Here is a 115,343-nt window from a genome sequence, read left to right as displayed (position 1 = left end):
GGTCTGCACGGCGCGATCGTCTTCCACGACGAGAATCGTCTCCGTGCCGCCGACGACTGGCGCCGCCGCGAGCGACGTGGTCTGCACCACGGCTTCATGCGAGCGCGGAAGATAGATCTTGATCGTGGTGCCGTGCCCTATTTCGCTGTAGATCTTGAAGTGCCCGCCGCTTTGCTTGACGAAGCCATACGCCATCGAGAGGCCAAGCCCGGTGCCGACGCCTTCCGGCTTCGTCGTGAAGAACGGATCGCATGCGCGTTCCATCACTTCGCGCGTCATGCCGGTGCCGGTATCGGAGATGGCGAGCATCACGTACTGGCCCGGTTCGAGATCGGCGTCCGATGCGACGTAGTCGTCGTCCAGCATCGAATTGCTCAGTTCGATGGTGAGCTTGCCGCCGTCGGGCATGGCGTCGCGGGCGTTGATCGCGAGATTCAGCACGACGTTTTCGAGCTGATGCGGGTCGACCTGCACGTTCCATAGCCCGCCCGCCAGAACCGTCTCCATGACCACCGACTCGCCCAGCGCGCGCCGAAGCATGTCGTCCATGCCCGCGACCACGGGCGCGAGATTCGTGACGACCGGCTGCAATGGCTGACGCCGCGCGAACGCCAGCAGTTGCGAAGACAGTTTAGCGCCGCGCTCCACCGCGCTCGCCGCAGTGTCCACGCGCTTGATCGCCGTCTCGTTGCCGGCAACAGAAGCGGACAACAGTTGCAGATTGCCGCCGATCACCTGCAGGATGTTGTTGAAGTCATGCGCGATGCCGCCGGTGAGCTTGCCGATCGCCTCCAGCTTTTGCGAACGCTGCAACGCGGCTTGCGTCTGTTCGAGTTCGCGCGTGCGCTCTTCGACCAGCGCTTCGAGGCTCGTTTGATAGCGCTCCACTTCGTCCTGCGCGAGCTTCTGCACCGTGACGTCCTGGCCCTGAACGAAGATGCCGACCACTTCGCCGTCGTTGCCTGCAATGGGCTGATAAACGAAGTCGAGAAAGCGCGTTTCGAGCGGCGCGCCGTCGCGCGGGCGGATCATGACCGGCACGGCCTTGCCGACGTAAGGCTCGCCGGTGTCGAAGACGCCCGACAGCACCTCGATGAAGCCTTGTTCGACCACTTCGGGCAACGCATCCCGCACGCGCTTTCCGACGAGATCGCGATCGCCCGTCAGGCTGCGATACGCCGCGTTCGCCAGTTCGAATATGTGCTCGCGCGTGCGCAACACGCAGACGAAACCTGGCGCCTGCTCGAAAAGCCGCAGGAGGCGCGCGTTGTCGACGTGCAGTTCCTTCGCCAGTTCCAGCGCCCGGCTCGTGCTTTCCAGCGCCTCGGTGCGCTCGACGATGACCTGTTCCAGTTCCCCTTGCTTGCGCCTGAGCGCCTCTTGCGCCGCGACCTGATCGGTGACGTCGTTGCCTTGCGAGAAGATACCGACGACCACGCCCGCGTCATCGACGATAGGCTGGTACACGAAGTCGATGAAGCGCACTTCGCTCTCGCCGCCCGCGAGCGGATCGACACGCAACGGCACGGCGCGGCCGACATACGGGCGGCCCGTTCGATACACCTCGTCGAGCAGTTCGAAGAAGCCTTGCCCTGCGAGTTCGGGCAACGCCTCTCTCACAGGCTTGCCGATAATCGGCCTGAATCCCGCAAGCCGATGATGCGCTCCGTTCTGTAGCTGGTAGACATGATTCGCACCCCGAAAGAAACACACGAAGCCGGGCGCCTGCTCGAAGAGCCGCAGCAACTCGTGATATTCGCGCGTGCGGGCATCGAGCGCCAAGGCTTTCTGACGTTCGGCGATCTGCCTCGCTTCGTGTTGGGCAGTGATGTCGCGCGTGATCTTGGCGTAGCCGACATGATGCCCCGAATCGTCGAACAGGGAATCGAGCACGACATGTGCCCAGAAACGCGAACCGTCCTTGCGCACGCGCCAGCCTTCCGATTCGAATTTGCCTTCGCGGACCGCAATCTCCAGCGCGCGCAAAGGCAGGTCCGTCGCGCGGTCCTCTTCGGTATAAAACCGTGAGAAGTGCTGACCAATGATTTCCTCGGGCGCATAGCCTTTGATGCGCTCGGCACCGACGTTCCAGCTCGTGACCAGACCGGTCGGAGAAAGAAGATAGATCGCGTAGTCCCTGACCCCCGCGATCATGCGCTCGAAGTGTCCGCTGCCCGAACCGGCAGAACCGACGAGACCTTGATCCTTGACATCCATTTGGCGATACCCTGGCACTTCGGCGTTTTTCGAGTGCTGCATTTTACTGCGCCTGGGGAGCGATCGCGCATGGCTGACGGCGTTGCGCGAGACGATGGCGTTCCGGCGTCGCGCGTCGAGTAGTTCTTACATCGGCGATGCAGGCAACAGGACGGTTTTGCCGCCCGCGTCTCATGTCCCCGGCGAAAAGCGCAGCGTTCAGCAAGGATCATCGCTATCCGTCACACTGGTACATCGATCAATCGACTCGCAAGGCTGCAATGAACAAACAAGCACTCATCATCGGCGCGACCGGCGTCATCGGACGCAATCTCGCCGAGCATCTTCAAACGCGTGGAGACTGGTCCATCACCGGCGTGTCGCGCGGCCGCACGCCTGCGCCCGCCGGCGTCGAATCGATCGTCGCGGATCTCACGTCGGCGTCATCGGTCGCGCAGGCATTGAGCGGACGCGACTTCACTCACGTCTTCTTCACCGCATGGTCGCGGCAGGCAACCGAAGCGGAAAACATCCGCGTCAACGGCGCAATGGTCGCCAATGTCCTCGCGGCATTGGGCCCGTCGGGCGCGCTCGAACATGCGGCGCTCGTCACGGGCCTCAAGCATTATCTCGGGCCCTTCGAGGCCTACGCCAAAGGCGAGATTCCGGCCACGCCCTTCCGCGAGGAACAAGGCCGGCAGCCCGTCGACAACTTCTACTACGAGCAGGAAGACCGCTTGTTCGATGCCGCGCGGCAGTTCGGCTTCGGATGGAGCGTGCATCGGCCGCATAGCATCATCGGTTTCGCCATCGGCAATGCAATGAACATGGGCGTCACCCTCGCCGTCTATGCGAACTTGTGCAAGGCGACCGGCGAACCGTTCCTGTTTCCCGGTTCGGCCGCGCAATGGAACGGCCTGACCGACATGACGGACGCGCGTCTTCTCGCGCGCCATCTCGAATGGGCCGCGACGTGGCCGGAAGCGCGCAACGAAGACTTCAACGTCGTGAATGGCGACGTGTTCCGCTGGAAGTGGATGTGGGAGCGCATCGCCAATTACTTCGGTATCGAGCCCGCGCCTTTCGACGGCGAAATCCAACCACTGGAAGGCCGCATGCAGCATGCCGGCAAGACGTGGGCGGAGATCGCGGCACGGCACGCACTGGCAGAGTCGAACGTAGACAAGCTCGTCTCCTGGTGGCATACGGATGCCGACCTCGGACGTCCGATGGAAGTCCTCACGGACATGACGAAGAGCCGCAAGGCCGGCTTCCTCGATTATCAGAGCACGCCTGATGCGTTTTTCGCGCTGTTCGACCGTCTGAAGCGCGAGCGCATCATTCCGGAGTGAGTTTGTCAGGTTGGCTTTCTAGCGACGCCTTCTGAGTCGATCACATCGCGCATGGTGCGCGTTTTTCTTCGGAGGAAAGCACATGGCCAAGCAATCAATCGCGGACTATCTGGCAAAGACGCTCGCGGCAGCGGGCGTCGAGCGCATCTGGGGCGTGACGGGCGATAGCCTCAACGGGCTCGCGCACAGTCTCGACGAACTGGGCACCATTCGCTGGATGCATACGCGGCATGAGGAAGCGGCTGCATTCGCCGCAGGCGCGGATGCGGCGACCACCGGCCGGCTCGCTGTATGCGCGGGCAGTTGCGGACCGGGCAATCTGCATCTCATCAACGGGCTCTACGACTGTCATCGCAATCGTCAGCCCGTGCTGGCCATCGCGGCGCATATACCGTCGACGGAAATCGGGCTCGGGTATTTTCAGGAAACGCATCCGCAGACGTACTTCAGCGAATGCAGTCACTTTGTCGAACTGGTATCGAACGCTTCGCAGTTTCCGCGCGTGCTGGAGCGCGCCATGCGCACCGCGCTGGAAGAGCGCGGGGTCGCGGTGATCGTGCTGCCGGGCGATGTCGCCTTGTCCGAAGGCCCCGATGCCCCCGCTCGCTGGACACCGACGGCCCCGCATACCATCGTGCCCGCCGACACTGAACTCGACAAACTCGCGCACATGCTGAATGGTTGCGATGCGGTCACGATCATGTGCGGCAGCGGCGTCGCGGGCGCGCATGACGAAGTGGTCGCGCTCGCGGACACGCTCGGCGCGCCGATTGTTCACGCGTTGCGCGGCAAACCGTTCATCGAATACGACAATCCTTTCGATGTCGGCATGACGGGACTCATCGGCTTCAGTTCGGGTTATCACGCGATGATGTCGTGCGACACGCTGCTGCTGCTCGGCTGTGACTTCCCGTATCGGCCGTTTTATCCGCCGAACGCGCAGGTCGTGCAGGTCGACAACCGTGGTTCGCAATTGGGCCGGCGCGCGCCGCTCGCGCTCGGCCTCATCGGCACGGTGAAGGAGACGGTCACGGCGCTCATGCCGCGGCTGCAACGCAAGACAGAGCGGCGCTTTCTGGAAAACGCGCTGAAACACTATGCCGATGCGCGCAAGGAGCTCGACCATCTCGCCACGCCGTCCGCGCCTGATCGCCCCATCCATCCGCAATATCTGACCAAGCTCGTCGACGAGGCCGCAGCGGACAACGCCATCTTCACCGTCGATGTCGGCACGCCCACGCTATGGGCCGCGCGGTATCTGTCGATGAACGGCAAGCGTCAGTTGCACGGATCGTTCAATCATGGCTCGATGGCGAACGCCATGCCGCAGGCGCTCGGCGCGCAGGCGGCGAATCCGGGGCGGCAGGTGGTGTCGCTTTCAGGGGACGGCGGCCTGTCGATGCTGCTCGGCGATCTGCTCACGGCCGTACAGCATGAGTTGCCGATCAAGGTCATCGTCTACAACAACAGCCTGCTCGGCTTCGTGTCGATGGAGTTGAAGGCCGCGGGGTATCTCGACACCAACGTCGATCTATCCAGAACGGACTTCTCGCAGATCGCGAAGGGCGCGGGCATATGGTCCGTGCGCGTGGAGCAATCGGAGCAACTGGAAGGCGCGCTCAAGGACGCGTTCGCGCATCCGGGTCCGGCGGTCGTCGACGTGGTGACGGCCAAGCACGAACTCGCGATTCCGCCGACCATCAACTATGCGCAGATGAAAGGCTTTAGCCTTTATATGCTGCGCGCGGTGTTCAGCGGTCGCGGCGATGAACTGATCGAACTGGCGCGAACCAACCTGCGCTGATACGCCGAGGAATGGATCGCAACGCGGCGAGTGGTTCGCCGCGTCGCGGTCATCTTCGACTACGGCCCGTCCGTGCCGAGTTCGATGCGCGCCTCGTTGATCGAAACAGCCATGCCCTTCGGCGCGTTCGCCCCGCTCACGCGCACGAATGAAAGCACGACGTCGCTCACATTGGAAATGCCGAGACGCGCGAGCACGTCAGTGACGTCATAGTCGATCTCGCTCATGCCGTGATGCGCAGCGGTGGCAACCTGAAACGCGCCCAAGGTACCGATGAAGTGCTGCGACTTCACGGCGTCGACGTCGCCGCTCGCAGGCAGATTCAGATAGACGTTATAGAAGAAGCCGCCTTTTCGGGCCGCCGCAGGCATCTTGACTCCGTCGAGCACGACCTTCACGTACTGGAACCCGCTACTTGCTTGCGGCGTGGCCTGCGATGCATCCGAGGATTGACTCAGTCCGACAGCCGGCGAAGTGGCCAGCACATCCTTCAATGCGGTGGCGTTCGCGGCCTGCAGCGGAATGCTCGCGCTGATCGAGAACTCGTCCAATACGACGCCCTTTACGCCTCCCAGGGAACGGCGCGTCGATGACACCGTGCGCCCGGGACTCGCCGTGAATGGGCCGGTCTTCGGCCGCGCCTGAATGGCGCCGATCTGTGCTTGCACGCGAATAATCCTCCCTTGTTGCGCCTGGGGCGGCAGCACAGCGGGCATGGTGTCGTTGGCGTAGTCATAACTCAGCCCCGTGGTCGTGCGCGTTTTCGACTTCGAGATAGTCAAGCCTCTCGCATAGGTGAAGCTGCCGTTCCAGTAGCTGCTCGTGGCCGACGGCACGCGGCTCGTCGAGCGCAGCGACCATGCGTTCCACAGACGGTCGATGTTGCAGTGATGCAGGTAGAAGATCGGATCGATCGGCGCCGTGGCGATATCGGCCATGTTATTACCGATGATGTCATGAACCGGATTGTGCGGCGCGTTTTCCAGCTTGGGCTCGAATGCGTTGTTGGTGCCGCGCTGGAAGTTGTACACGCTCGACCCGAAGGGACCGAGATCGAGCGCCTGATAGACGTTGGTGTTGATTCGCGACACATAAAGCGGGTTGCTACGCGCGGTATCCGTGAATTCAGAAGGAATCACCGGATACGAGTAGTAGTCCCAGTACGGCAACGTGAGCGTTGCGTCGCCTGATACGGTGCGCAACTGTTGTTCGAGGTAGTACAGGTAACCGCGATGCCACGTCAGGAAGTACGCCGTGCTATGCGGGCAGTAATTGTTGTGAACATCGACCCAGTACTGCCACGATGCTGGATTGGTTCTGTCGTTGGTGGCTTTCATCGTGCGCACGGCGTTGAGATACGACGCGTAGTGCGGCGTGGTTTTAAACACTTGCCATTCGAGTCTGATGAACGGAGCAGTGGCCGCCATGCCCCACCGTGGAAGCGATGCAACTGCGAGTGCGGACGCCGTTCCCTTCAGGAACGCGCGTCGCTTAGTCGAATTGGAGACCATACACCCCCCAGGGAGCGCACAAAGAGGACCTGCAAAGCGGCCCGGAGCGGGTGCGTTGCAGCAAGAACGGACGGCCGGTTTCTACGCTGCACCGGCGCTTAGAGTATGGACCACTGCAAGCAACGTTCAATGCGTTATTTGCAATCCGAACTATGGAATGTGCGGTAGGCCACAGAGCTGGCTACGCATGTGTGCATGCGTTCGGTCATTGCGCCGCGCGGCGTATAAGCTCGACCGTTCGAATGTGACGACGTGTTTGCTTGTAGCATTTACGTAAGCGCGCGTTTCGTTAGAAGTACGGCCTTGCGCGGTGTTCTTCAGTAATGCAAAAGACCTCCGAGCAGTCTAAGTCATTCCGACGCGCTGCCCGTCGCCGTCTCGAACATGTGGATTCTGAGCAGCGCGGTCGTATCGACGGACCGGTTACTGAACTCTGCGCCGACAAGCACGGCGCCCGCCGCTCGACGCAAATTGCGCACGATGCAGTTGAACACCACCGCGTGAACCTTGCCGTCGGCGCGCAGGCGCAACGCGAGCTTGAAGTGCTCGTCGACATTCACGAGCGCGTCCGCCAGGCGCAACGCCACGCCGCCGAGGCTGACGTTGACCACGGCGACGTCGAAGCCCGCCGCGACACAATCGTTCCTGATGAGACGACCCGCCAGCTCGGTCGACACTCGCACGTCTTTGCGCACGACCTGCGTCTGCACGGTTTGCGGATACGCGAGATAAGCGACTTTCACAGGCGACTCGCTTCGTCCGATCACCGTGCTGGAGAAACGATAGATCTTGCGCCCGAGCAGCCCCTTGCATTCGACGGACATACCCGCGTCCAGCAACTCATGCACGCTGCCTGCGGTCACGACCAACGCGCTGCCTGCAACGGAACCGACGAATTCCGCCTGCACCGGCGGGTGATCGCAGCCGACCAGCGTCAACTGCATGCTTTCCAGCGTCTTCGGCAGGGTGCCGGTGACGGCGGCCGCGCGATCGAGCTTGGGACGGTTCGCGGGCGCGTCGTGCTTCGCGGTCGATATCAGCAGCTCGCTCGACATGACGCCTTCCCCGTGCGGCCGCTCGATCGGCGCGTCTTCGTCGCGGAACCCGCCGGCTGCGAGAATCCTGTCGCGCTGGCCCTCGGATCGCACGCAGTAACCCCTCGTCAAAAGAAGTTTGCCGCTCGCCGAGTAGACGGCGAACGGAAGGGGCGTGCCGACTTGAAGTTCCTGTGCGCTCAGTTTGACCAATACCATGTTCGTACCTTGATGAGACAGATGCCATCCCTCTACGCGGGGATGATTCGTATCTGCCCGCATACGTTAGCGCGCAGGCGACGCCACTTAAGTACGGTAACGCGCATTCATCAGACGATATGAGGCACGGCGTGCTACTTTGCTTTTCCCGACCAAACAGTCCGCAGTCGCCGCCCTCCGCCGGCCTGAAAGCAAACGTTCAACTTTCCGACAAACGAGCCGATATCTACCCTGTCGGCAAATTATTCAACGTTGAACGCAAGGGCGAGACAAATGCAGAGAATGAGCTTCAAGGCAACACTGTGGAGCACCGTGGGATTCGTGTGGCTGAGTTTGATCGTGCTCTCGCTGTTGAGCGCGACCATGACGCGCACGTTGATGATGAAGGACCGTCAGGAAGCGCTGGCCGAGCAGGTTCAGTCCGCGGTGAGCGTGGTCAACTTCTATGTGCAGCAGGCGCAAAGCGGCGCGATGCCAGCCGAAGACGCCAAGCGCGCGGCCATCGCGCATTTGCGTCCGGTGCGCTATGGGCAGAGCGGCTATTTGCTCGTCGTCGACTCGACGATGCTGCAATTGCTTAACCCGATGCGTCCCGAGACCGAGAACAAGATCAACGATCTGGTCGACAAGACCGGCAAGCACTTCACCGCCGCGATCGTCAAACACGGACTCGACGGCACGCACGTGACCGATTACCTCTATCCGAAGCCGGGACAAACGGAGGCGCTGCCGAAGATCGCTTACGGCGAGTATGTTCGCGCGTGGGACTGGCACGTCTATACGGGCGCTTACGTCGACGACATCAATCGTGAATTCGGCCAGCGCCTGCTCGCGATGCTTGCGATCGTCGGCATGGTCGGCCTTGCGTTGACCGTGGCAATGGGCTGGATCATCCGCAATGTGCTGCGCAAGCTCGGAGGCGATCCGAAGGACGTCGCGGAGGCATGCAAACGCATCGCGGCGGGCAATCTCACGCAAGCTGTGCCTGTCGCGGCGGGCGACGATGCGAGTCTCATGGCATCGGTGCGGGCGATGCAGGACCGGCTGCTGCAAACGATGAGCGCGGTGACTTCGTCCGCCAACGCGATTGCCGGCGCAACGAAGGAGATCGCCGCCGGCAATACGGACCTGTCGTCGCGCACGGAACAGCAGGCTGCATCGCTGCAGGAGACGGCGGCGAGCATGGAACAACTGACCTCGACGGTGAAGCAGAACGCCGACAACGCGCGTCAGGCCAGCGGTCTCGCCGAGAACGCGAGCGCCGTCGCGAACGAAGGCACTGCGATCGTCGGACAGGTCGTGGAGACGATGGCCGGCATCGAAGAAAGCTCGGAGAAGATCGCGGAGATCATCGGCATGATCGAGGGCATCGCATTCCAGACGAACATTCTCGCGCTCAATGCCGCAGTGGAAGCCGCGCGCGCCGGCGAACAAGGCCGGGGCTTCGCGGTCGTGGCAGGCGAAGTGCGCAGCCTCGCGCAGCGTTCGTCGAGCGCGGCGAGGGAAATCAAGGCGCTGATCGAGACGTCGGGCAGCCGCGTCGGCGCAGGCACCGAGCTCGTCGCGAAGGCAGGCGAGACCATGCGCAGCGTGCACTCCGCGATTCAGCGCGTGACCGACATCATGGGCGAAATTGCGTCCGCATCGCACGAGCAGAGCCGCGGCATCGAGCAGGTCAATCTGGCTATCTCGCAGATGGACGAAGTCACGCAGCAGAACGCCGCGCTCGTCGAAGAAGCGGCCGCCGCGGCCGGCTCGCTGGAAGACCAGGCTGAAGCGCTTCGCAAAGCCGTCAACGTCTTTCGCACGAGCCCGAGCGCAGCTGTGGCTTCCGCTCACGCGGTGACGCCCGTGTCGAGCGAAAGCCGCCCGCGCCCGGCGACGGCTCCGACGGTGCAACGCCCTGCTCCTCAGGCATTGCAGCGAACGAAGGCGACGCCGACGGCGAAACACGTCGAAGCCACGGTGCAGAAGCCCGTGGCAACCGCGACGGATGGCGGCGACTGGGAGACGTTCTGAAACTGCTAGTTAGCCTTCCTATACAGTTCGCCCGACGACGCGCTTCTGATCCGGACCCGATACCGCGCCGGAGGGTTGGCTTGCGGCTTGCTACGAGTCTGACGTGTCCAATTGAACCCATCGGAGGATACGATGACGACGCATGCCGGACGATCGCAGGAAGACCGCATTCAGGCGGAGAAGGGAGAGAAACTGCCCGCGCAGGAGCAGGCAGGCGGCAAGATGGCCGTTGAAGGCACCGAAGCGGGCAAGGACTCGAGCAGCGGCAAGCTCTCGGAAGCGGGTAAGGACGTCTGGCGTCAGGGCAGCACAATCGACCAGGAAGGCCCTTTGCCGCCGGACGAGAAGCCCGACGCTTGAGACGCCGACGTTACGCGAGTTCAGCGCAACACCGCAAGGGGAAACCGATGTACATCGTCTGCCACATGATGTCTTCAGTGGATGGCCGAAGCCTCACGGACGGCTGGCATCTCGACTTTGCCAGCCCATGCTATGAAGAGACGGCTGCCAGCTTCAACGCCGATGCGTGGGTATGCGGCCGCGTCACGATGCAGGAAATCTCGCACGCGAAGGATCGTGAATATCCACGCGGTCTCGCCAAGAGCCCGTTGCCGCGCACGGATCATTTCGCCAAGCGCGACGCGAGCCAGTACGCCGTGTCGATCGACCCGAAAGGCCGCGTCGGCTGGAAGAGCGATACCGCGCTCGACTCGCATATCGTCGAAGTCGTGGCGGAGAGCGTGGAGGACGACTATCTCGCGCACCTTCAGTCGATCGGCGCGTCGTATCTTTTCGGCGGAAAGGACGACATCGATCTTCACCGCGTCGTAGAAACGCTCGGCCGCGAACTGAAGATCGACAAGCTCATCGTCGAGGGAGGCGGTCACGTATCCGGGGCATTCGTCAACGCGCAACTCGCGGATGAAGTCAGCGTGTTGCTGATGCCGCTCGTCGATGGGCGTGACGCGCATCCTTCATCATTCGAAGTAGCAATGGATAAGTGGCAGAAGCCCGCCTATCTGAAGCTGGAGTCGGTCGAGAAGCGGGATAACGATGTCGTTTGGGTCCGCTACAAGCGCAAGACGTGAGGTTGGGGTTCGCTGTTTTATAGCGCTAGAACGTTCACGGCGACGTCGACATGATGCGATCCGCCACCAAGGATCATGCCGCGCAATAACGACACGTCGCTGTAATCGAGACCAGTTGCAAGCGTCACGTGGTCGAGATCGGCGAGCACGTCGTTGGTCGGATCGAGGTCGATCCATCCGCTTTGCGGGCAATGCACCGACACCCACGCGTGCGAGGCATCGGCGCCGATCAGTCGCGGTTGACCCGGCGGCGGGTCGTTACGCAGATAGCCGCTCACATAACGCGCCGGCAAGCCTAACGTGCGAAGGCAGCCGATCATGACTTGCGCGAAGTCCTGACATACGCCCTGGCGCAGTTCGAAGGCGCGTGTAGCGGGCGTATCGAACGTGGTCGATGAAGGCCGGTACGTGAAGTCGGCATGGATGCGGTGCATGAGGTCGATCGCGCCCGCGATCAGCGCCGTGGCCGGCGCAAAACTCGGCAACGCGTATTCGCGCAACGCCTGGGTCAACTGAATGTTGGGCGACGCATAACAGTACTCCGATTCGCGGACAAACGGCGAACCCGCCGTGTAGCGCAGCCGTCGTGCGACCTCTTCCCACGGCGGCGTCGCCCGAGGGTCCAGCTTCGTCCAGCGTGGGCTGAGACGCACCGTCGTTTCACTGGTCATCGAGAGACGCTCATGCGGCGCATCCAGCGAGAAATAAAGCAGGTCGTTGCCGAATGCATCGACGCGGCTATGTACATACGATGGAGCCGGTTCGATGCGCTCGGAGTGAGCGATGACCTGCTGCCACGGCGTATGCAGCGGACGGATGGTCGCGAGGTGCTGAGCGATTTCGACGGGCGTGGAGTACCGATATGTCGTGCGATGCGTGACTGCGAGCGTCGTCGATCTGGACGCTTTGTCGATCGTCGCATTCATTAGGACACCTGCGCAGCAATGGGATTGGCATGACTGAAGTAGTGCGCGCTGACTTCGTTCGATGCCGCGCTCACCGATGCAAGCAGCCGATCGCAAAGCTGGACGAGCGTGCCGAACTGCCCGCCTTCGTCGGCTTTGCACAAGGCATCGAGGGGCGGCAAGCTATCGAGGTCGAGTGAAATACCGATGAAATGCGCGCGCCGCGCTGCGCCGGCGGTCTTCACCATCTCATCGAGCTTCGCGCGTAAGCGGACCAGCACGCCATAGAGTCCGCGCGGATTAGTCGGGTCCACGACGATCAGGTCGATCAACGCGGCCGCTTCGAGCCGGCCGGGATAAAGCGAGCGATACGTGAGCGTGGTATCGAAAAGGTGCAACAGCAAGTCGAAGCCGGCCGGATGCGTCAACGTGCCTTGCGCCGCGAAGATTCGCAGAAACGTAGCCATCGTCGACACGCGCTCGATCATCCTGCCAATGAAAATCATGCGCCACGCTTCATCGCGTGTCATGCGATCACCTTGCGCGCCGCTGATCGCGAGCAGTTGAGTCGCAAGATGTTCGAGCGCGCCGCTCAACATCACGCGGTCATAATCTCTCGGCACGTCGGGCGTGATGAGGCCGAGGCGCGCGAGCGCATCGCGGAAGTCGTTGCGCGCCGCGAGAATCGTGCGCCAGTGATCGGTGGAAAGCCGGTCGCGAATCTCGCCGCATGCATGCGCCTGATTCGCGAGATTGCCGCCGATGCTCGTTGCCGATGCCGTCTCCGCCAGTCCCGCGACGAGCACGCGCTCGAATGCGTGTGGCGAACTTCGCGCAAGCGTATCGATGGACGGAATGAGGCCGCATTGCGCGGCCAGTTCGACGAGCGTGGGGAACATCTCGTCGGCATCATTGGCTTCGAGCGTGCCGAGCAACAGGCGGCAGAGACGCACGTTGTTCTCGGCGCGCTCGCCATAGCGTCCGGCCCAGAACAGATTTTCCGCCGCGCGACTCGATACCACGCGATGCTTGCGCAAATCACCGGGCTGCATCGGCGATGGACGCAGTGGCACAGCGGGACCGGGATGAGTAGCCAGCACCCATGTATCCACGCTGCTGCCGCCGAACTGCATCGACACCGTGGCGCGCTTGTCCGCTGCAAGGCGTGTGAAGCCGCCGGGCATCACGCTCCAGCTTCCGTCCGGACGCGCGATGGCATAGGCACGCAAGACACATGAGCGAGAGCCGAGCGCGCCATCGTGAAAACGCGGGGCGCTAGAAAACGGCAGGTCTTCGTGTACGGTGAACATGTCGGGCGCGCGCTCGATGCGCTCACGCCAGTCCGCAAGCACCTGCGATCCCGCTTCGATGCCGGGCGCGCCATCCTCAAACGTGCCGGGCCAGGTGGGAACCACGAAAGCGCGATCGAGCTTCTCGAAAGCTTCGCGTCGCGCTGAGTCTTCGCCGCACCACCACGTCGGCACGGTCGGGAGATGCAAGTCCTCATTCAGCATCGCACGCGCGATGCCGGGCAAGAACGCATGAAGCGCAGGCGATTCCGTGAAGCCCGCGCCGGGCACATTGGAGACCGCCACGTTGCCCGCGCGCATGACCTGCAACAGTCCGGGAACGCCGATGGTCGAATCCGCGCGTAACTCGACCGGATCGCAGAACGCATCGTCCAGACGACGCAACACGGCATGCACGCGCGAGAGGCCGGCTAGCGTCTTCAGATAGAGCTTGTCGTGACGTACTGTCAGATCCTTGCCTTCCACGAGCGTCACGCCCAGATAACGCGCAAGAAAGATATGCTCGAAGTAAGTTTCGCTAAAGGGCCCCGGACTCAACAGCGCAATATGAGGCGCGTCGCCACCGCCACTTTCATCATTGCGCATGATGCCTCGGGCCGCCTGCGCAAGCGTCGCGACGAGTTGCGAATACGTCGATGCAAGCCCGTTGATGCGCAGCGTCCGGAACGCATCGTTAAAGAGACTCGCCACGATCATGCGGTTTTCGAGCGCGTAGCCCAAGCCCGACGGCGCCTCCGTGCGATGCGCGATGACGGTCCATTCGCCCGACGGCGCACGCGCGAGATCCACCGCGACGATCTGCAGATAGCCTCCGTTCGCGGGCACGAAGCCTTTCACCGAACGCAGATAACCTGGATGCCCGAACACGAGCGCAGCAGGCAACAGCCCTCGTTGCAGAAGCGTTTGCGCGCCGTAGACATCCGCGACGATTGCCTCCATCAAGCGGGCGCGTTGCGCGACGCCGCGTTCGATGACGGCCCATTCGCGCTCGTCGATCAATAGCGGCAAGAGATCGAGCGACCATGCGCGCGGCTCGCCGTTATCGGCATAGACGTTGTACGTGATGTCGTTATCGCGTACCTGTCGCGCGACGGCGGCCACGCCGTCGTCGAGACGCGCAATGCCCTGCTCGCCGAGCAATTCGAAGAACCGCCGCCACGGCTCGCGCAAGTGCCCTGAAGCATCGCGCAACTCGTCCCAATGCCCTTCGCGCACAGGCAACGCGCGCAAGAGCGCTAAAGCGTCGGTACGCGCGGCCGTGGTATCGAAAGGCAATGTCGATTGGAACGCCAAGATGGCCTCACTTGTCATGCTTGCGCTTCAACGGCTTTCATGAGCGGCGCAAGTCGAGCGTGAACGGAAACTCGAGGCTGGGCTCGCGCGTTTCGACATGCATCGCGCCCGGCGTATGACCGCTCGCGAAAAAGCGCGCACGCCGGCGACTCTCCGCTTCATAGGCGTTCACGGGGAACGTCTGATAGTTGCGGCCACCCGGATGCGCGACGTGATACTGACAGCCGCCGATCGCGCGACCGGTCCATGTATCCACGATATCGAAAGTCAGCGGCGCATGCACCCCGATAGTCGGATGCAAAGACGTGGCATGCGACCACGCGCGAAACCGCACGCCCGCGACGTACTCGCTGACGCGCCCGGTCGGCTGCAACGGCAAGGGCTCGCCGTTGACAGTCACGACATGTCGACTGCCGTTGAGACCCAGCACGCGTACTTCGAGCCTTTCGACCGACGAATCGACATAGCGCACGGTGCCGCCGATCATGCCCTCCTCGCCCATCACGTGCCACGGTTCCAGCGCGTGGCGAATCGTCATCGCGATGCCGGCTGTCTCGTACGCACCGACGACCGGGAAACGGAATTCAAAATGCGGAGCGAACCAACGCTTGTCGAAGGCGAAGCCCGCGTCGCGCAGTTCGGCGATCACGTCGTCGAAGTCCATCTGCACGAAAGTGCCGAGCATGAAGCGATCATGCAACTCCGTGCCCCAGCGCGTGAGCCGCGCCGTATAGGGCTTCTCCCAGAAGCGGGCGACGAGCGCGCGCAGCAGCAATTGCTGCACGAGACTCATGCGCGCATGCGGTGGCATTTCGGATCCACGCAGTTCGAGCAAACCGAGGCGGCCGGTCGGACCGTCGGGTGAATACAATTTGTCGATGCAGAATTCCGCCCGATGCGTATTGCCGGTCACGTCGATCAGGATGTTGCGCAGAATGCGGTCGATAAGCCAGGGCGGCACTTTGGCGCTGCCGCGTCCGCCAAGCAGGTCGACTTGCCGCTGCAATTCGGCGAACGCGATCTCGAGCTCGTACACCTGATCGTTGCGCGCTTCGTCGATGCGCGGCGCCTGGCTCGTCGGTCCGATGAACAGCCCCGAGAACAGCATCGATAGCGACGGATGGTTGTGCCAGTACGCGATCAGGCTCGCCAGCAAGTCGGGGCGTCGCAGAAACGGGCTATCGGGCGGCGTCGCTCCGCCGAGCACGAAGTGGTTGCCGCCGCCGGTGCCGGTATGCCGGCCATCGAGCATGAACTTCTCCGGCGTCAGATACGACTCGTGCGCGGCGTTGTAGAGGTATTCGGTGTGCTCGACGAGTTCCGCCCAGTTAGACGCCGGATGAATGTTCACTTCGATCACGCCAGGGTCGGGCGTCACCTGAAGCACCTTGAGGCGCGGGTCGCGCGGCGGCGGATAGCCCTCGATGATGACCGGAATGCCGAGATCGGCGGCGGTCGCTTCCACGGCCGCGAGCATGTCGAGATAGTCGTCGAGCGCAACGAGCGGCGGCATGAACACGTGCATCAACTTGTTGCCTTGGCCAGACTTTGCGAGCGTTGCCGCTTCCACTTTCGGACCGGCCGCGCGCGCCGGGTCGCGTGCTTCGACGCAGATCGCGGTACGCGCGATCCAGCCGGCAGACTCGCCGCGCTCGGGCATTCGGCTCTTCTTGTCTGCAATGGCGGCAGTGGCGGCAGTGGCCGCTTGCGTTGCTTCGCCGGTCGAGTCCTCAGTCGCGTCGCTCGGAATTTTGCGTGCTGCATGCTGCATGCCGAATGCATCATTACGGTCTGCGTACTGCATGCGAAGTTCGGCTGCGCGACGCAGCGGCACGGAAGGCGCGAAAGGATCGTGCTCGTGCTGCCACGGATAGTCCGCTTCCGCGACCCACGGCAGCGAGTCCAGCGGCAAGCGATAGCCCATCGGCGAATCGCCCGGAACGAGGTACATCCGCTCATCGCGGAAGAACCACGGGCCGGTCGTCCAGCGGCCCGGCCGGCCCGCCGCGCTTTCCTCCCGCGCGATCGGCAACGCGTAACCGGTGACCGAGGGCAACCCCGCGTCGAATACCCGGCGCAAGCGCACTCGTTCGAGCTCGTCGTCGAGGCGGGAATCGAAAGGGTCGACATTGACAGGCAGACGGCGTTCGCGCCACAGGTAGTACCACGTGTCCTCGTAGCCCGGCTGAATGTATTCTGCATTCAAAGATAGTTTGCCCGCGAGGTGACGAATGAAGCGGGCGGCATCGTCCGCGGTGTAACTCGCGGGCTGCCGCTCGTCGGCGAAGAGCGCGGGATTGTGCCAGCAAGGCTCGCCGTCCGCGCGCCAAAAGAGCGACAACGCCCAGCGCGGCAACTGCTCGCCCGGATACCACTTGCCCTGCCCGATATGCAGGAAACCGCCCGCGCCGTATTGCGCGCGCAGCTTGTCCATCAGCGCGACCGCGTAAGCACGCTTCGTGGGCCCAAGCGCGTCCGTGTTCCACTCCGGTGCATCGCGGTCGCGCACGCACACGTAGGTCGGCTCGCCGCCCATGGTCAGACGCACGTCCGATGCGTCGAGCTGCGCATCGACCTGTTCGCCCATGCGCAGCACGGCCTGCCAGTCCTCCTCGCTATAAGGCTTCGTCACCCGCGGCGTTTCACGCACGCGCTCAATCGACATGGAATGCCCGAACTCGACTTCGCATTCATCCACTGCGCCGGAGACAGGCGCCGCGCTATCCGGCTCGGGCGTGCACGCGACCGGTATGTGGCCTTCGCCCGCGAGCAAGCCGGAGGTCGGGTCGAATCCGATCCAACCTGCGCCCGGCAAGAAGACCTCGCACCACGCGTGAAGATCAGTGAAATCGACGTCGGTGCCACTGGGACCTTCGAGCGACTTTACGTCCGGTGCGAGTTGCAGCAGGTAGCCCGACACGAAGCGTGCTGCGAGCCCGAGATGTCGCAACGTCTCGACAAGCAGCCAGCCCGAATCGCGGCAAGACCCCGCCCCGCTTACAAGCGTTTCTTCCGGCGTTTGCACGCCGGGCTCCATGCGAATCAGATAACGAATCTCACGCGAGAGGCGCTGATTCAATCCCACCAGAAAGTCCACCGTCGGTTGCGCCGAACGGTCGATGCTCTCGACGAATGCGGCGAATCGCGGCGTCAGTTCGCGCTTGATCATGTACGGCGCGAGGTCGTGCAGCAACTCGGGCGCGTAGCTGAAGGGAAACGATTCCGCAGACGGTTCGAGAAAAAAGTCGAACGGATTGTAAACGGCCATCTCGGCCACCAGATCGACCGTTACCTTGCATTCACGCGTTTTCTCGGGGAAAACGAGCCGCGCCTGGTAATTGGCGAATGCGTCCTGCTGCCAGTTGATGAAGTGATCCACCGGTTCGACGCGCATCGAGTAAGAGAGAATCGGGGTGCGGCAATGCGGAGCGGGCCGCAAGCGAACGACTTGCGGCGAGAGACCGACGAGCCGGTCATAGCGATAATGCGTAACATGGTTCAACGCGACACGTATGGACACACCGACTCCTTTTTCGATTTACAGCTAACGACTGAACCCTGAACCTTTGCAAGAGGCACGTTGTTTGCAGCATGGCGCTGACTTCCGGGCAGCACCCGGACCCATCCCTCCTTCCGGCTCACACAATGAAGACCTTTCACTGCAACCGCTGCGATCAGCTTGTGTTCTTCGAGAACACGCACTGCGAAAACTGCGGCGCGAAGCTTGGCTATGTCCCCGAACTGAGTCAGATCAGTGCATTCGACGAGACGGAGGACGGCGCGTGGAAGAGCCTTCATCCGCTCGCCAAAGATCAGCTCTATCGCCCTTGCCATAACTATGCGGTCGAGAATGTCTGCAACTGGATGGTCCCTGCGGATTCCGAGGAGCCGCTCTGTTCGTCGTGCCAGCTGACGAGCACCATCCCCAATCTGGAGACGCCCGGCAATCGCCTTTACTGGTATCGGCTGGAGACAGCCAAACGCCGCCTGCTCTTTACACTCTCGGATCTCGGTCTGACCGTGCAGTCGCGTCAGCAAGACCCTGAACACGGCCTCGAATTCCAGTTCCTCGAAGGAGACGAGGAAGGACGCGGCGTCATGACAGGACACAACAACGGCATCATCACGCTCAACATCGCCGAAGCCGATGACGCGCATCGCGAGAAAGTGCGCTCCGCGATGCACGAGCCGTACCGCACGTTGCTCGGCCATTTCCGCCATGAAACAGGGCACTATTTCTTCGATCGCCTCATCGCGGACACGCCGCGCGTCGCGCCGTTCAGAACCGCATTCGGCGATGAACAGCAGGACTATGCGGCCGCGCTGGATCGCCATTACAAGGAAGGCCCGCCCGCGAACTGGGCAGAGAACTACATTAGCGCGTATGCAACGATGCATCCGTGGGAGGACTGGGCCGAGACGTGGGCGCACTACCTGCATATCGTCGATACGATGGATACGGCCGTATCGTGCGGTCTCGTTCTCGTGCCCGACAGTCCGCATGAACCGACGCTCACGGACACCACGCCCATCGAGGAAAGCACGTTCGATGACCTGATGAAGCGCTGGTTTCCGCTCACGTATGCGCTGAACAGCCTGAACCGGAGTCTCGGCATGCCGGATGGCTATCCGTTCACGCTCGCCCCGCCCGTTATCGACAAGCTGCGTTTTGTTCATCGTGTCGTCGCCGCAGCGGCCAAGCGTTAAGCGCACGGTTCAGCTCGACGAACTCTGTGACTGCACCGGCGATTCCGCTTGCGACTGAGCTTGCGATCCGCCGTTCGTCTGCGTCTGCGTCTGTGTCTGGGTCTGTGTTTGGCTTTGACTTTGGCTCTGACTTTCCGAAGGCAACTCAGCCGCGATAGGCAATAGAAACTCGCGGCTGATGCTGCTCGCGAGCTCATTCACGCGTGCCAGAAAACTCACGAGATACGCGTGCAAGCCCCCTTCCAAGATCTCGCCGATATTGCCGTTTCTCAGTTCCGCACTGAGTTGCGCCGCAAGCCGCACGGCTTCGGCATCGCGTCCCTTCGTCACGTGAATGATGAGTTGCTCGACTTCCGCGAGACTCGCCGCAAGCGAGCGCGGCCAGTCGCGATAGAGAATGAGCAGATCGGCAACGCGCTCCGGCGTGATGACATCTCGATAGACCTTGCGATACACCTCGAAACCGGAGACAGAGCCGAGCACCGCTGTCCAATGGTGATAGTCGAACGGCTGCACGGAGGTGTCCGCGCGCTGCTCCATCATCTCGAACTTGACGTCGAGAATGCGCGCCGTGTTATCCGCGCGCTCGACGAAAGTGCCTAAACGCATGAAGTAGAACGCGTCGTCCTTGACGAGCGTGCCGAGCTGAACGCCGCGCGACAAGTGCGAGCGAAACTTGACCCACTCGAAGAACGTATAGGGCTCGCGCTCCAAGATGCCGTCATGCAGCATGCGCTGACAGTCGAGCCATGTCGTATTGAGCGTCTCCCATAGCTCGCTGTTGGTGGAGCTGCGCACGGCCCGCGCGTTTTCGCGCGCCGCGCGCAGGCAACTGACAATGGACGACGGGTTCGAGATATCGCGCGCCATGAAGTCGATCACGTCGCGGCTTTTCATGCTGCGATGCGCGGCGGAATAGATGCCGCTCAATTCGGAGATCGAGAGCATCGCCCGCCAGCCGAGTTCCGCATATTCGTCGGATTGAGGCAAGAGCGACAGTTGATAATTCGCGTCGAGCATCCGCGCGGTGTTTTCGGCACGCTCGGTATAGCGCGCCATCCAGAAGAGATGATCCGCGGTACGGCTCAGCATGGGTAGTCTCGCGTATGTATTGTGATGGTCTCGAGTGCGTGTATTAGCGTTCCAGTACCCACGTATCCTTGGTTCCGCCGCCTTGCGACGAATTCACGACGAGTGACCCTTCGCGCAGCGCAACGCGCGTCAGTCCTCCCGGTACCATGCGCACGTCCGTGCCCGAAAGCACGAACGGACGCAAGTCGATATGACGCGGCGCGATGCCCGCTTCCACGTAAGTTGGACAGGTGGACAACGCGAGTGTCGGCTGCGCGATGTACTTCTCGGGATTCGCTTCGAGCACCGCGCGAAACTCGGCGATTTGCGCGGTCGTGGACGACGGCCCGACCAGCATGCCGTAGCCGCCCGCGCCGTGCGTTTCCTTGACGACCAGTTCCGGCAGATGATCCAGCACATACTTCAGATCATCGGGCTTGCGGCACATCCATGTCGGCACGTTGTTCAGTATCGGCTCCTGACCAAGATAGAAGCGCACCATGTCCGGCACATACGGATAAATGGATTTATCGTCGGCGATACCCGTGCCCACCGCATTGCACAATGAAACGTGTCCCGCGCGATAAGCCGATATCAGCCCCGCTACGCCCAATGCCGAATCGGGGCGAAAGACGAGCGGGTCGAGAAAGTCATCGTCGACGCGCCTGTAAATGACGTCCACTCGCTGCGGCCCTTGCGTCGTGCGCATATAGACATAGCCGCCGTCGACGAAAAGGTCTTGCCCTTCCACCAGTTCCACGCCCATCTGCTGCGCAAGGAAAGCGTGCTCGAAGTACGCGGAGTTGTACATGCCGGGCGTCATCACGACGATGGTCGGATTGTCCGCGCCGGCGGGCGCAGCCGCGCGCAACGTATCGAGCAGCAAGTCCGGATAATGCGCGATCGGCGCGACGCGGTTACGCGCGAAGAGATCGGGAAAGAGCCGCATCATCATCTTGCGGTTTTCCAGCATGTACGACACGCCGGACGGCACGCGCAAGTTGTCCTCGAGGACATAGAACTCGCCCTGACCGGCACGCACAATGTCGATGCCGGCAATGTGCGCGTAGATATTGCGCGTCACATCGACGCCGCGCATCTGCGGCCGATACTGCGCATTGCCCACGATCTGCGCTTCGGGAATGATGCCCGCGCGAATGATGTCCTGATCGTGATAGATGTCGTGGATGAAGCGGTTGAGCGCGTTCACGCGTTGCCTGAGACCGCGCTCCAGCGCCTTCCATTCATCCGCCGGAAAAATACGCGGAATGACGTCGAACGGAATCGTGCGTTCGGGAATAATGCCCGGTACGTCGCTCTTGCCGTAGACCGCGAACGTAATACCGACGCGCCGAAAATTCAGGTCCGCTTCCGCGCGCTTGAGATCGATCTGTCTTTCGCTTTGCGCGCTCAACCACTCCATGAATTCGCGGTAGTGCATGCGGGGCTCGCCCGCGGCAGGAAATGCCGACGCCGGTACTCCGCGCGCTTCGAGCTCGCTGCGCTCGAACATCTCGTTGAAGAATGCTTGCGTCATGGCGCGTCTTTCCTATCAAGTGCGTGCCGGGAATGGATCCCTTGTGGTTGGTGTTCTGGTTGCACTCGCGATATTGAAGAGCCTGACGACCCGGCGCACCGAATGACCGTGCGATGCATCCGGCTTGCTTGTTTCATAGGCGACCTCGAAGCGCGATGCCTTCGGTCCATGCATGCAGTCCTTGCATCCATTGCGCGGGCGGCCCAGTGCCGAGAATGGAACGAGCAACTTCGATGCCAATGCACGGAAAACCGCTAATTCGTTGAACGCATAGGAGTCGCATCTCGCATCAACGCACCGCTGCACCAAAAGAGCGCGGCACTGCCGCCTCATGCACACTGCCACAAACAGCGCCGTGCCGCACGACGGTGCGTAACATCGGCACGCGTCGGGCGCCGGTATCATAGGGAACCTGGCGAATCATTCTGACCGTTCATGAACACACCTTCTCAAAGCGCCCCTCGTTCCGCGTTGCGCGAACTGACTCCACTCGAAGCGCGGGTGCTCGGCGTGCTCGTCGAAAAGCAGCAGACGGTGCCCGACACCTACCCGCTGTCGCTGAATTCACTCACTGCGGGTTGCAATCAGAAGACTGCGCGTTCGCCCGTGATGAGCGTCACCGAAGACGAAGTGCTGACGACCATCGACGGACTCAAGCGCCTTTCGCTCGTCATCGAGGGAAGCAGCAGCCGCGTGCCGCGTTTCGAGCACAACATCAATCGCGTAATGGGCATTCCCAGCCAGTCCGTCGCGCTGCTGGCGACGCTCTTCTTGCGTGGACCGCAGACAGCGGCCGAACTGCGCGCGAACAGCGCCCGCTTGCATAGCTTCGCCGATATATCGTCAGTCGAAAGCTTCCTCGAAGAGCTTGCCGAAAGCGACCCGCCTCGCGTGGTCAAACTTCCGCGTACGCCGGGCGAGCGCGAGAGCCGCTGGATGCACTTGCTATGCGGAGAAGTGAGTGTGAGCGATGCGCCTTCTCCGGACGCGTCAGCGGGCGCGTCGCATTCGTTGTCGGAATTCGAGGCGCTGAAGGCGGACCACAAGCGGCTTGCTCAAGAGGTAACGCAATTGCGCGCGATGGTTGAGCATATGGCGAGTGAGTTGGGCATTGCATTGGACAAGCCATCGCAGACATGACCACGCCGATCTTGCCCGCGTCGCTCGCCTTTCGCGCCGACGGCACGCCGTTTTGCCCGAGGCACGACGACATCTATCACAGTGCGTCGGGCGCGCTTGCGCAAGCACGCTATGTGTTTCTGCAAGGCAATGGCCTGCCTGAACGCTGGCGCGGGCAAGCCTCTTTCAACGTCATCGAGACCGGCTTCGGCATGGGAGTCAATTTTCTCGCGACGTGGTCTATGTGGCGCACACATCCACATCGCCCGGAAAGACTCGAATTCGTGTCGATCGAAAAGCATCCGTTTAGCGCAGACGATTTGAGGCGCGCGCATGCGGCCATCATCGACGATGCGTCCATCAGCCCGCTCGCGGATGAATTGGCTTGCGCGTGGCCACCGCTCAGTCCGGGCGTGCATCGGCTGATGTTTGCATCCGGCGCGTTGACATTGACGCTGATCTTCTCCGATATCGCCGATGCGTGGCCTTTGACGCTGGCACTCGGCTTCACCGCGGATGCCATCTTTCTCGACGGCTTCGCGCCGAAAAAGAATCCGGACATGTGGACGCCCGACACCTTCGCCATGCTCGCGCGCCTCGCGAAGCCCGATGCAACCTTTGCGACTTACACGAGCGCTGGACTCGTGAAGCGGGCGCTGCTCGAACATGGTTTCGTGTATCGCAAGACGCCGGGCTTCGCAGGCAAGCGCGCCATGCTCACCGGCCAGCGCGCGACATGATAAGCACGCGCTGATGTCCGCTAATGCTTCAGCTAAAAGGAAAGACGCGATGCCCACAACGCACTCTGATTCGCATGCGCAAAACGATATCGTGTCGCTCGATGCCCGCGCGCTATCCCGAGCCATTCAAGCCCGCGACGTCTCATGCGTGGAAGTAATGCAAGCGTATCTCGCGCAAGTGGACCGCCTGAATCCGCGAGTCAATGCAATCGTCGCCATGCAAGATCGCGATGCGCTTCTCGCTCTCGCGCAGGCGCGCGACGCGCAGTTATCGCGCGGTGAAAGTCTCGGCGCGTTGCACGGATTTCCTCAAGCACCTAAGGACATCCTGCCTGTCGCAGACATGGTGACGACCAAGGGATCGCCCATTTTCGCAGGCGAAGTCAGTCAGGCGGACGCCATCGTCTTCGAGCGTATGCGGCGCGCCGGCGCGATCTTCATCGGGCGAACCAACTCGCCTGAGTTCGGCCTCGGCGGTCATACCTATAACCCTGTGTATGGCACCACGCGCAATGCGTTCGATACATCGCGTTCGGCGGGCGGAAGCAGCGGCGGCGCGGCCGTTGCCGTCGCACTTCACATGCTGCCCTTCGCCGATGGCACCGACATGATGGGTTCGCTGCGTACGCCCGCCGCATTCAACAACGTATTCGGGTTCCGCAGTTCGCCCGGATGCGTGCCTTACGGTCCCAGCGACGATGTCTTCTTCCAGCAATTCAGCGTCGTAGGCCCTATTGCGCGCACAGTGGAAGACTTGGGCTTACTGCTATCCGTTCAGGCAGGCTTCGACGCACGCGCGCCGCTCTCTCGTCGGAGCGACGCGCCTTCCGCTTTCTCGTCCGCGCTCGAACGCGACATGCGCGGCACGCGCATCGGGTGGCTCGCAGACCTCGACGGTCATTTGCCGATGGAACCCGGCGTGCTCGAAACCTGCGCGTCCGCGTTGCGCCATTTCGAAGCGGCAGGCTGCTCAGTAGAAGCCGCGCGCGTGGACTTCGATATAGAACGCTTATGGCACGCGTGGCTCGACTTGCGCAGCTTTGCGTTCGCCGGTGTGAACGCGCCGCTTTATCGCGACGAAACCCGCCGCGCGATGCTCAAACCCGAAGCCGTGTGGGAAATCGAGCGGGGGCTACGGCTTTCGGGAGAACAGGTGTATGACGCCGTGCGAGAACGCTCGGCGTGGTATCGAGCGATCAACGCCCTCTTCGCACGCTTCGACTTTCTGGTGATGCCCGCCGCGCAGGTCTTTCCCTTCGATGCGCAGATGCACTGGCCGTCTTCGATCGGCGACCGAAAGATGGACACGTATCACCGCTGGATGGAAGCGGTCGTGCCGGCAACGATGGCTTCGTTACCAGCGCTATGCGCGCCGGCCGACTTCGGTCCCAACGGCCTGCCGATGGGCCTCCAGATTATCGGCGCGGCGCAGACGGACCTTGCCGTGCTGCAGATGGGACTTGCGTATGACCGTGCCAGCGGCTACTCGAAAACGCACAGCCCTTTGCTCGGTTAAGTCGAGTGACAGGGTGAGCCCGACGTCATTCCGTCGACTCGTGAACGGCGGGCGCGAGCGCGAGCGCAAGAATCATCGCGCCGCTATTCAACGGCACCGAACTGCCGACGCGCCGCGGTCGATAGACGGGTTGCCCGCGGCGAATGGCCTGCCCGCTCAGCGCGCAGACGCCGCCCTTGCGCGCAGTGCAGAGCGCCCAGACCTGCTCTGAATAGTTGAACGATGTCGGGTCGTGCCATGAAAGCGCGAGCGTCGATTCGCTCAGGCGCTCGAGTAATCGAATGTTCGCCGCAGGCACGTGACCGTTCGGGGCGTTCACATTGCCGCGCCCGCGGCTCTCGACAGAGCGCGATACCGGCGATGTCGCTTGCGCGGAATGAGTGCAGCGGCCCGAACGATTGTCGAGCATGGCGAGTGTACGGCTCCAGGGATCCAATAGCGAGGGATGCTTCATGCTCCGCTCCGGCTTGTCGCAATGCGCGCCTGTCTCGCATCACGTGTTGACGTTGTAGATAAACACTGCAAGCGCGATGGATCGACTCCGCGCCCGCTCATACGACGACGGTTCTAAGGGTAGTACAACTGAGAAAGCGCTGTTTCACTTTCTTGCCCGGCTTTTGTCGAGCCGGCATGCGCCATCATCGCGCGAACGAACGTTCGAAAAGTGCGCTAGCCGCGTATGGCGGCTGGCGTACGTTGCAACGGAACGAGGATGCGCACACTTCCCGATTTCTGACAAAATAAACGCAGCGAACCGCAAACCTTCTGTCGAATCATGACAAGCAAGCTCTGCATCAATGCGACTATTTCGGCGGACCGTGCCACGGTCAGCTTCGTCGCGTTTTCCCGTGAGCGGGAAATTCACTGCAACATCACGCGCAAGGCGTTAGAGCAATGTTTCTGGGCGCCCGTCGGCGCGAGCGACGAGCGCCTTCTGAAAGCGCTGAACGACGGTTACGAACGCATCAGCGCGCGCGTGCATCGGAAGTTTTTGGCGCATCCGTCCAATTCCATTCACCTGGACGTGATCGATTTTTCTTCCTGACGCCGCGCGCCACAAATTACGCGGCTAGCGCGCTGCCTGCGTTGCCTTGCGCATCTTCGCCACGTCCTCGGGCTGCACAGCCGGCATGTTGTTATTCCATGCGCCGCGAATAAAAGTCACCACATCCGCTATCTGCTGATCATTCAGAACGGGCGCGTAGCGAGGCATCGGATACGGCGCCGGCACCCCTTGAATGACGAGATTCTCCGTGCCGTTCAGCGTCACGTTGATGAGTGAAGAAGGATCCTTCTCCAGCAAGTTCGGATTGCCCGCGAGCGGCGAGAGCATCGGCGCGAAACCCCGCCCGTCGATGCCGTGGCAATGCATGCAGAAGGCCGCATACACTCGCGCGCCGGAATCCGATGCCGGACGCGTCAACGACACTTTCGTCGCCTTCGAATCGTATGAATAAGGCGCGTTGCCGTTGCCGCCCGCGGCCGGCAATGACTTCAGATAGTGCGCCATCGCGGTCACGTCCTGATCGGTGAGCATCTGCGTGCTGTTGTTCACGACGCTCGTCATGGAACCGAATGCAGTCGCGTGCGCGTTTGCGCCCGTCTTCAGAAACGCGACGAGGTCCTGCTCCGACCAGCGCCCGAGCCCGGTGTTGTGCTCTCCGGTCAGATTAGAACCGAACCAGTTGTCGAGCACGCCGCCCGTCAGATAAGCCGTGCTGCTCTCGTCGAGCCCCTTCTCCTGAAACGCAATGCCGCGCGGCGTGTGGCACGCGCCGCAGTGCCCGAGACCTTGCGTCAGATACGCGCCGCGGTTCCATGCCACGTCCTTGCCGGCCTTGTCCTTATAGACGCCTTTGTCGAGAAAGACCGCGTTCCAGAGCTTGAGCGGCCAGCGCATGTTGAGCGGCCATTTGATATCCGCTGCGCGGTTCGCCTGCTTGACCGGCGTGACGCCATGCATGAAGTAAGCGTAGAGCGCATGCATGTCCTCGTCGTTGATCTTCGCGTACGAGGGATAAGGCATGGCCGGATAGAGATTGTGGCCATCCTTCGCGACGCCTTCGCGCAGCGCGCGCGCGAAGTCTTCCTCGGTATAGCGGCCGATGCCCGTATCCGGGTCCGGCGTGATGTTCGTCGTGTAGATGGCGCCGAGCGGTGTCGTCATGGGCAAGCCGCCTGCCATGGGCTTGCCGCGTGGCGCGGAGTGACAGGCGATGCAATCGCCGGCCTTGGCGAGGTAAGCGCCGCGAGCGACGAGCGCGTCGCTCGACGCATCCGCGCGCGCCGTCAAAGGCGCTGCCGCAAGCGCGACGTTCGCCGCGAGAAACGCGGCCGTGAAAGGCCTGAGGGCAAATTTCATGGCGGGTCTCCTTAGGCGCTACGCAACTGGTTGCCGACCGGTAACTGCCTCAGGCGCTTGCCCGTTGCGGCATAGATCGCATTGGTGATGGCGGGCGCGAGCGCCGCCGTCCCAGGCTCGCCGATTCCCCCCGGCGCTTCGGTGCTCTTGACGATATGCACTTCGATAGGCGGCGTTTCGTCGATGCGCAACATGCGGTAATCGGTGAAGTTGCTCTGCTGCACGCGGCCGTTTTCGATGGTGATCTCGCTATAGAGCGCAGCCGTGATGCCGAAGATGATGCCGCCCTGCACTTGCGCTTCCACCGTATTGGGATTGACGACCATGCCGCAATCCACCGCGCACACGATGCGATTGACCCGCACCTCGCCGTCCTTGTTGACGGTGACGTCGGCGACCATCGAAAAGAAACTGCCGAACGCATGCATGACCGATACGCCGCGTCCCTGGCCCTGCGGCATGGATGTCTTGCCCCAGCCGGCCGCCTGCGTCGCGACATCGAGCACATTGCGCGCGCGCGGTGTCTTGTTGAGCAGATCGCGCCGGTATTGCACGGGATCGATCTTGGCTTGCACAGCGAGTTCGTCGATAAAGCTCTCCACGACGAACGTGCCGCGCGTCGGGCCCACGCCGCGCCAGAAAGCAGTCGGCACATGCCGCGGCTCCTGACGCACGTATTCGATCACCTGATTCGGGAAGTCATACGGAAGGTCGGCCGCGACTTCGATGGCGTCCGGGTCGATGCCGTTCTTGTATGCGGGCGGCGCGAACCGCGCCATGATGGACGAACCCACGATGCGATGCGTCCACGCAATGGGCTTGCCATTCGCATCGAGTCCGGCCGAGAGCTTGTCGTAGTAGTACGGCCGGTACATGTCGTGCTGAATGTCTTCTTCGCGCGACCATGTGACCTTCACCGGCGTGCCGAGTTGCTTGCCGATCTTGAGCGCCTGCGTCGCCATGTCGACTTCGAGCCGTCTGCCGAAACCACCGCCCAGCAGATGGTTATGCAGCACGATCTTTTCGCGCGGCAATCCGGTGATGGCCACGCCCGCGTCGACGATGCGCGTCGGCACTTGCGTGCCGAGCCAGATGTCGCAGCCATCGGGGCGTACATGCACCGTGCAATTGACCGGCTCCATCGTGGCGTGCGCGAGAAACGGCTGTTGATACACGGCATCGACGCGTGTCTTAGCGTCATTGAATCCTTTGCCGACATCGCCGTCCTTTCGCGCGACGGCGCCTGACTTCTGCGATGCAACCGCCAGTTCGTCGATGATCTGCTTCGTCGATAGATTGCCGTCCGCGCCCTCGTCCCAATGAATGGACAATGCCGCGGCGCCTCGCTTGGCAGCCCACGTGTGATCGCCGACGACCGCAACGCCGTTGTCGAACTTGATCACTTGCCGCACGCCGGGAATCTTTCGCGCGTTCGTATCGTCGACGAAAGCGAGCTTGCCGCCGAATACCGGGCAATTGACGATGGCCGCATAGACCATGTCAGGCAAACGCACGTCCAGCCCGAACATTGCAGTGCCATCCACCTTTTCCGGTGAATCCAGGCGCCTGACCTTCGTGCCGATGATCTTGAAGTCTTTCGGGTCTTTGAGCTTGATATCTTTGTCTTGCGGAACCGGCATGCTTGCCGCCGCTTGCACGAGCTCGCCATAGCTCGCCGTGCGATCCCCCGATGCATGCACGACCTTGCCGCCTTCTGCATGACATGTCGATGCATCGCATTGCCACTGCTGCGCGGCCGCCGCGACCAGCATCATGCGCGCTGCCGCGCCCGCCTTGCGCATGGGCTCCCACGCGTAGCGCACGGAGGTGGAGCCGCCTGTCAGCTGACCGCCCAATAGCGGATCCATGAAAAGCTTCTCATCGGGCGGCGCATGGTCGATGGTGACGCTATCGATCGGCACTTCGAGTTCTTCGGCAATGAGCATGGGCAACGACGTATAGACGCCCTGCCCCATTTCCACCTTCGGAATGATGAGCACGACCTTGCCGGCCTTGTCGATCTGCACGAATGCGTTAGGCGCGAAGACGCCCGCCTGAGCAGGCTCCACGCCATCGCCGCCGATAACCGACTTGCCTTTGCTCTGATCCTGACTTGCGGCGGGCAAGCTGAAGCCGATGAGAAAGCCGCCACTCGCGGTCACGCTGGCGGTCAGGCCGAGCTTCAGAAACGAACGGCGCGAAAATCCGGCGGAAGCCGCATGACGTCCCGCTTCGAGTAGTCCTCGCGACATGTCACGCTCCCTTCGCTGCTTGCTTGATGGCCGCGCGGATGCGGTTGTACGTGCCGCAGCGGCAGATGTTGCCGGTCATCGCGGCGTCGATATCGGCATCGGTCGGATTGGGCACTGCTGCAATCAACGCGGCAGCGGACATCACTTGTCCGGACTGGCAGTAGCCGCATTGAACGACATCGAGCTGATTCCATGCGTCCTGCACTTTCTTGCCGGCAGGCGTTGCGCCGACAGCTTCGATCGTCGTGATCTTCTTGTCGCCGATGGCCGCGACGGGCAGCACGCAGGAGCGCACCGCGACGCCGTCGAGATGCACGGTGCACGCGCCGCATTGGGCGATGCCGCAGCCGAACTTGGTGCCGGTCAAGCCGACCAGGTCGCGCAACACCCAGAGAAGCGGCATGTCTGGGGGCGCGTCGACGGTGTGTGACTGACCATTGATGGAAAGCGTAGTCATGAGCGGCTCCGGCTTATGCGTTGGTTTTAGCGAATGGCGCGATCGCGGGGCTGCGTGCGACGGCAGTGGCGCCGGACGGTGCTGTGCGTTGACGCCGCTATAGGGCGCCATGAGCCGCAAGGACGCGTGCGGCTGGCTGTATAGGGACGAGAGATTGTAGCGCTGCTTTAAGAAATGAGCGTGAATGAAAAAAACGGCTTTGCTTTACGAAATTGCAATGTGGACCGATACGCTGTCTGATATGAATGGCGCGGACGGCAAAGACCGTTAGTTGCTTTCGAAAGAGAGAGATCGAATCGCTCCATCAGTGAGTTGCGTTCGTGCGCCTCATCCGAATCAGACGATCTCTATGAGGCCCTTGCGCGCGAGTTCTTCGGGAAAGACGGTGGTATTCAGATATTCGTGCAGATCCACGGAGACCGCGCCGCGCATGCGCGGGTCGGCATCGACGAACACAAGCGTGTCGTCCTCTTGATGCGCTTCATAAAGGCCGGGCGCGATTTGAATCCTGATGCCGTCTTCGGCACACCCGGAGAGTGCGTCTGTCAGCACCCGAATATGCAAGAGCGCGTTCACTGCCGTGTCCTGAGAGAGCGGTCCAGCGGTTGGTGGTTTGCTGACAAGAGCAAACCGCGCGCCAAATGGAAGCGTCGTTGCCGTTCTCTCCCAGATCGGGCATGTGAGCAGGTCTTTCGAAGACCAACTCACTCGTCCTCGCACGGCAATTATTTGGGCCGCAAGAGCACCTTGATCGAATCGAGTGAATTGGCGACCTCGATAGCCGCATCCCATTCTTCGAGCGTGAAGCCGTGCGTGACGATTCCCTTCGACGTCACGAGTCCGCGCGCCAGAAGGTCGATGGCGATCGGATAGCAATACGGCCCGAGATGCGCGCCGCGCACGTCGAGCTCTTTGCGATCGCCGATGATCGACCAGTCGACGGTCGTATCGCTTCCGAATACCGAGAACTCGACGAAACGCCCCAGCTTTCGAATCAGTTCGAGACCCTGCGACACACCCGAAGGCGAACCGGTAGTCTCGATATACACGTCACAGCCGTATTGATCCGTGATCGAGCGGATCATCTCGAGCGCGTTGTCGTTCTTCGGGTTGATCGTGACATCCGCGCCGTATTCGCGCGCGAGCGCGAGGCGCTCGTCGACGAGATCGATGACGACGAGTTTCTTCGGCGTCTTGAGATGCGCCACCTGCACCATCATGAGTCCGAGCGGGCCTGCGCCCGCGATCACGACGACATCGTTCAATTGAATATCGCCGCGGTTCACCGTATGAATCGCGCAAGCGAGCGGTTCGATGATGGCCGCGTCTTCGATCGAGATACCGTCCGGTATCTTGTGCACGATGGCAGTCGGCGGAAAGCGCATGTATTCGGCCATGCCGCCGTCGGCGACTTCGCGCTGAAAGCCGAAGATGTTATGCACTTCGCACATCCAGTACTGACCGGACTTGCAATAGCGGCACCTCGCGCAAGGCACGATCTGCTCGGCGATCACTCTGTCGCCGACTTGCACGCCGAAGTGCTCGGCGGCGCCGTCCCCGAGCTCTTCGACATAGCCGAAGAACTCGTGACCGGGTATAACTGGCGCTTTGACCCACGGATTCGGGCCGCCCCAGAACATCTTGGCGCCCGACCAGCACTTGCAGTCGCTCGCGCATATGCCGCACGCAGCAATGCGGATCACCAACTCATTGCGTGCGGCGCGCGGGCGCTTCACGCGTTCGACGCGATAATCCTTCGGTGCGCGGCATACGATCGCCGTCATTTCGTCACTGCTGTCAGCCGATGCCGTGCTCATGATCGCGTCTCCCGTCATGTATCGTCAGCGCTTGCTCATTCCATCACGATCTGAACTTTCACATCGGTCGGCACGCCGCTCGCCGCTTCTTCGAAAGCCTTGATGCCTTCCGCGAACGGGAACGTGCGCGAGATGAAAGGCTTCACGTCCAGCTTGCCCGATGCAATCAACTGAATGGCGCGCGGGAAGATATTGGCGTAACGGAACACGGATTCGATACGCGCTTCCTTGATCTGCACCGCGACCACGTCCAGAGGAATAGCGCGCTGCGGCATGCCGACGAGCACGAGACAGCCACCCGGGCAGAGCAGATCGACAATGCCTTCGAACGCTTTCTCATTGCCGCTTGCCTCGAACACGATATCCGCGCCCCAGCCGTCGGTCAGCCGCGACACGACGTCCTGCACGCGCTCGTCGCGAATGTTCACCGCCGTCACGCCCTGCACGCCGCCGATCAGGTCGAGCTTCTCCTGCACGAGATCGCACACGATCGCGCGGCTGCAGCCACCGGCCAGCGCGGCCAGCGCGCACATCATGCCGATGGTGCCCGCGCCGAGCACCACGGCGACATCGCCGGGCTTGATCGCGGCCTTCTTTGCAGCCTGCAAGCCGATGGAAAGCGGTTCGACTATCGCGCCTTCGGCAAAGCTCACGTTGTCCGGCAGCTTGTAGGTGAACGCGGCGGGATGCACCACGTAAGGGGCGAGACAACCGTGCACCGGCGGCGTGGCCCAGAAGCGCACTTTGGGATCGAGGTTGTACATGCCTTCGCGCGATGCACGCGATTCCATGTCGGGCACACCCGGCTCCATGCATACGCGGTCGCCCGCCTTCAGATTCGTCACTTCCTCGCCGACTTCCACCACCGTGCCGGATGCCTCGTGCCCGAGAACCATCGGCTCATTGACGACGAACGGACCGATGCGGCCGTGCTGATAGTAATGAACATCGCTGCCGCAAATGCCGACCGTGTGAATGCGTATGCGCACGTCGCGCGGCCCCACGACCTGCGGCAAGCTGAACGGGCGCAAGCTGATGCGGCGTGCTTCTTCTAGAACCAGTGCTTCCATTATCGTTCCTTCGTGCTGTTCGTTTGAATCGATTGAGTCGGATTGAATCTGTTCAATGCGTCGCGAGCTATCCCGCCTGAAAGCCGCCGTCGATCGCGAGGCTCACGCCGCTCACCATGCTGGAATCGTCGCCGAGCAAATACGCGATGGTGCGCGCCACTTCCACCGGCTGCACGAAGCGATTGAGCGGAATGCGCGCGAGCATGGGGCCCGATTTCGCGGGATCGCTCCAGGCTTTCTCGGCCATCGGCGTCATGGTCACGACGGGATTGACCGCGTTCACGCGGATGCCGTGCGGTCCTAATTCGACCGCCATCACGCGCGTCATGGCATCGAGCGCGCCCTTCGATGCGCAATACGATGCGTGAAGCGGCAAGCCGACATTTGCCGACAGGCTCGATACGTTCACTATCGCGCCGCCCGCCTTGCGCGCGATCATGCTCCTCGCGCACTCCTGCGCCACGATCATCGCGGCGCGTACGTTGACGTGCATCGTGAGATCGAAGGCATCGACGGTGGTATCGAGAAAAGGCTGCAATTCGACGAGGCCCGCGCAATTCACGAGCAGGTCTACCGGCTGCGCGGCGCGCGCGGCCTCGCGGGCTGCATCGGCATCGGCGAGATCGACGGCGAACGTCTCGCAACCGGTCTCGCTCGCCAGCGCGGCGAGATCCGTCGCGCTGCGGCTCAGCGCAATCACGCGTGCGCCGCGCTCGGTCAGCAGATGCGCCGTCGCATGGCCGATGCCCTTTCCCGCGCCGGTCACGAGCACGGTCTTGCCGGCGAATTCGCGGTTTCTGTCGATCGTCGTCATGGACTCTTCAGGGTTCATCGCACAGACGTCGCGCGGTGTCTTCGTCGGTGACGAGCACCGACGGATAGCGCCCGCGCAATGCCGCACGCGTGACATGAAACTTCTTCGCCCCGCCGCTCACGAGGACCACGCGGCGAATCTTGCGCAAGTCTTCGAGCGTGATCGCCACGGTGCGACGATTCAGCGGATGGTCGATCAACTCGCCGTCTTCATCCATGAAATGACCGAGCATGTCGCCCACTGCGCCCGCTTTTTCGAGCGTGCGCAACTGGTCGGGATTGTCGATGCCATATGTGACGACGAGCGATTCCGTGAGATCTCCGCACGTCAGCAGCGCCAGGTCCGCCGAGCGCGCGAGTTCATACGTTTCGCGCACCGTGCCTTCCTGCAAGATCACGTCACGCGCCTTCTGGCTGCTCACATAGATAGGCGCGGCAAAGAGATACCCGTCCGCGCGGCAGATGTTCGCAAAGTCCGAGACGATGTCGAACGTATTAATGCTCGGGCAATGCGACAAGCCCCCTTGCAGCGACACGGCCGACACCGCGCCATAACTGCGTTGCGGCATGGCACGCAGGACCGCGCGAATCGTGCGGCCCCAGCCGAGTCCAATGGTCTGCCCCGCGACGATCTGCTTGGCGAAGTACGAAGCCGCGCCGATGCCTAAAGCCGTGTTATTCGCCTCGGTATTCGCGCCCGTCGGCACGACGACCGCGCATTCCAGTCCGAACCGCCGTTCGAGCGCGCTTTCCAGCGCCACGCAAGGCGCGATCTTGCTGTTGATGGTAATCTGCACCAGTCCCGATTCGCGGCTCGCCGCGAGCAGCCGGTTCACGCGCACGCGATTGCTGCCGATACGCTGCGCGATTTCCTGCTGCGTCAGATTACCGACGTAGTAATGCCAGGCGACGCGCGCCTGCAGCTCTTCCTCCGAGTCGATGGACTCGTCTGTCTCTGCAATGGCGATGGTCGGCGCTGTCTTGCTCATGTTCTCACTGTGGTCATGCTGTAAAAGGCGCGAGTCTACTTCACCGCGCCCATCGTGAGCCCTTGTACGAGCCGGCCCGACACGAGCAACGCGAACACCACCATCGGCAGCACGATCAGCGTGCCGGTCGCCATGATCTCGCCCCACGGCAACTCATAGCCGCTCATATAGCTCGTCGCCGCGACCGGCGACGTGATCGCCTCGGTACGCGTCAGCACCAGCGCATAGAGCAGATCGTTCCACGAGAAGATGAACGCGAAGATCGCGGAGACCACGATGCCCGGCATCGCGAGCGGAAGATTGATGCGCCAGAACACACGCCACGGCGACGCGCCATCGAGCCGCGCGGCTTCGTCCAGTTCGACTGGAATGTTGCGGAACTGGTCGGTGCAGATCCAGACGACGATCGGCAACGAGAACGTCAGATACAGCAATATCAACACGATATGCGTATCGACGAGATCGAGCTTTGTCGCGATCAGAAAGAACGGCACCGCGAGCACCACAGGACTCACCATCCGGTTCGAGATGAACCAGAACCACAGGTCTTCCTTGCCGCGAAACTCATAGCGTGCGAGTGCGTAGGCGGCAGGCGTTCCGAGCAGAATGGCGAGCACCGTCGTGCAGCTCGCAATGATGAATGAGTTGAGCAAGCTGCCTGCTACGTCGTGCTCGAAAAGCGCAGCGGAATAGTGATGCAAGGTTGGACTGAACAGCCACTTCGGCGGATACGCGAGCGCATCGGCCTGACTCTTCAGGCTGGTCGTCACCATCCAGTAGAACGGAAACACAGACGACAGGAACACGACCACGAGCCCGAGAAAGTGCCATACGGTCGCGCGCTTTCGTGCGGCGCGCGCGCGTCTCGCGCGCTGACTCGTGCCGTTGTTCGACGTTTGCAGAGCCGATGTACTCACGCGGCCTCCCGATAAACAAAGCGAATGTAGAGACGCGAAAGCACGATGGTCAGGATGAGCAGAATGATGGCCTGCGCCGACGCCATGCCTTGATCGAAGAGCCGAAAGCCCACGCGCTGGATATAGACGCTGATGAATTCAGTGGCGGTGCCGGGGCCGCCGCGGGTCATCGTGAAGACGGCGTCGAACATCTTGAGCATGTCGGCCGAGCGAAGAATGAGAATGGCGGTCAAGCCCGGCAATAGATACGGCCGCTGCAAGTGCCAGAGAATCATGCTCCATTTCGGCGTTTCCAAGCGGGCAGCCTCTTCGGCTTCCTTGGGCACCATCGAAAGCCCTGCCAGCATGATGAGCGCGCAAAACGGCGTCCATTGCCACACATCCATGATCATCACCGACACGAAGGCGAGCGTAGGATCGGCGAGCCAGTCCTGCGGTGAAATGCCGAAGAGGCTCGTCAGATAGTTCGCCACGCCGAACTGCCGGTTGAAGATGAGCCGCCCGATCAGACCGACGACCGCATACGTGGTCGCCATTGGAATGACGAGACTCACGCGCGCCGCCGCTCGCATGAAGCGCAGGTCGGTGCGATGCAGCATCAGCGCCGCGAACAGACCGAGCGCCACTTCGATCGGCAACGTCAGGCAAAGGAACAGCGCCGTGCGTCCGAGCGCGCCCCAGAACGAAGGGTCCGAGAGCGTCGCGATGTAATTGTCGAACCCGACGAACGGCGTGCCCGATGCGAGATCCGCGAGCTTGTACTGGTGAAACGAGTTGTAGAGCGCAAGCAATAGCGGATAGATGCCGATGACCGCCAGCGCGAAAATAGCGGGAATCAGGAACCAGAAGGCAGGCGAGCGCGGCAGTAGCGCGAAGCGCCGCGCGCCGTTGCGCGGACCTCGTGCGTGCGTCGCGGGAGTTGCAGTGCTGTTCGCCATCCGTCGTCTCCGGTTCCTGATCGTCGTGCTTACTTCAAGAGCGGCTTTTTGCCGTCGTAATAGCCCGCTTTCTTCAGGATGTCCTCGGTCTTCTGGCCGATGGTCTGCGCGCCTTCTTTCACCGTCACCTGTCCGAGCATCATCTTGCTGCCCCATTCGCCGATAACTTCCGACACAGCGGGCCATTCCGGGAAGCGCGGACGGTAATCAGGCACGCCGCCTTGCCACGACTCCACCATCGGCTTCACGAACGGATACTTGTCCTGCACGGCCTTGTCCTGATAGACCGCCATGCGCGCCGGCACGCCGCCGGCGTCGAGATAGGGCTTCGCCATTGCCTCGGACGTGATCCATTGGATAAAGAGCCACGAAGCCGCCTGCTTCTTCGCGTTCGACTTGGCGTTGACCGCAAGCGAAAAGCCGCCGAGCGCCGGCTTCAGACCCGCCGGACCTTTAGGCTCCGTCGTAATGGCGAGGCAGTTGCCGAGCTTCGACTTGCTCGGATCGGTCAGCGTCGGATAGAACGCAGACCATTCGGTGATCATCGCCACCTGCCCTTGCGCGAGCGCATTGACTGCTTCGGCATGATCGAAGTCGACGATGCCAGGCGGCATGTACTTCATCAGCTTCTGCCGATATTCGAGGCCCGCCTGCGATTGCGGCGACATGAGATTCGACTTGAACTTCGCATCGAGCAGCGAGCCGCCGTTGGGCCACAGCACGCGCATGAAGCTATCCGCCGATTGCGTTTCGCCACGGCGCGACTGCAACGCGAAGGCGAACTTGTCGCCCTTTGTGAGCTTCGGCGCATACGTGTTCAACAATTCGTCCCAGGTCTTCGGCGGCTCGTCGAAGCCTGCGTCCTTCAACATGCACTTGTTGTAGAACATGAGGCCCGAATAGTTATCGAACGGCAGGCCGTAGGTGACCTTGTCCCACGTTCCGAATGAATCGAGCAGGATCGGGAAGAAGCCCTTCAGATTCAGGCTCGGGTCGGCGAGCTTCGCATCGTCCGTGAACTTCTTGATCGGCACGAGCCACTTGTTGCTCGCGAATTCGCCGATCCACACGACGTCGACGAGCACCACGTCCTGGTCCCCGCCGCCGACGAAGTTCAGCACTTCCTTCTCGCGCGTGTTCTCGTACGGAATGACTTCCCAGCGCACCTTGATGCCCGTTTCCTTTTCGAACTGCGGTATCAGGGTTTGTGCGGCCTTGTATCCCGGGCGATCGAGGAATATGGCTTTGATCGTCGTGCCCGAGTACGGCTGAGCCGCTTCTTTCAGTGTCCAGGCATGAGCGTTCGATGCGGCGAACGCGGCGCTTGCGGCAAGCAACGCAATAGCCGCGACGTGTTTGAGCGGGCCAACGTGCTTGGCCGGGATGAAGCGATTGTTCATGCCTGTCTCCTGTTTTTCTTGAGCTGATGGCTTGCGGTTTCTTTGTCTGATTCTTCGTTTGATTCTTCGTCTCTTTTCTTGCGTCCCACCGTGACCGAGTGAAGTTTAAAGCGCGTCGAGCTGCGCCGTTTCACTTGTAATTTGCGTTTTACAATTGTATATTTGGGCCCGAACAGCTTGTCAAGAACTAAATCGACGGAAGCAATTCGATGCTGCACTGCGCGCGATCGAGCAGTTCAGCCTTGCACTCGTTCCGGTAGGAGACACGCATGAGCGCAGTCCATTTGCAGCAGATTCGCAAGTCCTTTGCGGGCGCCGATGTGCTGAAGGGCATCGACATCGAAGTAGCCGACCGTGAGTTCATGGTCTTCGTGGGTCCGTCGGGTTGCGGCAAGTCCACCTTGCTGCGCACCATCGCGGGCCTGGAACGAAGCGACTCGGGACAGGTGATGATCGGCGGCGAAGACGTGACCGACCTCGAACCCTCGCAACGCGGCGTGGCAATGGTGTTTCAGTCGTATGCGCTCTATCCGCACATGACGGTCTACGAGAACATCGCGTTCGGACTGCGCATGCTGAAGCTCCCCGAAGCGCAAATCAAAGAGCGGGTGCAGCGCGCAGCGGAGATCCTGCAGATCGGGCAATTGCTGGAGCGTCGTCCGCGGGCGCTGTCGGGCGGCCAGCGTCAGCGCGTTGCCATCGGGCGGTCCATCGTTCGCGAGCCGAAAGTCTTTCTCTTCGACGAGCCGCTGTCCAATCTCGACGCCGCGCTGCGCGTGCAGATGCGGCTCGAACTCATCAAGCTCCACAAGCAGCTGAACGCAACGATGATCTACGTCACGCACGATCAGACCGAAGCCATGACCATGGCCGATCGCATCGTCGTGCTCAATCATGGCCGCGTGGAGCAGATCGGTTCGCCGCTGGAGTTGTATCGCACCCCGCACAATCGCTTCGTCGCGGGATTCATTGGTTCGCCTAAGATGAACTTCATCGACGTGCGCGTGCTGCGCGCGGATCACGCAGGCGTGACCATCGAGCTGCCGGGTGGCGAGCCGTTGACGCTGCCTTTCGATGCGTCGTCGGTCAAGGTGGGAGAAACACTCACGCTCGGCATACGGCCCGAGCATTTCATCGAGGAGCGAGGCGGCGATATCGACAGCGGTCTCGTCGGCGATGTCATGGTGATCGAACATCTTGGCGGCGAAACGCTGCTGCACGTTAGATTACCGAACGATCTCGTGATCCAGGTGAAGGGTTCGGGTGAATCCACGGCTGTCGATGGCCAACGGCTGAACGTCGGCTTCAGCATACGGCACGTGCATCTCTTCGGCGAAGACGGCAAGGCGCTCGCGCGGGTCCGATCCGTCGCACAAGCCGCGACCATCTGAGTTGCGCGAGTCGTTGCTTGAGTCGTTGCGCTAGTGCGGATTACAAACGATTGCTGAAACGTCAGCAGAAACTGCAAAAGCGTCGCGATCGAGGGCGCGGCGCGAAGATAGTTATTACCGCCGCCTTGCCCAGCGCCTCAGTTTTTTATACTGAGTCGTGCGATCTGTATCGGCTTTGAAACGTTATCGTGTCCCAATCATGCACTCTCTTGAGGCATGCCTCGGGGTTTCCCCTCGCTAATGGCAAATTGCCGGACAAATGACGCATTCGGGCATGAGTCGTGCATTTAAGCGCCTGGTCCACTGGCAAGGCGGCATAGCATGAAGACAACTCCACTCCGCTCGCACGCGCCGAATGTCGCGCTGAAGGCTGGTCACGCGTTGAAAGCGCGGGTGCTGCAAGGGCTGGAAGCCGGCGAATTTTGCATGGCTTATCAGGGAATCTACCGGGTCGACAGTGGCGAGCTCGCGCAGATGGAAGCTCTTATTCGCTGGCGTCATCCGGAGTTCGGCCTGCTGCTGCCGGGCGCATTCCACGAAGCGCTCGATGACGAAGAAGTCATGATCGAGCTCACCGACTTCGTGATGAACGCGGTCTCGCTCGACATCTCGATCTGGCAGGCCAACGGCGGCGCGACGTATCCCGTTGCGATCAATGTCCCGCCGTCGGTTGCCGCGCGGATCGGCTTCGCCGATCGGCTCGAAGCCGTATGCCGCGATCACGGCATCGCGCCCTCGTCGATCGAAGTCGAGTTGTCCGAGAGTCAGGACCTCGCGCGCTTTCCGTCGATCGCGAAGGTCGTGCAACGTTTGCGCGCGCGCGGCATCAACGTCGCAATGGACGACTTCGGCACCGGCTTCGCGTGCCTGGCCGCGCTGGGTCCGATCAGCTTCGGCACGGTGAAGATCGCAAAGGAACTGCTGGCGGAGGCGCCGCGCAATGCGGACGCGCGCACCGTCTTCTCGTCGGTGCTCTCGCTCATGACGCGGCTCAAGCTGTCAGTGGTGATCGAAGGGGTGGAAACGGCCGCGCAGGCGCAATGGCTCGCGCAGTGGCCGCATCTTCTCGCGCAGGGCTTTTACCTCGCGCGGCCGGTGTTCGGGATCGGCAGCGTGCCCGGCGCTCGCGTTACACGGCCAGCCGAGGCGGCGCAGCATCGCGCGATGCCGTTCGCGGACGCCGCGTGAGTCACGCGCACGCGTCGGGGCGTGCGCGAACGTGGCCTGTCCTCCAGGCGTCTTCAGGGCGCCGACGCCGGCGCTGGCTGCCCGGCCTTCTCGGCATTCACGCGCCGCTGCGCATTCTGCAAGTTCTGCGGATAGTCGGTCTGCTCGCCAGCCGGGTTGTAGCCGTTCTTTTCGAGGTCTTTCAGCTCGGCGTTCTTCTTGGCGCGCGCCGCCTTTCGCTCCGCCTTCTTGATCTGCTTCGGCGTGGAAGCGCCCGCATCCTGCGCGTGCGCAGGCGTGCAAGGTATGGTGACGAGCGCGGCGGCGGCCAGCGCGATGACGGCGAGCGGTGCGGTGCGAACGTTCAGCATGACATTCTCCGGTGTGGACGACCGTCGCGGCGGACGGCCCGTTTCTTTGCATGGCGCGTCACGGCCCTGCAAGAAGCGCTCCCAAGCGTTACCGGTCGACGATCCGGCTCAGGTTGCTCCGCACGCGTTGTAACAGCGCGATCAGTTGATCTTTCTCCTGGCGGCCGAGACCGGTCAGCGCTTCCGCCGCGATCTCGTCGCCGACGCGCCGCGCCTTGTCGAGCGCCTTCTGCGCCTTCGGCGTCATGCGCACCTGACGCTCGCGGCGATCTTCGGGATTGTGCCGCCGCACGATCCAGCCGCCCTCCTCCATGCGGTCCAGCAGGCGGCCCGCGGAGATCGGCGCGACTTCGAGCAGCGACGCGAGCCGCGCCTGATTCACTTCGCCGTAATGCGACAGGTACGCGAGCACGCGGCATTGCGCGCGCGTGAGATTGAGCGACGATTTCGCGAGTTCGTCGAAGCGGTTTCCGCACAGACGGTCTACGTCCGCAATCAGAAAGCCGAAGCGTTTGTCGAGTTGAGGTTCCATCGCGCGATTATAGGGACCCGCGCGGCGACCGTGCGCGCACTGGCGCACATTGCATTGCTACGGCGTCCTAACTAACCTCGGACGCCGCCCTGCCTCACACATTCACGCGACCACTTTCGAGCAACACGGCGAATGCGTCGGATGAAAGCGGCCGCGCCAGCAGAAAGCCCTGCATTTCGTCGCACCGCATGTCTTGCAGGCGGCCGAGCTGCGTGCCGGTCTCCACGCCTTCCGCGACGACATCCATATCGAGCGAATGCGCGAGCGCAATGATCGCCGACACGATAGCGTGCCCTTCCTGCCCGTTCTCATCGAGGCCGTTGGTGAAGAAACGGTCGATCTTCAGTTGCTTGGCGCGGAACCGCTGCAAATAGGCGAGGCTGGAATAACCGGTGCCGAAATCGTCGATGGCGATCTCACAGCCGTTGTCTTGAAACGCGCGAATCATCTCGGTGGTGCGCGGCGCGTCCTGCATCGCGACGGATTCGGTGATCTCGAACATCAACTGATCGCTTCGCACGCCCTCTTCGCGCACGATCTGCAGCACGCGCGTGACGAGGTCCGCTTCGTTCAATTGCCGCGGCGAGAGATTGATGGCGACCTTCACCGCCGCCCGCCCGGACTCGTGCCACCGCACGATATGCCGGCACGTCTCGCGCACGACCCAATAGCCGATGTCGACGATCTGCCCCGAACGCTCCGCGATCGGAATGAACTCCATCGGCGTCAAAAGACCGATTTCCGGATGATTCAGCCGAATGAGCGCCTCCGCGCCCGCTAGCTCGCCGTCCCCGCGAAACTTCGGCTGAAACAGCAGATAGAAGTAGCCTTCGGTCAACGCCTCATGCAACGCCTGCTGAATCTGCAGCGTGCGCACCGCCGCCTCGTTCATGCTCGCCTCGAAGAAGCGATACGTGCTGCGCCCGCCGCGCTTCGCCTCATACATCGCGACATCCGCATGCTTGAGCAGCGTTTCGACGCTATCGCCGTCTTCGGGGAAAAGCGCGATGCCGATGCTCGGCATCACTTGCAGCGAATGATCCGCTACGACGAGCCCCTTTCTCATCGCATCGAGAATGCGTTCCGCGAGCTTCTCGGCATCCGTGGGCGTGCCTATTCCTTCGAGCACGACGACGAACTCGTCGCCGCCCAAGCGGCCGACCGCATCGCCGCCGCGCACGCATTGCAGCAGGCGCTTGGCGAACGCTTGCAGCACTTCGTCGCCGATCGAATGGCCGAGCGAATCGTTGATGGTCTTGAAGCCGTCGAGATCCATGAAGAGAATCGCGAAACGGCTGCCGTTGTTCGTCGCGTTCCTGACCGCGCGGCCGATGCGCTCCGTCACGGTCCGGCGATTCGGCAGGTCCGTGAGCGTATCGAACGTTGCCATGTGAACGATCTGCCCATGCAGTCGCGACACGGAACCCGCTAGCAACTCGTTCTGCGCGTCGAAACGCGACAGCACGAGCGTGATGATCAAGATGGCGAACGTGAACAGCATGACCGTCGTGGCGAGCCAATGTACGTCGACGTCGTTGGCCGCGCCGCAAATGGCGCCGGGCAGGAAGTTCGCGGCGGCGTTGCCCGTGTAGTGCATGCCGGTGATCGCGATGCCCATGACGAGCGCCGACACCCCGCGCTTTTGCGTGATGTTCGACTGGTTCGCGTTGGACAGCACGCGCGCGATCCACAGCGCCGCGCCCGACGCGACCACGGCGATCACGATCGACGCGGCGAAAAGCAGCAGGTCGTACTGTATCGCCGGATGCATGCGCATCGCGGCATCGCCCGTGTAGTGCATGGCGGCGATGCCCGCGCCCATGAGCAGGCTGCTCGCGGCGAGGCGCTGAAACGTCAGCCGCGCGCGGTTGATGACCGAGAGCGCGAAGAACGAGACCAGCATCGCGATCACGAGCGACGCCGCCGTGATGCGAAAGTCGTAGCCGAGCTTGATGGGAAGGGAAAACGCCAGCACGCCGACGAAGTGCATCGACCAGATGCCTACGCCCATGGAGGCCGCGCCGCCCGCGAGCCAGACATGCCGCATGCGCGAATGCGACAGCATCGCGATGCGGCCGGAGATGTCGAGGGCCGTGTACGAGGCGAGCGTGGCGACGACGAGCGATGCCGCCACGAGCCAGAAGTTATAAGTGCCGTGCATGAAGTGCCGGAATCGAAGGGGCGTGTTTGCGTAAGCGTCTTATCGGCGCACACTGGCCAATCTTTAGGCCGCTCGAAAGCCTGGTGCAAGAACAGTTTTTGTCCATGCGCCGGCGCATCACAGTTCAGGGTCCAACAATGCCACAACGCGTTCCAGCATGCGTTCTCCGAGCCCGCGACGCTGCCAGTCTTCGAGCGTGATGCGTTTGGAACGCTCGATATCCGCGTCGAAAATCGCGGTCTGCTGGCGCGCGAAGTCGCGGTCGTAGATGTTGAGGTTCGCTTCGTCGTTGAGCTTGAACGACCGGCTGTCGAAGTTGGTCGAGCCGACCGACACCAGAAATTCATCGACGACGATCAGCTTGCAATGAAACATCGTCGGCTGATATTCGTACATCTCGACGCCCGCCGCGAGCAGATCGCCCCAGCACGCGCGCGACGCCTCGCGCACCGTATGCGTGTCGATGCGCTTGCCCGGCGTGATGATGCGCACGCGCACGCCGCGCCGCGCCGCCTCGACAATCGCGTTGATGGTCAGCTTGTCGGGCACGAAGTAGGCGCTCGACAGATGGATGGAATGCGTCGCGGCGGTGATCGCCATCAGATACATGAGCTGCATGTCGTCGCTGCCGCCCGAAGGCGAACTGCTGAACATGTGCGCGAGACCGTCGCCCGCGCGCTCGATCTCGGGAAAATAGTTCGCGCCGTGCAGCACGTTGCCGGTGGCCTTGACCCAGTTGTCCATGAAGACCGCCTGCATCTGCCCGACCGCCGGACCTTGCACGCGAAAGTGCGTATCGCGCCAATGCTTCTCGTCCTGCGCATGGCCTGTCCATTCGTCCGCGATGCCGACGCCGCCCGTGAAACCCGTGCGGCCGTCGATCACGAGCAGCTTGCGGTGCGTGCGGTCGTTCATGCGGCCGAGTCCCGTCCAGTGCGGCTTGTGATACTGAATGACCTCCGCGCCCGCGTCGCGCAGCGTCTGCAAGTAGCGCTTGTCCATCTTGGACGACCCGACCCAGTCGAGCAGAACATGCACCGAGACGCCTGCGCGCGCCTTTTCGGCCAGCGCCTCGGCGATCTGCTCGCCTATCGCGCCCGACCAGTAGATGAACGTCTCGAAGGTGATCGTCTTCTTCGCCGAGCGGATGCCTTCGAGCATCCAGGGAAAGATTTCGTCGCCGTTCACGAGCACCTCGAAGCGGTTGCCGTCCACCACGGGCGGTCCGAGCAGCAGACCCATCGACCGGAGGAACTGCGGATCGTCGCTCGCGTAGAGACGCTCGATCTTGTGCTCGATCTTCTTTTCACCGCTCGTCAGGTTGGCGATCACCAATACCACGATCACGGTCGCGACGACGGTCAACGCAATCAGGGCAAGCGTGGGCATGCAGGGCCTCGCGAATCGAACATCCGTCCGGAACCGGTAGTGTATGTGGTTCCGGAACGCGCGGGCCATCAGGTTTGCGCGGATTGCCCGATCTGCTTGGCAATGGCGTCGCCGAGGCGCTGTTCGTCGGATGAAACGCCTGCGCGCTTCGTTTCGGAAACCGCGTGCAGTCCGCCCGATACGGCGAGCGAGCTCACCGCGTGACCCGCCACCGCGCCGACGCCCGCCGTTTCCGCGACGCCCGGCGCGTGACCGCTGTCGGCGCTGGCATCGAACTGTTCGAGCAATTGCGGCGCGCCGTGCGCCGGCTTGAACACGAGCTGCACGGTCGCCGTGACCTTGCTTTGTCCCGCGCCGAGCCCGATCAGCATGCGGCGGCGGCGATTGCCCGCGTCGATCTTGTCGATGCTGCCGACGACTTCGAGCGCGTTCTGGTCATCGGGCGGCGCGACGTCGGCGCGGACCGCGCGCAGACCCATCGACTGGAGTTTCGCGACGATTTCGTCGGCCACTTCTTCGCGCGCCGCGATGGCGTCTTGCGCCTGCTGCTGCGCCTCTGTGTCGCCGGACATCGCGGTCTTGAGCTTGGACGCGAGACCATGATTGTCGAGCTTCACGTCGCCCGCGTCGCTTGCGAACGGATACACGTAGATCGTGGTGTCCGCAGGCACCGCAGCGCTCGCCGCGCTCGCCGCGTTCGCCGCGCCCGCGAACAGCGCGACGCCGGTCACGAGCCCCGCGACGAGCGCGCGGCGGGCGTGGCGGACGAGGGAATCGAGCGAGGAGACGTTCGTTACATGAGACATGTCGGCACCTGAGTTCGTTGGCTGGATGACGGTCTGCGGGTCTGCGGTGGGGCTGTCGATCACCGTGGCGCCACTATGGACGATGCCCGCCGCGCGCGCCATCCAACATTTATGTCGCCGGGTGTCATGCGTGGCAAAGCCGCTTTTGAGCATGAACACGCGAGTCTCGCTACCATGCGTCGAACGCGCGCTCAAGCGCCGCCATTCAACCCACGCTTCGAAGGAGCAACGATGGACCTGCAAATCGCCAACAAGCTCGCACTCGTGTCTGGTTCGACGAAGGGAATCGGCCATGCCATTGCCGTGGCGCTCGCACGTGAAGGCGCGCGCGTGATCGTGAACGGACGCTCGCAATCGTCCGTCGATGCCGCGCTCGGCAAGCTGCGCCAGCTCGTTCCCGGCGCGCAGGCCGAAGGCTTCGCAGGCGATGTCTCCGACGCGGCGCAAGTCGACGCGCTCGTGCAGCGCTTCCCGGAGGTCGACATCCTCGTGAACAATATGGGCATCTTCGAGCCGAAGCCGTTCGAAGACATCTCCGACGACGACTGGCTGCGCTTCTTCAACGCGAACGTGATGTCGGGCGTGCGGCTGTCGCGCGCCTATCTGCCGAAGATGAAGCAGAAGAACTGGGGCCGCGTGGTGTTCATCAGCAGCGAGAGCGGCATTCAGATTCCCGTGGAGATGATCCACTACGGTCTGACCAAAACCGCGCAACTGGCGCTGTCGCGCGGGCTCGCCGAAACGTGCGCGGGCACCGGCGTCACCGTCAACTCCGTCTTGCCCGGCCCGACGAGTTCGGAAGGTGTGACCGAGTTCGTCGAGAAGCTCTCGGACGGCAAGAGCATGGAGGATGTGCAGAAGTCGTTCTTCGAAGAAGCGCGGCCGAGTTCGCTGCTCAAGCGCTTCATCGCGCCGGAGGAGATCGCGAACATGGTCGTGTACGTGTGCTCGGCGTTGTCGTCGGCGACGAACGGCGCGGCGTTGCGCGCGGACGGCGGCGTGGTGCGCGCCGCGTTCTAGCCCGGCTGCGTCTGCGCGGCGAGCGACCGCGCCTTGGCGAGCGCATCGACGATATCGGCGATGGTCTTGTCGCGCGCGGTGTCGTCGAGTTGCCTGAGCGCATAAGACGGGTGATACGTGGCGACGATCAGCTTGTCGCCATACGGCGTGACGCGGCCGACATGCGCCCGCAACGTCGCGCGCTTGCCGAGCAGCGCGGTCAGCGCCGTCGCGCCCAGCGTGACGATGACGCGCGCGCCGGTCTGCTCCAGCTCGCGCTCCAGCCAGTACGAGCACGCTTCGACTTCCTGCTGCGCGGGCGTCTTGTGCAGCCGCCGCTTGCCGCGCGGCTCCCATTTGAAATGCTTCACAGCGTTGGTCAAATAAACCTGCTCGCGCGGGACCTGCGCCTGGCGCATGGCGTCGTCGAGCAACTGTCCGGCGGGTCCTACGAACGGCTCGCCTTTCAGGTCTTCCTGATCGCCCGGCTGCTCGCCGAGCAGCATGATGCACGCATCGGCCGGGCCTGCGCCGTGGACGGCTTGCGTCGCGTGACGCCACAGATCGCAGCGGCGGCAGGTGTCGAGCGACGTGGGCGCGTCGCGTTCCGGCTGCGCGTCTTCTGCCTCCACCTGCACGATCTTGCCGCCGAGCGCGCCGACCGCCCGCGCCTGCGCGACGCGCCGCGCGCCGCCGCGCGCATCGCTGACGAGCTGCGGAATGAGCGCGCCTTCCGGCAATCCCTTCCAGAAGCGCACCGGCATTTGCTGTTCGAGCACGGATTCGTTCAGGCGCGCAGGGTTGAAGATACTGCGGTAGTAGGTCATCCACAGGTCTTCGGCGGCGTCGGGCGTGTCGGACGCATGGTCCGACGCGAGCGCGCGGCGTCGCTCGATCTGCAAACGCTCGCCGTTCCACATGGCCGCGCCATCCGGCGTCGTGATAAGCCACGTCGACTGACCCATGCGCGCCGCGAAATGCTCCGCGCCCCAGGCGAGCACGTCGTGATCCGGCTCGTACCACGCGACGAATTCCGGCGGTCCGAGCGACGCCTCGCGCTGCCGGAAACGCACGTACGCGATCATGTCGTGCTGCGCGCGGCGCACCGCCTTCGCCATCTTGTAGAGACGCGCGCCGTCTTCATCGGCCGCCGACGCCACCGAGCGGTCGCCATGCGTCCAGCGCCACAGCACGCGATACAGAAAGCCGAAGCGCCGCTCGTCGCGGAAATGCGCGGCGTCCTTGAGCAACGCGGCGAGTTCGCGCGACACGCGCACTTGCGCTGCTTCAGTGGCCGGCGCGGCCGTTTCGGTAGATGCCGCGAATAATGCGGGCGTGCCGCTTTGCTGCGTGCGCCATTCGATCGACTCGGGCTTCAGGTCTCGGGCGAGCGCGTCGAGCGCCGCGCTGCGCCATGCGTCGAAGTCGTCGTCAATGGTGATGACATGCATCGCTAGATGAGCGAAAGCTGCACCGGCTGCGTGGCAAGCGCCTTTCGCAAATGCTCCGACGATGCCTCGGCGAGCGGCGGCCGATAGTCTTCCGTCACGACGAAAGGCTTCACCTTGTCCATCGCGCAGCGTAGCCGCGCGAGATCCGCGTAGCGCACGCGCCGCGCGCGGCGCAGTTCCGCGATGCGTTTCGCGTTGCGCATGCCGATGCCCGGCACCCGCGCGATCATGCGCACCGGCGCGGTGTTCAGATCGACCGGGAAACGCTCGCGATGCGCGAGCGCCCATGCGAGCTTCGGATCGACATCGAGCGGCAGATTGCCTGCATCGCCGAGCAACTCCGCGGCATTGAAGCCATAGCCGCGCATCAGAAAATCGGCCTGATACAGCCGATGCTCGCGCAGAAGCGGCGGCGCCTTCGACGGCACGCCGGACGGACTGTCGGGGATCGGGCTGAACGCCGAATAGTAGACGCGCTTCAACTGATACGAGCCGTACAGCGTTTCGGCGGTGCCGAGAATGGTGCGGTCGTCGGTCTCGTCCGCGCCGACGATCATCTGCGTGCTCTGCCCCGCCGGCGCGAAGCGCGGCGCGCGCGGCTCCGCTTCCGACTCCTCGCGCGCGACGCGAATGTTGCCCATCGCCAGCTTGATGGTGCGGCCGCTTTTTTCCGGCGCGAGGCGCTCGAGGCTGATCTCAGTCGGCAGCTCGATGTTCACGCTCAAGCGGTCCGCATAGCGCCCCGCCTGCGCGATCAGGCCGGGATCGGCGTCCGGAATCGTCTTCAGATGGATGTAGCCGCGGAACTGATGCTTCTCGCGCAGGGTCTTCGCCACGAGCACCAGTTGCTCCATGGTGTAGTTCGAGGACCGAATCACGCCCGAACTCAGGAACAGCCCGTCGATGTAATTGCGGCGATAAAAGTCCAGCGTCAGCGTGACGACTTCTTCCGGCGTGAACCGCGCGCGCGGCACGTTGCTGGAGCGGCGGTTGATGCAGTACTGGCAGTCGTACAGGCAGAAGTTCGTGAGCAGAATCTTGAGTAGCGACACGCAGCGGCCGTCCGGCGTGAAGCTGTGGCAAATGCCCGAGCCCGTGCTCGCGCCCAAGCCTTCGACGCCGCGCGACTCGCGCTTGGGCGCGCCGCCGCTCGCGCACGATGCGTCGTACTTCGCGGCATCCGCAAGAATTTCGAGCTTTTCGGACAGTTCCATCTTGGCTATGATACTGTATATTTATACAGTACGCTAATCGTGTCGCGGGAAGTTTGCAAACCGGCGGTAGGGCAAACATGGCGCCGCCGCGCTGCTATTTCAACGGATCATGGCCCCAGTTCATCAGCGAGTAGCGCCACTTCGTATGCTCGATATCGCCTTGCGGGCGCTGCGCCAAATGGCGTTTCACGTAGCCGATGACCTTGCGCATGTGGCCGTAGTCGTCGGCATGCAATTCGCTCTTCTTCGCGCCGAGCAATTCGATAATGCGCCGCCCGGACTGATGCCCGACCGACTCCGCGTTCCCGTCCTTTTGGCCCACGGCCTGAGATTCATCCGTCGCCAGCCATTTTTCCAGCTGATGCGCCGTCATGTTGACGAGCGCTTTGAACTCGTCGAAGGTCGCCTTGTCATCGCCGTCCGCAGATTGTCCATGCTGCTGTTGCGTCTTCTCTTGCGTCTTCTCTTGCGTCTTTTCGTGCGTGGTCATGAGCGCGCTCCGTTGGTGAGGTCAGCCGCATCACCGGCATCGAGCAAGCACCGCTCCAGCGGTGCTTATTGCACGCGTGTCGGGCCCGGCTTCGGAATGTCAGCCGCGACGCCACGCACTCTCTTGTGGAGAACTTCCTAATGCGTTTTGACTACAAGAATTTTCATATCGACTGTACCGCTCGCCATGATGAAGACGGCAGCTTTTATGCGCGCGCCCGAATCACCAGCGCGCCCAACGAACACACGCCGAACGTGGAAGTCCACGAATCCGGTGATCTCGACTCTTTCCCGAACGAGTGGGACGCACTGCATTGTGCGCGGGCGTGGGCCATTGAATGGTGCGACGAGGCGCTGGCGTAACCGAATCGCCTTGTCTTCCAGATAGCCGCGCTCAGGAGCGCGAACGCTCACGATTGCGGCACACGGATTGCGCCATGTAAGGCGCGACGCCGCGCAGGAAACCGCAGCGGCGCGCGTCACATGACCAAATTCAAGGGAGGCACCATGAAAATCGCCAAGAAGAGCTTACTCGTATCCGCAATGATTCTGAGCCTGTCGGGCGCCGTGTTCGCGCAGGGCGCAGGCGGCGGCGCCGGTGGTGGCGCGGGCGGCGGCGGAACGGGGGGCGGCACGGCAGGCGGCAACGGCGCGGGTCAAGGCGGCACCGGCATGGGCACGCCGAACGCAAATGGCACGACGGGCGCAACGTCGGGCGCAACGGGCTCCTCGACCATGGGCTCGGGCAGCGGTTCCAGCAGCAAAATGAACAAGATGCACAAGAAGAGCGGTTCGGGTTCGTCCGGTAGCGGTACGTCGAGTTCGCAGTAACGCGTTCGCTTTTTGCAAGGCCGCCCGGTCTGCGCCGTTCGTTGCGCGGGCCGGGCGCAACCCCTTCTGAGCTTTATCACTCCCCCCGTACGCATCCCTTCCACATAGGGATTTCGCGTCTTCTTCCCAGACCCTAATGTGTGCCTGCGCGGTTAGTCATCGCGCCCGCCGCATACGACGACATCCCGGCATTTCATCACAAGGGCTCGGTCGTGCCGTCTGCGTCGTTGCTAGGTCGACTGCGGCCGGCGAACGCGCTGGCTTCGCATGGTCGCGGCGCGCCAATTCTTCCACCGCTGCAAGGAGTCCGGGAACGTGTTGCCGGCTGCTTGTGCATTCGCTTCTGAGGAGCTGGAACATGAAGACGAACGTCAACCCGAAATTCATCGCGATGATGGCTGCCTGTGCGCTGGCCGCGGGCATCGGCAACGCCCGCGCGCAAGGCATGCCCGACACGGCGCAACAAGTCGTCCAGACGATGCGTCCGATGGATTCCTCGCACACCGCACGGCAAGCCGACGCCGCGACAACCGACTCCGCATCCGGCGAACAAGCCTACGGCGGCACGAAAGCCGGGACGAGCATGTCGGCTGGCGGACGGACCACCGAAACATGCAGCGGCCTGCCGCAATGCGAGGTGTTCTTCGGTCATTGAGCACACGGCGGCGCGACGAGCGACGTGCATGACGGAAGCACATGCGCTCGTCGCGCCAGCCGCGAACCGTCCTACTCGACCTCAGGCGTCAGCCAGAACCGCGCGCTGACCGACTCTCCCGGCGCAAGCACGCCGCCGCCCTTCAGCGACTGGTCGACCTCGAGATTCACCCAATCCGCGACATTGCTGACCGGCTCGACACACAGCAGCGACCCGAACGACAAAGGCGCATAAATCACCGTGAAGTCGAACGGCGCTTCCGCTCGCAGCGTGACCGACCGATGCTCGCGCGGCCACGCGACCGACGTCTCCCGCGACCAGCCCGTGAAGTTATTGTCGAGATCGAAGGCATCGGCGGACATGCCCTCGCGCGATGCCAGCGCGTCGATGCACGGATGCGGGCCGGCGTGCGTCGGCAGCGGCTCGGGCGTCGTATGCCACATCGACCCGACCCGCGTGCGCACGACCGTGTGCCCGGTGCGCGGAAAATACGGATGATGTCCAAGGCCGAAGGGCATCGGCCGGTCCGACAGATTGCGCAGCGACATGGTCACAGTGAGCGACTGCGCATCCAGCGCGATGTCCTGCGCCGCTTCGAACGCGAACGGCCAATGATGCGCCGGTTCCTGCGAAGGCACGTGCGACAACGTGAGACGGGCGCTCGCCTCGGAGACGGCTTCGACGCGCCACGGCCGCCGCCATCCGTTGCCGTGCAACGCGTGCGGGAACGCGTTGCCGTCGCCGGATAGATCGACGAGCGCGCCATCGAATGTGAAGCGGGCATCGCGAATACGGTTGCAGTACGGCACGAGCGGAAAGCTCGCCATGCCGAGCGGATTGCGCGCGGCGAGCGCATCGACGGTGGCGGGACGCAGCCAGTGCAGCGCGCCGCCTTCGTTGGGCTCGCGGGCGTCGAAGAATGCCGCAATCGCGCCGCCGACGTGCGGGGCGAGCAGCACGCGCCGCGCGCCGTGGCGCAATTCCACGAGCGCTTCGTCCGCGCGCCCGGACGGGGTCCGATCGGCGCTCAATATGCGAACTGCCGGTAGTTTTCGTCGAAGATGCGCTGCGTGCGCTCGACCACCGGGTTGTAGCGCAGCAGTCGTTTCGCGCGCGGCGGCAGGTCGGCGAGCACGGCGCGCGGCACGTCGATATGCACTTCGGGCCGGAAATACCATGCGCGGCTATAGCCGATCACGACCATCGGACGCGGTTCGTCGATGTAGTTCGGCGTGCCGCGATGCAGCCCGCGCACATCGCGGATCATCACGTCGCCGACGCGCATCGGCACGCGCTCGGGCGGGAAGCGTCCATCGGCGAGACCGGCTAGCGCTTCTTCGCGCGAGACGCGGTGCGTGCCGCGCGTCGTTTCCAGCGAGCCGTTGCGCTCGTCTACATCGACGAGCGGAAAGTTCACGGCAAGCTGAAACGACGGCGTCTCGGGCGCGTCGTCGAAAAGCGGCGGCGTATCGCGATGCCAGTCCTGAAAGTCCGAGCCCAGAACCGGCGTATCGGTCGCGAGCTGGCACATGACCGGATCGCGTCCCGCCACGCGCTCGACGATGCCAATGATGTCCTCGTCGCAGATGATCGACGGGTCCGCGAACTCGCCTTCGAACGGCAAGGTCACGTAATAGCGGCCCGGCCCGCGATTGCCGCTCGCCGATGCCTCGCGCGCTGCATCGACATGTGGCTGCAACAGCGGCGCGAATGCCTCGCGCCACGCTTCGAGCTTCGCGCGCTCGAAGTGATCCCGCAACAGCACGAAACCGTCTCGCTCGAACGCTTGTGCAAGCGCGTCTCTCGTCGTCTCGTCGTATCGGCCCATGCGCCGCTCCTTTCGGTCGTCAATCGGTCGGAAAGAGAATGGCACGGCAGTAATCGCGCCGTCAATATTATTAGTAATACTCGGTGAAAACCCTGTGCCGTCCCATGCTGTGGCTAGGTGGTTTCCGTGTTGTTCATCACTAATATTAGTGTTAAGGTCTGTCGCCAAGCCTCATACGCCGCATCCGTCCGATGAAGAAAACCACGCAGCGCCGCCCGACGATGACCGACATTGCGAAGCTCACCGGAGTTTCGCAGTCGACGGTATCGCTCGTGCTCAACAACGCGAGCGGCGCGAAGTTCTCGGACGTCACGCGCGACAAGGTGCTGCGCGCGGCGCAGGAGCTCGGCTATCGCATGACGCCGCGCGAGCCCGCCGCGCTCGACGCCTTCGACACACCCGGCGCGCAGAGCGAGCGCAATCTGATCGTGTATCTCGCCGATGAGATCTCGACGAGCCCGCATCCGGTCGTGTGCATCGACGGGGCGCGCGACGCCGCGTTCGCGCATGGCCGCCTGCTCGCCGTCTATTCGACGCACGGCAACGCGGAGATCGAGGCGCGCGTGCTCGCCGCGACGCTCGACCACCCCAACCTGCTCGGCGTGATCTACGCGACCGTCTACACACGGCTCGTCGCGCTGCCCGCGGCGCTCGCCAAGGTGCCGACAGTGCTGCTCAACTGCTACGCGAGCGAGGCGAACCTGTCGTCGGTCGTGCCGGCCGAGGTTGCGGGCGGGCACACGGCGACGGACTATCTGCTCGCGGCGGGGCATCGGCGCATCGGCTATATCAACGGCGAGCCGTATCAGGACGCGGCGCGCGACCGGCTGAAGGGTTATCGCACGGCGCTCGCCACGGCGGACTTGCCGTTCGCGCCGGAACTCGTGCGCGAAGGCGACTGGAGTTCGGGCGCCGGCTTCGAGCAGACGCTCTCGCTCATGCGCGAGCCGAATCCGCCGACGGCCATTTTCTGCGCGAACGATTTGATGGCGCTCGGCGCCATCGAGGCGCTCAAGCAACTCGGGCTGCGCGTGCCCGACGACGTCTCCGTGGTCGGCTACGACGATCAGGAGATCGCGCGCCACACGCATCCACCGCTATCCACCGTGGTGTTGCCGAACTACGACCTCGGCCGCTGGGCAGTCGAAACGCTTCTGCAAGAGGAACACAACCGCGCCGTCGGCGCGCCGTTGCGGCGGCGCACCGTCAAGCTCGACGGCCCGTTGATCGAGCGCGGATCGGTGAAGGTCATCGCCGAAGCGCATCAGTTCGCAATTAATAATATTAGTGATTAGCCGCCAATAAGACGTTAATACAGAGCGCGCAAGGCAGCAGCATCTCTCGCATCAGACAGACCGGGCAACAACAAGCATCGGCATTACCAACAAGACGAATCATCCTATCGGAGGAAGACATGGTGTCGCTAAAGAAGAATCTCCGCTCGGGCCTGCGCCCGCTCGCCGCCGCGCTCACCGTTCTGACGCTCGCAGCCGGCGCCGGAGCCGCGCACGCCGCCGACGACGCGTTGCCGAAGATCCCGAACAAGAAGCCGCTGCGCGTGGGCTTCGCGCAGACGGAGAGCAACAACCCGTGGCGGCTCGCCGAGACCAAGAGCTTCAAGGACGTCGCATCGAAATGCGGCTGGCAGGTCATCATCACCGATGCGAACAGCTCGGCCGCCAAGCAGGTGTCCGACATCCAGAGCATGATCGCGCAGCACGTCGATCTGCTCGTGTTCCCGCCGCGCGAAGAAAAGCCGCTCGCGCCGGTCGTGTTGCAGGCGAAGAAGGCCGGCATTCCAGTGATTCTCGTCGACCGCAACATCGACCAGTCGATGGCGAAGGCCGGGCGCGACTACATCACGTTCATCGGATCGGACTTCATCGATCAGGGCCACCGCGCCGCCGACTGGCTCGTGAAAGCCACCAACGGCAAGGCGACGATCATCGAGCTCGAAGGTTCGACCGGCGCGTCCGCTGCGAACGACCGCAAGAAGGGCTTCGACGAGGTCATCGCGAAGAATCCGGGCATGAAGATCGTCGCGTCGCAAAGCGGCGACTTCGCGCGCGACAAGGGCCGCCAGGTCATGGAAACGCTGTTGCAGGCGCATCCCGACGTGACCGCCGTCTACGCGCACAACGACGAAATGGCGCTCGGCGCGATCGCCGCGATCAAGGCGGCGGGCAAGCAGCCGGGCAAGGACATCGTCCTCGTCACGATCGACGGCACAAAGGGCGGCCTCGAAGCGATCAAGGCAGGCGAACTCGGCGCGAGCGTGCAGTCGAGCCCGTTCTTCGGACCGCTCGCGTGCGATGTCGCGCAGAAATACGCGAAGGGCGAGACCATTCCGCCGTGGGTCAAAGTCTCCGATCGTTTCTACGACAAGAGCAACGTCGACGCCAGCATGCAGTACGGCTATTGAGCGAAGCAGTCTATGTTGGTTCGCGGGCGCCTTCGGGCGCTCGCTTTTCTAAAGGACGGAAGCGCCGCATGGCCACTGCTCCCCTACTCGACATGCAGGACATCGACATTGCCTTCGGCGGCGTCGCGGCGCTCAAGCACGCGCGCCTCACCGTGGCGGCCGGCGAGGTGCACGCGCTCATCGGCCAGAACGGCGCGGGCAAGTCGACACTCATCAAGATTCTCACCGGCGCGTATCGCAAGAGCGGCGGAACCATCCGCTTCGACGGACGCGAAGTGGATTTCCGCACGCCGAAGGAAGCGCGCGAAGCGGGCATCAGCACGATCTATCAGGAGATCAACCTCGTGCCGTTTCGCTCGGTGGCCGAGAACATATTTCTCGGACGCGAGCCGCGCCGCTTCGGCCTGATCGACTGGAAAACGGTGCAGCGGCGCGCGACTGAACTCCTTGAATCGTTCGGACTCCATATCGACGTGAAGAAGCCCGTGCGCGACTATTCGACCGCCATTCAGCAGATGGTCGCGCTCGCGCGAGCCGTTTCGTCGGATGCGAAGATGGTCATCATGGACGAGTCGACGTCATCGCTCGATGAGCGCGAAGTCGAACTGCTTTTCGGCGTGGTGCGCCGCTTGCGCGACGACGGGCGCGCGGTCATCTTCGTGTCGCATCGGCTGGACGAACTGTATGCGCTGTGCGACCGCGTCACCGTGATGCGCGACGGCCAGACGGTCGCGGAAAGCACCATGCAGGAGATGGACAAGCTCAAGCTCGTGACGACGATGCTCGGCCGCACGCTCGCCGCCGTCGTGCACGAAGACAGCGCGGTGAAAGAAGAAAATCTGGCGAAGCGCGGCGCGGTCGCGTTGAGCGCGCAGTCGCTCGCGGCGGGCGCGAAAGTCACGAACGTATCGCTCGACGTGCATGCGGGCGAAGCGGTGGGTCTCGCCGGATTGCTCGGCTCGGGCCGCACGGAGACGATGCGCCTTCTGTTCGGCGCGGACCGTCCTTCGCGCGGTGCGCTCACGGTGGCCGGCGAAAGCGCCGCGTTCAAGTCGCCGAAAGATGCGATCACGCGCGGCATCGCGTATCTCACCGAAGACCGCAAGGCCGAAGGCATCGTGCCGGAGCTTTCCGTGCGCGACAACCTCACGCTCGTCTGCCTGCCCGCGCTCACTAAGCGCGGCGTCGTGGACGTTGCGAAGCAGCGCGAAATCGTGGACAGCTTCATCGCGTCGCTCGGCATCAAGCTGCGCTCGCCCGATCAACCGATACGCGAACTCTCGGGCGGCAATCAGCAAAAGGTCTTGCTCGCGCGCTGGCTCGCGACGAATCCGCGTCTTCTGCTGCTCGACGAGCCGACGCGCGGCATCGACGTGGGCGCGAAAGCGGACGTCGCGAAGATCGTGCGCGAGTTGCGCGATGCGGGCATGGCCGTACTGTTGTCGGCGTCCGAGCTAGAAGAACTCACTGCCGTGGCCGACCGCGCAGTCGTGATCCGCGACGGCGAAACCGTGGCGCAACTCGATGGCGCGCAGATGAACGAGGCATCGATCATGGATGCGATCGCCTACGGCTCGGGTGAGACATCGACGCTCGCGCAAGCGACGGCCGCGCAAGGAAACGAGTCATGATCGACAAGACACAACCTGCTGCACGACCCGTAGCGCCGCTCGCAGCCGACGCGCAAACGGCGCCCGCCAAGAAGCGGCGCGGCGTCGCGATTCAGCGCGAGATCATCGTGCTCGTCGCGATGATTCTGTTCAATCTGTTCTTCACCGAGCACTTCTGGTCGCTTCAGACGTTCAACGTGAACCTCACGCAGGTGGTGACGATCGTGATCGTCGGCATCGGCATGACGCTCGTGGTGGCGACAGGCGGCATCGACCTGTCCGTGGGCGCGTCGATGGCGATTGCCGGCGCGCTCGCGCCGATGCTCTTCATGAACATCGAAGGGCCGCTCGGCATTCTGCTCGCCTTCACGCTGCCCGTGATGGCCGCCGCAGTGTGCGGCGTGTTCAACGGACTGCTCGTCACGCGGCTTCGCGTGCAGCCCATCGTCGCGACGCTCGTGCTTTTCATCGCGGGACGCGGCATCGCGCAAGTCGTGACCGACGGCAGCCTGCAGGCGTTCAACAATCCCGCGTTTCAGTGGATCGCGCTCGGCAAGGTCGCGGGCGTGCCGTTCCAGATTCTGCTGATGCTCGCGCTCGTCGCCGTCTTCACGTGGATCGTGCGCAAGACGCTGTTCGGCAAGTATCTGCTCGTCACGGGCGGCAACGAGGACGCGGCGTATCTCTCGGGGATTCCGACAGCGCGCGTCAAGCTGATCGCGTACACCGCATGCGCGGCGCTCGCAGGTCTCGCCGGGCTCATCTCGATCTCGGTGAATTCGTCGTCGGATGCAAACGTCGTGGGCCTCGGCGTCGAACTCGATGCCATCGCGGCCGTCGCGGTCGGCGGCACGGCGTTGACAGGCGGCAAGGCGTATATCACGGGCACGCTGATCGGCGCGCTCATCATCCAGCTATTGCGTTACACGCTGCTCGCGCACGGCATTCCGGACGCCGCCGCGCTCGTGCTGAAGGCCGCGATCATCATCGCCGCCGTGTACGTGCAGCGCCGCCGAGGCTCATGACATGAAGAAGAACCTTCCTATCCTGATCGCGCTCGTCGCGTTGCTCGTCCTGGGCGTCGTGCGCTACGAGCACTTCGCCTCCGCCTACAACGTCACATCGTTCTGGCGCTACAACTCGATGTTCGCGCTGATCTCCATCGGCATGGCGTTCGTCATCATCACGGGCGGCATCGATCTGTCCGTGGGCGCGGTGGCCGCGCTCGCGAGCGTGGTCGCCGCGCTGGCGAGTCCGCACGGCGGCGTGGCGGGCGTGCTCGCCGGAGCGTTCGCGGGCCTCGCGGTGGGCGTGTTGAACGGCATCGTCATCACGCACATGCGCATCCTCCCCTTCATCGTCACGCTTGCGACGAGCCTCGGCGCGCATGGCCTCGCGCTCTTGCTCGGCCATAACGATGCGGTCGCCATCTCGTCCGACACGAACTTCGCCGCCTTCGGACAAGGCGACCTGTTCGGTCTGCCGATTCCCGGCATCGTGTCGCTCGTCGCGGCGGTGCTCGGCTGGATCGCGCTGCGCAGCTCGCGCTTCGGCCGGCATGCGCTCGCGATCGGCGGCAGCGAAGAGGCGTCGCGGCTGATGGGGCTGAACGTCGATCGCACGCTCGTCGCGGTGTATGCGTTGAGCGGCTTGCTCGCCGGCATCGCGGGCGCGATTCTCGCGGCGCAGTTCGGCGCGGGACAGCCGAACGAGGGCGTCGGCTGGGAACTCTTCGCCATCTCGGCGGTGGTGCTCGGCGGCACGCGGCTGACGGGCGGCGAAGGCTCCATCGCGATGACCATTGCAGGCGTCGCGCTGCTCGGGCTCGTGTTCAATCTGCTGAACTTCGAGAACGGGCTCGGGTATATCAGCCTGTCGGCTTACTGGCAGTCGGTGATTCGCGGGCTTTTCTTGTTGCTCGTGATCGTTCTGCAAGCGCGCGTGCTGAACCGGCGCGTCGCGCCGGCGAAAGTCACGCATTGAGTCAACAGGAGCCGATGATCGTCGCGCGGCCTCAATTCTTCTTCGCCGCGCTACCGGGCGACGCTCCGGCCGCCGCCTCGGCGCCTTCCGATGCCAGCCGCAGATACGCCGCCGCGAGCCTGCGCAGTTCTTCTTCGCTCGCGTCCTCGATGCCGATCAGGTGATTGCTCGCCGCGCGATGCGTCGCGAGCAGTTCATTGAGCTTGAGATGCAGCGCGACGCTGTCCTTGTTCTGGCTCTGCTGAATCAGAAACACCATCAGAAACGTGATGATGGTCGTGCCCGTGTTGATGACGAGTTGCCAGCCGTCTGAATAGTGAAAGATCGGCCCGGTGACGACCCACGCGACGATGCTCGCCACCGCGAGCCCGAAGGCGAACGGCGAACCCGCCCAGCGCGTGACGAGGCTCGCGAAGCTATCGAACGCGCGCATCAACGGGTGCGATTTGGCGTAGGCGGGGCTGGACGTGTCGGGAATGGTTTCGAGTTGGTCCGTCGAGGTCCGTTGTTTGCTGATCATGCTCTCCTCCCTTCATTACACAGGGGCGCCAAGCAAGAGCCGTTCCTTTCAGAAGCATTCCGACGCGGTCAGCCATGCGGCTCACGCGGACGGCTTGCGCGGAGCGATCAACGTGTCGACGCTCGTCTGCACGCCGGGACGCGGCTGCGCGCGCGGCAACGCGAGCGTGGCGTTCAAGGCGCTCTGCAGACCTGCGTCGTCGGGCTTGAGCGATAGCGCCTGACGCAGCGCGCCCTCCGCTTCGTGCGCCCGGCCAGCCGCGAGCAGCACGAACCCGAGACCGCGGCTCGCTTCGAAAAAGACAGGGCGCAAAGCCAACGCCTTCTGAAACTGCGCCTCGGCGTCACGCAGGTCAAAGCGACGGTGCGCCACGTTGCCGAGGCCGCAATGCGCTTCGGCCGATTGCGGATTGATCGCGAGCGCCCGGTTGAACGACGCCTCCGACTCCGTCAGCCGTCCCGCCGCGCAAAGGATGTCGCCCATCCACAGATGGCCTTCTATCACGTCAGGCGCCAGGTCGATGCCGCGGCGGCACGCCGTCTCCGCTTCGGGCAGGCGGTTCTGCATGAAGCGCGTCTGTCCGAGCGAGACATGCGCCTGCGCGAAGTCCGGCAGTCCGGCAATGGCTTCCGAAAACGCGTTTGCCGCGTCGTCCAGGCGTTTCTGCGCCTGATACGTGCAGCCGAGCACGAACTTGGCCATCACGGAATCGGGTCGGAGCGACAGCGCCTTGTTCAACGTCGCCTGAGCTTCTTCGATCCTGCCGTCGTCGAATGCAACGAGAGCAAGATTCACCAGAACCTCGGCGGAATCGGGTTGCAGCGCGAGTGCCTGCCGAAGCATCTGCTCCGCTTCCGGCAGTCGGCCCAACAGGCGTAGCACGAGTCCCAGATTATTCGTCGCCGCGAGTGAATTCGGGCGAAGCGCAAGTTCCTGGCGAAGCATGGCTTCACGTTCGGTCAGGCTCGTCATGACGGATTGGGTTGACTGGTTCATGAGCGTTATATGCAACGAATTGAAATGAAGCCGGTTGCTTTTTCGATAATGCTGAATGAGCGCCCGCAAATACGAAGCGCGAACCGGCAATAAGCGGAGAGGGGGAAAAGCGCCAGGTGCCGCATCCGACGGCCTGATAGCGGCTGGATCCGACGCCCGTCGCACCGGGGGAAGCGCGCGAATGATCTGAAAAGCGATTCAATCGACTTTCACAAATCGCGTTATGCGTTTTTCCCGATTCGCGAAGAAAAGAACGATAACGGATTCGATCGAGTATAGTGCAAAAATATATGTCGAATTAGAAAGCCGGCCGCAAAGCGAGCGCGAAAAGAATTCAAAATAAATAGCCGCGAGGGGCAGCCGCTTCCGCCTGACCGCGTCCCGGTCACGCACCTTGCTAGAGCCCTGCGAACGTGCATGCCGGAGCGGACCACAGCCGTTTCCGTGCGAGAATCCGGAAGCCCATCCGGTCGCGCGTTTCAGTCAGCGTCATCCCAAGACACGCCTTTCAACCCCATGCCGCTTGGTCGAGCGACCCAGCGAGGAGATTCAGCGTCGATGACTCCCGAGAATCTGCCCCCGGACACGAGCGCCAGCAGCCTCGACCCCAGCTTTCTGCTCGGCGGCGGAGAAATGGGCGTGCTCATCCGGAGCTTCGACTGGACGCAGACCTCGCTCGGCGCGCCGGAGCACTGGCCGCAGAGCCTGAAGACGGCCATTCGCATCATGCTGACCTCGCGCCAGCCCATCTGGATCGGCTGGGGTCACGAGCTTCTCTTCTTCTATAACGACGCCTACCGGTCGATCATCGGCGGCAAGCATCCACAGGCGCTCGGCCAGCCGACTTCGGTCGTGTGGCGGGAGATCTGGGACGACATCGGGCCGCTGCTCGACACGGCGCTCGCCGGCGTCGAAGGCACCTTCGTCGAACAGAAGCTGCTGATCATGGAGCGCAACGGGTTTCCGGAGGAGACGTACTACACGTTCTCCTACAGCCCGATTCCGGACGACCGAGGCGGCGCGGGCGGCATCATCTGCGCGAATAGCGACGACACGCAGCGTGTGCTGGGCGAGCGGCAACTGACGGTGCTGCGCGAACTGGCGACCTCCGCCGCCGATGCGCGCACCTGGCGCGAGGCCTGCGAGCGCTCGATGAACGCGCTGAAAAGCGCGCCGCGCGATCTGCCCTTCGCGCTGCTTTACGCGGCCGGCCCCGGCAACGAGACGGCGACGCTCGTCGGCGCGTGCGGCATCGCGCCGGGGCATCCGGCGGCGCCCGCGACGCTGAACGCCGATGAGCGCGAGCCCTGGCCGTTTCAGGACGCGCTGCGGGAAAACCGCGCGCTGCTCGTGACGAACCTGCATCAGCACGTCGGCGCGTCGTTGCCCACCGGCGCGTGGAAGGCCGCGCCGACCACCGCCGTGATGGTCCCGATCGCCCCGACCGGCGAGACCGGTCATGCGACCGTGCTGATCGCGGCGCTCAATCCGTATCGACTGATCGACGACGGCTATCGCACCTTCATCAATCTCGTCGCCGGACAGATCGGCGCGGCGATTGGCTATGCGCACGCCTACGACGAAGAGCGCCGCCGCGCCGAGGCGCTCGCGGAAATCGACCGCGCAAAGACGACGTTCTTCTCCAACATCAGCCACGAATTCCGGACGCCGCTCACGCTGATGTTAGGCCCGCTCGAAGAGATGCTCGCGGAGCGCGGCCGCGTGCCGCCCGAAGACATGCGGCTCGTCGAGATCATGCATCGCAACGGCATGCGGCTGCTCACGCTCGTCAACGCGCTGCTCGACTTTTCGCGCATCGAGGCGGGCCGCATCGAGATTCATCGCCAGCGCACGGACATCGCCGCGTTTACCGCCGAACTCGCGTCGCTCTTTCGCTCGGCCATCGAGACGGCCGGGCTTACGCTTCGCACCAACATTCCCGATACGCCGGTGCTCGCCGACATCGACCGCGACATGTGGGAAAAGGTCGTGATGAACCTGCTGTCGAACGCGTTCAAGTTCACCTTCGAGGGCAGCATCGAGGTGGCGCTGTCCGTGCGCGGCGGCGTGATCGAAGCGAGCGTGCGCGATACGGGCATCGGCATTGCCGAGCACGAGCAGGCGCGCGTCTTCGAGCGGTTCCATCGCGTGGCCGGCGCGGCGGGCCGCTCGGTGGAAGGCAGCGGGATCGGGCTCGCGATGGTTCAGGAGCTCATCAAGCTGCACGGCGGCAGCATTGCGGTGTCGAGTCGCCTCGGCGAAGGCACGTGCTTCACCGTGACGCTGCCCGCCGCGCAGGAAAACGCAGCAACGCGCGCCGACGCCCCGCGCGCCGAGGCCAGCAGCCGCGCGCGGTCTTTCGTCGATGCCGCATTGCGCTGGGCGCCGGATGAGGACGCCGCCGCCGACGCGGCCGCGCTCGACGTCGCGGACCTCGACTCGCCGCTCGCGGAAGCGGCGGAAGCCGCCGCGCCATCGGATGCGTTGACGGGCCGCGTGCTCGTGGTCGACGACAACGCCGATCTGCGCGATTACATGCGCCGTCTGCTCGCCGCCGCGGGCCACGACGTGAGCGTCGCCGCCGATGGCCGCGCCGGGCTCGACGCGGCCGTCGCGCTGCGTCCGGACGTGATCGTCTCCGACGTGATGATGCCGCGCCTCGACGGCTTCGGCCTCTTGCGCGCGCTGCGCGACGACGAGACGCTGCGCGAGACGCCGGTCGTGCTGCTATCGGCGCGGGCGGGCGAAGAAGCGCGCGTCGGCGGCCTCGAAGCGGGCGCGGACGACTATCTGACCAAGCCGTTCTCCGCGCGCGAACTGCTCGCGCGCGTGGCGAGCAACCTGCGGCTGTCGCGACTGCGCCGCGAGACCGAGCAGCGACTGCGCGAAGAGTCGCGCGTGCTCGAAGTGCTCAACCGCGTCGGCACCACGGTCGCCGCCGAACTCGATCTCTCGCGCGTCGTGCAGGTCGTGACCGATGCCGCCACGGAGCTGACCGGCGCCGCGTTCGGTTCGTTCTTCTACAACGTGCTCGACGACGAAGGCGGCAGCTACACGCTGTACGCGCTTTCCGGCGCGTCGAAAGACAGCTTCGCGAAGTTTCCGATGCCGCGCAACACGGCCGTCTTCGGGCCGACGTTCGGCGGCCACGGCATCGTGCGCTCGGACGACATCACCAAAGACCCGCGCTACGGCCATAACTCGCCGCATTTCGGCATGCCGAAGGGCCATCTTCCGGTGCGCAGCTATCTCGCGGCGCCGGTCGTCTCGCGCACGGGCGAAGTGCTCGGCGGCCTTTTCTTCGGTCATCCGGAGCCGGGCGTATTCACCGCTCGCGCCGAGCGCATCGTGAACGGCGTCGCGGCGCAGGCGGCCATCGCCATCGACAACGCGCGCCTGTTCCAGGCGGCGCAGAACGAAATCGCCGAGCGCGCCAAGGCGCAGGCCGCGCTGCGCGATCTCAACGAGACGCTGGAGCGCCGCGTGACCGAAGTCGTCGCGGACCGCGACCGGCTGTGGGAACTGAGCGAAGACCTGTTCGTGATCGCGAGCTTCGACGGCGCGCTGTTGCGCGTGAGTCCGTCGTGGTCGTCGGTGCTCGGCATCGATACCGAGCGCCTGCATGCGCGCACGATGCTCGACATCGTGCATACGGACGACCGCGCCGCCGTCGCGCTCGAACTCGACAAACTGCGGGCGAGCGGCGCGCCGGTGCGCTACGAGTGCCGCCTCGGGCGCATCGACAGCGGCTGGCGCTGGATCGCGTGGACGCTTTCACTCGATCCGCGCACGCGGCGCATTCACGGCGTCGGGCGCGACGTCACGGCGGACCGCGAAACGGCCGACGCGCTGCGGCACACCGAAGAAGCATTGCGCATGGCGCAGAAGATGGAAGCCATCGGCAAGCTGACGGGCGGCGTCGCACACGACTTCAACAACCTGTTGCAAGTCATCGGCGGCAATCTGCAACTGCTCGCGAAAGACGTCGCCGGACAAGACAAGTCCGAGCAGCGCGTGAAAAGCGCGCTTGCCGGCGTGGCGCGCGGCGCGAACCTCGCCTCGCAATTGCTGGCGTTCGGGCGGCGCCAGCCGCTCGCGCCGAAGGTCGTGAATCTCGGCCGCTTCGTGCGCGGTCTGGACGACATGTTCCGTCGCGCGCTCGGCGACGGCATCGAAGTAGAGACGATCGTATCGGGCGGCTTGTGGAACACGCTCGTCGATCCGTTCCAGGTCGAGAACGCGCTGCTCAATCTCGCGATCAACGCGCGCGACGCGATGAACGGGCATGGCAAGCTGACCATCGAGGCCGGCAACGCATCGCTCGACGAGACGTATGCGATGCGCAACGCCGACGTCGCGCCCGGCCAGTACGTGATGGTCGCCGTCACCGATACCGGCTCGGGCATGTCGCCGGAAGTGCAGGAACGCGCGTTCGAGCCGTTCTTCACGACCAAGCGCGAAGGTCACGGCACCGGCCTCGGCCTGTCGATGGTGTACGGCTTCGTCAAGCAGTCGGGCGGGCACGTGAAGGTCTACAGCGAGGAAGGCCACGGCACGACGGTGCGCCTCTACTTGCCGCGCGCGCGGCAGGAAGAAGACCTCGAAACGAACGTCGACGCGGGACCGGCGAAAGGCGGCAGCGAAACGATTCTGGTGGTCGAAGACGACGAGGAAGTGCGCGCGACCGTCGTCGATCTTCTCGCGGACCTCGGCTATCGCGTGCTGCGGGCGAAGGACGCGCAGAGCGCGCTCGCTATCGTCGAAAGCGGCGTGCCGATCGACATGCTGTTCACGGACGTCGTGATGCCCGGCCCGTTGCGCAGCACCGAGCTTGCGCGCAAGGCGCGCGAGCGCGTGCCGGGCATCGCGGTGCTGTTCACGTCGGGTTACACGGACAACGCGATCGTTCACGCGGGGCGGCTCGACGAAGGCATCGACCTGTTGAGCAAGCCGTACACGCACGAGGCGCTCGCCCGCAAGATTCGCCATGTGCTCGGGCAACGCGCGCGCACCACTGCCTCCTCTGCCACGGATGCCGCCGATGCCGCCACGCCCGAATCCACCGACAGCCTGCGTGTGCTGTTCGTCGAAGACAACGAGATGGTGCGCACCAGCAGCGCCGAGTTGCTGCGCACGATGGGCCTCGATCTCACCGAAGCGGCGAGCGTCGCAGAAGCCCGCGCGCTTTTCGGCGAGCAACGCTTCGACGTGCTGCTGACCGACGTGAACCTGGCGGGCGAATCCGGCGTCGAGCTGGCGAAAGAGACATCGCGTCAGGCGCCGCGTCTGGGCGTCGTGTTCGTCACCGGCTACGACCTCGAACTGAGCGACGAGGAACGGCAGGCGCTCCCGCATGCGATCCGGCTGCGCAAGCCCTATGATCCGCACGCGTTGATGGAGGCGTTGCGCGCGGCGTCGGCGCGCTGATTCATTCGGCTTCGCGCATGTCCATCACCACGAAGCCGCTCGCCTCTTCCTTCGCCGCGCGCTTGGCGACTGCCGCCGTCGCGCTGACGTGGGCGCTGCCGCGCGCCGTGCCCGGTGCTACGCGCACCGCGCCCGCCGAGAAGCGCACGAAGCCGAAAAACGCGGGCCGCGCGAACCGGTCTTCGCCGTGTATGCCGCCGGCGAGGCGTTCTTCCGGCGAGTAAAAGCGCATCACGAGTTCGTCGAACGCGTGCATGGCGCGCGTGACGCGCTCGCGCCAGTCGTCGCTTTGGAAGAGCAGCAAGAAGTCGTCGCCGCCGATATGGCCGAGAAAATCGCGCGTCGGCTCGCAGACCGAGGCCAGCGCGTTCGCGGCGGTCTTCAGCACTTCGTCGCCTTGCCAATAGCCGTAGCGGTCGTTGAAGGGCTTGAAGTGGTCCAGATCGAAGTAACAGGCGACAAAGGCCGAGCCGTTCGCAATCAACCTGTCGATGTGTGAATTGAGCGGCACGTTGCCCGGCAGAAACGTGAGCGGGTTCGCATAACGCGCCGCCTCCACGCGCACTTCGGTCACGGCGCGCACCATGCTCGCGCCGGTCGCGAGCCCCGCATAACGCCCGTTCTCCGTGACGATGAAGCCATCCGAGAGATCGTGCGGATCGTCGTTCGTGAAAAGCCGGGCGATCTCTTCGAGCGTGGAGCCGCGTTCGACGATCAGCGGCGCGAGATGCGCGAACTGCATGCACGGCCGCTTGCCGAACACTTCGCGGTGATACGGCAGCGCGTACTGATCCATGAACGAGCGTCGATTGATGAGGCCGACCGGACGGCCGTCGTCAAGAATCGCCACCGCATGCAGCGACGGCCTCTCGTTGAAGAGGCGCGCGACGTCGTCGTTGCGCGACTTGACGGTAAGCGTCGGCGCTTCGACGAGCATGCGTTCGAGCAGCACGGCGTTCATGTCGGCGGTCGCGCCCGTGCGCGTGCGGGCCGGATAGACCGAAATCTGCGCGGAGCGCAACGCTCGCGCAACGGCATCCGGCACGCGCGCGCTCGGCGTCGCAGCCGGCTTGCCGAGCAGGAAACCCTGCGCGCAGGCAATGCCGAGATCGCGCACGATCTCCAGATCCGCTTCGTTTTCGATGCCCTCCGCGATCAGAAGCGCGCCGCTCGCGTTCGCGAACGCGACCATCGCCTTGACGGCTTCGAACTTGAGCGGATCACGCGCGATGTCGGAAACGAAGAAGCGGTCGATCTTCACGTAGTGCGGCGCGAGCCGCACCCACAGATTCATCGAGGCATTGGCGCTGCCGTAATCGTCGAGCGCGAACTGCGGACCCGACGCCCGCAGCGCGCGCACGGTCGCGCCGAAGCGCTCGGCGTCCGCAATCACGCTTTGTTCGGTCAGCTCGATGACGAGCCGCTTCGCATCCAGACCGCTGTCGCCGGCCAGATAGCCGGGCGTTTCGCGTTCTCCGAGCGCGGCCTCGATGGCGGCCGCGCTGAAGTTGATGAACAGCAGCCCGCTGCGCGCAAGCTGGGCAAACGCCGCGATGCAGACGCGCGCCGCCGCATGTTCCAGCATGACGCCGCGCCGCTCGCGCGTCGCCTGCTCGAAGAGCACGGCGGGCGATTCCTGCGCGCTGCCGGCCGGCCCGCGAATGAGACCTTCATAGCCGATGACCTCGCCGTCCGCGAAGCGCACGATCGGCTGGAACACGGCCGTCAGCGCATTGGACGCGATGAGTTCTTCGATGCTGGGACACGATGCTTCATTGGCGCAGAGGCTGGCGGACATGGGCCTTTCGATGAGCGGGCTATCGTCCTTGGTAACGGTTCGCGTTTCATCAACTTGAATGAAGCTTTCGTGAAGCGATGCCCTGCGCCGGTGCGCCCATGTCCTTTGCGTGCCGTGTCTAGCGCGCGCGGCGGGCGCGCACGGCGGTGGCGAGCAGTTCGAGCACGGGCTCGGTCTGCGTCCAGCCGAGACAGGCATCCGTGATCGAGACGCCGTGCTTGAGCGGCACGCCGGGCTTCAGGTCTTGCCGCCCTTCTTCCAGATGGCTCTCGATCATCACGCCCGTGATGCGCTTCTCGCCCGCCGACAGTTGACGCGCGATGTCCTGCGCGACATCCACCTGACGCAGGTGCGACTTGTTCGAGTTCGCATGCGAGCAGTCGATCATCACCTGTTCCCGCTGGCCGAGCGCGGCGAGCGCGGCGCAACTCGCGGCCACGCTCTCGGCATCGTAATTCGGGCCTTTCTTGCCGCCGCGCAGAATCACATGGCAGTCGTCGTTGCCGCGCGTTTCGAAGATAGCGGCCATGCCCATCTTCGTCATGCCCATGAACGCATGGCTGGCCCGCGCCGCGACGATGGCATCCGCCGCGACTTGCACGCCGCCGTCGGTGCCGTTCTTGAAGCCGATCGGACACGACAGACCCGACGCAAGCTGCCGATGGCTCTGGCTTTCCGTCGTGCGCGCGCCGATCGCGCCCCACGCGATCAGATCCGCGATGTATTGCGGACTCAGCAGGTCGAGGAACTCGGTCGCCGTGGGCAGGCCGAGGCCGCTCACTTCGAGCAGAAGTTCGCGCGCCCGGCGCAGCCCTTCGTTGATGCGAAAGCTGCCATCCAGACGCGGATCGTTGATATAGCCTTTCCAGCCGACCGTCGTGCGCGGCTTCTCGAAGTACACGCGCATGACGATGCAGAGGTCGTCGGAGAGGCGCTCGGCGACGGTCTTGAGACGCCGCGCGTAGTCCATCGCCTGGCCGTGATCGTGAATCGAGCACGGGCCGACCACGACCACGAGGCGGTCATCGCGGCCGTGCAGGATGTCGGCAATCGCGGCGCGGCTCGCCTCGACGAGCGTCTGCACGGCGGGCGTGACCGGCAGTTCGTCGAGCAGGAGCGCGGGCGAGATCAGCGGACGCACCGCGCCGATGCGCGTGTCGTCGATGCGGGTGGTGTCTTGCGTGGAGTCGGCCACGCCGGCTTCCTGGTCGCGGGCGGGATTGTCGATGCGGCTCAATGTAGGCTCCGTCATGCGTTGTCTAAGCGTGATATGCGCGCGCGATGCGGATTTCGCGCGCGATTGCGGTCTTTCGTTGCGAAGTTCGATTATCGCATTGATGACGATGCGCGCGAACGCGAGCCGCGATCGGTGCGTATGATGGTGCTTCATCCAGGGAGAACACCATGCGAATCGAAACGTCGTTTCTCTTCGACCTCGACGGCACGCTCGTCGACAGCGTGTATCAGCACGTGCTGGCGTGGAAGGAAGCGCTGGATGCGGAAGGCATCGACCTGTCGGTGTGGCGCATCCATCGCAAGATCGGCATGAGCGGCGGGCTCTTCACCAACCAGTTGCTGCGCGAAACGCACGGCGAAATCAGCGCGGAACGGGTGGACCATCTGCGGCGGCTGCATGCCGAGGCGTATCAGCGGCTGCGCGCGCAGGTCTGCCCGCTGCCGGGCGCGCGCGAACTGCTCGCCGCGCTGACCGAAGCCGGCACGCGCTGGGCCATCGCGACGAGCGGCCGCATGGAGACCGCGGCGGTGAATCTGGAGGCGCTCGGCGTGGATGCGTCGAAGCAGGTCGTCGTCACGCGCGACGACGTGAAGTACGCGAAGCCCGATCCCGATCTGTTCCTTGCGGCAGCGGAGCGGCTGAACGTGCCGATCGAACATACGGTCGTCGTCGGCGACAGCATCTGGGACATGCTCGCCGCGCGCCGTTGCCGGTCGCTCGGCGTCGGTCTGCTGTCGGGCGGTTATGGCAGCGACGAGCTCGAACGCGCGGGCGCATTGCGCGTCTACGAAGACCCGGCGGATTTGCTCGCGCATCTGGACGAAGTGGCCGCGCGGCCGTAGGCATAGGCATAGCCGCGTCGTCGAAAAACCGGGGAAGCCGTGCGAGAATCTTGCGGCCACAGGACCGTCTCGCCCATGCCTTCTTCGATTCGCAATTCGCTCGTCTGGATTTTCGAACCGTTCGAGCGCGACGCCACGTTCATCCGCAAACGCATGTTCGGATGCGACGCCGCTTATCTCGACGGCATGCTGTGTCTCGTCGCGGCGGACCGCGAGAAGCCGTGGAACGGCCTGCTCGTGTGCACGTCGCAGGAACGGCACGCCGCGCTCGTCGATGCCATCCCCGCGCTGAAGCCGCATCCGGTGCTCGGCAAATGGCTCTACGTGGCGCAGGAACATCCGGACTTCGAGACGGTGGCGGAACACCTGACGGCACTCGTTCTCGCGCGCGATCCGCGCATCGGCGTGGAGCCGAAGCCGCGCAGGTCGCGCAGCAAGCGCAAGCCCCAAGACGTCGAACCGACATGACCACTTCCCTCGCCGCGCGCAGCGGCCACTTACCGCTCGCGAGCATCGGCTGCATTCTTGCGTCGATGTTCTGCTTCGCCATCGTCGATGCGCTCGCGAAGATCGTCGCGCTACAGTATCCCGCCAACGAAGTGACGTTCTTCCGCATGCTGTTCGGCCTCATGCCCGCGTTAGCGATGTGCTGCACCGGCACGCGGTCTCTCGGCGAACGCATCCGGACGCTCGACCTCAAAGGCCAGACCGTGCGCGCGCTGACGTTGCTCGGCGCGTCGGCATTCTTCTTCGCGGGGCTGCCGTACATGCCGCTCGGCGAAGCGGTCGCCATTGCTTATTCGGAGACGTTGATCGTGGTCGTGCTCGCGCCTTTCCTGCTGCGCGAAAGGATGACGGCGCGCGGCGCGTGCGCCGCCTTCGCGGGCTTCGCCGGCGTGCTGCTCGTGGTGCGTCCCGGCGGCGGCGAATCGCACTGGCTCGGGCCGCTGTTGCTGCTGTGCTGTGCGTTGTTCGGCGCGCTGTCGCTCATTCAGATCAAGCGGATTCGCGCCACGGACGATTCACGCACCACGGTCTTTTTCTTCTCGGCGGTCGGCACGGTCGTGACCGGCTGCACGCTCGCGTTCAAGTGGAAGACGCCGACGCTGCACGCGCTCGGCGTCATGGCGCTCATCGGCGTGTTCGCCACCGCGGGGCAACTGCTGTGCACGGTCGCGTATCGCCGCGCGGATGCCGGCGCGCTGGCGCCGTTCAACTACACGAGCATCGTGTGGGCCGCGTTGTTCGGCTATGCGGTGTGGGGAGAAGTCATCGCGCCGCTGTCGCTCGCGGGCATCGTGTTGATCGTCGGCAGCGCGATCGTCGTCGCGTGGCAGCGCAAGTTGCCCGACGGCCCCAACGCATGAAGCGCGCTTCCAGACAAGCGCGGCGAAGCACGAACGGCCGGGCACGGGCAAATTCGCAACAGCGTCACATGGACATGGCACGCTGTCTTTTTGCGCAGGTACACTGCCGAGCGCAGTTCCGTAGTTCTCCATGTGACCTGTGACGTGCGATGCCGGCAAACGACCGTTCGCCGCTCCGCCGTCCACCACTTTTTTCTGCGAGCTTCCGATGAAAACTGCCGTTAAAAAGACTCTCGTTCTGTTCGTGCTCGCGGCGTTCGCTGCGCCTACGCTGTCGTTCGCTGCGGCCGAATATCCGGCCAACCAGAAGCGCCCCGCTTACAGCAAGACGCATAAGCATCACAAACATCACAAGAAATCGGCGGAGTAAGCCGGAGTCGATCAAGTACTGAGCGAGGCGGCCGCTGATCACGTAGGGTCAGCGGCCGCTTTCGTTTCTAGCCCGCATCCCCCGAGCTAATCACCGACTGCATGCTCGTCAGGAGCTTGCGCAAATAGCGAAGCAGTCCGACCACGTCGCCGAACGCGATAAAGCCTTCTTGCGCGCCTTCGCCCATCAGAGGCTTGCCGTCCAGTGTCTTGTCGATGACGAGGCCGCCGTACGCCGCATGCGGCATGTACTCGTTCTCGGCGATATGAAAGCGGTCCCCGTTCACCGCCGCATCGCGCAGACGCATGAGGAACTGCACTTCGGGCGTACGCGAATTCGACAGCCGGTGCACATCGAAGAAATCCGCCACCGCGAGAATCGCGTTCGTGCAGGGCACGTGCAGCGCGAACGCCATGCGCTCACGCGCGTCGTCGAATGTCGGCCACGCGGGAACGTCGTCGGACGGCTCATGCTTCATCGGCATGCCGTCTTCGCTGTGCGTGTGCGCTTCCGGCCGCGCATGGCGATGCGCGAGCAGCCGCGCGACCGCGCTCAGGTCCGGCGCGCGCTCGCCGTGATCGATCCAGTCCACGAGCAGGCCGGCGTGCGTGTAGAGCGTCATCAGTTGCGCGTCGATGAACGCGACACCGAGCCTGCAAGGGTCATGATGTGCCGTATCGGGCATGGTCGTCTCCGGTTTTTGATGCCGGAGACGCAAAATCCGCACCCGCGCCCGGCGCGTCAGAACAGGTTGCGCAGTCCGACCGATACGCCCGTCTGGTTCGACCGGCCCGGCAGTTCGACCACGCCCGCGCCCGTGACCTTGTTGAAGTCGACGGTGCCATACACTTCCGTGCGCTTGGAAAGCGCGTACTCCGCGAGCGCGACGCCCGTGTAGCGATTGCCGCTGCCCGTCGCGCCGCCGCCGATGGCCGCGTTCTTCATGTGGTCGTAGTAGAACGCGCCGGTGAGCAAGAGCGCGGGCGTCACTTGCCACGTCACGCCGCCGAACGGGCCGTCGTCGCGGCGGCCGGAGCCCTTGAGAATATCGACGCCCGCGACCAGATTGCGCTGCGCGAGCACGCTGTCCACGAAGCCCGTGTCATCGGTCGAATGCAGATAGCCGACGTACACTTTTGCCGGCCCGATGGCATAGACCACGTTGGCGTTCCAGATCTTCTGCTTGTTGCTGGCGTTGTCGCTGTTCTGCTGATAGCCGCCGTCGATGGAAAGCGGCCCGACCGTGTACGACGCGGTGAAGCCGTACATGTTGCCCGCGCCCAGATGGCCCGGCACCTGGCCGGAGAAGCCGCCCGCGCCCGTCGCCGTGGAGTTGGTGCCGAACGAGTACATCGCGCCGAGCGTGAGGCCGCCGAACGTGCCGGTGTACTTGACCGCGTTGTCCGCATAGAGGCCCGCGCCGAGCGCCACCGGCAGCCATGCGTTCTCGAAGTAGTTGCCGACGGTGAGCGGGTCGTAGACATCGCCGAGCATGTCGAAGAGCGGCGTCTTCTGGCGGCCGAGCGTCACCGCGCCGTACTGGTTCGCGAGGCCCACGTAGGCCGCGCGGTTGAATTGGCGCTGGCTGTCCGAGTACTGGCCGTTTTGCAGTTCCACGCCGCTTTCCAGCCGGAACACCGCCTTCAGGCCGCCGCCCAGTTCTTCGGTGCCTTTGAGGCCGAAGCGGCTGTTGGTGACCGCGCCGTTGGTCATGAACACCTTGCCGTCGTTGTTGGCGTTGGCGTTCGTGAGATAGCGCACGCTGACGTCGGCGACGCCATACAGCGTGACCGAGCTTTGCGCGAAAGCGGACTGGCAGGCCAATGCAATGGCCGATGCGGCGAACCCGCTTGCCGCGCGCGAGGTGATCGTCTTCATGAGTGTCTTCTGCGTGTATTTCTATCGATGTGATGCGCTCGTTTTCGGCGCATAGCCAGCGCGCGCTTCGAAAAAAGCACGCGGACTTTTATCACACCAGATATCGCAGTGCACGCATCAATGCAAACAGAAGCTCTATATGTGGTGTTTTGCGCAACGCTTTTCGCACGAGACTCAGGCTCGCACGGCTTGCGTCGTGCCCGACGGCGGAGCGTCGAGGAAGCCTTCGCCCATCTCCTGCTCGAAGCGCTCGGGACTGCCCTCCCATACGATGCGCGCATGTTCCAGCACATACACGCGGTCCGCGTGCGGCAGCGCGAAGGTCACGTTCTGCTCGCCGAGCAGCACGGTAATGGGCGTGGTCTTTTGCAGCTTGTCGAGCGCCTTCGATAGCTGCTCCAGAATCACGGGCGCGAGACCGAGCGTCGGCTCGTCGAGAATCAGGAGCTTCGGCTGCATCATCAGCGCGCGTGCGATGGCGAGCATCTGCTGCTCGCCGCCCGACAGCGTGCGCGCCGTTTGCCCTTGTCGCGATTCGAGAATCGGAAAGAGCTCGAAGAGCCACGCGAGTTGCTCGTCGCGCGCTGTGTTGGCCAGATGATAGCCGCCGAGATCGAGGTTCTCGCGCACGGTCATGTCGCCGAAAAGCTCGCGCGTTTCCGGACATTGCACGATGCCCGCCCGCGCGATCGCCGCGCCGCTCATGCCCTTGAGCGGCTGTCCGCCGAAGCGGATAGTCCCGCTCGACGGCACGAGCCCGCAGATCGCATTGAAAAGCGTCGTCTTGCCCGCGCCGTTGAGGCCGACCACCGACACGAACTCGCCTTCGCGCACATGAAGACTCACGCCGTCGAGCGCGCGCGCCTTGCCGTACAGCACGCCCACGTCCTCTACTTCGAGAATCGGCGCCTTTGTGCTCGATACTTCCGCCGTCCGTTCGCGCGCTTCGATCTTGCCGCCGAGGTAGACGCGCCGCACGGTCTCGTTGCGCATCACGTCGGCGGCCGAGCCTTCCGCGACGTACTCGCCCAGATACATGGCGAGCACGCGATCCGCGAGCGCCGCGAGACTCTTCACGTTGTGATCGACGAGCAGCACCGCGCGCCCTTCCGCGCGAAAACCGCGAATCAGCTCGGAAAACGCCTGCGATTCCGCTTGCGTGAGACCGGCGAAAGGCTCATCGACGAGCACGACCTTCGGATCGCGCGCAATCGCCTTCGCCATTTCCATGCGGCGCAGATCGGCGAACGGCAGCGTCGCGGGATGACGATGCATCACCGCGCCGAGGCCGACGCGCTCGGCAATCTCGCGCGCGCGCGTGTTGACGTGCGGATCGGCGGCGAGCTTGAGCAGCGAATCCGGCAAGAGCGCGAGCTTGATGTGCTCCAGCACCGTCTGGCGATGCAGCGGCCGCGAATGCTGAAACACGATACCGACGCCCGCCCTTGCGATGCGATGCGGCAGCCACCCGGCCATCTCGACGCCGCCGACTTTCACCGATCCCGCATTGGGACGCTCGATGCCCATGATGAGCTTCATCACGGTCGACTTGCCGGAGCCGTTCGGCCCGATCAGCCCGAGTATCTCGCCGGGACGGATGTCGAAGCCGATGTCCTTCACCGCCACCAGTCCGCCGAAGCGCTTGGTGAGTCCGCGCACGGAAAGCAAAGGCGTGTCGTTCATTCGCGCTCCCTCACGCGCAGCAGGTTGCCGAGCAGTCCGTCCGGAAAGAACAGGATGACCGCGAGCGCCACGGCCGCGACCACGAACGTGTTGATCTGCCCGAGCGGACGCAGGAACTCGCCCGCCACGATCAGGAAGATGGAGCCCAGCACCGCGCCGAGTATCGTGCGCCGCCCGCCCAGCACGGCCGCGATGATGATCTGCACGCCCACGCCGAGATCGACCACGGTGCTCACGGATGCCGTGCCCTGATAGAACACGAGCATCGCGCCCGCGACGCCCGAGAACACCGCGCTGATGCAGAAGGCCGCGAGCTTGTGCTTCGTCACGTTGAAGCCGAGCGCCTGCGCGCCGACGGTGTCCTGTCCGCTCGCTTGCAAGATCAAGCCGATGGCCGAACGCGACAAGCCGAACAAAAGAATCGCGCACACGATGAGGAACGCGAGCGCGATCCAGTAGTTATGGTTCGCATCGACGGACATCACATCGGGCACCATCATGCCGATCTCGCCGCCCGTGAGACCCGCGAAAATGACGATGGCGTTCTGCAACAGCAACACGGCCACCAGCGTGACGAGCCCGAAATAAGGACCGCGCAGGCGCAGCGCAGGCACCGCGAGCAGCAGCCCGCCGATCAGCGCCACTACGCCGCCCGCGATCACGCATACGGGAATCGGCGCGCTGAAGTGCGCGTTGAGCATCGCGGCGGAATACGCGCCGAGGCCGATCAGGAACGTCGGTCCGAAGTTGACCTCGCCTGCGAAGCCGAACAGCAGATCCCACGACATCGCGAAGACGCCGAAGTAGTAGGCCACCGTCAGCACGCCGAGAATGTAGCCGGACAGCCACCACGGCAAAGTCGTCGCGATGACGGCGAGCAGCACCGCGGCCCACAGCACGCGCGAACGGAACAAGCGATTGACGTTGTTCATGTGCGTGGCTCCGGTCAACGCCGCCCGAGGAAGCCTTGCGGCCGCACATAGACCACCAGCACCAGCAGCAGCAACGCGGGCAAGGGCCGCAGCGTCGGCGCGATCAGATAAGCCGTGACCGTCTCCAGATAGCCGACGACATACGCCGCCATGAGCGACCCCGACACGCTGCCGAGCCCGCCCAGCACCACGATGGAAAACGCGCTCGCCGTGAGTTGCCCCGTGTTGTTCGTGCTCACGCCGAGAAACGATGCCAGCAGCACGCCCGCGATGCCCGCCAGCACGCCGTAGATGGTCCACGCGAGCAGATAGATGCGCGACAGTTCGAAGCCGAGCAGCGTGAGGCCGCGCGGGTTCATCGACGCGGCGAGCAGCGCCTTGCCCGCCCGCGTACGATTGACGAAGAGCCACAGTAGACCGATCACGACCCAGCACACCACGGCGATCATGATCTCGTTGTAGGGAACCCGCACGCCGGCGATGCTCAGCACGCCGCCGATCAGCGGACGCATGGTGATGGGGTTATCGGTGAACAGATACGCCATGCCCTGCTGGATCATGATGCCCCAGAGCAGCGTGCCGGTGAGCACGAAGATTTCCTTCTCCTCGCGCGGTATGGCGGCGGAGCGCTGAATGGGCCGCACCACCATCAGATAGGTGATGTAGGCGGCGACCATGCCGCATGCGACGCCGAGCAGCGTGCCGAGATAGGTGCCCAGGCCCGCCTCGCCCGCGAACATCCAGCCGAGCAGCGCGGCGACGAGCATCACGCCGCCATGCGCGAGATTGAGCACGCCGGACACGCCGAAGATAAGCGTGAAGCCTATCGCGCCGAGCGCATAGAGCGAGCTGATGGCGAAACCGTCGATCAGAATCTGCAGTGGCAGCATATCCGGCCTTCGATGTGAACACGCGTATCGATGCGGGCGTTCGTCTCATGCGAAGCGCCCGCGCGCCCATGCATCCGGCAATGCCCTACTTCGCCGCCTGCTGCACCTTGACGAAAGCCGGGAACTTGACCTTCGCGTTGGCGATGGACGCCGGCCAGATCGCCACTTGCTTGCCGTCCTGCCATTGCAGGTTGATGCCGGTGATATAGCCCGGGCCGTACTTCAGCGCATGCGTGAACTGATCGTTCTTGCCGTAGAACTGCCAGCGCCCGATGGTGCCCACGTAGTCCGTCTTTTCGAGCGCATCGACCATCTTGTCCGGATCGGTCGAACCCTGATTGCGATGGATCGCATCCGCGAGGATGTACACGAGGTCGTAGCTCGTGAAGCCGTCATACGCGGGCGACACGCCGAACTTCTTCTGATACGCATCGACGAACGGCACCGTCTTCGGCGTCACGGCGACGCCCGGCGCGGCCGCCGATGCGGTGATCACGCCTTCGGTCGCGCCATTGGTGTCCTTCCAGAAGCTCGTCGTGGTGGCTTGTGAGCTCTGGCCCGTCATCGGAATGGGCACTTGCTGGTCGTGCCATTGCACGGTGGGCTGCACGCCGACGTGGCTGATGCCGGTCGTGATCGTATCCGGATGCTTCGCCTCGATCTGGTTGAAGATCGGCGTGAAGTCCGACGTATCCGGATTGAAGCGGATGTGGTCCAGCACCTGAAGCCCCGCCTTCGGCAGACACTCCAGATAGCGTTCGTCGAGCGGCTTGGTCCACGCGGCGTCCTCGCTCATCACGACAGTCGTCTTCATCTTGAACTGGCCGACGAGGATATCGTGCGAGAAGTCGCAGATGGACTGCGCGATGAACGCGGAGGTCATCCAGCCGTGGAACGTGTACTTGTAGTGCTCGTAGTCGTCGTGGACGTGCTTCGATATGTCGTTGCTCGCCGCGCCCGGCGTGATGAACGGCATCTTGAGGCGCGCGGACCAAGGTTCCATCGCGAGCGCGACTTCGCTGATATAGCTGCCGATGATCGCCACCACCTTGTCCTGATTCGCCGCGCGCTGGAACGCGCGCACGCCGTCCGATGCGGAGGAGTGATCGTCATAGGCGACGATCTCGATCTTGCGGCCATCCACGCCGCCGTGCGCGTTGATCTCGTCGGCGGCCATCTGCGCGGACTTGCTGATGGACGCGCCCGCCACCGACGATTCCTCGCTGATCACGCCAATCTTCAACGGCTCCCCCGCCGCATGAGCCGTGGCGATCAAGCCCAGGCCCGTCATCATGGCGCCGGTCGCCATGAAACCATGCAGTCGCCACGTCTTGCACCTGGACATGTCTCGTCTCCTTGTCGTCCAGAGCCGGCGCTCGAACGCGCTCTCTCTGGCCATGCAGGAACTGCGCTTTAATCGTTATGGACCGACGCCATCCCGCAACGTTGCAGCTGTTAAGGATGTGCGCACAACAGTAGCATTCGCTCAATACGCGCTGAATCAGTAGTTACGATAGACAGGACTCTGGCATGTCATGCTGCAAAGCGGCAAAGCACAGCGCGTCATCGTTAGACGCTATGCTTGTCGATAACGAATACTTCGACGGAGGCAATGTCCAATGCTGACCATCTGGGGCCGAGCGAATTCGGTCAACGTTCAGAAGGTGCTGTGGTGCTGCGACGAGTTGAGTCTCGAGTATGAGCGCATCGACGCCGGCATGCAGTTCGGCCGCAATCACGAGCCCGGCTATCTGGCGATGAACCCGACGGGCCGCATACCCACGCTCGTCGATGGCGACTTCGTGCTGTGGGAATCGAATTCGATCATCCGCTATCTGGTCATGCAATATGGCCGCGACGATGCGCTCTATCCCGCCGATCCCAAGGTCAGGGCGAGCGTGGACCGCTGGCTCGACTGGACGCTGTCCACGCTGCAACCCGCAGAACGCCCGGTTTTCTGGGGCTATGTTCGAACGCCCGAAGCCAAGCGTCACGTCAAGCAACTCGAAGCCGATGCAACGGAAGTGGAAAAGCTCTGGCGCATGCTCGATGCGCATCTGAAAGGCCGCGACTACCTCGAAGGCGGCACGTTCACGCTGGCCGATCTCGTCGTCGCGGCGTATGCGCGGCGCTGGTACGGCATCGCGGAACTCGCGCGGCCTTCGCTGCCCGACCTCGAACGCTGGTACGCGCAGCAGTCGGCGCGCGCGGGCTTTCAGCGCTATGTCGCGCACGAAGTGACCTGACTGCGAATCACACCCTGGACCGTACCGCCATGACTATCGAACTGCATACGTGGAACACGCCGAACGGACGCAAGATCAGCGTCGCGCTCGAAGAGATGCAACTGCCCTATACGGTCAGAACCGTGAACATCACGAAGGGCGAACAGCATGCGCCCGAGTTTCTGCGCATCAGCCCGAACAATCGCATTCCCGCCATCGTCGATCCCGAAGGCCCTGACGGTCAGCCGATCAGCGTGTTCGAATCCGGAGCCATCCTGCTGTATCTCGGCGAGAAGACCGGCCAGTTCCTGCCCGCGAGCCTGCGCGAACGCGTGCCCGTGCTCGAATGGCTGATGTGGCAGATGGGCGGCTTCGGCCCGATGCCGGGACAGGTGCATCACTTTCGCATGGTCGAAGCGGAAAGCGACCGGCGCTATGGCCTCAAACGCTATTCCGACGAAACGCGCCGCTTGTACGGCGTGCTCGACAAGCGGCTCGGCGAAGTGGAGTACGTCGCGGGCGCGCTGTCTGTAGCCGACTTCGCGATACTCGGCTGGGCGTGGCGGCACGAGCGCCATCAGGTTTCGCTCGACGATTATCCGAACGTGAAGCGTTGGTACGAAGCGCTGTTCGCGCGTGACGGCGTGAAGCGCGGCTTCGAAGTAAAGCTCGACGATCTGGCTTGATAACCGCCGCATCCGCACGAGGACGACGATCATGAACGCCGGCAAATATGACGAAGGCCTTCCCAAGACCGCCGCCAACTATGCGGCGCTGACGCCGCTCACGTTCATCGAACGCGCGGCTTCCGTCTATCCGACGCGGCTCGCCGTCGTGCATGGCGACGTGCGTCGCACATGGGCCGAGACCTACGCGCGCACGCGACGTCTCGCATCGGCGTTGGCTTCGCGCGGCATCGGCGTGGGCGATACGGTGGCGGCCATGCTGCCGAACACGCCCGAGATGGTCGAAGCGCACTTCGGCGTGCCGATGACGGGCGCGGTGCTCAACACGCTCAACACGCGCCTCGATGCCGCGACGCTTGCCTTCATGCTGACGCACGGCGAAGCGAAGGCGATCATCGTGGATCGCGAGTTCTCGGCTGTCGTGAAGAAGGCGCTCGCAAACGTGCCGCAGCCGCTGATCGTGATCGATGTCGATGACCCGCAGTACGCCGGCGATGGCGAACGCATCGGCGAAATCGACTATGAGACGCTGCTCGCGAGCGGCGATCCGGCGTATCAATGGTCGCCGCCACCGGACGAGTGGAACGCCATCTGCCTGAACTACACGTCGGGAACGACGGGCAATCCGAAGGGCGTCGTCTATCATCATCGCGGCGCTTATACGAACGCGGTGAGCAATATCCTCGAATGGGACATGCCGAAGCATGCGGTGTATCTCTGGACCTTGCCGATGTTCCACTGCAACGGATGGTGCTTTCCGTGGACGGTGGCAGCACGCGCGGGCGTCAACGTGTGCCTGCGCAAGATCGACGCGAAGACGATCTTCGATCTGATCCGCAGCGAACGCGTCACGCATTATTGCGGCGCGCCCATCGTGCAGAACCTGCTCGTCAATGCGCCGGACGACATGAAGGCCGGCATCACGCACAAGGTTCACGCGATGGTCGCGGGCGCCGCGCCGCCTGCCGCGATGATCGAAGGCATGGAGCGGCTCGGCTTCGAACTGACGCATGTGTACGGCCTCACCGAAGTCTATGGACCCGCGACCGTCTGCGCGCAACAGGCCGAATGGAGCGCGCTGGATATCGGGGAACGCGCGCGGCTCAATGCGCGTCAAGGCGTGCGCTATCACTTGCAGGACGCGGTCAGCGTACGCGATCCGCTGACGATGGAGCCGGTTCCCGCTGACGGCGAAAGCATCGGCGAGATCATGTTTCGCGGCAACATCACGATGAAGGGCTATCTGAAGAACGCGAGCGCGACGGAAGAAGCGTTCCGCGGCGGCTGGTTTCATACCGGCGATCTGGCCGTCGCGTATCCGGACGGCTATGTGCGCATCAAGGATCGCAGCAAGGACATCATCATCTCGGGCGGCGAGAACATATCGAGCATCGAAGTGGAGGACGCGCTTTACCGGCATCCGGCCGTGCTCGCCGTCGCGGTCGTCGCCAAACCGGATGCGCGCTGGGGCGAGACGCCCTGCGCATTCGTCGAACTGAAGGCCGGCGCAGAGGCGAGCGCCGAAGAACTGATTGCGCATTGCAAGACGCTGCTTGCCGGGTTCAAAGTGCCGCGCGCGATCGAGTTCTGCGAGTTGCCGAAGACATCCACCGGCAAGATTCAAAAGTTCGAACTGCGCAAACGCGCGGGCTCGGTCGCGGCAATCGACGTTTGATGGAGACCACGCCGTGAGCGATACGGAAGCACTGGTCCACGTCGAACATGACGCATACGGCGTAGAAGGCGCGGTGTCGGTCACGATGAACCGCCCCGCCGCGTTCAATGCGCTCTCCGAGTCCATGCTGGATGCATTGGCCACCGAACTAAATCGCATCGCGCAATCCGATGCGCGCGTGGTCGTCATCGCGGGCGCGGGGCGCGCGTTTTGCGCGGGCCACGATCTCAAGGAAATGCGCGCGACACCGTCGCTTGCCTACTATCGCGCGCTTTTCGCACGCTGCTCGCGCATGATGATGACGATTCAGCGCATGCCGCAGCCGGTCATCGCGCGAGTGCATGACATCGCGACGGCGGCGGGCTGCCAGTTGGTCGCGATGTGCGATCTCGCCGTCGCATCGAACGAAGCGCGCTTCGCTGTATCCGGCGTGAATCTGGGCCTGTTCTGCGCGACGCCGAGCGTGCCGCTCTCGCGCAACGTCTCCCGCAAAGCCGCGTTCGAGATGCTCGTCACCGGCGACTTCATCGATGCGCGAACCGCATGCGAGCGTGGCCTCGTGAATCGCGTCGCGTCGCCGAACGGGCTCGATGAGGCCGTGCGCGCGCTTGCAGCGAGCATCGCACGCAAGCCGCGCGAAGCCGTCGCGGCGGGCAAGCGGCTTTTCTACCGGCAACTGGAAACAGGCATCGAAGCCGCGTACGCGCTCGCTGCCGAGACGATGGCCTGCAACATGATGGACGAGTCCGCGCTCGAAGGCACGCAAGCGTTCATCGAGAAGCGCCCGCCGCGATGGTGACGTCTCACGCGTGTCCACATGCGGGTTGGGGCAAACGCTTATGGCGGCCCGGTTCATATTGCAAAGCGCATCGCTCTTGTCTAACGTCATGCGCAGCCGTGACGGAATGTCGCGCCTATATGTCGTTCCATCGCATGTTTTCCGGAACGCACAACGGTGCGTCGTACCGCGCACAGCCCACGACAAAGCAAAGACGAGCGCGCCACGCCAGATGTCTCGCGAGCGGCGCGCCACGGAGACCACGATGAACAGCACCATCAAGCAAGGGGCCGCGCACGGCCCGCATGGCTTCTTTTCCAAGGAAGCGACCATCGCCCGGCCCGGCTTCTCGCGCTGGATGGTGCCGCCCGCGGCGCTCGCCGTGCATCTCTGTATCGGTCAGGCGTATGCGTTCTCCGTCTTCAATGCGCCGTTGACGCGCGTGGTCGGCATCACGCAGTCCGCGCCCGACGACTGGTCGCTTACGACGCTCGGCTGGATCTTCTCGCTCGCCATCGTGTTTCTCGGGTTGTCGGCCGCGTTCGCGGGCAAGTGGCTGGAGAAAGTCGGCCCGCGCCGCACCATGTTCACCGCGGCCTGCTGCTTCGGCGGCGGCTTTCTCGTGTCGGCGCTCGGCGTGTACCTGCATCAGATCGTGCTGCTCTATCTCGGCTATGGCGTGATCGGCGGCATCGGGCTGGGGCTCGGCTATGTGTCGCCGGTATCGACGCTCATTCGCTGGTTTCCGGACCGGCGCGGCATGGCCACCGGCATGGCGATCATGGGCTTCGGCGGCGGCGCGATGATCGCCGCGCCGGGCTCCGTCGCCCTCATGAACTACTTCAAGAGCGCGACGAGCGTGGGCGTGGCCGAGACCTTCGTGGTGCTGGGCGTGCTCTACTTCATCTCGATGACCATCGGCGCGCTCGCGATCCGCATCCCGCCGGCGGACTGGAAGCCGGCCGGCTGGACGCCGCCTGCCACCGCGAACAAGATGATCACGAAGAACCACGTGCACATCGATCAGGCGCTCAAGACGCCGCAGTTCTATCTGCTGTGGCTCGTGCTCTTTCTGAACGTAACGGCGGGCATCGGCGTGCTCGGTCAAGCGTCGGTGATGATCCAGGAGAGCTTCAAGTCGTCGATCACGGCGGGCGCGGCGGCCGGCTTCGTCGGCCTGCTGTCGCTCTTCAACATGGGCGGACGCTTCGTGTGGGCGTCGGCGTCGGACTGGATCGGCCGCAAGAACACCTACTTCGTGTTCTTCGCGCTCGGCGCGGTGCTCTACTTTCTCGTGCCGCAGTTCGCGCAGGCCGGCAGTATCGCGCTATTCGTGCTCGCGTACGGCGTGATTCTCTCGATGTACGGCGGCGGCTTCGCCACGATTCCGGCCTACCTCGCGGACATGTTCGGCACGGCGTTCGTCGGCGGCATTCACGGGCGTCTTCTGACCGCGTGGGCAGCGGCGGGCATCGCGGGTCCGGTGCTCGTGAACTACATCCGCGCCTACGAAGTGGCGCGCGGCGTCCCGAAGTCGGACGCTTACACGATGACCCTGCACATCATGGCGGCGCTGCTCGTGATCGGTTTCGTATGCAACCTTCTCATCAAGCGCGTGGACGAGAAACATCACATGGACACGGCGGCCACGGCTGGCTGAATGAACGAGACCCACAAGAGACCCACAAGGAGACCCGCATGAACGATCGATACGAGGGCGGCTCGTCGAACAAGGCGCTGTTGCTGCTTTTCTGGCTCTACGTGCTGATTCCGCTCGCGTGGGGCATCACCAACACGCTCGCGCAAGCGGTCAAGCTGTTCAAGTAACAAAGCGCGCAAGCGCCGGACGCAGCGTTCCGGCGCGGGCCTCGCGCGTCGCCTCAACGGCCGCGCTGGCTTTGCCGGCTCAGGCTGCGTCGCGCGAGCGCGCTCAGAAGGAGCGCGCCAGCCACGAAATCGAACAGATACAAGCCTGCCATCATCCAGTCTGCTTCAGTCATCGTCGTTCTCCTTCGAAGTTAGGTTGCAGCAGCGCTGCGTAGAGTGTTGTACGTTTGCCGTTCTGGCAGGAATAACGGCAGGCGCGCGCGAAGGTTGAGCGGCGTTTCTTCGACCGAAAAAAATCGATCGGGCGTTCGCGAACCACGAGTGCGGCTCGGCGCGAGTCGGCGTATCGTGCAAGATGCTCGATGGCCCTTCATCACTTTCGTTTGCTATGACCACCTCTCGCCGACACTTCCTGATTCTGACGACGGGCGCGGGCGCATCGCTCTGGCTCACGCGAGCCAGCGCCGACGCGCCGCACTTAAGCGAAACCGATCCCGCGGCCATTGCCGTCGGCTACAAGGAAGATGCCGCGAAGGTCGACAAGGCGAAGTACCCGAACTTCGCGGCGGATCAGGCGTGCGCGAATTGTTCGCTGTTTCAGGGCAAGTCCACCGATGCGTGGGGCGGCTGCACGCTGTTCGGCGCAAAGCTGGTGGCCGGGCGCGGGTGGTGTGCTTCTTATACGAATATGTGAGGGGCGGGTGGCGAACCGTCACCGCACCGAATACCCCACGAACCGCCACACCCTGTCCGGATCCAGCATAAACGTCACCACTTCCCGCGCCGACTGTCGCGCCTGGCTAAACTGCGTATCGAACGAAACGCTCATGAACCAGCCCGCGGGCATGTTGCCGGTGCCGTCGAAATGCAGATGCTTCACGCCCATCGGCATGCGCATGCCCGGCGTGCCGAGCGCGGCGCGGTCGCGGGTGACCTTGCTCACGAAGTCCTCGCGCGAGATCACTTTCTTCGCGACGGCCGACCCTGCATCCCACACTTCGCCGGTCTTGTTCTGATCGATCATCTTCACGATGACATCGGCCATTTGCGCGATGTCCTGATCCTGCTTGTCGAGCCCCGCCTGTTGTTCGCGCGTCAGCGAAGGCGCGGGCTGCGCATGCGAGAGCGCCGCCATCGACATCAGCGCCAACGCGGCCAAGCGCTTGTTCATGCGTGTTTTCATAGTGTGAGGATTGCGTATTGGTTCGCAGCAATTGTAGGTCGCGCTTTTATGAGACAGTCTGAAATTCAGCGTTTCGTCAGGCGTACTGGATGCTGTGGTCACGCGCATCTGAGATGCCGGACACATCGTTCGAAGGAGACATGCCATGCGACTGGTCGACTGGAACATGCAATGGGGACGCGGCGTGGACGGCCGCGTCGATGTAGCGAGGATCGTCGCGGAAGCGAAAGCGCTGTGCGATTTCGACGTGCTCTGCCTGCAGGAAGTCACGCGCGGCTTTCACGAGGGCCAGCAGGCGGGCGGGCTAGCGGGAGGCCCGGGCGCGGATCAGTTCGCGGAACTGGCGAGCCTCGTACCGGGCGCGACGGTCATCGAAGGAATCGGCTCGGATTTGCCGCCCGTAGGCTCAGGCACGGCGCGCAGGCAGTTCGGCAACGCCATCGTCAGCCGCCTGCCGGTGCGGCAAGTGCTGCGTCATTCGCTGCCGTGGCCCGCCGATCCCGCGAAGCCGTCGATGCTGCGCGTGGCGCTCGAAGCGGTCATCGAAACGGATGTCGGGCCGCTGCGCGTCATCAGCACGCATCTGGAGTTCTACTCGGAGACGCAGCGTCTCGCGCAGGTCGCGCGGCTGCGTGAGTTCCATCGCGAGGCGTGCGAGCATGCGCGCCGCCCGGCGAAGGCCGAGACGCTCGCGAGCCCGTTCGCCGACACCGCGCGGCCCATGTCGGCGATCGTCTGCGGCGATTTCAACAGCGCTTACGAAGGCGCGGCGTATCGCGCGATGCTGGAGCCGATGACCGACGCGCCCTCTTTCGTCGATGCATGGTCTCGCGCGCATCCGAACGAGCCGCGCGCCGCGACCGTCGGTCTCTACGATCACGAGCAATGGGCGGACGGTCCGTTCGCGTGCGACTTCATCTTCGTGACCGAAGATCTTGCGCCGCGCATCGTGGGCTGCGAGGCGGACCAACATAGCCGGTCATCGGACCATCAGCCCATGTGGCTGGAACTGCGTTAGTGTGCGTCAGCCGCGCGCGAGGTACTTCTCGACGAGCTTGACCCAGTACGTCGATCCGAGCGTCAGGACTTCGTCGTTGAAGTCGTAGCTGCTGTTGTGCAGCATGCACGGGCCGATGCCGTGCCCATGCTCGCGATGCGCGCCCAGTCCGTTGCCGATGTATCCATAGCATCCGGGACGCTCCAGCAGCATGTACGAAAAGTCTTCCGCGCCCATCGTCGGATCGACGTTCGTGTCCACGTGATCCGCGCCCGCGACTTCCCGCATCACGCCGAGCGCGAACTGCGTTTCCGCTTCCGTGTTCACGGTCGGCGGATAGTTGCGCACGAAGTTCACTTCGGCCTTGCATCGGTAGGCCGCCGCTGTTGCCGTCACGATCTCCTTCATGCGCGTCTCGATCAGGTCGAGCACGTCGACGGAGAACGTGCGCACCGTGCCCGCGAGGGTCGCGGTCGTCGGAATGGCATTCACCGCATGACCCGCTTCCATCTTCGTGATGGAGAGCACGGCGGCGTCGATGGGCCGCTTGTTGCGCGTGACGATGCTCTGCAAGCCCGTCCCGATCTGCAACGCGGTGAAGACGGGATCGATGCCATCGTGCGGAATCGCGGCATGCGCGCCCACGCCTTCGATGCGGATCTCGAACTCGTTGCTCGATGCCTGCGTCGCGCCCACGCGCGCGCCGAAGTTGCCCGCGGCCATGCCGGGCCAGTTGTGCAGCGCGAACACGGCATCGACGGGAAATTGCCTGAAGAGGCCATCGTCGATCATTGCCTTCGCGCCGCCGCCGCCTTCTTCCGCAGGCTGGAAGATGAAGACCACGGTGCCGTCGAAGTCGCGATGCTTCGCCAGATAGCGCGCCGCGCCGAGCAGCATCGCGGTGTGGCCGTCGTGCCCGCAGGCGTGCATCTTGTTCTCGTGCTTCGACGCGTGCGCGAACGTGTTGAGTTCGGGAATCGGCAACGCGTCCATATCCGCCCGCAGGCCTATCGCGCGCTGGCTCGTGCCCTTTCTCAACACGCCGACCACGCCTGTCTTGCCGAGCCCGCGCGTCACTTCGATGTCCCAGCTTTCGAGCTTGCTCGCGACGAGATCGGCGGTGCGCGCTTCTTCGTAGCAAAGCTCGGGATGCGCGTGGATGTCGCGGCGGATGGCCTTGAGTTCGTCCTGCGCCTCGGCGATCTCGGGAATGATCGGCATGCTGTCCTCTTGCGTCGAATGAAGAATACGGCATTGTCAGCGGCCGTAATTCACAGGGAAAGCTGATATTTCTTGTCCGTGACTTAAGCAAAAGTCATGGGTCGCGCGCGGTCTCTGCCACGTGCGAACGCGCGCGAATGCTGTCCTGCACCACGCGCATGACAGCGTGCCGGTCGTGAATCTTGCGTTCCAGCATGCCGACGACGCGGCGCGGCGTATTCTTCGCGAGCGGCAGCACGGCGAGCGCGGGGTCGCTTGCCCACGAACCGTATTCGAGCAGCGGCACGACCGACACGCCCGCGCCTTGTCGCACGAGTTCGACGATCACTTCCAGCGAATTCAGTTCGAGGAACTCGTTCACCGCGAGCCGGTTGTGCCGCAGCGCGCGATCGATCAGCGCGCCGGTGCGTTGCGCGCGGTCGAAGCGCAGAAACGGCGCGCTCGCGAGCAACGCCGCTGCGCTGGCGCCCTCGCTCGCCGACGAGCCGATAGCGACCAGCGGCTCTGAATAGAGCGGCGTCCAGCTGAGGCTCGCGGGCGTCTTGCCCGCCATTTCGACGATCACCGCCGCGTCGATCTCGCCGGCTTCGACTTGCGGCGCGAGCGCGAGCGCCTTGCCGGTGAAAAGCCGCACGTCGAGCCGCGGGTACTGCCCTTTCAACTCCGTGACGACCGATGCGAGCGCGCCCATCGCCGAATCCACCGCGCCTATTGATACCGAGCCGGCAATTTCATCGTCGAGGCCAGTGAGACGCATGCTGTCGTACAGCGCGACGATCCGCTCCGCCTGCGGCAACACCTGCTTGCCGATGCTCGTCAGCCGGTTCGTGCGGCCGACGCGATCGAACAGCGGCCGCTTCAGGTCGTCTTCGAGCGACTGCATCTGCATGCTGACGGCCGCCTGCGTCAGCGCGACTTTCTCGGCGGCGGCGGCGAACGAGCCGTAGCGGGCCACGGCGATGAACGTGCGCAAAAAGCGGGTGTTGCTCATGGCGATCTCGCTCGGTATCAGGGAAGCACCTGACGGTGTAATCAGGTTTCCTTGAGTGTCAGTTCAGAAATTCTATATTTTCTTATTTCAGCGAGGCGTACTCTTGTGTGGTCGTTTCAGCAGGTTGAAGCGGATGTCGTCGCACCGAAGCCGGGAGCCACCGCGCTTCTAACCCCACACTCGACCCCAAGCCACGGAGTCCACTCGATGAGCACCGTACTACCTGCTTCGCATGCCGCCGGCGAGAACGCCGCGGTGAATCTTTCAGGGCGACGCGCCATCGTCGTATCGACCATCGGCAACGCGCTCGAATGGTTCGACTTCATGGTGTACGGCTTCTTCGCCGTCATCATCTCGAAGCTGTATTTCCCCGCGACCAGCCCGACCATCTCGCTGCTCGCCACCTGGGCGACCTTCGGCGTGGGCTTTCTCACGCGGCCGCTCGGCGGCGTCGTGCTCGGCGCGGTGGCCGATCGCGTCGGGCGCAAGTCGGCGCTCACGCTCACCATTTCGCTGATGGCGGTCGGTATCGCGATCATCGCGTTCGCGCCGACGTATGCAGCCATCGGCGTGGCCGCGCCGCTTCTGATGCTGCTCGGCCGATTGATCCAGGGCTTCTCCGCGGGCGGCGAAGTGGGTTGCGCGACGGCGTTTCTCGTCGAATACGCGCCCGCGAACAAGCGCGGTTACTTCGGCAGTTTCCAGATGGTCGCGCAGGCCGCCGCGAGCCTCGCGGGTTCGTTCTTCGGCGCAGTGCTCACGCGCACGCTGAGTCCCGAGCATCTGAACAGCTGGGGCTGGCGCGTGCCGTTCGTGATCGGCCTATTGATCGTGCCGGTAGGTCTCTATCTGCGCTCGAAACTGGACGAATCGCCGGTCTTCGTCGAGAAGGCGCAGAAGAACGAACTTAGCGCGAGCCCGATCCGCGATACCGCGACGAAGCATTGGCTGCCCGTGCTGGCCGGTTTGGGACTGACGGTGTTCGGCACCATCGGCACGTATATCTTTTTGTTATACCTGCCGACGCACGCGACGCGCGTGCTGCACCTGGCGCTCACCGACGGCCTCATCAGCTCGACCATCGGCGCGCTGGTCTATCTGGTCTGCTGCCCGGTCTTCGGCAGACTGTCGGACCGTCTCGGGCGCAAGAAGGTGATGGCTACCGCGCTCGCGCTGTCGCTCGTGACCGCGTACCCGATCTTCTCGTTCCTGACCGCGCATCCGAGCCTGCCGACGCTCATTTGCTGCCAGGCGTTGCTCATGCTCTATCTCAGCGCGTATCAGGGCTGCTATCCCGCGTTCATTTCCGAACTGCTGCCGTCCAGCGTCCGCTCGACGGGCATCTCGGTGAGCTACAACGTCGCGGTGATGATCTTCGGCGGCTTCGCGCCGGCTATCGTCCAATGGCTCACGATGACGACGGGCGATCCGCTCGCGATCTGCTATTACGTGATCTTCGGCAGTGCGGTCGCGCTGGTGACGATTCTTCCGCTGCGCGACCGGTATAGCGATGCACTGCGCTAGCGTGCATTGCCGCGCTGCATTGCATTGCTTAAGCCTCGATTAAGAAACGGGTCGTAGTCTGCATTGGACCGACCCACCCCTCCTTCCGGCCGCGCAAGCGGCCGTTTTTTTTGGCTCATGCAATGCAATTGCTCATGCGTCTACTCGCCGTGATCGTCGTGCTCGTCGTCTTCGTGACGGCAGGCGAACTCGTGCTTTCGCTTCTCGCTCGCGGCATCATGCCCCACTGACTAATCGACAAACCGCAGCACATTGTGCAGCGGCTCGCGCGCGCTCTTCAACTGATTCTCCGGCTGCGACCAGTCCGCATAACCGAGGCTCATGCCGCAGACCACCGTCTCGTTCTCCGGCAGTTTCAGGTGCGCTGCGATGATGCGGTGATAGCGGTTGAAGGCCGCCTGCGGACACGTATCGAGGTCGAAGGCGCGCGCCATCAACATCACGTTCTGCAGGAACATGCCGTAGTCGAGCCATGAACCGCGCTCCATCGTGCGATCCGTCGTGAAGATGACGCCCACGGGCGCGCCGAAAAACTCGAAGTTGCGCGCCATCTGCGCATGCATGCCTTGCTTGTTTTCGCGTGTCAGGCCGAGCAGCGTATAAAGACCGATGCCGAGCGCGCGGCGGCGTTCGAGATAAGGCGAGGACCACGTGCGCGGGTAATACGGAAACTCCTCTTCGTGCTCGCGGTCGGCATCCGGATCGTTGAACACGTCGAGTATCGCCTGCGACAGCGCCGCTTTCACGTCACCCGTCAGCACGTAGACCTTCCACGGCTGGATGTTGCTGCCCGAAGGCGCGCGGCAGGCGTGCGTGAAGATCGCCTCGAGCGTCGTGCGATCGACAGGATCGGGCAAGAACGCGCGGATCGAACGGCGCGTGGCAATGGCATCGGCGACGGAAAGGCTTTCGTTCATCGGGCGGAAATAGGCAGTGAAGGCAGTGAAGCGACACTGCGAACGCTACCACGCATTCCGCTGTAAGCCGTGTTTCACGCACCGCCGCGCGATTCGTGAAAGATCCGCCGCGTCTGCCTATACTGGCTGAGTGTCATCTCGTATCACATCGAAAGCCGGAACCGTCCTGACGCCTTCATGCGCAGACCCGTTTCGCGCCGCATCTCCGCACTGGCGGGCGCTCGCCGCGCCCCGCATGTGTCGCCGCTTCTTCGTCTTTTTCAGTCTGGACGCTTCCTGCCGCTTTAGTGCCGCAAGTCGCGCCACTGCCCGCAACCATTTGCATGGGACCGGACGCGCCGCCGCGCCGGTCGAAAAGGAGAACGCTCGATGCAACACCCCGTCCCTCAATCGAACACCACGCGCATCATGCCGCGCACGCCGCCTCGCGTTCCCGAAACAGAGTCCGCCACGCACGCCGCGCCGGCCGAAGTGCTCACGCCGCCATCGACCAAGTCGAGCGATGCGAACGCCAGCGTCACGCTGACCGTGAACGGCCGCAGCATCACGTTGTCGCTCGATCCGCGCACGACGCTGCTCGACGCATTGCGCGAGCATCTGCACCTCACCGGCACGAAAAAAGGCTGCGATCACGGGCAATGCGGCGCATGCACGGTGCATGTCAACGGCCGCCGCGTGAACTCGTGCCTGTGCCTCGCTGCCGCGCACGACGGCAATGCGATCACCACCATCGAAGGCATCGGCGAAGTGGAAGCGCTGCATCCGCTACAGGCGGCCTTTGTCGAATGCGACGGCTATCAGTGCGGCTATTGCACCGCCGGCCAGTTGATGTCGGCGGTCGCGCTGCTCGACGAACCCATCGGCCCGAACGACGAAGACGTGCGCGAAGCCATGAGCGGCAATCTGTGCCGTTGCGGCGCCTATCAGAACATCGTCGCGGCGATTCAGTCCGTGCGCGGCAACAAGGGCTGAGGAGCGCGACATGGAACTGTTCCAGCTTTCCCGCGCGCGCGACCTGCCCGGCGCCATCCACGCGGGCGCGGCCGCGCATACCGCGCAACAAGGCGCGGAAGTGCGCTTTCTCGCGGGCGGCACGACGCTCATCGACCTGATGAAGCTCAACGTCGAGCAGCCCGCGCGCATCGTCGATATCAGTCGTTTGCCGCTCGACAAGATCGAAGCGACGGACGACGGCGGCGTGCGCATCGGCGCGACCTCGCGCAATTCGGATCTCGCGCATCATCCGCTGATACGCGAGCGTTACGCGGCGCTTTCGCAGGCGGTGCTGTCGGGCGCATCCGTTCAGCTACGCAACATGGCGACGACCGGCGGCAATCTGTTGCAGCGCACGCGCTGCGTCTATTTCCGCGATACCGCGTCGCCGTGCAACAAGCGCGAGCCGGGCACGGGCTGCTCCGCGATCGGCGGCTTCAACCGCACGCAGGCGATTCTCGGCACGAGCGAAGCGTGCATCGCGAGCAATCCGTCGGACATGAACGTGGCGCTCGCCGCGCTCGAAGCGACGGTTCACGTCGAAGGCGCGCGAGGCCAACGCGCGATCGCATTCGACGACTTTCATCTGCTGCCCGGTTCGACGCCCGATCGCGAGACCGTGCTCGAACCCGGTGATCTCATCACGCACGTGACGCTGCCGCCGCCGGTCGCGGGCACGCGTTCGCTGTATCTCAAGCTGCGCGACCGCGCTTCGTACGAATTCGCGCTGGCGTCGGCGGCCATTGTCATCGGCGTGAGCGACGGACGCGTCGCGCATGTTCGCGTGGGCCTGGGCGGCGTCGCGACGAAGCCGTGGCGCGCGCGCGAAGCCGAGAACGAACTGCTGAACGCCGCGCCCGACGAAGCGGCCTTCCGCCGCGCCGCCGACGCCGCGCTCGCCGACGCGAAGCCGCAAAGCGGCAACGCCTTCAAGGTAGAGCTGGCGCGGCGCTGCATCGTGCATGCGCTGAAGCTCGCCACACAAGCGTCCTGAACCCGCTGAATCCGATCGAGGAACCGACCCATGTCCACTGCGCCAGACATTCAGCCGTCACCGAACGGCGTCATCGGACGGCCGCAGTCGCGCATCGACGGACCGCTCAAGGTCTGCGGCCGCGCGACTTATACATCCGATGTCGATCTGCCCGGCATGCTGTACGCCGTGCCGGTCTGCAGCACCATCGCGAGCGGCAGGATCACGTCGCTTGAATTCGCCGCCGCCGAAGCGATGCCGGGCGTGAAGCTCGTTCTGCATCGCGGCAATATCGGGCGTCTGTATCGCATACCCGGCAACTCGTTCGAGAACGGTTATGTCGATGAACAGCGCCCGCCGTTCGAAGACGACGTCATCCGTTATTACGGGCAATACGTCGCATGCGTGATCGCGGTCACGTTCGAGGCGGCGAGCGCGGCGGCCGCTGCGATCAAGGTCGGCTACGAGGTCGCGCCGCACGATGTCAGCGCGACGCTGACATCCGACAAGGCGCCCAAGGTCGCGAGCGAACGCGGCGATCCGGATGGCGCGTTCGCCAGCGCGCCGGTGAAGATTGATGAGACGTATGTCACGCCCGTCGAGACGCACAATCCGATCGAGCTGCATTCGACCATCGCGCAGTGGGACGGCGAGAACTACACGTTCTACGAGACGAGTCAGGCGGTGTCCAACCATCGCGGAACGCTCGTGCAGATGCTCGGCGTGCCGAAAGAGAAGGTGCGCGTGATCGCGCGCTATCTCGGCTCGGGCTTCGGCGGCAAGTTGTGGATGTGGCCGCATTCGCTGCTCGCCGCCGCCGCGACGCGTCTGACCGGCCGGCCCGTGAAGCTCGTCGTGAGCCGCAAGATGATGTTCCAGAACGTGGGGCATCGTCCGGTGACGCAGCAGCGCGTGCGGCTCGCGGCGACGCAGGATGGCAAGCTCGTGTCCTTGCAGCACGACTTCCTGAATCACAGCGCGCTCGCCGACGACTACACCGAAGACTGCGGCGAAGCCACGCCGCACATGTACAGCACCGCGAATCTGCGCGTGACGGGCGGCACGGTCAAGCGACACGTCGGCTCGCCCACGTCGATGCGCGGCCCGGGCGCGGTGCCCGGCCTCTACGCGCTGGAATCGGCGATGGACGAGCTCGCCATCGCGCTGAAGATGGACCCGGTCGAATTGCGCCTGCGCAACGAACCTTCTGTCGATGAAAGCAGCGGCTTGCCGTTCTCGTCGCGGCATCTCGTCGAATGTCTGAAGACGGGCGCGGAACGTTTCGGCTGGTCGCAGCGCACGCCGGAAGTCGGTTCGATGAAGCGCGATGGCCTCACGCTCGGCTGGGGCGTCGGCGCGTGCAGCTGGCCGGGGCTGCGCTTCTCGGCGGAAGCGAGCGTCGATCTCCGCGCGGACGGCACGGCGCGCGTCGTGTGCGGCACGCAGGACATCGGCACGGGCACGTACACGATTCTCGCGCAGCTCGTCGCGGAGCAGACGGGCATCGCGCTTGACAAGATCGAAGTCGGCCTCGGCGATACCGCGTTGCCCGTCGGCCCGATCTCCGGTGGATCGGCGGCGACGGCATCGGTGATTCCGGCCGTGATGGACGCCACGCGCACCGCCATCCAGATGGTGCTCTCGCGCGCAACGGCGGCCGAGGGCTCGCCGTTCGCGGGCGCGAAAGCGGACGAACTCGCTTTCAGCCACGCGCGCGTGCATCGCAAGAACGAAGCGCCGGAGAACGGCGTGCCGTTCCCGCGCATTCTGGAGGCCGCGCGCATGCACGCGGCGTCGGGCAGCGCGAGCGCGAAAGGCGGCTTCGACGATCCGCTCAAGAAGAAGTGGTCCATCCACTCGTTCGGCGCGCATTTCGCGGAAGTGACGTGGGAGCCGGAGACGGCGCGGCTGCGCGTGAGCCGCGTGGTCACCGTGATCGACGGCGGCAAGATTCTGAATCCGCGTGCCGCGCGCAATCAGGTGGAAGGCGCGGTGGTGATGGGCGTCGGCATGGCGCTTTTCGAGCACACGGTCTATGACGAGCGCAGCGGCGCGCCGGTCAACAACAATCTGGCCGATTACGTCGTCGCGACGCATGCGGACACGCCCCGCCTCGATGTGACCTTCCTCGACCATCCCGATACGGTGTTCAACGAACTCGGCGCGCGCGGTATAGCGGAGATCGGGCTGGCGGGCATCGCGGCAGCCATCACCGGAGCGGTCTATCACGCGACCGGCGTGCGGGTCCGAAAACTGCCGGTCATGATCGAGGATCTGCTCGGCGCGTAGTCATCGCCCGGCCCGGTCGCGCATTGCCGGCGACGGGCCGGGCTGATCCCACCTCTCTCTTCGGCAATCTACCGCTGCCCGCGCAGGCACATCGCTTGCGCGCGGTCAAGATTCGATCCCGCCCTCGATCCGCGCTACCATAAGCCACCCCGCCCCTATTCTTTTAAGCAGCAATCAGCCGGAGTGCCCATGAACGACATGATTCAACAGCACGGCCTGAAGGTCGCATCGAGCCTCGCCAAGTTCGTCGAAGAAGAAGCGATTCCCGGCACGGGCGTCGATGCCGCAGCCTTCTGGCAAGGGTTCGATGCACTCGTGCACGACCTGGCTCCGAAGAACCGCGCGTTGCTCGCCGAACGCGACCGCATGCAGAGCGAACTCGATAACTGGCACCGCAGCCATCCCGGCCCGGTGCGCGATCTGCGCGCGTATCGCAAGTTCCTGGAGGAGATCGGCTATATCGTTCCCGCGCCCGCGCACGTGCGCGCGACCACGGCGAACGTGGACCGCGAGATCGCCGAGCAGGCCGGCCCGCAGCTCGTCGTGCCGCTGTCGAATCTGCGCTATGCGCTCAACGCCGCGAACGCGCGCTGGGGCAGCCTGTACGACGCGCTCTACGGCACCGACGCCATCGACGAAAGCGACGGCGCAGAGCGCACCGCCGAGTTCAACCCGAAGCGCGGCGCGAAGGTAATCGCCTACGCGCGCGCGTTCCTCGACGACAACGCGCCGCTCGCGCACGGCTCGCATGCCGACGCCACGAAGTACAGCGTCGAGCGCGGCCAGCTGGTCGTGACCTTGCGCGATGGCAAGAGCAGCCTCGCGAATCCGGAACAGTTCGCGGGCTTTCAGGGCGATGCCAGCGCGCCGCAAGCCGTGCTGCTCAAGCACAACGACCTGCACATCGAGATTCAGATCGACGCGAACGACTCCATCGGCAAGACGGATGCGGCGCACGTCAAGGACCTGCTGATCGAAGCGGCCGTGAGCACGATCATCGACTGCGAAGATTCGGTTGCGGCCGTGGATGCCGCCGACAAGACGCAGCTTTACCGCAACTGGCTCGGCTTGATGCAGGGCCAACTGTCCGAGCAGGTCACGAAGAACGGCAAGACCTTCACGCGCAGCCTGAACCCAGACCGCGAATACACCGCGCCGAACGGCTCCACGCTCAAGCTGCATGGCCGCTCGCTGCTCTTCATTCGCAACGTCGGGCATCTGATGACGAACCCCGCCGTGCTCGATCGCGACGGCAACGAAGTGCCCGAAGGCATTCTCGATGCGGTGATGACGACGCTCGGCGCCATGCACGATCTCAAGAACAAGATCAACTCGCGCACCGGCTCCATCTACATCGTGAAGCCGAAGATGCACGGACCTGCCGAAGTCGCGTTCTCGGACGAGCTCTTCACGCGCGTGGAAGACCTGCTCGGCCTGCCGCGTCACACCATCAAGATGGGCATCATGGACGAGGAGCGGCGCACCAGCGTCAACCTCAAGGCGTGTATCGCGGCGGCGAGCGCGCGCGTCGCGTTCATCAACACGGGCTTTCTGGACCGCACCGGCGACGAGATGCATTCGTCGATGGAAGCCGGCCCGATGATGCGCAAGGGCGACATGAAGTCGTCGGCATGGATCAGCGCCTATGAGCGCAACAACGTGCTCGTCGGCCTGAACGCAGGCTTGCGCGGGCGCGCGCAGATCGGCAAGGGCATGTGGGCGATGCCGGACCTGATGCACGCGATGCTCGAACAGAAGATCGCGCATCCGAAAGCGGGCGCGAACACCGCGTGGGTGCCGTCGCCGACCGCCGCGACGCTGCACGCGCTGCATTACCATCAGGTCGATGTGCAGCAGGTCCAGCAGGAAATGGAAAGCATCGACTACGAAAGCGTGAAGAACGGGCTTCTCGACGGACTCCTGACGATTCCGGTCGTCGAGAATCCGTCGTGGTCGGAAGACGATATCCGCAACGAGATCGAGAACAACGCGCAGGGCATTCTCGGCTACGTGGTGCGCTGGATCGATCAGGGCGTCGGCTGCTCGAAGGTGCCGGACATTCATGATGTCGGCCTGATGGAAGATCGCGCGACGCTGCGCATCTCGAGCCAGCACATCGCGAACTGGCTGCGGCACGGCATCGTCACCGAGGAGCAGGTGCGTCAGACGCTGGAACGCATGGCCGCCGTGGTCGACAAGCAGAACGACGCCGATCCGTACTATCGTCCGATGGCGCCCGCGTTCGATAGCTCGTACGCGTTCAAGGCCGCGTGCGCGCTCGTGTTCGAAGGCCGCACGCAGCCGAACGGCTACACGGAGCCGCTCCTGCACAAGTTCCGGCTGGCCGCGAAAGAGACGTCGTAAGCGTTTGGATCAACGCAGCAGCGCCATGCTGCTGCGTTTGCTCTGGCCGGGCTACTGGTCCGACCAGAGCTTGCCGGCCGTCGCCCAGTTTTCGCGCTTCACGTCGGTCAGGATGATGTCCACCGAGCCCGGCTCGCAGCCGAGCGTTTCGCACGTGGTTCGCGTGATCGCCTCGACGAACTTGCGCTTCTCTTCCACCGTGCGGCCTTCGAAAAGCTGGATGTTGAAAGTCGGCATTGCTTCGCTCTCCTGTTGAATATTCATTGGCGGTAAGACGGATCGATGCGGTCGAGCTTGCGCATGAGCGCGGGCCATTCGAGCGCGCCTTCTATGGCGTCGTCGTCATGCAACTGCGCCGCCGTGCGCGCCACCACGTCCGGCGTCGGCACGATCATCTTGCCGACACCGGCCAGCGCGCGCAATTGAATGTCGCACGCTCTCACGAGCGTATCCATGAGCACATAGGCTTCCGCGACGGTGCGCCCGAGCGTGAGCGGGCCGTGATTGCGCAACAGCATCGCCCGATGCGCGCCTAGGCTCGCGACGAGCCGCTCGCCTTCGGACGGCGAGAACGCGAGGCCCTCGTAATCGTGATACGCGAGATGGCCGTGAAAGCGCATCGCGTGTTGCGACGCCGGCAGCAGGCCATGCGGTTGCGCCGATACGGCGATGGCTTCGCGCACATGCAGATGCATCACGCACGCGGCTTCGGCGCGCGCGGCATGCACGGCGGCGTGCAGCGCGAAGCCGGTGGCGTTGACGCTGTGCGCACATTCGCCGATCACGTTGCCTTCGATGTCGATCTTCACGAGGTTGGACGCGGTGACTTCGTCGAACGCGAGCCCGAACGGGTTAATCAGGAAGCACCCCGGCTCGCCCGGCACGCTCGCGGAAATGTGCGTATAGACGACATCATCCCAGCCGTTCAGCGCGACGAGCCGATACGCGGCGGCCAACTCGACGCGCGTGGCGGCTTCGGCGGCGGAACGCGGCGCGTTTTCGTCGATGCGGCGCTCGGGGGTGTGGGTGAATGACATAAGGGTCTCCTGTGGGCCGGGGTTGGCGTGTTAGCGAATCGCCCTGACCTCATCGTTAACACTGGCCCGACGCCGTGCTGTAGTTCGATACCACGCGACGCGCCGAGCCGGCGTTCCACCGTACTCAAGGCTCGACGCCCGAGCCGGCCTTATAGGACACAGTCTTTCCGCGACGCCCGCGCGAGCGCAATCACCGCCCACGACGCGAGCACGAACGGCGCGGTCAGCGCAGCGATGCCGGCGCTATCCGCGATGCGCTCGATCACCACAGCGACCGCGATGCCGATGAACACACACCGCGCGCCGAGCGGCGCGGCAGCCAGCGCCACCAGCGCCGCGTTGAAGCCGCACGCGCCCGACAGCAGCACGGCGTCGTTCGCGCCGCCCAAGCCATGCAGCACCGCGCCCAGCGCGCTGCCCGCAAGTGCCCAGCCCGCGCGCGCGGGCCGCGCGGCGAGCAGTCCCGCGGCGATCAATCCGCCCGCGAGCGCGCCGGATGCGAACACGATGGGCGCGAGTCCCGCAAAAGCGGCCTCGATCAGTGCGTCGACACTCTTGGCGACGGGCCCCAGCGCCCCGACTTCGCCCCGGTCGGCCAGAAGCGGCATCCAGCACCAGGTGACGATGATCGCCGGGCTCGACAAGATCGGCAAGTTCCAGCGCGACAGGCCGCGAGCGAGCGTGCCCGCGAGCATCGTCGCAAAGACGGCGGCGAGGATCGCGACGGCCGCCGCCTGCGACGCGTCCCGAATGAAGGTGAAGGCCGCCAGCGCCGCGAGCGCGCCGTTGAAACCGTAGAGGTCGTCGCGCAGGGCGGGGGAATCGGCAGATTCGGTGATGAGCGTCACGACCTTTCCCGCGAGCGAGCCGATCAGCAAGCCGCAGGCAAGGCGCGGGCTCGCGCAGAGCACGCCTGCCAATACGAATGCGCCGGTCGCGGCGTTGCGCTGGAGGACGATCTGCCCGATGCTGCGGGCGAAGCTGAGAAGGGTTCCGCCGGGATGGGCGTCGGAACGAAGAACGGTGGACATGCGCGGCGGCTGCGTTAAACAGAGCCGCCAGCATAGGACAAGCGGCGCGCGCCGGGCGACGGCGGGCCGAATAGCGAGTATGCGGGAAGGGAGAGCTTGAGCCCGCCGCTTCAGAAGCGGCGGGAGATTGCAATATCGCTCAGTTGAAAGCCATCGGCATCAGGGTCGAGCCGTCGACCGTGGCGGTCGCGTAATTCAGCTCCGAACTCTTCTGGACGAATTCCGTGACGTTTTCGCGGAAGTTCGGGTGCTCTTCCCAGGTGATGTAGCTGGCATCGACGACTGCGGACAGCGTGAGCAACGTAAAAGCGATCTTTTCGAGAATGATGTAACGGTGGCGCATGGCGTTTCTTCCTGAATTTGCACGGTATTGTAACAGGGCCTAGGGGTTTTCCCTAGTGGTCTGTTGCAACGCCGCAAATCCGCCATGCGCCCGGTCGGATGCGGGTTACATCGACGCTTCCAGCATCGCCGCGTAGTCGTCGCTCGTCGCCTCGCGCGGGTTCGTCTTGTGGCTGTGATCCTTCATCGCCCCGGCGATGATGCGGGGAAACAGGTCGCGCGTCACACCCAGTTCTGAGAGGCCGCGCGGCAGCCCGAGCGTCGCGGTCATCGCGCGGATCGCGTCGCCGACTTCGTCGCCGGACGAGAGACCCATCGCCTGCGCGATGCGGTCGAGCTTGCCTTCCTCCTGCATCGACGGCGCGCTGCGATTGAACGCGATCACCGCCGGCAAAAAGATGGCGTTCAGCGTGCCGTGGTGCAGCTTCGGATTGATGCCGCCGAGCGAATGGCTCAGGCTATGCACGCAGCCGAGGCCCTTCTGGAACGCGAGCGCGCCCTGCATCGACGCGCTCATCATGTTCCAGCGCGCCGCTCGGTCGGAGCCCTCGCGCGTCGCCCGCTCGATGTATCGCCATGCGCGCCACAGGCCGTCGAGCGCGATGCCGTCGGCGGGCGCGTTAAACGCCGGCGCCATGAACGTTTCGAGGCAATGCGCGATGGCGTCCATGCCGGTCGCGGCGGTGAGCATCGGCGGCAGGCCGAGCGTCAGCTCGGGATCGCAGATCGCGACTTTCGGCACCACATGTGGCGAGATCACGCCGACCTTGCGGCCGTCATCCAGAATCAGGATCGCGCCGCGGCCCACTTCGCTGCCCGTTCCCGCCGTCGTCGGAATGGCGATGACCGGCGCGGTCGCCGCCGTGATGCGCGCGAGCCCGCCCTCGATCACGGCGAAGCTCTGCAGCGGTCCTTCGTGCGTCGCGCAGACCGCGACGCCCTTCGCCAGATCGATCGACGAGCCGCCGCCCGCCGCGATCACGCCATCGCACCCGTTCGAGCGATATAGCTCGACCGCCGCGCGCACGGCGGCTTCGTTGGGATTCGGCGGCGTCGCGTCGAACACCGGCGCGTCGAACGTGGGACCGAGCGCATCCACGATCTTGTCGAGCAGGCCCGCAGCGCGAATACCCGCATCCGTCACGATGAGCGGACGTCGAATGCCGATGCGTTCGCACTCTCCGGCAAGGAGGCGCACAGCGCCGAAGTCGAACTGGATCTGCGTGATGTAGTTGATGAGCGGCATGGCGAGATGAGGAAAAGTTATAGGCGCATCGGCTGAGTATACGTAGCGCTGCGCGTCCGCGATACTGACGGCATGTGATAGGGGTATAACTTTCCGTCAAGTCAAACCGCAACATGACGCCATCGCTCAATTCGATTCTTTCGCGGCTGCACTTGAGGCAACTGCGTCTTCTCATTGCACTCGAAGAACGTGGCTCATTGCAAGGCGCGGCGAGTCAGCTCGCTCTCACGCAGCCGGGCGTGAGCAAGTCGCTGCATGAAATCGAAACCACGTTCGGCACGCCGCTTTTCGTGCGCACGCATCGGGGCCTCGAGCCCAATGCCGTCGGCCATTGCGTGATCCGCTACGCACGGCTCATTCAGACCGACCTCGCGCATCTGCGCGAAGAAATCGTCGGCATCATGCGCGGCTTCGGCGGGCGCGTATCGGTGGGCGTCATCATGGGCGCCGTGCCGCTCGTCACCGACGCCATCACGGCGCTCGGCGCGCGTCAGCCGGAAATGTCGGTCGAGATCGTCGAGGACACGAGCGCGACGCTGCTCGGTCTCATCGACGCCGGACGGCTCGACGTTGCCGTGTGTCGCACGAGCGTGAGCCAGACGCCGTATCTCTACGACAGCGTGGTCGTGCAGCAGGAGACGCTTGCCGTCATTGCCAACACCGCGCATCCGCTCGCGAAGCGGCGGCGCGTCGCGCTGAAGGATCTGGCGAAGCACCGCTGGGTCGTGTATCGCGCGAACATGCCGATGCGTCTCTTGCTCGAACGCGAGTTCCACGACGCAGGACTGCGCTTTCCGGCGCATCTGCTCGAAACGACATCTGCGTTCGCGACGCTCGCGCTATTGCAAAAGAATCCGTCGCTGGTGGCGCTGGTATCGGTCGATGTCGCCCGCTTCTGCACCGCGCATGGCGTCGTGTGCACGCTGCCGCTCGCGTTTTCGTCGAAGAGCGAGCCGTACGAGATGGTCACGCGACGCGATGCGCCGTTATCGCCCGGCGTGCGGTTATTGATGGAAGAGATCGCGGAAGCGGGACGCGCCGTGGCCGCATGAGCGCGCCGTCCGCCAACGGACGAGATTACCGACGCGCCGCGCGTCGCATGCACGAATTACGCGGTCATACGTCGCAAGAAACGCTTACCGCGCCCCTTTTTTCGTAACACGAAAAGCTGGGCTTTTAGGCAAACGTTTGCGATTCATTTGTGTTTCAATTGAGGCCCTTCTGCCACCGATACGCCGACTTCCCGCGCGCCATGTTCCGCGCTTCATCGATGGGATAAAGAGCTATGCGTTTCCAGTATGAGGCTTCCGCATCCGACATGAGGCACAAGCCCGATCGCCAACGTCAGGCGCATTTCCAGCGGTGGTTCGCAACGTTCGCCAGTCTCGCGCATTCGCGCCTGCCGCTGCCGGCGTATCTGCAACAAGTCACGGACACCTTGCGCGAAGTCGCGTCCGTCGCGTCGGCTGTCGTCGAATGGATCGAAGACGATCAGCTCGTCTATTGCGCAGCGAGCGGCGCGGCCGCGCAGCACGTCGGCGTCCGTCTGCCGAGCGCCGGCAGTCTGTCGGGCCTGTGCATCACGCGTCAGCAGGCGCTCATCAGCCGCAATACCGCAAACGACCATCGCGTGGATCGCGCGGCGTGTCAGGCGGTCGGCGCCATTTCCATGGTGGTTGCGCCCGTTATCTACGACGGCCGCTCCGTGGCGGTGCTCAAGCTCATCTCCGGCGAGCCGGACCAGTTCGACCAGTCCGACATCGCCATCCTGAACGCGTTCTGCGCGTGCATCGCGGAAACCATCGCCCGAGAGGAAGCGGCGCAGGAGAATCGCCAGCTCGTGGCGGCCAACGCCAGCGTGAGCGCGGACTTAAGCATGGAATCGTCGCTGCGCGCGGAGTACGAGAAAAAGCTCGCCGATGCGCTGCGCCGCCGCCGCACCGTGATCGACAACGCGAACGTCGCCTTCATCTCGATGGACGAAGCGGGCATGATCGTCGACTGGAACGAGGCCGCGGCGTCGCTGTTCGGCTGGCGCGCGCAGGAGGCGGTGAACCGCGAACTGGCGCAGCTGATCGTGCCCGAGCGGCTCCGCGACGCGCATCGCACCGGCCTCACGCGCTATCTCGCCACCGGCGAAGCCCGCGTCATCAATAACCGCATCCAGCTTCCGGCGGTGCGTCGCGACGGCACCGAGTTCGCCGCCGAACTGACGGTGAGCGAAGTGTGGTTCGACGGCCAGCGGCAATTCGCTTGCTTCATCCACGACATCACGGACCGGCTGCGCGCGACCGAAGCGAACCAGCGCCTGCGTCTTTTGATCGATTCGGTCAGCGACTACGCGATCTACATGCTGGACCGGCACGGCATCGTGCAATCGTGGAACGACGGCGCGCGCGCCCTCTACGGCTACACGGCGGAAGAAGCGGTCGGGCGGCATTTCGCGCTCTTCTATCCGCCCGACGAACTGGGCCGCGACCGTCCCGACGAGGCCCTGCGCCGCGCGAGCGAACACGGCCGCATGGAGCACGAAGACTGGCGCGTGCGCAAGGACGGCTCCGCCTTCTGGGCGCATGCCATTCTGAGCGCGCTGCCGTCCACCAATGGCCGAGAGCAGAACTTCGTCGCGATCACGCGCGACATGACCGCGCGCCGCCGCCTCGAAGAACTCGAAGCGTCGAGCCGGCGCATGAACGAATTCCTGGCGCTGCTCGGTCACGAGCTGCGCAATCCGCTCGCGCCGATACGCAACGCCGTGAGCATTCTGAAGCTGAAGGCGTCCGACGATCCCGACGTCAACCGCAGCCGCCTGATCGTCGACCGGCAGCTCGCGCATCTGACGAAGCTCGTCGACGATCTGCTCGAAGCGGGCCGCGTCAGTTCGGGCAAGATTCGTCTCTCGACGGAAATCGTGGATATCGCGGATGTCGTGCATCTGAGCGTCGAAGCGAGCCAGCCGTTGTTCGATGCGCGCGGCCAGCGCCTCGCGGTCGAGGAAAGCGGCCAGCGCATGCATGTGACCGGCGATTCCACGCGGCTCGTTCAGGCGCTCAACAATCTGCTGAACAACGCATCCAAGTTCAGCCCGCCCGGGTCGACGGTCACGCTCGAAGTCGGCCCGCGCGGCAATGCGGCGATGCTGCGCGTGACCGATCAGGGACGCGGCATTTCCGCCGATGCGCTCGCCACGGTCTTCGATCTGTTCGTGCAGGAGCATCCGCCGGGCGCGCATCTCGACGAAGGCGGGCTCGGCATCGGCCTGACACTCGTGCGCGCGATCGCGGAACTGCACGGCGGCCATGTCGAGGCGAAGAGCGGCGGCACCGGCAAGGGCAGCGCGTTCACGCTGTGGCTGCCGCTCGCGCAGGCGCCAGCGGACATCGGAGCCACGCCGGCAGAGCCCGCGGCAGCGGCGGATCGGCAACTGGAAGTGCTCGTGGTGGACGACAATCGCGATTCCGCCGACAGCATGACGCTGCTCGTCGACATGCTCGGTCACACCGCGCGCTCGGCCTACGACGGCGAAGAGGCGTTGCAGCAGTTCGGCGCGCGCCGGCCGCAGGTCGTGCTGCTGGACCTGTCGATGCCGGGGCTCACGGGCTTCGACGTGATTCGCGGCATCCGCGAGCAGGCGAGCAGCGATGGCGGCAAGCATGTGATCGTCGCCGCCATGACCGGGCTCGGATCGGACGAAGACATCGCCCGCACGCGCGCCGCCGGCTTCGATGCGCATCTCGTGAAGCCCGTAGATCTCGACGAAGTGGAAGCGGTGCTCGCGCTCGCCGCCAAATGAAACCGACAGCGAGCCGCTAGCGCGCTTCGCTCTCCGCGCGCTCGACGGTCACGTTGCCGCGCTCCGTGAAGCGGTTCGCGGCTGCCGGGTCGGCGAGCGAATCGGTGATGAGCGTCCACTCGCGTTCGAGCGGCGTCCAGTGCTGCTGGCTCGCGCGCCCGAGCTTGTCGGACGTGACGAGCACGAACACGCTCGCCGCCTGCGCGACGATGCACTCCTTCAGAAACGCCTGCTCCGCCGTGGCTTCGCATAGCCCGCGGCCCGCCACCACGCCGTCCGCGCCCAGAAAAGCCAGGTCATACGTCACGCGCGACAGGGCAAGCTGCGCAATAGGTCCGAGCGTGCTCATGCTTGACGGCCGCACGTCGCCGCCGATCAGCGTCACGCGCACTTCCGCGGACGCGAGCGCGCTCACCGCCAGCAGATTGTTCGTCACGACCTGAATGTCCTTGCGCCCCGCGAGGCAGCGCGCGAGCGCGGCGGTCGTCGTGCCGCCGTCCAGAAAGAGCGTGTCGCCGTCCTGCACGTGCCGCGCCGCCGCCCGCGCGATAGCTTCCTTCTGTTCCCGGAAACTCCCCCGACGCGTATCGAGCGATTCTTCCGGCTCGTGCACGCCGACCGACGCCGCGCCGCCGTACGTGCGCACGATGCGGCGTTCCTCGGCGAGCGCGCGCAGGTCGCGCCGCACCGTCGCCTCGGACATGCCGAAGTGTTCGCACAGCGCGGCCACATCGTTCATGCCGGACAGCACGGCCTTCAACATGGCTTCGCGGCGTTTCTCGACTTTCATGCGGTTCCTGTTCGTTTGAGCGTGATGACGCGTGCCGCGTGCGGCGGACCGCAAGTTTAGCGAATCGGGCGGCGCTTTCGGGCTCGGGCAATGCTAATCGACACCTCACAAGCGCACGCTGCCGCTTTTGATCGGTCCGATCATTAATCATCACAACGTTTGCGCGGTTCGACCAGTGTAAACGCCTAGAAGCGTCGAATTGCGCGCGATTCGATCAAAGGATACACTCGCAAATGATCGATGCAATCATTTCTTGATCGAACCAGACAAGACCTCCTGGAGACACCCATGGCCCAGATTCCCATCAAACGCGCGGTGGAGCGCGTACCCGGCGGCATGATGATCGTTCCGCTTCTGATCGGTTCGCTCATCGCGACGTTCCTGCCGGGCATGCCGAAGTTCTTCGGCTCGTTCACGAACGCGCTCTTCACCGGCGCGCTGCCGATTCTCGCGGTCTTCTATGTCTGCATGGGCGCGGGCATCGACGTGAAAGCGACGCCCTACCTGCTCAAGAAAGGCGGCGCGCTCTTCGCCACGAAAGTCGGCATGGCGATTCTCACGGGCATCGTGCTCGGACATTTTCTCGGCGAGCAGCCGATCAGTTCAGGCATGTTCGCGGGGCTCTCGACGCTCGCCGTCGTCGCCGCGATGAACGACACGAACGGCGGCCTCTACATGGCGCTGATGGGCCAGTACGGACGCTCGGAAGACGTCGGCGCATACACGATCATGTCGCTCGAATCGGGTCCGTTCCTCACGATGGTCACGCTCGGCGTCGCGGGCCTCTCGGCGTTTCCGTGGCCGACGCTCGTCGGCAGCATTCTGCCGCTCGCCATCGGCATGTTGCTCGGCAATCTGGACCGCGACATGCGCGACTTTCTCGGCCGCGCGGTGCCGGTGATGATTCCGTTCTTCGCGCTGGCGCTGGGCGCGAGCCTCGACTTGCACAAGGTCTGGCAGGCTGGCCTGCTCGGCATCGGCCTCGGGCTCGCGGTGGTCGTCGTGACGGGCATTCCGCTCTACTTCGCGGACCGTCTGACGGGCGGCACGGGCGTGGCGGGCGCGGCGGCGGCGAATACCGCAGGCAATGCGGCGGCGGTTCCGGCGCTGATCGCGGCGGCCAATCCGGTCTACGAATCGGCCGCGAAGTCGGCGACCCTGCTCGTCGCGGCATGCGTGGTCGTGACGGCCATCGTCACGCCGATCGTCACGGCCGCGATTGCCAAGCGCGTGAACGCACGCAGCGATGCGCGCGTGGCGGTCGGCGCGCGCGACAAGCGGGGAGCCGCGCAATGAGCGCGCAGCCTGCCCAAGCAGCAAGCATGCTGATTCTCGCCGATGACCTCTCGGGCGCCGCCGACTGCGCCATCGCGTTCGCGGCGTCGGGGCGCAAGACGGTCGTGACGCTGGACGTCTCGTCGCCCGCCGAGGACGCCACGGTGATCGCCGCCGACACCGACACGCGCCGCCTCGCGCCCGCCGACGCCGGCGCGCGCGTCGCGGATGCGTGGCAGGCGCTGCGCGCGCCCGGCCGGCGTTTGTACAAGAAAATCGATTCGACGCTGCGCGGCAACTGGACCGCGGAAGTCGCGGCGCTCGCGCGTCTCGCCGGGCCGGCGATCGTCGCGCCCGCGTTTCCGGCCACAGGCCGCGCCGTGCGCGACGGCATCGTGTTCGTGCATGGCGTGCCGCTCGAAGAGACGGAAACGTGGCAGCTCGAACATGCCGGCCGCGACGCGCGCCTCGGGCCGATGCTCGAAGCGGCGGGCCTCTCCACCGCCCACGTCGCGCTCGATACGCTGCGCCGCGAGCCGCAGTCACTCGCCGCGATCATCGCGACGGCGGCGGCCGAAGGCATCGGCGCGTTGATCCTCGATGCCGAAACCAGCGACGACCTCGCCGCGCTCGCGCGCATCACGGCATCGCTCGATACGCCGTTCTTTTGGGTCGGCTCGGGCGGGCTCGCGCGCGAACTCGCGGCGCTGCCCGATCTGTTCGAAGCCGCTGCGGACCTGGCGCCAGCGGCGCGGCACCCGTCCGCAGACGTGGCGCGCGGCCCGGTGCTCGCGCTGGTCGGCAGCCTGTCGGCCGTGTCCGAGCGGCAATGCGCGATGCTGCGCACCGAAGCGGGCCTCGTCGAATTCATCTTGCCGCCGGCGGTGCTGCGCGACGGCGAGCGTCACGCGGACTGGCAAGCGTGGGGCGAGCGCATCGGCGAAACCTTGCGCGGCGGGCAGGATCTGATCGTGCGAATCGGACGCGACGATGCCTTCGACCCCGCCGAAGGCGCGCGCCTTTCGACCGCGCTTGCCGCGCTCGTCGCGCCGCACTTCGACGCGCTCGGCGGGCTGATTGCGACCGGCGGTGAAACCGCCCGCGCGATGCTCGCGGCGGCGAACGTCGGCAGCCTCGAACTGGTGCGCGAAATCGAAGCCGGCGTCGCGCTCGGACGGGCCACCACAGGCGTATCGGACACGGCGGGCGGCGCGGCCATCGTCACGAAGGCAGGCGCGTTCGGCAGCGAGCACGCGCTCTACGGCGCGTATCGTCATCTGCGCGGACTCTCGAACGAACACGCGGAAGCGGCCTCGCCCGTTGGCGCCCGCTAAGAACCACGCGAACCCTCAACATCTATCAATCACCATGACCAACTATCTTCCCGTAATCGGCATCACGATGGGCGACGCGAGCGGCGTGGGCCCGGAAATCGTCGTCAAGAGCCTCGCGCACGACACCGTTTATCAGCAGTGCCGTCCGCTCGTGATCGGCGATGCGCGCCGCCTCGAACGCGCCATCGAGATCACCGGCGTGAAGGCCACCGTGCGGCGCGTCGAGGACGCATCCGAGGCGCGCTATGAACCGGGCGTGATCGACTGCATCGACCTCGGCCTGATTCCCGACGACCTGCCGTTCGGCCAGCTCTCGCCGGTCGCGGGCGACGCCGCTTACCGTTATATCGCCCGCGCGGTCGAACTGGCGCAGGCCAATCAGATCGACGCCATCTGCACCGCGCCGCTCAACAAGGAAGCGTTGCACGCGGGCGGCCACAAGTTCCCGGGACACACGGAGATGCTCGCGCATCTGACCGGCGTGGACGAAGTGTCGATGATGCTCGTCGCGCCGAAGCTGCGCGTGATTCACGTGACGACGCACATCGGCATCATCGACGCGATCCGCAAGATCGAGCCGGGGCTCGTTCAGCGCACGATCGAGCGCGGCGACGCGACGCTGAAGAAAGCCGGCATCGCGAAGCCGCGCATCGGCGTGTGCGGGATCAATCCGCATGCGGGGGAGAACGGTCTTTTCGGCTATGGTGAGGAAGAGGAGAAGATCATCCCGGCGGTGAAGGCGTTGCAGGAACGCGGTCTCGACGTGACCGGCCCGCTGCCCGCCGACACGCTGTTCTATCGCGCGGGACGCGGCGATTTCGATCTCGTCGTCGCGATGTATCACGATCAGGGACACGGCCCCGTGAAGGTGCTCGGCCTCGAAGCGGGCGTGAACGTGACGGTCGGGCTGGATGTGATCCGCACCTCGGTGGATCACGGCACGGCGTTCGATATCGCTGGCAAGGGCATCGCCGATGAAGGCAGCATGCTGGAAGCGCTGCGTCAGGGCGCGGAACTCGCGACGCGGCGCGGGTGATTGGTGGTTGGGCGCGGGGGATGGCCGCTCGGTATCTCGGGCTGGGGCATCGTCGATGAAGGCGGCATGCCGGACTCGCCGTACCGGGGCGCGAAATCGGCGGCACGGCGCGGCTCGGACTGAAGCCGCTACGGCAGGACGTGGCAAGCGGCGTCGCGCGAGCCGCGGCTGAAGGCGCTACGCCTCCGCGCAGGATTCGGCGCACGGCACGGCTCAGTTCGAAGCCGGTGCGGCGAGACGCGCAACCGGCGACGCCGAGCGCCTGCGGCTGAAAGTGCTACGCCCGCGCAGGATCAGCGGCAGGACGCGGTACAAGCCCTAGCTGCTGCGGCCGGGCTCGCAACCGACGACTCGGCACGTGCGGGAGCTCATGGCGATACGCCCGGGCGAGGAGTCAGCGGCACGGCGCGGCTCAGACCGAAGCAACTGCGGCCAGACGCGGAATCGGCGACCACCCGTGCCCGGGGCTGAAGGCGCAACGGCGGCACGGCCCGGCTGCCGCGTCCCAGCGGCCCGGCACCCCCCCTTAAAACTGTAGCGGGAAGCCGACGCGAATCAGCGCGACAATGGCGCATCTTTCGTCGCCGCGTTCCGATCATGACCGCTTCCTTCGATACCCTCGCTTCCCTATGGCGCATCGCCGGTCTCCCCGGCGATGCGCTTTCCTTCGTCGACCTGACCGGGCACGATCCGGTCTTCCCTTCCACTTTCGCCGTCGGCACGGCCGCGCAGTCCACCATCGCCGCAGCGGCGCTCGCCGCCTGCGAGCTCGCGCATGTCCGCGGCGCGCCGCGTCAGCGCGTGTCGGTCGACATGACGCACGCGGCCGTCGAATGCACCGGCTACTTCACGCTCGACGGCAAGGAGCCGGAAACGTGGGGGCCGTTCTCCGGGCTCTACCGCTGCGCCGACGGCTACGTGCGTATCCATGCGAACTTCGCGCACCATCAGGACGGCGCGTTGCGCGTGCTCGGTCTCGATCCGGCCACGGCGACGCGCGCCGACGCCGAGCGCGCGCTCGTAGAGTGGCGCGCGGGCGACTTCGAGGAGGCCTGCGCGCAACGCGGTCTCGTCGTCACCAAGCTGCGCCGCTTCGACGAATGGGACGCGACGCCGCAAGGTCAAGCGCTCGCCAAGCAGCCGCTGATGACGTTCACGCGCATCGGCGATGCGCCCCCGCTCACGCTGCCGCCACTCGCCGCCGATGCGCGTCCGCTCTCCGACGTGCGCGTCCTCGATTTGACGCGCATTCTGGCCGGTCCGGTCGGCGGTCGCGCGCTCGCCGCGTTCGGCGCGGATGTGATGCTCGTGAATTCGCCGCATCTGCCGAACATTTCCGCCATCGCCGACACGAGCCGGGGCAAGCGCTCGGCCCATATCGACTTGCGCTCTGAAGACGGGCGCGCGGCGCTGTGGCGTCTGATCGGCGAGGCGCATGTGTTCTCGCAAGGCTACCGGCCGGGCGTGCTGGCCTCGCTCGGCTTCGGACCGGACGAGTTGGCGGCGCGGCGGCCGGGCATCGTGCAGGTGTCGCTGTCGGCTTACGGGACTCAGGGCCCGTGGGCCGGGCGGCGCGGCTTCGACTCACTTGTTCAGACCGCGATGGGCTTCAACGCGGCCGAAGGCGAGGCAGAAGGCGCAGGCAAGCCTCGCGCGCTGCCGATGCAGATGCTCGACATGGCAACCGGCTTTCTGATGGCGTTCGGCGCGGCGGCGGCGCTGTGGAAGCAGCAGCGGGAAGGCGGAAGCTGGCACGTGGAGGTATCGCTGGCGCAGACGGGGCAGTGGCTGCGCGGGCTCGGCCGGATCGAGGGCGGTCTGAGCGCGAAGAAGCCGGATATCGCGGCGTTTCTGGAGCGCGTGCCATCGGGCTTCGGCGAACTCGAAGCGGTGCGGCCGAGCGCGCAACTCGCGCGCACGCCTGCTGGCTACGACAGGGCGTCGGTGCCGCCGGGGACGTCGGAGGCGCGTTGGTGAGGGCGATAGGTCGATGCGGCCGGATGGCTCTTCATGGGCGAAGCGCGCCTCTCGACGGCGAATTGCAGGCGGCGCGGCCAATTCCGCAACGCAGGCGTACGCCGGCCAGTTGTGACAGCGATTCACGCCCAACCGGCCGATGCCCCCGCGACCCATCACCGGCTACGCGAATCGCGCCGCTGCCGAGTATGAACTCCGCGAAGGAAGCCTCTTGACCGCCGCGCGGCGCGCACTAGCGATCGGGAATCGGGACAGCGACAAGCGCCTTCACGCATACGTCCGCATGCAAATGTCATTCGTTCTACGAAACATTCACGTACTTGAGTCGCGCTGCTCGCGAGAGAAGCGACTCACCCGCCCTCACTTCCCCGACTTCTTCGTTCTCTCTTGATTAAACTCGATCGCCGCGCGCACCAGCCGCGTGAGCCGCGCCGCATCGACCGTATCGCCTTCGAAGAAATCGATGGCCCGCCGCGCATTCCCTTCCAGCCCCGCGTTGAACAGCCCGTCGGGATCGGCAATCGACGCGCCGTGAGCGAACGTCACCTTCACTTTGCCCTTGTGCGCGTTGGCGACCGCGATCATGCCGTCGCGATACCACACCGGGCTTCCCATGTACTTCCACTCCTCGACGATCTCCGGATCGGCATCGAGGATGCTTTCGCGCACGCGGGCGAACGTCTGCCCGCGCCAGTCCGTCAGTTCGGCGATCAACTGGTCGATGCGTTGCGATGCGTTCATTCGATCTCTCTCACTCTCGATGAAGCGATGACAGTACCGAATCTATCGCGAAAGCAATCCGAACACACCCACGCCGCTTCGCGTGCCCACGTACACCTTGCCGTTCGCAATCGTCGGCGTGATGAACTTGTTGCCCTGGCCGAACTGGTCGCGCGCGCCGGCCTGTCGGCTGTTGTACAGCTCGCGCGCGAGATTCGACGCGTCATACGCGTGTAGCGCCGCGATCGTGCCGTTTTCCGCCGCCCACACGATGCCGTTCGCCGCGCCGTTCGCCGACACGCTCGGCGTCGCGCCCGGCGCGCCGAAGCTCGTGGGCGTCTGGCTGGCGGGCGTGGACGAGAGCCGCGCGTCGGTGATCGTGAATGCTTTGATGCTGTCGCCTAACGCGCCGAAGTACACGGTCCGGTTGAAGTACGCGGGCATGCCGAACACCGGCCCGCGAATCTGCCCGACGACCTCCTGATAGATGTGATCCGCGTTCGAATCGAACTTGCCCATCGAATCGCGGTTGACCACGTAGATCACCGAGTTCTTGCCCGCGCCGAGCGCGAGATGGCGGATCGCGCCGCTCGCGTCAGGAAGATCGGGCAACACGAGCGCGCCGCCGGAACCGAGATCCTCGTCCACGCTCGACTGCTGCACCGTGTTCGACGGCTGGAAGTAATCCGTGACGGCGAGCGTCGGCGTCGTGGCGAGCTTCAGGAAGCCGTTGCCGAAGTTGCCGTGAATCGGCATGCCCTGCCCGTCGAGCGTCGTGTCGAAGGTGCCGTTCGCATCGAGAAAATAGATCGACGCGCCATCCGAAGCGAGGCCCGCGCCGCTCATCCAGATCGCGCCCATCTGTCCGTTGGGCGTGACGTTCAGCACGCTCGCCTGTTGCAGCGTGCTCGCGTTGTAGCCGATCACCCAGCCGGTGTACGGCATGATGTCGCAATGCGACGTCCATGCCGTATAGACGACGCCACCCAGCAGCAGCAGCGACGCGCGCTCGGCGTATTGCCCCGGATCGAATACGACGCGCCCGTTCTGGCTGCCCACGCCGGTGCCGGGATACGACGCGGCAATCTCCGTCGGCCCGCCGAAAAGCTCCGCGCCCGTCGCGATGTCGAGCGCATGAATGCGCTGGTGATAGTGGCCCGCGCCGTCTTTCGACATGCCGACGACATACATCGCGCCGCGCGCGCGGTCGATGACCGGCGTCGCCGTGATGCCGATGGTCGGCGCGATTTGGCCGCAGCCGTGGTCGTCGCTCGGCGTCTCGCCGCTTGCGAGCGTGCTCGCTTTCCAGAGCGTGGCGCCGGTGTCCGCGTCGAACGCAAAGACGCTCGCTTTCTCGGTCGCGACATACAGCACGTTGCGCGTGCCGCCCGCGATAGGCACGGCGGCGAGGAAAAGCGGCTGCGCATCGACCGGGCCGTCCGCCGCGAAGACGGCGAGCTTGCCGAACGTGGCCGCGTTGACGTTCGCGGGCGTGAGCACGGATTCGTAGAGCTGCTGGCCGGTGCGCGCGATGTCGTTGTGATAGGTCGCGACGTCTATCGGGTGCGTGGCCGGCTGCGTCGGTGTGCCGCCGCTCGTTCCATCCGATGCTGCGGCCGGACTGGACGCGGGCGCCGCCGCCCCGCCGCCGGCCGCGACGGAACTCGTCGTCGATGAAGAACCGCCGCCGCTGCATCCCACGACGATCGCCGCCGCGATGACCGCCGCGCCCAGCAGGGAGAGCACTGCGCGACCCGAAAAATGCCGACTCATGTGCATTCTCCTTTCACCGGACGAGCGAAACACGCGTTTCACTCGATTATCGCCCGGTGTGCGAAGTTCGTACGGTGGGACGTCGAGCATTGCTATCGCTTGGCGAATGTCTCGTTTGCTGCGTCGCACCAAACCTGCTAATATACGGGTTACTACCTAGGTAGTTAACCTAGAAGCCACCGAATCAAGGAGTAGCCATGGGAATCCTCGCCCCGCTTTTTTCGATCATCGCCGACGCCGTTCGTGACGCACTGAAGGCCCGCGCCAAGGTCAGCGCGCTGATGGCCGAAGCCTATCGCCGCGCGGTCTGAATCCGCTCAGGGCGGCGGTTCAACGCACCGCCGCCCTCGCGCGCGCTTCACGGCAGCGTGTACGCGATCACGTAATCCCCCGCCTTGGTTCCGAGCGAACCATGCCCGCCCGCCGTCACCACGATGTACTGCTTGCCGCTCGCGTCGGCGTAGCTCATCGGCGTCGCCTGGCCGCCTGCCGGCAGACGCGCTTCCCATAGCTTGTTGCCGTTGCGTACGTCGTAGGCGCGTACGTATTGATCGAGCGTGCCGGTCAGGAACGTGACGCCGCCCGCCGTCACGATGGTGCCGCCGAGGCTCGGCACGCCGAGCGGCATCGGAATCGGCAGCGGCGCCTTGTCGCGAATCGTGCCGTTCTTG

The 115,343-nt window shown here is 64.2% G+C and carries 96 protein-coding genes and 2 pseudogenes (2 of these 98 cut by a window edge); 45 read left to right on the top strand and 53 right to left on the bottom strand.

What is annotated here, in order from left to right:
- On the bottom strand, positions 1-2,217 hold the 5' portion of the coding sequence (locus NCR34_RS22085) for a hybrid sensor histidine kinase/response regulator (RefSeq protein WP_248324675.1). 777 nt of this gene lie to the left of the window's left edge; the window shows 2,217 of its 2,994 coding nt (coding positions 1-2,217); the start codon lies at positions 2,215-2,217; the stop codon falls past the left edge of the window.
- Positions 2,218-2,477: 260 nt separating this feature from the next.
- Between NCR34_RS22085 and NCR34_RS22080 the strand changes: the two genes are divergently transcribed.
- Both NCR34_RS22080 and poxB read left to right on the top strand, forming a co-directional pair.
- The gene (locus tag NCR34_RS22080) at positions 2,478-3,548 is read left to right on the top strand and encodes an SDR family oxidoreductase (RefSeq protein ID WP_250501058.1); all 1,071 of its coding nucleotides are present in this window, start codon (positions 2,478-2,480) and stop codon (positions 3,546-3,548) included.
- Between the two features lie 82 nt (positions 3,549-3,630).
- Entirely contained in the window at positions 3,631-5,352 is a 1,722-nt protein-coding gene (gene poxB / locus NCR34_RS22075) for a ubiquinone-dependent pyruvate dehydrogenase (RefSeq protein WP_248324673.1), read from the top strand.
- A gap of 59 nt (positions 5,353-5,411) precedes the next feature.
- On the opposite strand, the gene NCR34_RS22070 is transcribed toward poxB, so the two are convergent.
- Together NCR34_RS22070 and NCR34_RS28230 are read right to left on the bottom strand one after the other, a co-directional pair.
- Positions 5,412-6,779 (bottom strand): tyrosinase family protein, encoded by a 1,368-nt coding sequence (locus NCR34_RS22070; RefSeq protein ID WP_248324672.1) that lies wholly within the window; start codon positions 6,777-6,779, stop codon positions 5,412-5,414.
- A 434-nt stretch (positions 6,780-7,213) separates the two neighbouring features.
- Positions 7,214-8,011: a PilZ domain-containing protein gene (locus NCR34_RS28230; protein WP_248324671.1), complete on the bottom strand. Its 798-nt coding sequence runs from the start codon at positions 8,009-8,011 to the stop codon at positions 7,214-7,216.
- Between the two features lie 378 nt (positions 8,012-8,389).
- On the opposite strand from NCR34_RS28230, the gene NCR34_RS22060 reads away from it, so the two are divergent.
- From NCR34_RS22060 to NCR34_RS22050, 3 genes are all read left to right on the top strand, one after another.
- Positions 8,390-10,135 (top strand): methyl-accepting chemotaxis protein, encoded by a 1,746-nt coding sequence (locus NCR34_RS22060; RefSeq protein WP_248324670.1) that lies wholly within the window; start codon positions 8,390-8,392, stop codon positions 10,133-10,135.
- A gap of 132 nt (positions 10,136-10,267) precedes the next feature.
- A complete protein-coding gene (locus NCR34_RS22055) occupies positions 10,268-10,495 on the top strand; it encodes a hypothetical protein (protein WP_248324669.1) in 228 nt (75 codons plus the stop codon).
- Positions 10,496-10,542: 47 nt separating this feature from the next.
- Positions 10,543-11,223, top strand: a complete 681-nt coding sequence (locus tag NCR34_RS22050; RefSeq protein WP_248324668.1) for a dihydrofolate reductase family protein — start codon at positions 10,543-10,545, stop codon at positions 11,221-11,223.
- A 17-nt stretch (positions 11,224-11,240) separates the two neighbouring features.
- Here the strand turns inward: NCR34_RS22050 and NCR34_RS22045 are convergent, their stop codons facing one another.
- The 3 genes from NCR34_RS22045 to NCR34_RS22035 are packed head-to-tail and all read right to left on the bottom strand — an operon-like array spanning position 11,241 to position 18,251.
- Positions 11,241-12,149, bottom strand: a complete 909-nt coding sequence (locus NCR34_RS22045; RefSeq protein ID WP_248324667.1) for a transglutaminase family protein — start codon at positions 12,147-12,149, stop codon at positions 11,241-11,243.
- The gene (locus NCR34_RS22040) at positions 12,149-14,731 is read right to left on the bottom strand and encodes a circularly permuted type 2 ATP-grasp protein (RefSeq protein WP_250501057.1); all 2,583 of its coding nucleotides are present in this window, start codon (positions 14,729-14,731) and stop codon (positions 12,149-12,151) included. Before NCR34_RS22040 ends, NCR34_RS22045 begins: the two co-directional genes overlap by 1 nt.
- 37 nt (positions 14,732-14,768) lie before the next feature.
- Positions 14,769-18,251, bottom strand: a complete 3,483-nt coding sequence (locus NCR34_RS22035; RefSeq protein WP_250501056.1) for a transglutaminase family protein — start codon at positions 18,249-18,251, stop codon at positions 14,769-14,771.
- A 125-nt stretch (positions 18,252-18,376) separates the two neighbouring features.
- On the opposite strand from NCR34_RS22035, the gene NCR34_RS22030 reads away from it, so the two are divergent.
- Entirely contained in the window at positions 18,377-19,438 is a 1,062-nt protein-coding gene (locus tag NCR34_RS22030; RefSeq protein ID WP_248324664.1) for a zinc-binding metallopeptidase family protein, read from the top strand.
- A gap of 9 nt (positions 19,439-19,447) precedes the next feature.
- On the opposite strand, the gene NCR34_RS22025 is transcribed toward NCR34_RS22030, so the two are convergent.
- Positions 19,448-20,530: an alpha-E domain-containing protein gene (locus tag NCR34_RS22025; protein ID WP_248324663.1), complete on the bottom strand. Its 1,083-nt coding sequence runs from the start codon at positions 20,528-20,530 to the stop codon at positions 19,448-19,450.
- 43 nt (positions 20,531-20,573) lie between these two features.
- Complete coding sequence (locus tag NCR34_RS22020) at positions 20,574-22,046, bottom strand: circularly permuted type 2 ATP-grasp protein (protein WP_248324662.1); 1,473 nt, start codon at positions 22,044-22,046, stop codon at positions 20,574-20,576.
- A gap of 435 nt (positions 22,047-22,481) precedes the next feature.
- On the opposite strand from NCR34_RS22020, the gene NCR34_RS22015 reads away from it, so the two are divergent.
- The 3 genes and pseudogenes from NCR34_RS22015 (at position 22,482) to NCR34_RS22005 (ending at position 25,421) form a co-directional block, all read left to right on the top strand.
- Positions 22,482-23,186, top strand: coding sequence for a YceH family protein (locus tag NCR34_RS22015; protein ID WP_248324661.1), 705 nt, complete (start codon positions 22,482-22,484; stop codon positions 23,184-23,186).
- A pseudogene (gene mnmC2 / locus NCR34_RS22010) lies at positions 23,183-23,899 on the top strand (tRNA (5-methylaminomethyl-2-thiouridine)(34)-methyltransferase MnmC2); the annotation flags it as partial. The gene NCR34_RS22015 and the pseudogene mnmC2, both read left to right, overlap by 4 nt.
- 55 nt (positions 23,900-23,954) lie before the next feature.
- Entirely contained in the window at positions 23,955-25,421 is a 1,467-nt protein-coding gene (locus tag NCR34_RS22005; RefSeq protein WP_248324660.1) for an amidase, read from the top strand.
- Positions 25,422-25,446: 25 nt separating this feature from the next.
- Here NCR34_RS22005 and NCR34_RS22000 read toward each other — a convergent pair whose 3' ends face one another.
- Positions 25,447-25,875: a DUF3331 domain-containing protein gene (locus tag NCR34_RS22000; RefSeq protein WP_250501055.1), complete on the bottom strand. Its 429-nt coding sequence runs from the start codon at positions 25,873-25,875 to the stop codon at positions 25,447-25,449.
- 321 nt (positions 25,876-26,196) lie between these two features.
- Between NCR34_RS22000 and NCR34_RS21995 the strand changes: the two genes are divergently transcribed.
- On the top strand, positions 26,197-26,466 hold the full coding sequence (locus tag NCR34_RS21995) for a DUF1488 family protein (RefSeq protein WP_175945490.1): 270 nt from the start codon (positions 26,197-26,199) through the stop codon (positions 26,464-26,466).
- Between the two features lie 24 nt (positions 26,467-26,490).
- Here NCR34_RS21995 and NCR34_RS21990 read toward each other — a convergent pair whose 3' ends face one another.
- The 11 genes from NCR34_RS21990 to NCR34_RS21940 form a co-directional block, all read right to left on the bottom strand.
- Entirely contained in the window at positions 26,491-27,783 is a 1,293-nt protein-coding gene (locus NCR34_RS21990) for a cytochrome c (RefSeq protein ID WP_248324658.1), read from the bottom strand.
- 11 nt (positions 27,784-27,794) lie between these two features.
- The gene (locus NCR34_RS21985) at positions 27,795-30,035 is read right to left on the bottom strand and encodes a xanthine dehydrogenase family protein molybdopterin-binding subunit (RefSeq protein ID WP_248324657.1); all 2,241 of its coding nucleotides are present in this window, start codon (positions 30,033-30,035) and stop codon (positions 27,795-27,797) included.
- A gap of 1 nt (position 30,036) precedes the next feature.
- A complete protein-coding gene (locus tag NCR34_RS21980; protein ID WP_175945496.1) occupies positions 30,037-30,492 on the bottom strand; it encodes a (2Fe-2S)-binding protein in 456 nt (151 codons plus the stop codon).
- A gap of 336 nt (positions 30,493-30,828) precedes the next feature.
- On the bottom strand, positions 30,829-31,068 hold the full coding sequence (locus tag NCR34_RS21975; RefSeq protein ID WP_250501054.1) for a hypothetical protein: 240 nt from the start codon (positions 31,066-31,068) through the stop codon (positions 30,829-30,831).
- A gap of 149 nt (positions 31,069-31,217) precedes the next feature.
- Positions 31,218-32,309: an alcohol dehydrogenase catalytic domain-containing protein gene (locus NCR34_RS21970; RefSeq protein ID WP_248324655.1), complete on the bottom strand. Its 1,092-nt coding sequence runs from the start codon at positions 32,307-32,309 to the stop codon at positions 31,218-31,220.
- 35 nt (positions 32,310-32,344) lie between these two features.
- A complete protein-coding gene (locus NCR34_RS21965) occupies positions 32,345-33,379 on the bottom strand; it encodes an NAD(P)-dependent alcohol dehydrogenase (protein ID WP_175945501.1) in 1,035 nt (344 codons plus the stop codon).
- A 67-nt stretch (positions 33,380-33,446) separates the two neighbouring features.
- Positions 33,447-34,193, bottom strand: coding sequence for an SDR family oxidoreductase (locus NCR34_RS21960; RefSeq protein WP_248324654.1), 747 nt, complete (start codon positions 34,191-34,193; stop codon positions 33,447-33,449).
- A 7-nt stretch (positions 34,194-34,200) separates the two neighbouring features.
- Positions 34,201-35,181, bottom strand: coding sequence for a sugar-binding transcriptional regulator (locus tag NCR34_RS21955; RefSeq protein ID WP_248324653.1), 981 nt, complete (start codon positions 35,179-35,181; stop codon positions 34,201-34,203).
- A gap of 35 nt (positions 35,182-35,216) precedes the next feature.
- Positions 35,217-36,098: a carbohydrate ABC transporter permease gene (locus NCR34_RS21950; RefSeq protein ID WP_248324652.1), complete on the bottom strand. Its 882-nt coding sequence runs from the start codon at positions 36,096-36,098 to the stop codon at positions 35,217-35,219.
- Entirely contained in the window at positions 36,095-37,036 is a 942-nt protein-coding gene (locus tag NCR34_RS21945; RefSeq protein WP_248324651.1) for a carbohydrate ABC transporter permease, read from the bottom strand. The genes NCR34_RS21950 and NCR34_RS21945 overlap by 4 nt, the downstream gene beginning before the upstream one ends.
- Positions 37,037-37,065: 29 nt before the next feature.
- Positions 37,066-38,436, bottom strand: a complete 1,371-nt coding sequence (locus tag NCR34_RS21940) for an ABC transporter substrate-binding protein (protein ID WP_206470805.1) — start codon at positions 38,434-38,436, stop codon at positions 37,066-37,068.
- Positions 38,437-38,705: 269 nt separating this feature from the next.
- On the opposite strand from NCR34_RS21940, the gene NCR34_RS21935 reads away from it, so the two are divergent.
- Both NCR34_RS21935 and NCR34_RS21930 read left to right on the top strand, forming a co-directional pair.
- Positions 38,706-39,827: an ABC transporter ATP-binding protein gene (locus NCR34_RS21935; RefSeq protein ID WP_248324650.1), complete on the top strand. Its 1,122-nt coding sequence runs from the start codon at positions 38,706-38,708 to the stop codon at positions 39,825-39,827.
- Positions 39,828-40,148: 321 nt separating this feature from the next.
- Positions 40,149-41,015, top strand: a complete 867-nt coding sequence (locus NCR34_RS21930) for an EAL domain-containing protein (RefSeq protein WP_248324649.1) — start codon at positions 40,149-40,151, stop codon at positions 41,013-41,015.
- 53 nt (positions 41,016-41,068) lie between these two features.
- Here the strand turns inward: NCR34_RS21930 and NCR34_RS21925 are convergent, their stop codons facing one another.
- The 5 genes from NCR34_RS21925 to NCR34_RS21905 all read right to left on the bottom strand — a co-directional run bounded on the left by NCR34_RS21925 (position 41,069) and on the right by NCR34_RS21905 (position 46,253).
- The gene (locus NCR34_RS21925; protein WP_248324648.1) at positions 41,069-41,365 is read right to left on the bottom strand and encodes a DUF4148 domain-containing protein; all 297 of its coding nucleotides are present in this window, start codon (positions 41,363-41,365) and stop codon (positions 41,069-41,071) included.
- A gap of 88 nt (positions 41,366-41,453) precedes the next feature.
- Positions 41,454-41,897: a MarR family winged helix-turn-helix transcriptional regulator gene (locus tag NCR34_RS21920; RefSeq protein WP_248324647.1), complete on the bottom strand. Its 444-nt coding sequence runs from the start codon at positions 41,895-41,897 to the stop codon at positions 41,454-41,456.
- A gap of 94 nt (positions 41,898-41,991) precedes the next feature.
- Positions 41,992-44,058 (bottom strand): putative bifunctional diguanylate cyclase/phosphodiesterase, encoded by a 2,067-nt coding sequence (locus NCR34_RS21915; protein ID WP_250501053.1) that lies wholly within the window; start codon positions 44,056-44,058, stop codon positions 41,992-41,994.
- A 117-nt stretch (positions 44,059-44,175) separates the two neighbouring features.
- Positions 44,176-45,447 (bottom strand): cardiolipin synthase, encoded by a 1,272-nt coding sequence (cls, locus tag NCR34_RS21910; RefSeq protein ID WP_248324645.1) that lies wholly within the window; start codon positions 45,445-45,447, stop codon positions 44,176-44,178.
- Between the two features lie 68 nt (positions 45,448-45,515).
- Positions 45,516-46,253, bottom strand: a complete 738-nt coding sequence (locus NCR34_RS21905; protein WP_250501052.1) for a DUF4410 domain-containing protein — start codon at positions 46,251-46,253, stop codon at positions 45,516-45,518.
- A gap of 231 nt (positions 46,254-46,484) precedes the next feature.
- Here NCR34_RS21905 and NCR34_RS21900 point away from each other — a divergent pair, with 231 nt between their 5' ends.
- A complete protein-coding gene (locus tag NCR34_RS21900) occupies positions 46,485-47,273 on the top strand; it encodes an SDR family NAD(P)-dependent oxidoreductase (RefSeq protein WP_248324643.1) in 789 nt (262 codons plus the stop codon).
- Here NCR34_RS21900 and NCR34_RS21895 read toward each other — a convergent pair.
- The 3 genes from NCR34_RS21895 to NCR34_RS21885 form a co-directional block, all read right to left on the bottom strand.
- Positions 47,270-48,703, bottom strand: coding sequence for a UdgX family uracil-DNA binding protein (locus tag NCR34_RS21895; RefSeq protein ID WP_248324642.1), 1,434 nt, complete (start codon positions 48,701-48,703; stop codon positions 47,270-47,272). The genes NCR34_RS21900 and NCR34_RS21895 overlap by 4 nt on opposite strands.
- 2 nt (positions 48,704-48,705) lie before the next feature.
- On the bottom strand, positions 48,706-49,917 hold the full coding sequence (locus NCR34_RS21890) for a putative DNA modification/repair radical SAM protein (RefSeq protein ID WP_175945527.1): 1,212 nt from the start codon (positions 49,915-49,917) through the stop codon (positions 48,706-48,708).
- Between the two features lie 94 nt (positions 49,918-50,011).
- Entirely contained in the window at positions 50,012-50,407 is a 396-nt protein-coding gene (locus NCR34_RS21885; protein ID WP_250501051.1) for a DUF3140 domain-containing protein, read from the bottom strand.
- A gap of 140 nt (positions 50,408-50,547) precedes the next feature.
- On the opposite strand from NCR34_RS21885, the gene NCR34_RS21880 reads away from it, so the two are divergent.
- From NCR34_RS21880 to NCR34_RS21870, 3 genes are all read left to right on the top strand, one after another.
- Positions 50,548-50,769, top strand: coding sequence for a hypothetical protein (locus NCR34_RS21880; protein ID WP_248324641.1), 222 nt, complete (start codon positions 50,548-50,550; stop codon positions 50,767-50,769).
- Between the two features lie 144 nt (positions 50,770-50,913).
- Positions 50,914-51,237, top strand: a complete 324-nt coding sequence (locus NCR34_RS21875; protein ID WP_206470796.1) for a hypothetical protein — start codon at positions 50,914-50,916, stop codon at positions 51,235-51,237.
- 358 nt (positions 51,238-51,595) lie between these two features.
- On the top strand, positions 51,596-51,892 hold the full coding sequence (locus NCR34_RS21870) for a hypothetical protein (RefSeq protein ID WP_248324640.1): 297 nt from the start codon (positions 51,596-51,598) through the stop codon (positions 51,890-51,892).
- A gap of 71 nt (positions 51,893-51,963) precedes the next feature.
- Here the strand turns inward: NCR34_RS21870 and NCR34_RS21865 are convergent, their stop codons facing one another.
- Entirely contained in the window at positions 51,964-52,878 is a 915-nt protein-coding gene (locus tag NCR34_RS21865) for an aldose 1-epimerase (protein ID WP_248324639.1), read from the bottom strand.
- Positions 52,879-52,919: 41 nt separating this feature from the next.
- On the bottom strand, positions 52,920-53,720 hold the full coding sequence (locus tag NCR34_RS21860; RefSeq protein ID WP_248324638.1) for a phytanoyl-CoA dioxygenase family protein: 801 nt from the start codon (positions 53,718-53,720) through the stop codon (positions 52,920-52,922).
- A 191-nt stretch (positions 53,721-53,911) separates the two neighbouring features.
- Between NCR34_RS21860 and NCR34_RS21855 the strand changes: the two genes are divergently transcribed.
- From NCR34_RS21855 to NCR34_RS21835, 5 genes are all read left to right on the top strand, one after another.
- Positions 53,912-55,015: a LacI family DNA-binding transcriptional regulator gene (locus tag NCR34_RS21855; protein ID WP_244140237.1), complete on the top strand. Its 1,104-nt coding sequence runs from the start codon at positions 53,912-53,914 to the stop codon at positions 55,013-55,015.
- 119 nt (positions 55,016-55,134) lie between these two features.
- Positions 55,135-56,142 (top strand): ABC transporter substrate-binding protein, encoded by a 1,008-nt coding sequence (locus tag NCR34_RS21850; RefSeq protein ID WP_248324637.1) that lies wholly within the window; start codon positions 55,135-55,137, stop codon positions 56,140-56,142.
- Between the two features lie 68 nt (positions 56,143-56,210).
- Complete coding sequence (locus NCR34_RS21845) at positions 56,211-57,773, top strand: sugar ABC transporter ATP-binding protein (RefSeq protein ID WP_250501050.1); 1,563 nt, start codon at positions 56,211-56,213, stop codon at positions 57,771-57,773.
- Positions 57,770-58,777: an ABC transporter permease gene (locus tag NCR34_RS21840; protein WP_248324635.1), complete on the top strand. Its 1,008-nt coding sequence runs from the start codon at positions 57,770-57,772 to the stop codon at positions 58,775-58,777. The genes NCR34_RS21845 and NCR34_RS21840 overlap by 4 nt, the downstream gene beginning before the upstream one ends.
- Before the next feature lies 1 nt (position 58,778).
- Entirely contained in the window at positions 58,779-59,735 is a 957-nt protein-coding gene (locus tag NCR34_RS21835; protein WP_248324634.1) for an ABC transporter permease, read from the top strand.
- A gap of 31 nt (positions 59,736-59,766) precedes the next feature.
- Here the strand turns inward: NCR34_RS21835 and NCR34_RS21830 are convergent, their stop codons facing one another.
- On the bottom strand, positions 59,767-60,255 hold the full coding sequence (locus tag NCR34_RS21830) for a low affinity iron permease family protein (protein WP_248324633.1): 489 nt from the start codon (positions 60,253-60,255) through the stop codon (positions 59,767-59,769).
- A gap of 81 nt (positions 60,256-60,336) precedes the next feature.
- Positions 60,337-61,251, bottom strand: a complete 915-nt coding sequence (locus NCR34_RS21825; protein ID WP_248324632.1) for a tetratricopeptide repeat protein — start codon at positions 61,249-61,251, stop codon at positions 60,337-60,339.
- A gap of 558 nt (positions 61,252-61,809) precedes the next feature.
- Here NCR34_RS21825 and NCR34_RS21820 point away from each other — a divergent pair.
- Positions 61,810-66,678 (top strand): response regulator, encoded by a 4,869-nt coding sequence (locus NCR34_RS21820; protein WP_248324631.1) that lies wholly within the window; start codon positions 61,810-61,812, stop codon positions 66,676-66,678.
- A gap of 1 nt (position 66,679) precedes the next feature.
- On the opposite strand, the gene NCR34_RS21815 is transcribed toward NCR34_RS21820, so the two are convergent.
- Both NCR34_RS21815 and NCR34_RS21810 read right to left on the bottom strand, forming a co-directional pair.
- Positions 66,680-68,476: a GGDEF domain-containing protein gene (locus NCR34_RS21815; RefSeq protein WP_248324630.1), complete on the bottom strand. Its 1,797-nt coding sequence runs from the start codon at positions 68,474-68,476 to the stop codon at positions 66,680-66,682.
- A 118-nt stretch (positions 68,477-68,594) separates the two neighbouring features.
- On the bottom strand, positions 68,595-69,713 hold the full coding sequence (locus NCR34_RS21810; protein WP_248324629.1) for a 3-deoxy-7-phosphoheptulonate synthase: 1,119 nt from the start codon (positions 69,711-69,713) through the stop codon (positions 68,595-68,597).
- Positions 69,714-69,880: 167 nt separating this feature from the next.
- On the opposite strand from NCR34_RS21810, the gene NCR34_RS21805 reads away from it, so the two are divergent.
- The 4 genes from NCR34_RS21805 to NCR34_RS21790 all read left to right on the top strand — a co-directional run bounded on the left by NCR34_RS21805 (position 69,881) and on the right by NCR34_RS21790 (position 72,292).
- Positions 69,881-70,555, top strand: coding sequence for an HAD family hydrolase (locus NCR34_RS21805; protein ID WP_248324628.1), 675 nt, complete (start codon positions 69,881-69,883; stop codon positions 70,553-70,555).
- Between the two features lie 75 nt (positions 70,556-70,630).
- Complete coding sequence (locus NCR34_RS21800) at positions 70,631-71,023, top strand: hypothetical protein (protein WP_248324627.1); 393 nt, start codon at positions 70,631-70,633, stop codon at positions 71,021-71,023.
- Positions 71,020-71,922: a DMT family transporter gene (locus NCR34_RS21795; RefSeq protein WP_248324626.1), complete on the top strand. Its 903-nt coding sequence runs from the start codon at positions 71,020-71,022 to the stop codon at positions 71,920-71,922. Before NCR34_RS21800 ends, NCR34_RS21795 begins: the two co-directional genes overlap by 4 nt.
- Before the next feature lie 208 nt (positions 71,923-72,130).
- Positions 72,131-72,292, top strand: a complete 162-nt coding sequence (locus NCR34_RS21790; RefSeq protein ID WP_175945321.1) for a hypothetical protein — start codon at positions 72,131-72,133, stop codon at positions 72,290-72,292.
- Positions 72,293-72,359: 67 nt separating this feature from the next.
- Here the strand turns inward: NCR34_RS21790 and NCR34_RS21785 are convergent, their stop codons facing one another.
- The 6 genes from NCR34_RS21785 to NCR34_RS21760 all read right to left on the bottom strand — a co-directional run bounded on the left by NCR34_RS21785 (position 72,360) and on the right by NCR34_RS21760 (position 79,020).
- Positions 72,360-72,977: a hypothetical protein gene (locus tag NCR34_RS21785; protein ID WP_248324625.1), complete on the bottom strand. Its 618-nt coding sequence runs from the start codon at positions 72,975-72,977 to the stop codon at positions 72,360-72,362.
- Positions 72,978-73,033: 56 nt separating this feature from the next.
- Positions 73,034-74,170: a porin gene (locus tag NCR34_RS21780; protein ID WP_248324624.1), complete on the bottom strand. Its 1,137-nt coding sequence runs from the start codon at positions 74,168-74,170 to the stop codon at positions 73,034-73,036.
- A 174-nt stretch (positions 74,171-74,344) separates the two neighbouring features.
- Complete coding sequence (locus tag NCR34_RS21775; protein ID WP_248324623.1) at positions 74,345-75,853, bottom strand: ATP-binding cassette domain-containing protein; 1,509 nt, start codon at positions 75,851-75,853, stop codon at positions 74,345-74,347.
- The gene (locus NCR34_RS21770; RefSeq protein ID WP_248324622.1) at positions 75,850-76,785 is read right to left on the bottom strand and encodes a branched-chain amino acid ABC transporter permease; all 936 of its coding nucleotides are present in this window, start codon (positions 76,783-76,785) and stop codon (positions 75,850-75,852) included. Before NCR34_RS21770 ends, NCR34_RS21775 begins: the two co-directional genes overlap by 4 nt.
- 14 nt (positions 76,786-76,799) lie before the next feature.
- Complete coding sequence (locus tag NCR34_RS21765) at positions 76,800-77,675, bottom strand: branched-chain amino acid ABC transporter permease (protein WP_248324621.1); 876 nt, start codon at positions 77,673-77,675, stop codon at positions 76,800-76,802.
- 85 nt (positions 77,676-77,760) lie between these two features.
- On the bottom strand, positions 77,761-79,020 hold the full coding sequence (locus tag NCR34_RS21760) for an ABC transporter substrate-binding protein (RefSeq protein WP_248324620.1): 1,260 nt from the start codon (positions 79,018-79,020) through the stop codon (positions 77,761-77,763).
- A gap of 274 nt (positions 79,021-79,294) precedes the next feature.
- On the opposite strand from NCR34_RS21760, the gene NCR34_RS21755 reads away from it, so the two are divergent.
- The 7 genes from NCR34_RS21755 (at position 79,295) to NCR34_RS21725 (ending at position 85,560) form a co-directional block, all read left to right on the top strand.
- Complete coding sequence (locus tag NCR34_RS21755) at positions 79,295-79,921, top strand: glutathione S-transferase family protein (RefSeq protein ID WP_248324619.1); 627 nt, start codon at positions 79,295-79,297, stop codon at positions 79,919-79,921.
- 29 nt (positions 79,922-79,950) lie between these two features.
- Positions 79,951-80,586, top strand: a complete 636-nt coding sequence (locus NCR34_RS21750; RefSeq protein WP_248324618.1) for a glutathione S-transferase family protein — start codon at positions 79,951-79,953, stop codon at positions 80,584-80,586.
- 31 nt (positions 80,587-80,617) lie between these two features.
- Positions 80,618-82,261 carry an acyl-CoA synthetase gene (locus tag NCR34_RS21745; RefSeq protein ID WP_248324617.1) on the top strand — a complete coding sequence of 548 codons (1,644 nt, stop codon included), beginning with the start codon at positions 80,618-80,620 and terminating at the stop codon, positions 82,259-82,261.
- A gap of 13 nt (positions 82,262-82,274) precedes the next feature.
- Positions 82,275-83,060 (top strand): enoyl-CoA hydratase, encoded by a 786-nt coding sequence (locus NCR34_RS21740; RefSeq protein WP_248324616.1) that lies wholly within the window; start codon positions 82,275-82,277, stop codon positions 83,058-83,060.
- Positions 83,061-83,304: 244 nt separating this feature from the next.
- Entirely contained in the window at positions 83,305-84,699 is a 1,395-nt protein-coding gene (locus tag NCR34_RS21735; RefSeq protein ID WP_175945578.1) for an L-lactate MFS transporter, read from the top strand.
- 38 nt (positions 84,700-84,737) lie between these two features.
- On the top strand, positions 84,738-84,866 hold the full coding sequence (locus tag NCR34_RS21730; protein WP_159834252.1) for an MFS transporter small subunit: 129 nt from the start codon (positions 84,738-84,740) through the stop codon (positions 84,864-84,866).
- Positions 84,867-85,254: 388 nt separating this feature from the next.
- Complete coding sequence (locus tag NCR34_RS21725; protein WP_206470772.1) at positions 85,255-85,560, top strand: high-potential iron-sulfur protein; 306 nt, start codon at positions 85,255-85,257, stop codon at positions 85,558-85,560.
- Between the two features lie 18 nt (positions 85,561-85,578).
- On the opposite strand, the gene NCR34_RS21720 is transcribed toward NCR34_RS21725, so the two are convergent.
- Positions 85,579-86,037: a DUF4019 domain-containing protein gene (locus NCR34_RS21720; protein ID WP_241270126.1), complete on the bottom strand. Its 459-nt coding sequence runs from the start codon at positions 86,035-86,037 to the stop codon at positions 85,579-85,581.
- Between the two features lie 157 nt (positions 86,038-86,194).
- Here NCR34_RS21720 and NCR34_RS21715 point away from each other — a divergent pair, with 157 nt between their 5' ends.
- Entirely contained in the window at positions 86,195-87,067 is an 873-nt protein-coding gene (locus NCR34_RS21715; RefSeq protein ID WP_248324615.1) for an endonuclease/exonuclease/phosphatase family protein, read from the top strand.
- A 6-nt stretch (positions 87,068-87,073) separates the two neighbouring features.
- On the opposite strand, the gene NCR34_RS21710 is transcribed toward NCR34_RS21715, so the two are convergent.
- Positions 87,074-88,267, bottom strand: coding sequence for a M20 aminoacylase family protein (locus tag NCR34_RS21710; RefSeq protein WP_248324614.1), 1,194 nt, complete (start codon positions 88,265-88,267; stop codon positions 87,074-87,076).
- A 94-nt stretch (positions 88,268-88,361) separates the two neighbouring features.
- Positions 88,362-89,258, bottom strand: coding sequence for a LysR substrate-binding domain-containing protein (locus NCR34_RS21705; RefSeq protein WP_248324613.1), 897 nt, complete (start codon positions 89,256-89,258; stop codon positions 88,362-88,364).
- Positions 89,259-89,465: 207 nt separating this feature from the next.
- On the opposite strand from NCR34_RS21705, the gene NCR34_RS21700 reads away from it, so the two are divergent.
- Positions 89,466-90,782, top strand: a complete 1,317-nt coding sequence (locus tag NCR34_RS21700) for an MFS transporter (protein ID WP_248324612.1) — start codon at positions 89,466-89,468, stop codon at positions 90,780-90,782.
- A gap of 230 nt (positions 90,783-91,012) precedes the next feature.
- Here the strand turns inward: NCR34_RS21700 and NCR34_RS21695 are convergent, their stop codons facing one another.
- Positions 91,013-91,699, bottom strand: coding sequence for a nitroreductase (locus NCR34_RS21695; protein WP_248324611.1), 687 nt, complete (start codon positions 91,697-91,699; stop codon positions 91,013-91,015).
- Between the two features lie 369 nt (positions 91,700-92,068).
- Here NCR34_RS21695 and NCR34_RS21690 point away from each other — a divergent pair, with 369 nt between their 5' ends.
- From NCR34_RS21690 to NCR34_RS21675, 4 genes are all read left to right on the top strand, one after another.
- Positions 92,069-92,671 carry a (2Fe-2S)-binding protein gene (locus NCR34_RS21690; protein ID WP_248324610.1) on the top strand — a complete coding sequence of 201 codons (603 nt, stop codon included), beginning with the start codon at positions 92,069-92,071 and terminating at the stop codon, positions 92,669-92,671.
- Positions 92,672-92,681: 10 nt separating this feature from the next.
- On the top strand, positions 92,682-93,686 hold the full coding sequence (locus NCR34_RS21685) for an FAD binding domain-containing protein (RefSeq protein ID WP_248324609.1): 1,005 nt from the start codon (positions 92,682-92,684) through the stop codon (positions 93,684-93,686).
- A gap of 30 nt (positions 93,687-93,716) precedes the next feature.
- A complete protein-coding gene (locus tag NCR34_RS21680; protein ID WP_248324608.1) occupies positions 93,717-95,954 on the top strand; it encodes a xanthine dehydrogenase family protein molybdopterin-binding subunit in 2,238 nt (745 codons plus the stop codon).
- Positions 95,955-96,143: 189 nt separating this feature from the next.
- Entirely contained in the window at positions 96,144-98,318 is a 2,175-nt protein-coding gene (locus tag NCR34_RS21675; protein ID WP_248324607.1) for a malate synthase G, read from the top strand.
- Between the two features lie 51 nt (positions 98,319-98,369).
- On the opposite strand, the gene NCR34_RS21670 is transcribed toward NCR34_RS21675, so the two are convergent.
- From NCR34_RS21670 to gbd, 5 genes are all read right to left on the bottom strand, one after another.
- Complete coding sequence (locus NCR34_RS21670; RefSeq protein WP_175945609.1) at positions 98,370-98,555, bottom strand: 4-oxalocrotonate tautomerase; 186 nt, start codon at positions 98,553-98,555, stop codon at positions 98,370-98,372.
- A 23-nt stretch (positions 98,556-98,578) separates the two neighbouring features.
- Positions 98,579-99,355, bottom strand: a complete 777-nt coding sequence (locus tag NCR34_RS21665) for a class II aldolase/adducin family protein (protein WP_248324606.1) — start codon at positions 99,353-99,355, stop codon at positions 98,579-98,581.
- A 149-nt stretch (positions 99,356-99,504) separates the two neighbouring features.
- Positions 99,505-100,386, bottom strand: coding sequence for an urea transporter (locus NCR34_RS21660; RefSeq protein ID WP_248324605.1), 882 nt, complete (start codon positions 100,384-100,386; stop codon positions 99,505-99,507).
- A 139-nt stretch (positions 100,387-100,525) separates the two neighbouring features.
- Positions 100,526-100,729 carry a hypothetical protein gene (locus NCR34_RS21655; RefSeq protein WP_248324604.1) on the bottom strand — a complete coding sequence of 68 codons (204 nt, stop codon included), beginning with the start codon at positions 100,727-100,729 and terminating at the stop codon, positions 100,526-100,528.
- 105 nt (positions 100,730-100,834) lie between these two features.
- Positions 100,835-101,974, bottom strand: a complete 1,140-nt coding sequence (gbd, locus tag NCR34_RS21650) for a 4-hydroxybutyrate dehydrogenase (protein ID WP_250501049.1) — start codon at positions 101,972-101,974, stop codon at positions 100,835-100,837.
- 113 nt (positions 101,975-102,087) lie between these two features.
- Between gbd and NCR34_RS21645 the strand changes: the two genes are divergently transcribed.
- Together NCR34_RS21645 and NCR34_RS21640 are read left to right on the top strand one after the other, a co-directional pair.
- The gene (locus NCR34_RS21645; RefSeq protein WP_248324602.1) at positions 102,088-103,026 is read left to right on the top strand and encodes a LysR family transcriptional regulator; all 939 of its coding nucleotides are present in this window, start codon (positions 102,088-102,090) and stop codon (positions 103,024-103,026) included.
- A gap of 266 nt (positions 103,027-103,292) precedes the next feature.
- Entirely contained in the window at positions 103,293-105,767 is a 2,475-nt protein-coding gene (locus tag NCR34_RS21640; protein WP_248324601.1) for a hybrid sensor histidine kinase/response regulator, read from the top strand.
- Positions 105,768-105,783: 16 nt separating this feature from the next.
- Here NCR34_RS21640 and NCR34_RS21635 read toward each other — a convergent pair whose 3' ends face one another.
- The gene (locus tag NCR34_RS21635) at positions 105,784-106,557 is read right to left on the bottom strand and encodes a DeoR/GlpR family DNA-binding transcription regulator (RefSeq protein WP_248324600.1); all 774 of its coding nucleotides are present in this window, start codon (positions 106,555-106,557) and stop codon (positions 105,784-105,786) included.
- Between the two features lie 288 nt (positions 106,558-106,845).
- Between NCR34_RS21635 and NCR34_RS21630 the strand changes: the two genes are divergently transcribed.
- The 4 genes from NCR34_RS21630 (at position 106,846) to NCR34_RS21615 (ending at position 112,179) form a co-directional block, all read left to right on the top strand.
- Positions 106,846-107,853 carry a 2-keto-3-deoxygluconate permease gene (locus tag NCR34_RS21630; protein ID WP_248324599.1) on the top strand — a complete coding sequence of 336 codons (1,008 nt, stop codon included), beginning with the start codon at positions 106,846-106,848 and terminating at the stop codon, positions 107,851-107,853.
- Positions 107,850-109,166: a four-carbon acid sugar kinase family protein gene (locus NCR34_RS21625; RefSeq protein ID WP_248324598.1), complete on the top strand. Its 1,317-nt coding sequence runs from the start codon at positions 107,850-107,852 to the stop codon at positions 109,164-109,166. Before NCR34_RS21630 ends, NCR34_RS21625 begins: the two co-directional genes overlap by 4 nt.
- A 34-nt stretch (positions 109,167-109,200) precedes the next feature.
- A complete protein-coding gene (pdxA, locus tag NCR34_RS21620) occupies positions 109,201-110,202 on the top strand; it encodes a 4-hydroxythreonine-4-phosphate dehydrogenase PdxA (protein WP_248324597.1) in 1,002 nt (333 codons plus the stop codon).
- Between the two features lie 597 nt (positions 110,203-110,799).
- Positions 110,800-112,179 (top strand): CoA transferase, encoded by a 1,380-nt coding sequence (locus tag NCR34_RS21615; RefSeq protein WP_248324596.1) that lies wholly within the window; start codon positions 110,800-110,802, stop codon positions 112,177-112,179.
- Positions 112,180-112,539: 360 nt separating this feature from the next.
- Here the strand turns inward: NCR34_RS21615 and NCR34_RS21610 are convergent, their stop codons facing one another.
- The 3 genes and pseudogenes from NCR34_RS21610 to NCR34_RS21600 form a co-directional block, all read right to left on the bottom strand.
- The gene (locus NCR34_RS21610) at positions 112,540-112,920 is read right to left on the bottom strand and encodes a DUF1801 domain-containing protein (protein WP_248324595.1); all 381 of its coding nucleotides are present in this window, start codon (positions 112,918-112,920) and stop codon (positions 112,540-112,542) included.
- 42 nt (positions 112,921-112,962) lie between these two features.
- Complete coding sequence (locus NCR34_RS21605) at positions 112,963-114,672, bottom strand: outer membrane protein assembly factor BamB family protein (protein WP_248324594.1); 1,710 nt, start codon at positions 114,670-114,672, stop codon at positions 112,963-112,965.
- A 358-nt stretch (positions 114,673-115,030) separates the two neighbouring features.
- Positions 115,031-115,343: pseudogene (locus NCR34_RS21600) on the bottom strand (glucose/quinate/shikimate family membrane-bound PQQ-dependent dehydrogenase) (it continues 2,282 nt past the right edge of the window).

The sequence above is a fragment of the Caballeronia sp. GAWG1-5s-s genome (assembly GCF_023631445.1).
Taxonomy (GTDB): domain Bacteria; phylum Pseudomonadota; class Gammaproteobacteria; order Burkholderiales; family Burkholderiaceae; genus Caballeronia.
The sequence above is the reverse complement of the archived record's forward strand: the minus strand, read 5'-3'. Positions and strand labels throughout refer to the sequence as shown.

Bases quoted from the DNA above. Each gene is read 5' to 3' on its own strand.
- NCR34_RS21800 (WP_248324627.1), top strand. From the start codon at position 70,631: ATGCCTTCTTCGATTCGCAATTCGCTCGTCTGGATTTTCGAACCGTTC.
- NCR34_RS21630 (WP_248324599.1), top strand. From the start codon at position 106,846: ATGGCCCAGATTCCCATCAAACGCGCGGTGGAGCGCGTACCCGGCGGC.
- NCR34_RS22080 (WP_250501058.1), top strand. From the start codon at position 2,478: ATGAACAAACAAGCACTCATCATCGGCGCGACCGGCGTCATCGGACGC.
- NCR34_RS21615 (WP_248324596.1), top strand. From the start codon at position 110,800: ATGACCGCTTCCTTCGATACCCTCGCTTCCCTATGGCGCATCGCCGGT.
- NCR34_RS21735 (WP_175945578.1), top strand. From the start codon at position 83,305: ATGAACAGCACCATCAAGCAAGGGGCCGCGCACGGCCCGCATGGCTTC.
- NCR34_RS22005 (WP_248324660.1), top strand. From the start codon at position 23,955: ATGCCCACAACGCACTCTGATTCGCATGCGCAAAACGATATCGTGTCG.
- NCR34_RS21905 (WP_250501052.1), bottom strand. From the start codon at position 46,253: ATGTCTCATGTAACGAACGTCTCCTCGCTCGATTCCCTCGTCCGCCAC.
- NCR34_RS21875 (WP_206470796.1), top strand. From the start codon at position 50,914: ATGAAAATCGCCAAGAAGAGCTTACTCGTATCCGCAATGATTCTGAGC.
- NCR34_RS22025 (WP_248324663.1), bottom strand. From the start codon at position 20,530: ATGCTGAGCCGTACCGCGGATCATCTCTTCTGGATGGCGCGCTATACC.
- NCR34_RS21660 (WP_248324605.1), bottom strand. From the start codon at position 100,386: ATGTCCACCGTTCTTCGTTCCGACGCCCATCCCGGCGGAACCCTTCTC.
- NCR34_RS21700 (WP_248324612.1), top strand. From the start codon at position 89,466: ATGAGCACCGTACTACCTGCTTCGCATGCCGCCGGCGAGAACGCCGCG.
- NCR34_RS21995 (WP_175945490.1), top strand. From the start codon at position 26,197: ATGACAAGCAAGCTCTGCATCAATGCGACTATTTCGGCGGACCGTGCC.
- gbd (WP_250501049.1), bottom strand. From the start codon at position 101,974: ATGCCGCTCATCAACTACATCACGCAGATCCAGTTCGACTTCGGCGCT.
- NCR34_RS22015 (WP_248324661.1), top strand. From the start codon at position 22,482: ATGAACACACCTTCTCAAAGCGCCCCTCGTTCCGCGTTGCGCGAACTG.
- NCR34_RS21725 (WP_206470772.1), top strand. From the start codon at position 85,255: ATGACCACCTCTCGCCGACACTTCCTGATTCTGACGACGGGCGCGGGC.
- NCR34_RS21675 (WP_248324607.1), top strand. From the start codon at position 96,144: ATGAACGACATGATTCAACAGCACGGCCTGAAGGTCGCATCGAGCCTC.
- NCR34_RS21780 (WP_248324624.1), bottom strand. From the start codon at position 74,170: ATGAAGACGATCACCTCGCGCGCGGCAAGCGGGTTCGCCGCATCGGCC.
- NCR34_RS21920 (WP_248324647.1), bottom strand. From the start codon at position 41,897: ATGGAACCTCAACTCGACAAACGCTTCGGCTTTCTGATTGCGGACGTA.
- NCR34_RS21885 (WP_250501051.1), bottom strand. From the start codon at position 50,407: ATGACCACGCACGAAAAGACGCAAGAGAAGACGCAAGAGAAGACGCAA.
- NCR34_RS22000 (WP_250501055.1), bottom strand. From the start codon at position 25,875: ATGAAGCATCCCTCGCTATTGGATCCCTGGAGCCGTACACTCGCCATG.
- NCR34_RS21625 (WP_248324598.1), top strand. From the start codon at position 107,850: ATGAGCGCGCAGCCTGCCCAAGCAGCAAGCATGCTGATTCTCGCCGAT.
- NCR34_RS21955 (WP_248324653.1), bottom strand. From the start codon at position 35,181: ATGAGCAAGACAGCGCCGACCATCGCCATTGCAGAGACAGACGAGTCC.
- NCR34_RS21745 (WP_248324617.1), top strand. From the start codon at position 80,618: ATGAACGCCGGCAAATATGACGAAGGCCTTCCCAAGACCGCCGCCAAC.
- NCR34_RS21805 (WP_248324628.1), top strand. From the start codon at position 69,881: ATGCGAATCGAAACGTCGTTTCTCTTCGACCTCGACGGCACGCTCGTC.
- NCR34_RS21990 (WP_248324658.1), bottom strand. From the start codon at position 27,783: ATGAAATTTGCCCTCAGGCCTTTCACGGCCGCGTTTCTCGCGGCGAAC.
- NCR34_RS21980 (WP_175945496.1), bottom strand. From the start codon at position 30,492: ATGACTACGCTTTCCATCAATGGTCAGTCACACACCGTCGACGCGCCC.
- NCR34_RS21930 (WP_248324649.1), top strand. From the start codon at position 40,149: ATGAAGACAACTCCACTCCGCTCGCACGCGCCGAATGTCGCGCTGAAG.
- NCR34_RS21640 (WP_248324601.1), top strand. From the start codon at position 103,293: ATGAGGCACAAGCCCGATCGCCAACGTCAGGCGCATTTCCAGCGGTGG.
- NCR34_RS21945 (WP_248324651.1), bottom strand. From the start codon at position 37,036: ATGGCGAACAGCACTGCAACTCCCGCGACGCACGCACGAGGTCCGCGC.
- NCR34_RS21840 (WP_248324635.1), top strand. From the start codon at position 57,770: ATGATCGACAAGACACAACCTGCTGCACGACCCGTAGCGCCGCTCGCA.
- NCR34_RS21755 (WP_248324619.1), top strand. From the start codon at position 79,295: ATGCTGACCATCTGGGGCCGAGCGAATTCGGTCAACGTTCAGAAGGTG.
- NCR34_RS21965 (WP_175945501.1), bottom strand. From the start codon at position 33,379: ATGGAAGCACTGGTTCTAGAAGAAGCACGCCGCATCAGCTTGCGCCCG.
- NCR34_RS21610 (WP_248324595.1), bottom strand. From the start codon at position 112,920: ATGAACGCATCGCAACGCATCGACCAGTTGATCGCCGAACTGACGGAC.
- NCR34_RS21680 (WP_248324608.1), top strand. From the start codon at position 93,717: ATGTCCACTGCGCCAGACATTCAGCCGTCACCGAACGGCGTCATCGGA.
- NCR34_RS21705 (WP_248324613.1), bottom strand. From the start codon at position 89,258: ATGAGCAACACCCGCTTTTTGCGCACGTTCATCGCCGTGGCCCGCTAC.
- NCR34_RS21765 (WP_248324621.1), bottom strand. From the start codon at position 77,675: ATGCTGCCACTGCAGATTCTGATCGACGGTTTCGCCATCAGCTCGCTC.
- NCR34_RS22060 (WP_248324670.1), top strand. From the start codon at position 8,390: ATGCAGAGAATGAGCTTCAAGGCAACACTGTGGAGCACCGTGGGATTC.
- NCR34_RS21970 (WP_248324655.1), bottom strand. From the start codon at position 32,309: ATGAGCACGGCATCGGCTGACAGCAGTGACGAAATGACGGCGATCGTA.
- NCR34_RS21825 (WP_248324632.1), bottom strand. From the start codon at position 61,251: ATGAACCAGTCAACCCAATCCGTCATGACGAGCCTGACCGAACGTGAA.
- NCR34_RS21855 (WP_244140237.1), top strand. From the start codon at position 53,912: ATGAAGAAAACCACGCAGCGCCGCCCGACGATGACCGACATTGCGAAG.
- NCR34_RS21750 (WP_248324618.1), top strand. From the start codon at position 79,951: ATGACTATCGAACTGCATACGTGGAACACGCCGAACGGACGCAAGATC.
- NCR34_RS21915 (WP_250501053.1), bottom strand. From the start codon at position 44,058: ATGCACGGCACTTATAACTTCTGGCTCGTGGCGGCATCGCTCGTCGTC.
- NCR34_RS21795 (WP_248324626.1), top strand. From the start codon at position 71,020: ATGACCACTTCCCTCGCCGCGCGCAGCGGCCACTTACCGCTCGCGAGC.
- NCR34_RS21815 (WP_248324630.1), bottom strand. From the start codon at position 68,476: ATGTCCGCCAGCCTCTGCGCCAATGAAGCATCGTGTCCCAGCATCGAA.
- NCR34_RS21895 (WP_248324642.1), bottom strand. From the start codon at position 48,703: ATGCATGTCATCACCATTGACGACGACTTCGACGCATGGCGCAGCGCG.
- NCR34_RS22055 (WP_248324669.1), top strand. From the start codon at position 10,268: ATGACGACGCATGCCGGACGATCGCAGGAAGACCGCATTCAGGCGGAG.
- NCR34_RS21770 (WP_248324622.1), bottom strand. From the start codon at position 76,785: ATGAACAACGTCAATCGCTTGTTCCGTTCGCGCGTGCTGTGGGCCGCG.
- poxB (WP_248324673.1), top strand. From the start codon at position 3,631: ATGGCCAAGCAATCAATCGCGGACTATCTGGCAAAGACGCTCGCGGCA.
- NCR34_RS21635 (WP_248324600.1), bottom strand. From the start codon at position 106,557: ATGAAAGTCGAGAAACGCCGCGAAGCCATGTTGAAGGCCGTGCTGTCC.
- NCR34_RS21985 (WP_248324657.1), bottom strand. From the start codon at position 30,035: ATGTCGCGAGGACTACTCGAAGCGGGACGTCATGCGGCTTCCGCCGGA.
- NCR34_RS21710 (WP_248324614.1), bottom strand. From the start codon at position 88,267: ATGCCGATCATTCCCGAGATCGCCGAGGCGCAGGACGAACTCAAGGCC.
- NCR34_RS21670 (WP_175945609.1), bottom strand. From the start codon at position 98,555: ATGCCGACTTTCAACATCCAGCTTTTCGAAGGCCGCACGGTGGAAGAG.
- NCR34_RS21655 (WP_248324604.1), bottom strand. From the start codon at position 100,729: ATGCGCCACCGTTACATCATTCTCGAAAAGATCGCTTTTACGTTGCTC.
- NCR34_RS21785 (WP_248324625.1), bottom strand. From the start codon at position 72,977: ATGCCCGATACGGCACATCATGACCCTTGCAGGCTCGGTGTCGCGTTC.
- NCR34_RS21760 (WP_248324620.1), bottom strand. From the start codon at position 79,020: ATGTCCAGGTGCAAGACGTGGCGACTGCATGGTTTCATGGCGACCGGC.
- NCR34_RS22030 (WP_248324664.1), top strand. From the start codon at position 18,377: ATGAAGACCTTTCACTGCAACCGCTGCGATCAGCTTGTGTTCTTCGAG.
- NCR34_RS21960 (WP_248324654.1), bottom strand. From the start codon at position 34,193: ATGACGACGATCGACAGAAACCGCGAATTCGCCGGCAAGACCGTGCTC.
- NCR34_RS21720 (WP_241270126.1), bottom strand. From the start codon at position 86,037: ATGAACAAGCGCTTGGCCGCGTTGGCGCTGATGTCGATGGCGGCGCTC.
- NCR34_RS21900 (WP_248324643.1), top strand. From the start codon at position 46,485: ATGGACCTGCAAATCGCCAACAAGCTCGCACTCGTGTCTGGTTCGACG.
- NCR34_RS21605 (WP_248324594.1), bottom strand. From the start codon at position 114,672: ATGAGTCGGCATTTTTCGGGTCGCGCAGTGCTCTCCCTGCTGGGCGCG.
- NCR34_RS21715 (WP_248324615.1), top strand. From the start codon at position 86,195: ATGCGACTGGTCGACTGGAACATGCAATGGGGACGCGGCGTGGACGGC.
- NCR34_RS21850 (WP_248324637.1), top strand. From the start codon at position 55,135: ATGGTGTCGCTAAAGAAGAATCTCCGCTCGGGCCTGCGCCCGCTCGCC.
- NCR34_RS21690 (WP_248324610.1), top strand. From the start codon at position 92,069: ATGCAACACCCCGTCCCTCAATCGAACACCACGCGCATCATGCCGCGC.
- cls (WP_248324645.1), bottom strand. From the start codon at position 45,447: ATGCCCACGCTTGCCCTGATTGCGTTGACCGTCGTCGCGACCGTGATC.
- NCR34_RS22070 (WP_248324672.1), bottom strand. From the start codon at position 6,779: ATGGCGGCCACTGCTCCGTTCATCAGACTCGAATGGCAAGTGTTTAAA.
- NCR34_RS21835 (WP_248324634.1), top strand. From the start codon at position 58,779: ATGAAGAAGAACCTTCCTATCCTGATCGCGCTCGTCGCGTTGCTCGTC.
- NCR34_RS21775 (WP_248324623.1), bottom strand. From the start codon at position 75,853: ATGAACGACACGCCTTTGCTTTCCGTGCGCGGACTCACCAAGCGCTTC.
- pdxA (WP_248324597.1), top strand. From the start codon at position 109,201: ATGACCAACTATCTTCCCGTAATCGGCATCACGATGGGCGACGCGAGC.
- NCR34_RS21870 (WP_248324640.1), top strand. From the start codon at position 51,596: ATGAAGACGAACGTCAACCCGAAATTCATCGCGATGATGGCTGCCTGT.
- NCR34_RS21665 (WP_248324606.1), bottom strand. From the start codon at position 99,355: ATGTCATTCACCCACACCCCCGAGCGCCGCATCGACGAAAACGCGCCG.
- NCR34_RS21695 (WP_248324611.1), bottom strand. From the start codon at position 91,699: ATGAACGAAAGCCTTTCCGTCGCCGATGCCATTGCCACGCGCCGTTCG.
- NCR34_RS21730 (WP_159834252.1), top strand. From the start codon at position 84,738: ATGAACGATCGATACGAGGGCGGCTCGTCGAACAAGGCGCTGTTGCTG.
- NCR34_RS21830 (WP_248324633.1), bottom strand. From the start codon at position 60,255: ATGATCAGCAAACAACGGACCTCGACGGACCAACTCGAAACCATTCCC.
- NCR34_RS21820 (WP_248324631.1), top strand. From the start codon at position 61,810: ATGACTCCCGAGAATCTGCCCCCGGACACGAGCGCCAGCAGCCTCGAC.
- NCR34_RS21890 (WP_175945527.1), bottom strand. From the start codon at position 49,917: ATGGAACTGTCCGAAAAGCTCGAAATTCTTGCGGATGCCGCGAAGTAC.
- NCR34_RS21925 (WP_248324648.1), bottom strand. From the start codon at position 41,365: ATGCTGAACGTTCGCACCGCACCGCTCGCCGTCATCGCGCTGGCCGCC.
- NCR34_RS21845 (WP_250501050.1), top strand. From the start codon at position 56,211: ATGGCCACTGCTCCCCTACTCGACATGCAGGACATCGACATTGCCTTC.
- NCR34_RS21860 (WP_248324638.1), bottom strand. From the start codon at position 53,720: ATGGGCCGATACGACGAGACGACGAGAGACGCGCTTGCACAAGCGTTC.
- NCR34_RS21880 (WP_248324641.1), top strand. From the start codon at position 50,548: ATGCGTTTTGACTACAAGAATTTTCATATCGACTGTACCGCTCGCCAT.
- NCR34_RS22050 (WP_248324668.1), top strand. From the start codon at position 10,543: ATGTACATCGTCTGCCACATGATGTCTTCAGTGGATGGCCGAAGCCTC.
- NCR34_RS21685 (WP_248324609.1), top strand. From the start codon at position 92,682: ATGGAACTGTTCCAGCTTTCCCGCGCGCGCGACCTGCCCGGCGCCATC.
- NCR34_RS21935 (WP_248324650.1), top strand. From the start codon at position 38,706: ATGAGCGCAGTCCATTTGCAGCAGATTCGCAAGTCCTTTGCGGGCGCC.
- NCR34_RS22020 (WP_248324662.1), bottom strand. From the start codon at position 22,046: ATGACGCAAGCATTCTTCAACGAGATGTTCGAGCGCAGCGAGCTCGAA.
- NCR34_RS21790 (WP_175945321.1), top strand. From the start codon at position 72,131: ATGAAAACTGCCGTTAAAAAGACTCTCGTTCTGTTCGTGCTCGCGGCG.
- NCR34_RS21940 (WP_206470805.1), bottom strand. From the start codon at position 38,436: ATGAACAATCGCTTCATCCCGGCCAAGCACGTTGGCCCGCTCAAACAC.
- NCR34_RS22045 (WP_248324667.1), bottom strand. From the start codon at position 12,149: ATGAATGCGACGATCGACAAAGCGTCCAGATCGACGACGCTCGCAGTC.
- NCR34_RS21645 (WP_248324602.1), top strand. From the start codon at position 102,088: ATGACGCCATCGCTCAATTCGATTCTTTCGCGGCTGCACTTGAGGCAA.